The following is an 87500-nucleotide window of genomic DNA, read 5'->3' as shown; positions in this document are numbered from 1 at the left end:
GTTACCCCACCAACTAGCTAATGCGCCGCAGGTCCATCTGCAAGTGACAGATTGCTCCGTCTTTCCCATCTCCCTCAGGCGAGGAAAATGTCTATCCGGTATTAGCTACCGTTTCCGGTAGTTATCCCAGTCTCACAGGCAGGTTACCTACGTGTTACTCACCCGTCCGCCGCTAAGCATCAGGAGTGCAAGCACTCCATCAGCTCCGCTCGACTTGCATGTATTAGGCACGCCGCCAGCGTTCGTCCTGAGCCAGGATCAAACTCTCCGTTAAAGTTAGTTTGACTTGCTCATGTATTGCTGACGAGGTTGTTAACCTCTATTACACAAACGTTTCACTCGTTGTTCAGTTTTCAAAGAGCAATCATCTTAAGCTTACATAATCAAGACTCAAAAGCCTCAATTCTGACTCGCTTTATTTCGCCGCCGCGTTCAGCAGCGACCTTTATAATATATCACAGCGTCATCTTCAGTGTCAAGCACTTTTTAAAACTTTTTCGTTGTCTTTCGACAACTTTTTGTTTCATTTTGTGTCTTTCGCTAGAAGCGACGTTTATTAATTTATCACATCTATAGGCATGCGTCAACCATTATATTAATACCATTTTCAAGAAAATGATCGAGACCAAGCCAGGCACCCCAAGAAACCCAACAGCAGCCAGTGTCAGCGGGTTAGTTGGCACATGAATTCCGGCAATCCACCCCGTCGAATTAACGATATAGAGTAGAACAAAAGCAGCAGTTCCATGAAGCAAAAAGATGAAAAGCCCCTTCCACGCAAACCTTTGCCGTAATAAGACAATAAGCAATGCCACCATCGAAATAACTAGCAATCCCATCATTAACAGCTTCATACGCTACAACACCTCTCCTAGGCGAAGCGCATGGATATTGGCTTTCTTCGCCTTTTTTAATAACATGCCAACCCGCTTCTCTGCTGCTTCTAACGAAAAGATGGCATAGTCCACCTCATCTTCACCAAGTGCGTGCTCAAAACAAAACCAAGCTCGCTCCCACTCCTTGTAAGCATAACGAATATCCTCCATCAGCTGTTCATGCTCGGATTGTATATGTCTATACCGCTGCTTGTCTTGCCGGCCTGCCAACCACTGCTTTATTATTTTCAGCAAAGGTGTCATCCCTCCCATAGAGATTCCTCATTAATACTTATGGAGGAGCGGACAAGGGTAGAACAGGTAATAAGCAACCTTATAGAGGTTATTCAAAAAGCCCCCTTTTGACCAATATGGCTTCTCGGTGCTGTAAAGCAACCTTTTTTGACCACGCACTTATAGATGCTCTTTCCAAAACACAGATCAAAAAAGCCTCTGATTTCTCAGAGACTTTTCTCAACAGCCTAGCGGCATAACCCCTTAATGGCTATCGCGTTATGCTTTATATAATTATTGAATTTCACGTCGTCCTTCCAACGCCTTGGACAGCGTCACTTCATCCGCGTACTCCAAATCACCGCCAACAGGCAAACCATGCGCAATTCTCGTTACCCGGATCCCAAAAGGCTTCACCAAACGCGAAATATACATCGCCGTTGCCTCACCTTCAATATTGGGATTTGTAGCGAGTATCATTTCCTTGACCCGCTCGTCGCTAAGACGCTTCAACAGTTCCGCGAGACGTATATCCTCAGGTCCTATGCCTTCCATTGGAGAAATCGCACCTTGCAGTACATGATAGTAGCCCATGAATTCCTTCGTCCGCTCCATAGCGACCAAATCCTTCGTCTCCTGAACCACACACATAATAGACGCGTCACGCGATTTATCCTGACAGATACGGCAAGGATCGACATCAGTTATGTTGCAGCAGACGGAACAATAATGCAAATTCCGTTTTACGTTAACAAGCGCCTTGGCGAAGTCTATCACGTCGTCCTCAGGCATACGGGTCACATGGAACGCAAGACGAGCCGCTGTCTTTGGCCCGATACCCGGCAAATGGGTAAACGCATCGATCAGCTTCGCAATCGGTTCTGGATAATACAATGCGGGCTCCCCTTTACGATGACATTATGATGATGACATAACCGGAAACGGCCGGCCCCCGTAAGGGGCAGCGCCGTTTCCATAAAGATTAGAACGGCATATACCGCAGTGGTATATGCCTTTCATTTGCTAGATTTAGAACAAGCCAGGAATTTTCATTCCGCCTGTGAATTTAGCCATGTCGTCGTTCGCCAAATCTTCCGCTTTGGTAAGAGCATCGTTAACTGCAGTAATAACGAGATCCTGCAGCATTTCGATGTCTTCCACATCAACAACTTCAGGTTTGATGGCAATGCTCAGCACTTTTTTGTGGCCGTTAACCTCTACCGTTACTGCGCCGCCGCCAGAAGTACCAACCATCTTCTTTTCAGCCAATTCTTCCTGAGCTTTCAGCATTTGTTCTTGCATCTTCTTAACTTGTTTCATCATTTGATTCATATTGTTCATCGCCGTGAATTCTCCTTTTTTCTACTTAGAATAAATGAATTAATCTTTTATGACAACAAGGTCTTCTCCAAACATCTGGATAGCCTCGTCAATCCATGGTTCCCGGGACGGTTCTTGACCTTCGGGCTCCAACTGAAAATCAGGTTCCTGCCTGTCCTCTGTTCGAGCTTCCGCAGCCTCCCAGTCCTTCAACATCATCGTATCAAGTTGATACGGCTTGCCGAATGTGTCAGACAGAACACGTTCAATGACCTGTTTGTTATTCGGCTTCTCGGTCGTATCCCGATGAATCGTGTTTTTAAAAGCAACCAGAATTCGATCTTCAAGCGCCGATACTGGTTCTCCGTTCACAAGCCATGCGTGAATCGTCACCCCGGCTTCTTTTACACGCTGCAGCACCTGCCCCCAATTTCCACGAATACGGCCGAACTCAGAACTGTCTTTGTCAGCGATATATCGTTCGAACTGAGGCGGCTTATTCGCAAGTCGCGACACACGGCCGGAAGACCGGGTAGCTGCTTGCGTACGCTCAGCAGCAGGTTCTTGCTGGCTGCTGACCGCTGCCCCTGACTTCAGAAGTTGATCAAGCTTCGCTTCTAAAGACGCAACTTGACGCTGCAAATGTTGCACAGAGGAAGATTGTTCCGCCGTTCCCTGTGGCGCCGAGCCTGTATCCTGCAATCCCGAAGCGCCCGTGTGACCGGGTGAGAACGACTGGCCTTGCGCCGCTAGCTGAAGCAGTGCGACTTCAAACAAGGTCTGCGGCTGCACCGCAAACTTCATGTCGGTCTGATATCGGTTCAACGTGTCAATGATCTGGAACAGCCGTTCGGCCGCAAACGTCTCGGCCAAGTCACGAAAGACTTCGACCCTCGTTAGGCGATCCGTCAATGCGTCCCCGCTCGGCACCATCTTCATCATAAGCAAGTCCCGGAAAAAGTAGAGCAAGCTTTCCATGCACTTGTCCGCACTCTTCCCTTCCTGCATCAGTCGCTCGATTACCATTAGAATCGTTCCCACGTCCCCGGCTTGAACCGCCTGGGCCAATTCGGCGAATTGCTCTTCTGGCATCCCGCCTGTTATATCCAGCACTTGCTGATAGGTAACTTGTCCGTCGGTAAACGAGGCGGCTTGATCCAGCAAGCTGATCGCGTCGCGCATTCCGCCGTCAGACAGCTTCGCGATATACGTCAAGCTCTCCTGATCGGCTTGAATGCTCTCGTCCGCACAGACTTGCTCCAAGCGAGCGACCTGCTCATCAAGCGCTACCCTTCTGAAATCGAAACGCTGACAGCGGGATATAATCGTTGCTGGCAACCGATGTGGTTCCGTCGTCGCCAAGATGAACATGACGTGAGCCGGCGGTTCCTCCAACGTCTTCAAAAGCGCATTGAAAGCTTCCGTCGTCAACATATGAACTTCATCAATAATGTACACCTTATGGCGCACTTCAGTTGGCGCATACTTTACTTTTTCGCGAAGATCGCGAATTTCCTCCACGCCCCGATTGGAAGCGGCGTCGATTTCCACCACATCCATCACGGAACCGGCGGTGATGCGCCGACACGCTTCACAAGCGTTGCAAGGCTCTGGGCCAGGCCCTTGCTCGCAGTTTACGGCTTTCGCCAGTATTTTCGCGGCACTGGTCTTCCCTGTTCCACGCGGTCCACTGAACAGGTACGCATGCGAAAAACGCCGCTCCCGCAGCGAATTTTGCAGCGTTTGAATAATATGCTGTTGTCCGACCATGTCATGAAATGACTGTGGCCTCCATGCGCGATACAATGCAATATGACCCATGATGCAACCTCGAAAACGTTTTTCTTATTATACTATATCACAACCGCTAAAAAAACAGCCATTTCCTCTCTTTGGAAACTTGGGAAGACTGCCTATAGTTTATTCAGTTGTCCATTGCTACGGATAGACACCGGCATTTCAGCCAACAGGTTGAAATGGAACCGATAGCGTAAACGTCGTGCCAAAGCCTTTAGAGGCGACGCGAATTGTGCCGCCCAAGTCGTGAATAATGCGCTGACAAACCGAGAGGCCCAGCCCAGTTCCATTCTGCTTGGTCGTAAAGAACGGATCAAAGATTTTGTCGATAAGAAAGGAAGGGATACCAGGACCTGTATCGTGTATGTCGATCAGGACGCGCTTGCCCGCATCATCCCGCTTGACCGTTATCGTAAGCGTTCCACCATCAACCATAGCTTCAATACCGTTCTTCGCGATGTTGATGAATACCTGTTTTAAAAGTTCCCGATCCGCTACGACGAACGGCATCGTCTCATCCGCGGCATAGCGAACGTGAACCCCGTGCAGGACGGCTTCACTGCGAATAATCGGCATGATATCATTCATGACCTGATATAAATCCACCCGCTCAATGGTTACGTGCTTCGGTTTGCTCAGCAGCAAAAATTCTCCTACAAGCTCATTAATTCGATTGATTTCCGTCAGCATAATCTCGGTATAGTGAACTTCCTTGCCCATCCCCTTCTCATGCAGCGTCTTCTTGAACATCTGCAGAAATCCCTTAATGGAAGTGAGCGGATTGCGGATCTCGTGCGCAGTCCCCGCCGCAATCTGTCCAATCATAGCCAAACGGTCGCTTCGTTGAACCTGCTCCTCCAACGAACGAAGATTGGATACATCCTTGAAGAGAACATAGGCGCCGACAATTTCACTTTGCGCATCACGCAATACATTGGAATCGAGGAGCAGTTCATACCGCTCATTGCCGTTGCGCCATGAGACCGCATGATTGCGTACGACAACCCCTTCCAGAAGGGCGCGTTGGACCAGATGATGCTCGGTAGGCATGTCCCCGAACAGATCATTGACCCGACACTGCAGCGCCTGTTCGCGTTCCCATCCAAGGACATGGCAAGCCATCTCGCTGATGTCCACCAATCGAAACTGTGTATCCAGAAGCAGAATTCCTAAATTCACATCTCGCAAAAAGGCGCCGGCAAACTGTTGCAGCAGGTTTAATTCACCATGTCCTCCTTCATGCCTCTCTTCACTGGGAGAAGAAGGAGACATCGGCTTCAGCGAACCCGAATGTGGCGTTGGTTCAGTCATAGACTCACCTCAATGCTAATAAGCACAAGTTTCATTCTCTCGCAATTATACTTGCCTGATTCTTGTTGCAGAAATTGGAAGCAGACCACCGAGATGGGCTGGTAATGCCGTTTCCGCTTGTCCGCGCTCTTTGCTATTATATATTTCTTTCGCCGAATAAGGTCTATATTCCTGCTTCCATCTATTATATATGAGCATATATTCATAATAATTGTAAAATAAAAAAACACCGAATCATTCGGTGTCTCTCTTGTAATATGAAAACCGTGCACCTGTTATTGATAATTGCGATCCGAGCGGCACTTCTGCGTATCAGCTCGGGTCAGGCTTCCCTCCGGCACATGAGCTCTCCTACTTATGGCTGCTTCCTTCCGGACCTGACCAGATTCATAGGCACCCATTGCGAAGGACCCGACCGTCAACACCAAACGCAAATACCGGACCCCACATCGACAAAACCTCTAACAGGAATTCAATCTCGCTACAGCGGATTGCGAGTTACAGGGCACCGCTACCTCCCCATCTAGCACGGCAAAACCTAGTATAGACTATTTGAGGCGAAAGTGCAACTAAAGTCAATTGTTAACAATCGTGTCGCTGCGGACAGGTTCGGCTTCCGCTTGAACATCATCATCTCTCCAACCACGCAGCAGTATGCATATGGCAGCGCTCATAACGCCAACCCCGACATATACCCCGACATGCAGCCCCACATTTGGATAGATCCACTGCGCAGCGCACGTCGTTGCCAGCGTCCAGCCGGCGGCAAAACAGACCCAGAATGCGTCAAGACGCACCTTACGGGAGACGGCAACGAAATTCAACCAGCCGAGACCGATAACGACGCTGCACACGACGAAGACGCTGAGCCAAGCCAGATGAAGGTTGCTGTCTGGCTGTTCAGGCCACCCCCACGAAGGAAACGTCCTCCGCGTCAGCTGCAACAGTCCGTATGCCCCTCCGGCCACGATGAACGTACCGATAATAGCGGACACGCTCTCGGTCACGAAGCCTGCGGACATTTCCGCTTGGACGCTAACAGAATGCGTTTATTCGTCTTCAATAGATCGGCCGCTGCCAGAGCCAGTCGGCGCTCCCGCAAATAAGATGCGGCGCTGTAGCCGATCTCCCGCTGAAACATGCGGTGCAGATGAAAGCGGGTTACCGCCGTGTGCCTTGCCACGTCGTCGAAGTCTACATCATCTGTCAAATGCCGCTCGATGTACGCCACCGCGCTCCGTATCCAACGCTCGTGTTCCGTCATTCCCACACGGCCGCACCTCCTTTTGCATTTCGATAAGGACTTACATTTCCATCATGCAAGATGGGGACTTCATCGTTTTGACATTTTGTGCGAATCGGTGTTTGCACCGGCACAAATATATGCAAAAAAATAAACTCCCTCGACTGTTGCCAGTAAGGGAGTTCACATTAAACACATATGCATTAGATGCCGTATTTCTTCTTAAATCTATCCACACGACCGCCAGCGTCCAAGAACTTCTGTTTGCCCGTGAAGAACGGATGGCAAGCGGAGCATACCTCTACTTTCAGGTTTTCCTTAACGGAACCTGTTTCAAACGTGTTACCGCATGCGCAAGATACTGTCGTGATGTGATATTTCGGTTGAATTGCTTCTTTCACTTGAATTCACCTCTCTCCGCCCTGAGCCCTTTGCGTGCTCAGAGTTATATAGACACATGAGTGGATTATAGCATGTTTGATTTATACACGCAATGTTATTTTGACATTTCCAGTCAGTCGATTCCAGTTCCGATCCACCTATTACTTCGCGTATGACTTCACACGCGCCAACTCCGCCGGAGGCACATGTGTATAAGAACCGATAACGACATCAGGCAGCTCGTCACGGAAAATATCTATCATCTGCTTCATGCCGAGAACATCGCCCTGCGCTTTCGGAATGAGCGCAAGATAGCTCTCGGGATCAATGTTCAAATTACGCATTTGAATGAGACGAAGCTTCGTCCGCCGTGCAAACTCCACCATTGCCTCAATCTCTTCTTCCCGGTCGGTTACGCCTGGGAAGACAAGATAATTGATCGACGTATATACGCCCTGTTCCGATGCATAGCGCAACGACTTCTCCACATTATGAAGCGTATACGCCCGTGGCCGGTAGTAAGCATTGTAATGGTCGTCAAGCGCACTGATGGTGCTCACACGCATCAAATCAAGACCTACATCGACTATAGCCCGTATATGGTCGGTCAAGCCAGCATTGGTATTGATGTTGATATACCCCATATCCGTCTGGCGGCGCACCTCGCGCATCGCTTCGACGATAATCTTCGCCTGCGTGGACGGCTCGCCTTCGCAACCTTGGCCGAAGCTGATAATCGATTCCGGTGTCTTCAAATGCTCCAGCATAATCTGCACCAATTCGTCGACAGTCGGCTTGAAGTTCATCCGCGTCTGCGGGGCTGGAAATCCGCTGTCATCCGGCTGCTCGGAAATACAGCCAAAACAACCGGCATTGCAGGAATATGATACCGGAACAGCACCTTCCCAGCGATTCAGGAACGTATTGGATGCCGTCAAGCATTCGTATTGCAAGGCGCAATGCGACAAGTGCTGATATAGCCGGTTATCCGGATATTTCGTAAGCAACTGGTCCACTTGAACGCGCAGCTCGCCTGAATCGCAATTCAAAGGATCCCATTTGTGCGGATCATCCGTCGAATGAGCTGCAGCATAGAACTTCCCGTCTTGCCAGACGACCGCCGTATAGCCGAAGAGCGGGAGCTTCTGCTCTTTATCCGTCTTCACGTAGCTCGGAATATGCAGACGCGTATAGCCCTGCGGCAGCAGCGCCCCGACCGCTTGCACGTCTCCCGGCAGAGCGACCATCTCTCCCGTATCCGGGTCCAATCCGATCGGACGCGTGCAAGGCAGCCCGACAAGCGTCGCTCCTTCCGGCAGCGGAATCAACTCGTCCTCAAATATTTCAACGATCATGTCACCACTGCGGGCGAGGCCGATGTATTCGGGGTGATCAAAGATGTTGCCTTCACTATCCGCATAAACTAAATACATGTAACCTTGTCCTCCTACATTCATGCTTCACGTCATTCCACAGCGTCACATTTGCCATCGTCTTCCTAGCTGACCGAGGTGCTCCGCGTCCGGCGCGTCGGAGAGCCGCCGCTTCCGTTGCCGTTCGTGTCCAAAGAAGCCATAAATTCTTCGTTCGTCTTCGTATCACGCAGCTTTTTCAGGAATTGATCCACAAATTCAGACGTTTCATTCATATTTTTGCGAATCGCCCACAGCTTATCGAGCTCTTCCTTCGTCAAGAGCATTTCCTCGCGGCGCGTGCCCGAGCGGCGAATGTCAATCGCAGGGAAGATGCGGCGTTCAGCCAATTTGCGATCCAGATGGAGCTCCATATTGCCTGTACTTTTAAACTCTTCATAAATGATGTCGTCCATACGAGATCCAGTCTCTACCAATGCTGTCGCAAGAATGGTCAGGCTGCCGCCTTCTTCAATATTGCGCGCCGATCCGAAAAAGCGCTTCGGACGATGGAAGGAAGCTGGATCGATACCGCCGGACAGCGTCCGTCCGGATGGCGGAACGACCAAGTTGTAAGCCCGCGCCAGACGAGTGATGCTGTCGAACAAAATAACAACGTCTTTCTTATGCTCCACCAAGCGCAATGCGCGTTCAAGCACTAGCTCAGCTACTTTAATATGGTTCTCAGGCACCTCATCGAATGTGGAAGCGACTACTTCGCCTTTTACCGAGCGCTGCATGTCAGTCACTTCTTCCGGACGCTCGTCAATAAGCAATACGAACAACTCGATGTCAGGATGGTTCTCCGAAATACTGTTGGCAATTTCTTTGAGAAGCAAGGTTTTACCAGCTTTAGGCGGGGCGACGATAAGTCCGCGTTGACCAAGACCTACAGGGGCTAACAAATCCAAAATCCGTGTAGAAACTTTGTTCGGGGCCGTTTCAAGCACCAGCTTCTTCTGTGGATAAAGAGGAGTTAATGCAGGGAAGTGCAGACGCTGAGCTGCGTCTTCCGGTTTCTCTCCATTGACGGCATTAATTTGCAGCAAACCGAAATAACGCTCATTCTCTTTCGGTGGACGACATTTACCGGACACCAGGTCACCGGTTCGAAGATCAAATCTACGGATTTGAGATTGCGAGATATAAATGTCTTCCGAACTTGGCAAATAGTTGATAGGCCGCAGGAAACCAAAGCCTTCAGGCAATATATCCAGCACGCCCTCCATAAACATATATCCGCCTTGTTCCGCTTGTGCGCGCAAAATAGCAAAAATCAATTCTTTTTTCTTCATCTGACCGTAGCCGGCAATTTGAAATTGCTTTGCCAGCTTATATAGCTCGGTCAGCTTCTTCGTTTCCAAATCGGAAATTTGTAACTCCATGAATACAACTCCTATTCTGTTCATAAATGCATGTGATGTGAGATGGATAAGTCCTATGAAAATAAAAATGAGAAATAGCGGTGTGCTTACCTTGTGCATACGAAGGTTGGTCATTTCACCGGGAAAGAAAAAGTGGACTGAAAGCAGATGAGTTCTTTTGACCAGGAACAAGCAGCGTAATATCGTATGACGGTTGACTTTCGTAGAAAGGAGGTGCCTGCGTTCTAGGTAACTAATCTAATATTAATCTATTATTACCCTATTTTTACCCCGAAACAACTGATTTATTCCGTTTGCCTCCATACATCTGCACCTAAAATTCGCAAATTCGTCACTAAGTTATCATATCCGCGATCGATATACTCCACGCCCGTAATTTCTGTTACGTCATTTTCCACCGTTAAGCCTGCAATAACTAGCGCTGCACCAGCCCGCAAATCCGATGCTCTTACTTTCGCCGCATTCAGCTTCGTTCCTTCAATAACAGCAGAACGGCCTTCTACGCGAATCTTCGCGCCCATGCGCAGCAATTCGGGAACATGCTTGAAGCGATTGCTATATACGAGATCGGACAGCATGCTAACCCCTCTAGTCTGTGTAAGCAAGCTAGTCATCGGAGACTGCAGATCCGTGGCAAAGCCAGGGTACACCAAGGCTTTCACGTCAATGCTTTCGTAATCGACACCGCCGATGACACGGAGCGATTCATCGCCCTCTACAATCTGGACGCCCATTTCCTCCAACTTGGCCGTAAGAGCTTCCAAATGCTTCGGAATAATATTATCTATTAAAATATCTCCACGCGTAGCCGCAGCCGCGATCATGTACGTTCCGGCTTGAATGCGATCCGGAATAATCGAATGGCGGCAGCCGTGAAGACCATCTACCCCTTCAATGCGAATCGTTTCCGTACCCGCACCTTTAATTCGCGCCCCCATTGCGTTGAGCAAAGTGGCAACATCTATAATTTCAGGCTCTTTTGCCGCATTTTCAATGATAGTAGTGCCTTTAGCCCGTGAGGCCGCCAACATTATATTAATCGTGGCACCAACGCTGACTACATCTAAATAAATCTTCGCGCCGCGCAGTTCGCGCGCAACAATATGAACGGAGCCATGATCATTCGTTACCGTCGCTCCTAACGCTTCAAATCCTTTAATATGCTGATCAATCGGACGCGGCTCGAAGTTACACCCGCCTGGCATGCCAATCGTCGCCTCTCCGAATCGTCCTAACAATGCGCCCATTAAGTAATAGGAGGCCCGTAATTTCTTGACGGGGCCGTTGTGCATCGGCATGGAGATCAAGTGGGAAGGATTAATGTGCAGGCTGGTTCCCTCCCGGCTGACTTGCCCGCCGAGTTCGGTAATAATTTCGCCATAGGTTGCGACATCGCTTAATTCAGGCATGTTATCGAGCACAACTTCGCTCTCTGCTAATATTGCTGCAGGTATAAGCGCTACCGCGCTGTTCTTTGCTCCGCTAATCTGAACGGTGCCACATAGCGGCCGCCCGCCGCAAATCATTAACTTTTCCATCACAAGCTGAGTTCCTCCCACACCGTGCTGATGATAGCCGGCTCATCCATATGCTTAATATTGAAATATGGTCATCCCAAAAAATTATTCACATTCAAAAAGTCACTTTTCGGCACCGAGAAGTACAAGTTTTCGCAAGAAAACTGCTTCGGAAACATATGCTCTTGGAGAGTGAACGTAAGATTCGATGTCGAATGACATCTTGGGATGCATCGTGATCAAAAGGGGACTTTTTTGAACAACCTCTATAATACTATAAGTTAGGTGGTATAATCACAAAAAAGGGAAGAACACCGGAGAACCGGTGCTTTTCCCGCATTTGTAGACGCAAATATAAATATCCGATTACGCTTGGTTGTTGCTTCCGAACAAGCGGATTTTAGCGCGAACCACTTCAACCATCGCATTGCGAGCTGGCGTCAAGTATTTACGAGGATCGATTACATCTGCATTCTTATTCAACGCTTCGCGAATCGCTTTCGTGCAAGCGACTTGGTTCTCTGTGTTCACGTTAATTTTGCCTGCGCCTGCGGCAATTGCCTTGCGAATGGCTTCGTCAGGCACACCTGAACCGCCGTGCAGTACGACAGGTACAGGAACTTTTGCAGCAACAGCTTCAATGATATCGTAATGAAGTTTAGGCTCGCCTTTGTACATGCCGTGTGCCGTACCTACAGCAATCGCAAGTGCGTCAACGCCTGTTTCTTCATAGAAACGAATCGCTTCTTCTGGGTTCGCCAATTGAGCGGATTCCTCATCCACCGTAAGGTCATCTTCTGTCCCGCCGATTGTACCCAATTCACCTTCAACGGATACGCCCATAGCATGAGCCGCTTTAACGACTTCTTTAGTCAAGCGGATGTTGTCCTCATACGCATGATGGGAGCCATCGAACATAACGGAAGAGAATCCTGCACGGATACAAGCCATAGCCACTTCAAACGTGCTGCCATGGTCAAGGTGCAATGCGATCGGCAAGCCGGATTTCTTCGCAGCCGCTTCCGCCATTGCTACTGTATATTCCATTCCCATGTAACGCAGTGCCCCTTCGGATACACCGAAGATAATTGGCGCTTTCTCTTCCATCGCAGCTTCTGTAATGGCTTGTGTGAATTCCAAGTTGTTAATGTTGAATTGGCCTACCGCAAATTTATTTGCTTTAGCTTTCGGCAGGAATTCGTTCATCGAAACTAATGGCATGGTCTCCATCCTCCTAGGAAGTTGTTCGTCGTCTGTCTCTCTTCTTGTTAGCCGACATCTTGTACGGTGTTATTATATCACAATTAGGCGCAAAAAAGTAAACAACCTCTTGACAAAACAGAACACATCCGTCTGTTGGAGGTTGTTCAAAAAGCCCCCTTCAGACGAAATCCAAAAAGCAAAGAGGCTGGGTCAGCAACCCAGCATCGCGCATCATTTCTATCATTCGTTAAGACGGCAAAGTCATATGACCATGCTGTTCGTTACTGTGGGCTAAAGTCATGTTGACGGCCACTCGCATTTCATCAATATCAAATGGCTTTGTAAAGTGCATAATAGCTCCCAGATCGGTCGCTTCCTTAATCATATCCAATTCCCCATACGCAGTCATCATGATGACATTCATGTGTGGCTTCATCTTCTTGATTTGTTTTAAAATTTCCAAACCGTCCATCCCAGGTATCTTCATGTCAAGCAGAACGATATCCGGTGATTCATCCTGTACGATGTCCAGCGCCATCTTGCCGTTAGAAGCCTGATATGTCGTATATCCTTCGCTGCTGAACACTTCCATGAGAAGAACCCGAATACCATTCTGATCATCAACAATCAATACTTTCTTTTTATCCAACTGGTACCCCTCCCACCGTGTATCACGAGCGAGTATGTTTGCCTTGTCATAGCTGCCGTCTCGCATAACATGCTTATATTGCAAAGTTACAGTACATATTCGCTTCTTCCTATTAAATTCCTCCTTACTTTAGGAAAAACATCTGCTTCTGTACCGCGGGAAGCAAAAAAAGCGAAAATTCTCACATGGAGAATCTTCGCTTTGCAAATATATACATTATCCCAATTGTTTAATCGCAGCTTTGACGAACTCACGGAACAATGGCTGTGAACGGTTCGGACGGGATGTGAATTCCGGATGGAATTGCACCGCAAGGAACCACGGGTGGTCCGGAAGCTCCACGATTTCAACCAACCGTCCATCAGGGGACGTTCCGCTTACTTTCAAGCCGGCACGCTCCACAATTTCGCGGTATTCGTTGTTAAATTCATAACGATGACGATGACGCTCGTATACGAGCTCGTCGTTGTAGCACTCCATCGCAAGCGACCCTTCCTGCAATTTGCAAGGATACAGGCCAAGGCGCATCGTGCCGCCCAAATCTTCGATGTCCTTCTGCTCTGGCAGCAAATCGATAACAGGATATTCTGTCGACGGGTTGATTTCCGAGCTGTTCGCTCCTGTCAAGCCGACAACCGCTCGCGCATATTCGATTACAGCAACCTGCATGCCTAGGCAAATACCAAAGAACGGAATTTGCTGTTCACGCGCAAAGCGAATCGCTGTCACTTTTCCTTCAATACCCCGATCGCCGAATCCGCCTGGAACTAAAATGCCATTAACTCCCGACAATTGCTCGCTTACGTTCTCTTCCGTAATCTCCTCCGCATTGACCCAACGGATGTTCACTTCGGCATTGGCATCAATACCAGCATGCTCCAACGCTTCAACAATGGACAGATAAGCATCGTGAAGGGCAACGTATTTCCCGACGATAGCAATCTCAACGCGGCCTTGCAGCTGCTTCACGCGATTGACCAGCTTCGTCCACTCGACCATATCCGGTTCTGGCGTCTGCAGCTTCAGATGATTGACGACGATATTATCCATGCCTTGCTCGCGCAGCATGAGAGGAACCTCATACAAGGTGGAGGCGTCACGGCACTCCACAACCGCGTTGGCGTCAATGTCGCAGAAGAGTGCGATCTTGCGCTTCAAATCTTCCGAGAGCTCATGCTCTGTCCGGCATACAAGCATGTTCGGCTGGATGCCGATGCTGCGCAGCTCTTTGACGCTATGCTGCGTCGGCTTCGTCTTCACTTCACCCGCTGCTTTGATGTACGGAATCAGAGTAACGTGAATGTACATCACATTATCGCGGCCGACATCGCTCTTGATTTGACGAATCGCTTCCAGAAACGGCAAGCTCTCGATATCGCCTACCGTACCGCCGATCTCCGTAATGACCACATCGGAGCCCGCTTCTTTGCCGGCGCGGAAAACACGCTCTTTAATTTCATTCGTGATGTGCGGAATAACCTGTACGGTACCGCCCAAGTATTCACCGCGGCGTTCTTTAGAGATAACCGAAGAATAGATCTTCCCTGTCGTCACATTGCTGTTCTTGGACAGATTGATATCAATGAAACGCTCATAGTGGCCAAGGTCCAGGTCGGTTTCCGCCCCGTCGTCGGTTACGAACACTTCACCGTGTTGATAGGGACTCATGGTACCCGGATCAACGTTGATGTACGGGTCAAACTTTTGAATCGTTACTTTCAGACCCCGATTTTTCAGCAGTCTGCCTAGGGATGCTGCCGTTATTCCTTTACCTAGAGATGAAACGACGCCGCCCGTCACAAAAATGTATTTTGCCACTGGTGAAACCCTCCTATGATCAAGTGCATTCATGACATATGTTCTCGGGAGGCTTTGACTCTTGAATCAGGTCCGATGGAGTTTTTGCAATTCATGCTGCATGATGTTATCGTAACCCATTTGCAGGAGAAAAATTGATGCAAGATGTCATAAAAAAAGCTCCTATCGAAGGACACCCGAAGCCGAGCGTCCGCGATCAACGGAAGCCTTTTATTCGACTCAAAATATACCATGTCCGAGCAGACCATGCCGTCGAGCAGATACATTCCGATATCGGAAAAAAATAAAAAAGTGACTCCCGTAGTGTCACGGGGCACTTTCTTCTTATGTTCAATCACTCTATTCAATTCAATACAAATCCAAAGCCCATATGCTAGTTTACTCTGTAGGTAGTCCCATGTCAAGGGAGCACGCTTGGATTTTTAAGGGGATGTGAAGAAGTGAAAATGCCGCTTACTTATCCTTCCCATCAAAGCTTCTGAGCAGCTTCTTCAACAGGACCAATAAGCAAACGGCATTTATGCCAGCCACGCAGTGGGGAACAGCCGATTAACGGTTATCCTCATCTTTGTCGGCTTCTTCGAAGTCTTCTTCCAGTTCTTCTTCCCCTTCAGAACTGTCTTCATCGATTTCTTCTTCATCGATCATGACTTCTTCGTCAACTTCTGCCTCTTCCTCTTCATCGTCGAAGACTTCTTCCTCTTCGTTGTCTTCATCCACGAAATCGAAGTCCTCTCCATCAGCAGTGTAGTTGTCGTCTTCTTCCACATACTCGTCTTCCATATCGTCGTCTTCATCATTAATGATACGCGGACGTTTGGAGCCTCCCATCGACTCTTCCGAACGGTCAACCGGGTACCAACGTTTCAAGCCCCACAGGTTGTTGCCAACACATGCAAAGCGGCCGTCAATGTTGATTTCGGTATATAACTGCGCAATCACATCGGTAATTTGCTCTTTGGTTAATCCACGAAGCTTAGCTACTTCGTTCATTAGATCGCGGTAGTAGAAAGGCGTGTTGGCAGCTTTCAATATAAGGAAAGCTAAATCCACCATCGGCATTTCTTGCACTTTGTCGGGATCTAGTTTCAATTCCAACGGGGTGCTCATTCGGACACATCCTCTCTCAAAAGGTTCAAACTGATACTAACATATCCATGTTCACACATAAGTAAAACCGATCTGCCGCGAAAAAGCAAGTTTTCTTCAGCCAGACAAAAAAATGCCACATATCAGTCATTTCAAGACAAAAAAAAAGAAACGCGAAGGGCTATCCTTCGCGTTCGACTGTATCCGCACCCGACGAAAGCAGTGGCCCTCGTCTTTGGTGTGCTAAGCCCTTCGCCGGCTCTTCTTCATATTATGTCCCGGGAAGACATTTGACACGGAAGAAGGCCTAACTTTCTCAAAAAAGGCGGCTACCCCAGTCCACCCTGCAGCAGAACGCATACGATACTCCACAAGGACCTGTCGGGAGGGACTCGACATTGGATGTTACGGGCTTACTCCAGTTGATGCTTCATGAGATTTCCTCCAACGGACAACGTGGGAAGAGACGGCTGATTCGCTTTTACAACCCTCAATTGTACGAACGATGCTGCAAAGCTCTGTACGATCTGCAAAAGCGCCACCCCGAGCTTGGGAGCGTCCATACCGTTCCGTTAATCCTAGCTTGGATCTGTCCGGTTCCAGCTGGTCTAAATCGGCAATTGGCTCTGTACCAAAGCGAGTTCGTTGTTGAGGATGATATTCAAGTAACGATGCATGCCGCATCGCAGAAGCCCGTTGCTTGGGAACGCGGCATTCCTTGGGGCGTGCGGCACATTAAAGCGCCCCAGGCATGGAGCACGACGACCGGCCATCACGTGTACATTGGCGTCATCGATACGGGAGCTGATTACCGCCATCCTGATTTGCGCAACTCTTTGATGCGCGGCGTCAATCTGGTTCACCGCGGATTGCCTCCGTATGACGATAACGGACACGGAACGCACATCGCCGGTACGATAGCAGCCGCCAATCAGATGTATGGAATCATTGGCGTGGCTCCTCGTGCGCTGATCCATCCTGTCAAAGCCTTTGACGAGAATGGATCTGCTTATGTATCTGATATTATTCAAGGCATTGATTGGTGTGTGCGTCATGGCATGAATATAATTAATATGAGCTTCGGGATGAAGACGCGCAGCAAATCACTGTTAAATGCAGTGATGAACGCCTATAACGCAGGGGTCACCATCGTCGCGTCTTCAGGAAACGATGCCAAACGCAAAACGATCGATTACCCCGCCCGGTATCAGCAGACCATTTCTGTGGGCGCGACCGATCGGGTCCGCAAAATTGCGAATTTTAGCAATCGAGGTCGATTCGTCGATATTTATGCTCCTGGAGAAAAAATTGTGTCTGCATGGCTCAAGGGAAAATATCACGAAATGAGCGGCACTTCCATGGCCACCTCTCATGTCAGCGGCGCGATTGCCCTGCTGCTCGCCATGAAGCCGGGATTGAAGCCAGGGGAGATCAAAACCCTTCTGCGCCATTCCGCCAACCCTACGCGCGGCCCCAGAGGCAAGGGCGGCACGCCGCGCGAAGCAGGCGAAGTAGACGTGATGCGTCTGCTCAAGGAAGTGGAGCGGTAGGGGGCGGCTGCGATCTCGCCGCAGGTATACGCTGCTGTTTCATTGCGCAAAATACAATGCAAAAAGAAACAAGAGGGCTATCCTTCAAGTCATTCAGACTTTTGGGATAGCCCCCTTTTTTATTGGCTCGTCATCGACAATTTATACTCATTTTTGGCCCGCAAAGACGGGACATGCGTATTTTGTCGGCCATTGGCGCTTATGGTCTCGCAATCGGCCCCAGGCATGGCTGCGAACTTCATCAGAGGCTGCCCAGCATCGGCGCCATTTCACCCGCCGCTCATTCAAGATAACTAAGCTGCTGTAATTGGCGCAAGACGCGTCCGCGGCGCATTCCATAGCTCAATCCATTTCTTAATGGCCGAGATGAGGATGATGATCCCAAGCACCATCATAATGATGGACAGTGAAGCATTCAAAATACTGTAACCGGAAGCCGTTGGATTCAAGTATACGTTCGCAACCATCCACACTCCCGCGTAATTGACCGTTACGAACAAATATGCCAACGGAATCAAACACGTAAACATGTACCTGCGTTTGTCCGCTATCTTCAAAATGACCGTCGCTCCGATGATAAGACCAATCGACGCCATCATCTGATTAGATACTCCGAACAGTGCCCATACGGAGCCAATATCGCCCGAAAAGAGTAAATATCCCCACATCAGACAAGCTAACGCACTCGCGAAGATCGAGCCAGGCACCCAATCCACCCGTTTCAACGGTTTGTAGATGTCACCGAAGAAATCTTGGATAATATAGCGTGCGACACGCGTTCCGGCATCGATTGCTGTTAGGACAAAGACCGCCTCGAACATGATGACGAACTGGAAAAAGTATGATGCCAAGCCTTCGAACCATGGAATCTTCGTGAAGATATAGGTCATGCCAACTGCCAGCGTAACGGCGCCGCCTGTTCTTCCCTCCAGATTGAGGCCGATTTCACGCGCCAACTCAGGCAAATGAACCGTGCTCATACCGAGCGCCTCGAACGCTTCCGGCGTGGAATTAATTGCGAAGTAGTCCGCTGGCTGCAGAGCAGTGGCGGCGATTAGCGCCATGATTCCTACCACACATTCAACGAGCATCGCGCCGAACCCAACCACTTTAATATCACTCCAGCGATCCAGCATCTTCGGTGTCGTTCCAGAACCGACGAAGGCGTGGAAGCCAGATATTGCTCCGCAAGCAATCGTTATCGAGATGAACGGCCAGACCGGGCCAGCCAAAATCGGACCTCCCCCGTGAATGAATTCCGTTACCGCCGGGAATGGAATCGCCGGGTTAATAATAAAGACGCCGATGATAAGCGCGATGAAGACGCCGATTTTCATGAAGCTGCTCAAATAATCGCGCGGCGCGAGCAGCAGCCAGACCGGCAAAGCTGCCGCAAAAAAAGCGTATATCGGTAAAATGACAGCCAATGTTTTCATGTCAAAGGTCAGCCACTCTCCCAGCGCCGTACCTTGAATATAAGGGCCCATGAATACGCCGACTAGAAGCAGAATAAAGCCGATGGTGGAAGTAACCTTCAGATTGCCTGTTTTCTTATACAGCAGCCCTACTCCCATTGCAATCGGAATCGTAATGCCGACCGAGAACGTTCCCCATGGATTATGCTCCAGCGCATGGAGCACGACCATTGACAGCCCAGCCATCGTAATCGTAATAATGAAGAGCATAGCGAGGCCGGTACAGAAGCCGGCGACAGGTCCTAGCTCGTCCTTCGCTACTTCGGAGAGCGATTTGCCCTGCTTGCGCATAGAGGCGAACAACACAACTGCATCGTGCACCGCTCCACCGATAACCGCACCGATAAGCAGCCACAGCAGTCCCGGCAAGTAACCGAACTGCGCGGCCAGGATCGGTCCAACGAGCGGGCCGGCTGCCGCAATCGCGGCAAAATGGTGCCCGAAGGATACCCATTTATTCGTCGGCACGTAATCTTTGCCGTCGTTGAATTCGTGAGCCGGAGTCGGCTTGGAGTCATCAAGCTTTAACACTTTTGCCGTCATGAACGTTCCATACAGTCGATAAGCAATCATCAAAATGCAAATAGAGCCGATTACAATTGAAACCGCATTCATTAGTGGCCACTCCCTTCGATTTCCTTGTGGCTATCTTATAATATGAAAACGAAAATTATTCATTTTCATGATAGAATGTGAAGGGAAGAGAGTGAGCTGCAAAAAGAGAAGCTTGAGATGCAAACGTTTTCAGTTATGGTGCGCAATCTAAAATCCGAGGATCTGCTTCAGATCCTTCATATAAGTGCGGCTGACCGGTACCTGGGAACCGTCCTGGAGCTTCAATTGACAGGTGGAGTGGAACCACGGCTCGATTTCTATAATCCGATCCACATTGACGAGATAAGCCCGATGCACCCGTATAATAGAAGGATGTAGAAGCTTGCGCTCAAGCATCGTTAACGGCTCGCTAACTTTGTAATGCCGTTCTTTCGTCACGATGATGGTCTTCCCCTCTTCAAATCCGATATAAATAATATGATCGACATGCAGCACAACGATCCGCTCATCCACTGTGATAGCTAAGCGATCCTGGCGTTCCGGAACTGAGGAACGGGACGCCGGGGAACGCAAGTTAGGCGGCACCCTCATCACAAGCTGCTTGTTAAGCTTCTCTACTGTCTGATGCACGCGAACCTCATCAAAGGGCTTCAATATATAATCAACTGCGTTCAGCTCGAATGCCTTTAAAGCATATTCATCGTATGCGGTGGCGAACACGATTGCCGGCGGTGCATCCAGTTCCATTAACCGCTGTGCAATCTCCAAGCCGCTTTCCTCTGCAAGCTGTATGTCTAAAAAGACGACATGGGGACGAACTGCCCCAATGTGCACCAGTGCCTCATCCTTCGCCTCCGCCTCTCCTACAACCTCCACTCGCTTCGTGCGACGCAGCAAATAAATAAGCTCATCTCGTGCTAGCGGCTCATCCTCCACGATAAATGCCTTCAACAAGATTATCACCTCTTTCGACGAAATGGACAGGCAGGGTGATGCGGACTGTCGTTCCTTGGGCGGTCTCACTTGCAATACGGAAGGAAGCCTGGTTCCCGTACAGTTCTTCAATGCGTGTCTTAATATTATAAAGGGCTGTGCCGGTTCCTTCCGCCGATTGTACGGCTTGCTTACCGAGAGCGCCCACAATATCTGCCGATATGCCTTTACCGTTGTCCTTCGTTACCAAAATCATGCTCTCCCCCTCAGCAGTCGCACTTATCGTCACCCGACCTATCGGCTCGGTGAAGCCTTTGGAAAAGGCGTGGCGGATGGCATTCTCCACCAATGGCTGCAGCGTGAACGGCGGAACCAATACATCATTCAGAGAGGCGTCGATATGTGCTTCGATCGTAAACTTGCCGGGGAATCTCGCCTGCTCCAATGACAAATAGGCTTCTACATGCTCCAGCTCCTTGTGCAGAGGAATGAGCATCTTGCGGGCACCTTGAAGATTGCTGCGAAAATATACACTGAGCTGCTGCAGCAGCTTTCTGGCTTGCTCAGGATCCGTACGGCACAGCACAGAAATGGTGTTGAACGCATTGAACAAAAAATGGGGATGCACTTGGGCCTGCAGCGCTTTAATCTCAGCATCCTTCAAGAGCCTGCTCTGAAGCTCAGCTTCCGCCAGCTCCAACTGGGTGGAAAAAAGCTTGCTTAATCCCTCAGCCAACTCCCGTTCGACTTGATCCAGCCTCGTAGCACGCCTGAAATATAGCTTTAGCGTGCCAATCGTGCTGTCGTGCACCTTTAGCGGCAGCACCAGTGCGGCCTGCAGCGGGCAATCCAGGTTATAACACTGGATCTCCTCGCGCGAAGACGCCTTATGAACGATGCCTTCTTCAAGCACCTTCTTCGTTAGTCTCGTTGAAATGCTCTGCAACGCAATATGGTGATCGGCACCTGTCCCGACATGGGCCAAGATTTGATGCTGATTCGTAATCGAGATGGCGTCGGCGTTCGTCTCCTTTAAAATAATTTGGGCGGCTTCCCGGCACGAATGCGCGTTTAAGCCTTGGCGGAAGAAAGGCAGCGTATGATCTGCAATATATAGCGCTTTATGTGTCTGCAATGCTCTGGAACGCTCTTCTTCCTGAAATATAGACTGGATAATGAGCATAAACAGCAAGGTGCCGAAGCCGTTCACTACTACCATCGGGACACCGATAATCTTCACCAGCCCCCATGCGTCGGCCCACGGCTCGGCAACAAGCAGGATGATACCCATTTGTGCGCACTCCATCAGAATGCCGATTCCTGCGGTTAGCCATGCGGCCTGCTTTCCTTGTGCACGAAAGCGCTTACCAATTATTCCGGTAACAATGCCGGCCATAATGGTCGAGATGCCGCATGCAACCGCAGTATAACCGCCTAAGGAAAGGCGATGCACTCCTGCAATCAATCCGACGCCGGTTCCTACAAGCGGTCCCCCCAACAGTCCGCCGATGACAACACCCATAATGCGCGTGTTCGCGATCGCGCTCCCCGTATCTACATCCGTATGCCACGCTTGCGAATAGATGGAGCTGTCGTGGATCTGAACTCCGGTATAGTTGCTAATGACCCCAAACGCGCCGAATACGACGATAAGCATCCATTTCTCGGTCAAGCCATGCTCGTGATGAACGATTTGGCGGAAAGACTTCATACGTGACAGCACAAATGCAATAATTAGCAAAATGCCGACACGTTCTATCATTAAAGGCAGCAGATGAATCAATACCATCACCATCCTTCTTCCCGTCTGCTGTGGATCTGTGCATGACGCTGCATCTATTATACAAGAGATGCTCTCAGACTTCGCTTGGAAATAAAAAGCTGGCGTCTCCTCCTTCGAGACGCCAGCGTATAACGGTCAGCCATATTCGTAATTAATCTTACATCCGTTCTGGCGCAGATACCCCTACCAGCCGGAGCACATTTGCGATAACGGTGCGCACTGCGCCTAACAGCGCCAGGCGAGCCTGTGTCTGTTCCGTGTCCTCAGTAATGACACGCTCTGCCTTGTAGTAGCTGTGCAAGAGCGACGCTAATTCGTATACGTACCGGATTAAGCGATGCGGCGCATAATCACGGGCCGCAACTGCGATCTCTTCTGGCAGCTCGCCCATCTTGCGCAGCAGATCGTATTCATGCTCGGTCGTCAGCGTAGTCAAGTCAATATCGTCCAGCGGCTTCAATGCCACTCCCTGCTCCTCTGCTTGACGGTAGATGCTGCAAATGCGCGCGTGCGCATACTGCACGTAAAACACAGGGTTCTCGTTCGACGTCGAAATCGCCAAATCCATGTCGAAGTCGAGATGAGAATCCATGGAGCGCATCGTGAAGAAGTAGCGGATCGCGTCAACGCCCACTTCCTCCATCAAATCCTCCATCGTGACCGCTTTGCCGGTACGCTTCGACATCTTCACTTTCTCGCCATCCTGGAACAAGCTGACCATTTGAGCAATGAGCACAATCAACTTGTCCGGGTCATTGCCAACTGCTTCCATTGCCGCTTTCATCCGCGGAATGTAGCCATGGTGGTCAGCGCCCCAAATGTTAATCATGCGGTCGAAGCCGCGGCCGTACTTATCCATATGGTATGCAACATCAGGTGTCAAATAGGTGTAGGAACCATCGTTTTTCACCAAGACGCGGTTCTTGTCGTCACCAAATGTTGTCGTGCGCAGCCACGTCGCGCCTTCTTCTTCATAGACGTGTCCAGTCGTACGCAGCGTGTCGAGCGCCTTCGTCACTTCCCCGTTCTCATACAATGACGTTTCACTGAACCATACATCGAACGGCACGCCGAAGCGGCCGAGATCGCGTTTAATTTTGTCCAGTTCTTTCTCCAGTCCGAATTGGCGGAAATACTTCGCACGCTCTTCTTCGGCCAGCTGCAGAAGACGATCGCCTTCCTTATTCACCAGATCCTGCGCGAAACCTTTAATATCTTCACCGAAATAACCGTCTTCCGGCATGTCAGCATCGAGACCAAGCGCCTGCTTATAGCGGCACTCAATCGACTTCGCCAAGTTCATCACTTGGTTGCCGGCATCATTAATATAGTACTCGCGCGTCATCTCATAACCTGCATAATCAAGCAGGTTGCACAGCGCATCGCCAACCGCTGCACCTCGGGCATGCCCAAGGTGAAGGCTTCCCGTCGGGTTCGCCGAGACGAACTCCACTTGAACGCGCTGTCCGGCGCCAATGCCGATACGACCGTAGTCCGAACCTTTGTCGGTAACTTCCCGCACCACATCATACAGATAACTTTTGTTCATACGGAAATTAATAAATCCTGGGCCCGCGATTTCGGTACTTTCAATAGAAGCCGCCGCTTTATCCAGGTTCTCAATAATCACTTCCGCGATCTGACGCGGATTGCGCTTCGCAATGCGAGTCAACTGCATCGCCGCGTTCGTCGCCAAGTCACCGTGCGACTTGTCCTTTGGCACTTCGATGACAAAGGACGGCAGCTCTTCGCGCGTCACCAATCCGGCCTTCACGATCGCCTCATCAATTGCAGTCTTTACTTGGTCATTCATTTTCTCCATTACACTCATGCTCATTGTCTCTATTCCTCCTGCGCCATTCTGTTATGCGTGTCTGCGGGTGTCATCTTCAGCTTGATTTCGAACTGTCCCGTACATTGCTCTTCAATATAAAGCTGGTATGCCCAAGTGAGCATTAATTGATCGAACTGAAGCGGTCCTTCAAATGGCCACGGGTTGTTCCATTCCATCAGAGAGGTATACGTAGTCATCGGAAAGCGCAGTGCTTGGGAGCGATAGTAGCCTCCCTGCTTCTCGCGATAAGAAAATGTCTGCTCTGACTCCACTTGTCCGCGCCGCGTCAATTTGATTTGACGCTTGCTTATTTTTATCATCACCTGTGTAGGTGAGCTTGCACTCATATCGCTGGCGCCATCATTCTCACCGTCCGGATGATCACCTCGTCGATTGACCCGTTCCGGATGATTTATCGGCTCGATGTATCGTACATAGAAATGCGCACCTTTGCGGTACAACTCTCCAGTTACCTCTTGGGTCACGCGCTCATCATCTTGACGGCTGTCAATGACGATGCGCACCATAAGCTTGTTCGCCGCTTCCGCTTGGCGTTCCGTCATCATTCTAACTCCAATTCTGCAAAGTCTGATTATTAAATTATCCGGTAATAGCACACCTTTTGCAACCAGTTTGACCGGAAAAGTTCAACGTTTATTGTACAACTAAAAGAAAACCTTTCAAAATTGTAAGGTTGGTGATGGAAAAAACGATGGATTCAATCCCCATTGTTACACTATAATCCCTTTAGCCCTTAATAATTTGAGGCATCCCGTTCAGTAATTTAAGGAGGTAGCTACGATGTTGTGGATAGAATTAATGTCTTGGATAAGCACACCCGCCGGGAAGCTCATGTTCTTCCTTCTAATCCTCCATGGGGCATGCACCATCTGGACCTCTATCGACAGTTATCGCATCGACCGTTCCATCTTATTCTCGGCAGGAATTACGCTTATCGTCAGCATTGCTCCGATATTTGGTTTTGTAATATATATCATGATTCGGCATACGAAGCTGACTTCCCACGTTCCGAAATCGTCGCGAATGCGTTCCGCGATCCCGCGTTGATGTTCAAGCCGCATTCATTAGTGTAGCCACAATTAAAAGGAACGTACACAAAGGGGCAGCCCCTAAGCAGATATTTTGCATATGGAACTGCCCCTATATTATTGGACCGTGCTAGCATGTCTGCTTTACGTGCCTTTGCCCATTCTCCCTTTGAATCAGAAACGAGTCGCCTCTATCTTCGAAGTATAGATGGCCACTCCACATCTACCTCACGCTTCTGTGCGGCCGAACGGAGAAGCGCGTCGATTATCGTCTGTTGGACGAGTATTTCGCTCGCTGGCACCGGCGCAGGGGCGTCATCTCGGATCGCACGGACGAAGTCGGATATTTTCAAGAAGAACGGCTCGTCGAGCGGTTGTCCTGACAGCGGAATGACCGTCTCGGTCTGCCGGCCCATCATATCCCGATACATGCGGATATCCCCTAAGCAATCGAATGAGCCTCCCCAAGCGCCCGTACGGCCAGAGCCAAGCTTCAGTCCACCTTCCGAGCCAAGGAAGAACGTCGAGCCCATAGAATCGAGATGCATCGCCCACGACGTCTTGAACGTCATGACCATGTCGTTCTCAAAACGAATGAAAGCCACCCCGAAATCCTCGACATCGAAGCGATCTGCCTCTGGACAGATGGCTGGGTTCGTACCGAGACGGTTGCTGGAAAAGGCGGATACGGTCAGCGGACGCGGATGATTAAGCGCATATAGCGCCATATCTAGCGAGTAGCACCCGATGTCCGCAATGGCACCAGAGCCTGCGATGTCGCGCCGGATGAACGTTCCACCCGGGATGCCGCGAGGTCTGCCTCCCCCGAGCTCGGCATAGTATACACCACCGAGTTGCCCGGACTGCACAATTTCCCGCACCAGCTTAATATTGTCGTCGTAGCGCGGCTGGAAGCCGACACTCAGCATTTTACCCATACGTTCCGCAGTCTCCACCATTTCAATGCCCTCGTCCAATGTAACGGATAACGGCTTCTCCACCAGTACGTGCTTGCCTGCCTCCAGTGACAATAACGCCTGCTCATGGTGCGATACGTTCGGGGTGCAGATGCTCACGCCGTGCAGCTCTTGTTCCAGCAGCTTGCGTGTATTGTCAAATGCCGCTGCTTCCGCCAGCCCCTCCTCATCAATGAGTGCCTGCGCTCTGCCGGGCACAATATCCGCTACTGCCGCCACCACGACGCCAGGAATCCTTTTATACGCCCGAGCATGCATTCTTGCGATCCCGCCACTGCCGATAATGCCGATTCGAATCACTTGTTCTGTCATAATGCCGTTCCTCCATTCTTATTAACTGTATATGTTTCCTTTATCCTTAAATACGTACCGTGCCGCCTATGCGCGCGGATTCATTAGTTGCTTCCATTATACGGCTCAGATCAATCGCCAGCGCTGTATTGTCGCCTTCCGGCTTCGTGCCGAGCATGCGGTTCACCCACTCGTCGAACATAGAGCCTTCAGGCTTGTCGAGTGGAATGTGCTTCACTGTTCCGTCGGCGCCGCGCAGCGTGAGAAGGTCCTCGCCTTGTTCGGACGTAAATAACAGAGAACCTTCCGTTCCGTGAACTTCAATTGTATATGGCGATCCGCCCGTGACGAATCCGGTCTCCGCAATCCCGATGACGCCGCTGTCATAATGAAGGAGCGCCGCCGCATGATCCTCGACCTTCCGCTTCGTCATATATCCATAAGCCGCCGTCACCGCTTGCGGAATGCCAGCAAGCAGACGGATGAGATACATTGGGTGGCAGCCAAGGTCGATCATTGCTCCGCCGCCGCACTCCTCCAAGCTGTAGAAATGCTCTGGCAGCCACCCGGCAGTGGCTCCATTATGCGCCATGCGCACGCGAATCAAGGTCGGTTGTCCGACTGTGCCTTCCTTTACCAACCTCTCGATCGTTATGCCTTCACTCTCATAACGGCGGCGCAGCGCGACAGTCAGGATAACGTTATTCATGGTCGCTTCCGCCATCAGCGCTTCCGCACCCGCTCCGGTAACGGACAGCACCTTTTCCGTAAATACATGCTTCTTCGCCCGTAGGGCTCGCGCAATAACGTCTTCGTGCATCGTCGTCGGCGTCGTTACAACGACCGCATCGATATCCGTGCGGCTCAACAGCTCGTCAAGTGACGGAATACATTCCACCCCATACTTGTCCGCATAAGAGGCCCCGCGCTTTACGTTCTCATCCCACAGCGCCACTACCTCTGTCTCTGGATGGTTGCGGAACGCCTCCGTATACTCCTCTGCATGCACGTGCCAATAGCTCAAAATAGCTACTCGAATCATCACGTTCTCCCCTTTTTCTTCCATATATAGTTACTCATGCCTATACATATCTCATCATCTTACAGTCCGGCCATCACCCGTACCACGTGTTTACCCTTTAGCGCCCTGGCGGGAATCCCGCGGCGAGCAACCAAACCTCTTCTTGTATACCCTTTCAAAATGCGCCAAATTGTTAAATCCGGAAGCATAGCATATTTCGGTCACCCGCCAGTCGCTCTCAGCGAGCATCGTCCGCGCGCACTGCAAGCGCAGCTGCTGCACATAGATCTGAAACGTCATTCCTGTCGCCTTCTTGAACCTTTCACTGAAATATGGAGGCGACCAGCCTGCCTGCTTAGCTGCGGACTGCAGCGTAATCGATTCGCGGAAGCGATGGTGAATATACCGTTGCGCCGCTCGGATCGGCTCGTCCAGTTCCCCAGAGGATAATGGTAATCGTGCGGTATTTACCTTCTCGGCGTTATGGCGCACCTGCCGGAATATGCAGATTAACAGCTGTTCGAGCAACGCACGCATCATGCGTTCCGCCCCTGGCTCATTCGCTTCGTACTCACGGTATATCAACTGCGCATTTTCAATCGCCTCTATCCCTACTTGGCATTGGATAGCGTTCCAAGAGTCGGCAAACAGCCATTTCCACGTTTCCTTGGTAATGCAGCTTTCCTTGAAAATAATATTGACGACTACTAGCGCTTCTTCGTTATCCGGCGCAATCGCATGGAAATCTCCTGGGGTAAGGACGAACACATCCCCCCGCTGAAGAGTCAGCTCCTCGCCGTTCAACCGGTGTTTGCCCGTACCGCTCACAATCATCGTACATTCATAAAATTCGTGACCATGCCAAGGAACCTCGTCCGCCAAATGCATCTCATATGCAGCCATACTGCGATCGGGCAGAAAGTCTGCAATTTGCAGCCGATTCAGTTCCACCGTGATAGCCTCCTTCGACACCTGCTCCCTTCGTAAATGAATTCGGCAAGTATGCGCTCATTCAGATGGGCATGCCCCGTGTTCCCCTACAGTATAGAAGAGTCGGTGCAGCAATGCCCTGCGTTATTTATGGAAAATACGACTTATTTTAAGATGGCGAACGTAAGGTATCCGACCATATTGCTCTTCCAAGCGAATGAAAACGGTGTTGCCGCTTATCGCATAGACGACCCATACATAATTAAAAAGTTATCAGAAATTGAGGCAAAATTGCCAAGTAGTCATGATCATCACATTGTGCCGCCGTGTTATATTTTTATCGGATCCATAGATAAAACATATCCTAGTGGTTGGACAACGCAAGGCGGTTCGTTTGTCATTAGTGCTGAACTGATCGTTTTAGCAGGTATTGAGCCTAATTGTATGGAAATTAACAATAGTTATTATCAGCAGTATTTGAAATGCTTGGTATGGGCGGGGTACCTTGAGGAGCAGCGTACGAGGTACCCGTTATTTTTTTGTCCCCAAAGATATCCAGCTCCCCACTTCCTCGTACCATGTGGCTTACCAAACCTTTTGCCCACTATCCCATTGATTCAGAGTCCAATACTCGAGTGGCACAGTCCAAACGCTCTTAATCGTATGATTGGCGCACCCTAGTTCCCCCTCTCTATCTTGTCATGCTCCCTGCGTCTGTTGAATCCGGTCCTCCACCGTGCATTTGTTGATGTACACACACTTTTTCCAAAGCCTTCGAGTCGTTAATTATGCCATCTGTATTTCTAACTACTGCTCCTGAAGCATTAAAGGGGCAGTCTGAAGCATTGGGAGAGTGAACAAAAGGGAATCGAGAGAAGGGGGGGCGAACACGTTAGAGGGAATTTTCAAGAAGGCTGAAGGCAAAAAAATCCCTCCTCCGTTTGTCGCGTTGCAAACACCGCGATGCGGTAACGAAGAAGGGAATTTCACATTTATTTTACGAAACCAAGCAGCATTTCTCGGATAATCTTGCTTGCCGTAATTGGCGTCTGCTCCGTCGGGTCGTAAATCGGCGCCACTTCCACCAAGTCGCAGCCGACGACGTTCGCGTCCGAACGGGCGATAAGGTGCACCGCTTCCAGCAGCTCCTTCGACGTAATGCCACCCGCTTCAGCCGTACCCGTACCAGGCGCGCAGCTTGGATCGAGCACGTCAATGTCGATCGTGACATATACCGGCCGGCCTGCCAACTCAGGCAGCGCCTTCTTCAGCGGCTCCGCCACGTCGAACGGATAGAAATTAATGTTTTCCCGCGCATACGTCCATTCTTCGCGAGAACCGGAACGAATCCCGAATTGATAAATATTTTTGCCGCCCATCAAGCCTGCCGCCTTGCGAATCGGCGTCGAGTGAGAGAGTGGCTCCCCTTCATAGTGCTCGCGCAAATCAGCATGAGCGTCAATATGGATAATCGCCAAGTCTGGATACTTCTTGTACACCTCTTGAATGACTGGCCAGGTGACAAGATGCTCCCCGCCCATACCGACTGGGAATTTGCCATCAGCTAGCAGCCCGCGAATGTAATCACCGATAATGTCCAAGCTCTTCGCCGCATTGCCGAATGGCAGCAGCAAGTCGCCGGCATCGAAATAGTTCAGTTCTTCAATGCTCCGATCGAGATAAGGGCTGTACTCCTCTAAACCGACAGACGCCTCGCGGATACGGCCAGGGCCGAATCGCGAACCGGGACGGAATGAGACCGTATAGTCCATCGGCAAGCCGTAAATGACCGCTGTTGCGGCTTCATAATCATCCGAGCTGCAGATGAACACATTGCCGGAATATTTTTGATCCAGTTTCATAGTTGATGGCCTCCTTCGTTCTTTCTTTTGCCCCGTTATGATTTGCAGAGATCTTCTACAAATTTAGGCAGGCAGAAGGCTGCGTTATGCAGACGCGGCGAGTAGTATTTCGTTTCCATTTCCGGAATGCTCGCTTCATCTATATTCATAGGATCGTATTGCTTGCTGCCTATGGTGAACGTCCACAACCCGCTTGGGTAAGTCGGAATGTTCGCACCGTACACGCGTACGATCGGGAAAATTTCCTTAACGTCACGGTTTACCTGCTGAATCAGATCTGCCTTGAACCAAGGGTTGTCCGTCTGCGCCACGAACAAGCCGTCTTCTTTTAGCGCTTCGTAAATGCCTTGGTAGAAGCCACGCTCGAACAACGGCGCCGCAGGGCCGACAGGCTCCGTGGAATCGACCATGATGACATCGTACTCGTTCTTGCTGTTCAAAATATGCATGTAGCCATCGTTTACGATAACTTCGACACGTGGGTTGTCGAGTTCACCCGCAATTTCCGGCAAATATTTTTTCGAATATTCAATGACCTTCCCGTCGATTTCTACGAGGACCGCTTTCTCAACGGAAGGATGCTTCATAATTTCACGAATAACGCCACCATCTCCACCGCCGACTACGAGCACTTTCTTCGGATTCGGATGTGTAACGAGGGCCGGGTGCGCCACCATCTCATGGTAGACAAACTCGTCTTTAATCGTCGTCATAACCATGCCGTCCAATACGAGCATTCGTCCGAATTCCTCGGTATCCAACATCGTCAGATGCTGAAACGGCGTCTGTTCATTCACGAATGTCTCGCGAATTTTTGCCGTAATGCCGAAGGTCGGCGTCTGCTTCTCTGTAAACCACAATTCCATAAAATCAACCTTCTTTCTTCCGATATGGTATCGTTGGTCCAGTCGAAATGCTCGTAATGGTTCCCATGTATACATTCGTAACACTTCATCTCCATTTTGCACCAAACAAGAGTATTATAGCGTTTCCCCCCCAAAAAGCAACTATCTCCCAAGTAATTATTTTCAAACCATTTCGTCCGGTATAGAGCGAATGAAGCAGCTGCGTACGGAAAAATAACAATTGTGCAGATGAATATCCTTTTTTATCCTACTCCATACTGATAGCAAGGACCTTAAGCTGTCTTGCCGACGGGAAAGCAGCCGATTATGAGGAGGAGCCCGACATGAATGCGAAAAAAAACTACACAAAGGCAAAACGCCGGCTCCGCCTGTTCCTATGGGGCATCATTGGCACGCTTGTGCTTAGCCTCGGCGTCTCGGCTTCCGTGCTCGGCTATTTATATATGACGGATCTGCCTGTATCCAGTACTCAGCAATCGTCTCAGCTGCTAGACTTTCATGGGAACGTGCTGACAGCACTGACGCCAGGGCAGACGCAGCAGTCAGCGGTGAAGCTAGCCGATGTCGCGTCTGAAGTCGTCCAAGCGACGATAGCAACTGAGGATCGCCAATTCTACCATCATATGGGCATCGATTTCAAAGGAGTGGCGCGGGCCTTTCTCGTCAATCTGGAGCATCTGTCGAAAAAGCAAGGAGCGAGCACTTTAACACAGCAGCTCGCCCGCAATCTGTATCTTAGCCACGAACGAACATGGACCCGTAAGGCGAAGGAGGCGCTCTACGCGCTGCAGCTTGAGATGAAGTATAGCAAAGACGAAATTCTCGAGATGTATCTAAATCAAGTATATTACGGTCACGGGGCCTACGGCATCGAAGCGGCAGCTCAACTTTATTTCAACAAGCCTGCACGGAAATTGTCGCTGGCAGAAAGCGCATTGCTTGCCGGAATTCCGCGCGGACCCAGTTATTACTCGCCTTATTTAAATATGAAGAATGCAAAGGACCGCCAAAAAATCGTGCTGCAAAACATGGTCGATATGGGCGATATTACGCAGGATACAGCCAAACGCGCGTATAACGAAATGCTCGTCTTCCGCCCTCAGGAGGAGCGCGCTGAGACACTTGTAGCCCCCTATTTCCGCGATTATATCCGGCGGGAGCTGGCGGCGCTCGGCATCCCCGATGAAATCGTGGAGGCTGGGGGCCTGCACGTCTACACGACGCTTGATAAGCGGGCGCAGGAGGCGGCAGAGGAAGCCGTCGCGAAGCAAATCCCCGCCGCGGGTGATCTGCAGGCTGCTCTCGTATCGATTGATCCGCGCAACGGATATATTAAGGCGATGGTAGGCGGCAAAAATTACCGCGTCAATCAATATAACCGCGTGTTCGCGGATACGCGTCAGCCCGGATCTGCCTTCAAGCCGATCGTCTATCTGGCGGCGCTGGAGAAACGGGCTGTCACGGCGGCCACGCATTTCGTGAGCGCCCCGACTTCATTCAGCTATGACGAAGGGCGCCAAGTGTACAAGCCGCGCAATTACGGCGGGAAATATTATGGCGATATCGATCTTCGTCAAGCGATTGCGGCGTCCGACAATATCTATGCAGTCAGTACCATTATGCAAATAGGCCCGGAACAAGTGATTTCGCTGGCCAGGCGTCTCGGTATCGATAGCAGCATGAAGCCGCTGCCTTCCTTGGCGCTCGGAACGTTCCCCGTCAGCCCTTTCGAAATGGCGTCTGCTTACGCCGTGTTCAGCAACGAGGGCAAACGTGTTATTCCGCGCGCCATCTTGAAGGTGACGGCCCCGGATCGGCGGGTGCTGTATGAAGCGCCGCCGATGGAGTCAGAGCAGGTTATCGATCCATCCGACACTTACGTGTTGACGAGCTTAATGGAAAGCGTGTTCGAATCCGGTGGCACAGGCAATCGGGTCGCAGCCAGCATCAAACGACCCGTCGCCGGTAAGACGGGAACGACGGACTCCGACGCGTGGATTGTCGGCTACACGCCGGAATTGTCGACCGCCGTATGGGTCGGCTATGATCGCGGCAAGATGATTTCGGTGTCGGAATCGCATAAAGCAGCGCCCATCTTCGCTGACTATACGGAGAAGGCGCTGACGAGCGTACCGCCTAAAATCTTCACCGTGCCGGATAACGTGGTTAGCATTTATATCGACCCGGATACAGGAAAGCTCGCCGATGAGAATTGCCCCGTCAAGCGTCTGGAAACGTTCGTGAAGGGAACTGAACCGACGGAATGGTGTGACCAACACGGGGCCAAGCAACCTGACTCGCCGCAAGCGAAGCCGGTTCAGGAGACGCAAGAAGCCGGGAAACGGTCGTGGTGGCAGCACTTCAAACGGTGGTGGACCAACTGATCGTGACTTCGGCACGAGGATGAAAGCTTCGATGCTAGCAAAAAAGCTGCCGGAGATTCGGACTGCTCATACAGAGCTTTGTCCGGATTTCGGCAGCTTGGCTTGACTCACGCTGAAGATCAACGTCAAAAAGACCTGTTCCCTCTATGGGACACAGGTCTTCTTCCATTATAACACTGCCTCTAATGTTGGCGGACGATTATGCCAACTGCTCTTTCAAATCATCCGATGAACGTTCCCACCACTCGGCGTTGTGCGTCATAAGCAGCTCGCGCAGTGCCGCTTTCTCCTCCGCGTCGAGTCCATCCAATATAATGCGGCGCTTCATCGCATTATCCATCTTATTCACGTGATCGGCGAGAATTTTCCAACCTCGCTTCGCTTCTGTGTCAACTAGCATCTCGCACGCCGCTAGACCACCGTAGCATGCGCCTTCAGGAGTTCTGTCTACTGCCACCCATACAATCCAGCATTTGCGGCCGTTCGGCACGTCCTCCTTGTTAGGTATGAACTTGATGCCACGCTCCACCTTGCTTTTCGCATGCATAGCACCCAAGTCAATATAAGCTTTGCCCTCATCGATAATGACAGGCGATACGTTGTTCAAATCGATGCTGCCTGAACCGAATCCTTTATGCTTACTGCTGCTCATCACATTCAGCGCAAGCGGCTTCTTAACCTTCTTATCCGAAGCATCCATCGTTATGCGCTCCTTCCTTGCCCTAATACTCCAGTACACAAGAGCCCTGGGGGGCGATCAAAATCATTTTCATTTTAGCTAATATTCCGCAAAAAGCCAACATATACATGCTGTAGATGCTTGTCAACGGGAGGTTAGAAACGTATGACCCGACGCAATGTCTATCGCCCACTTCTATTTATTATCGCACTCTTGGCCGCCAGCTTCATCCTCCTCGTCTGGTTCCGGCCGTCCGGCACCGTACCTTCTCTCGGTCCGGAAGTGCAGAAAAAAGCCGCACAGGAGCCCTTTACGCCGCAAAGCGTAGAGAAGCCGAGCGCCGAGGTGCTTAGTGAGCGTATCGCCGAGTACCATATTGATGTCAAATTGGACGAGTCCATTCATACTCTGTTCGGTGATCAAACGGTCACTTGGACCAATCCGGGAATGAAGACGGTGAACGAGATCTATTTCAACCTGTATCCGAATGCGTTCCAATCCCCGGACTCGACCTTCATGAAAGAGTCGGGCGGCATATTGCGAGAGGACAAGATGCCGAAGGACGGTTATGGAGGCATGACCTTAACGGCGCTGACAACCGTAGACGGCCAGTCCCTAATGAACCGGATCGAATACGTTCAGCCGGATGACGGCAATGCCAAGGATCAGACTGTCATGAAGATTCGCCTGCCCCAGCCCGTCAAAGGCCAGGAAGACATCACCTTGAAGCTGAAGTTCGAAGTGAAGCTGCCGCGAATATTCGCCCGGATGGGGTATGCAGATGATTTCGTCATGGCCGGACAATGGTACCCGAAGATTGCCGCCTATGAGAAAGCTGGTGTGCGCGGCAGGGCGGCCGAAGGCTGGAACGTGCATCAATATCACGGCAGCTCCGAGTTTTACTCCAACTACGGCATCTTCAATGTGCGCATCCAAGTACCGGAGTCATATATCGTCGCTTCGACCGGATTTCCGACGAAAACACCTTACATCGCGGACGGTTACAAAAACTATCAATTCTATGCAGACGACGTTCATGACTTCGCTTGGTCAGCTTCACCGAACTTCATCTACTATGAAGAACCGTTCTCTGCCCCGAATGTGCCGGGCGTCCGGATTAAGCTATATCTGGATCCGAAGCACAAATTGCTGAAGGAACGCTACATGTACGCGGCGAAGACCGCACTCGCCAAATTCAGCGAGTGGTACGGAAAATACCCGTATTCCACACTCTCTATTGTCGTCCCGCCAAAATCGGGCAACGGCGCAGGCGGAATGGAATACCCTACGCTAGTTACTGCATTCGGCGCCGAGAATGACAGTCCAGGCTATGATTTGGAACGGACGGTCATCCATGAGATCGGCCATCAATATTTTTATGGTCTCATCGCCTCTAACGAGTTCGAAGAAGCGTGGCTTGATGAAGGGTTCACCTCCTATGCAGAGGACAAATTGATGGAGTCCGAATTCGGGGTCACGCCAAATCTAGCCATCACATCTAGCTACATTACCGATCCGGCTCCGCTCAAGCTCGCCGCTTGGCGGTATAAAAACCAAGATCATTATGCGGACAACGTATATTACCGCGCCAAGCTCGTGCTGATCGCCATCGAGAAGCAGGTCGGGGAGAAGACAATGCAGCGCATAATGAAGACGTACACTCAGAAATACCGCTTCCGTCATCCAACGACCGCCGACTTCCAACGTATCGTCGAACAGGTCACCAATCGCAAATGGACCGATTTCTTCAATCAATATGTGTACAGCGGCCAAATGGCTGACTTTGCAGTGGAAAGCATTGATACTCGCACTACTGAAGTAGGCGGCGCAACAAGTTATGAAGCGATCGTCCACATTCGTAAACTGGGCGCTGATTACCCGAATATCCCAATTATATTCCGATTTGCGGACGGAAGTACGACACGCAAAGTGTGGGACGGGGATGGCGAGCGGATGCAGTACCGGATCACCCATACAGCTCCATTGGATTGGGTCATGGTGGATCCGCTCTATACGATCGTAGTGGAGAATAAACATATTAACAACTATATGAAAGCACAGATCGAGGAGCCTGTGCGCACGCGAGTGAACTTAACCGTCATTAAATTCTTTGAAGCATTTACGAACATATTGGGGTGGTGAGATCGATGAAAGCTTACATACGAACCGGGTGGGATTGGTTGAAAGAGCACGTATACATATGGGTCATCCTCTTTTTATACCAACTGCTATGGGGCTTCTTCGTCTACCGCTTCATTGACGGGATCGTATTGCCCGTGCTGCGGCGGTATCCGAATCCGGCCCCGACCGAGATGAGCTCCCAGCTCTTTCTGATCGAAAGTCAGTTTCACCTGTCAAAGACGAACGACTATGCGCCTTATTTGTGGATAGTAGTCGGTTGTATGGCCATTCGCATGCTGCTGACTCCCTTCATCGAAGCCGGCTTGTTCTATGCGATAGCACATCCGCGGCAGTCGGGACTAACCTTCTTCCAGGGTATAAAAGTAGTCTGGAAGCCGATGCTTCTGCTATATACCATAAAGACGGTTCTGCTCCTGGCGCCCGCTTATTGGTTTGTACCGTATGCAGCGCACGTATTGACGACCAAATCCACCGTTGCGTCATTACTTGCATCCGTCGCACCGTTTGTGCTCATATGGGCCATATGCGGTTGGATATTTCATCATTTGTTTTTATTTATGCAATTTGGCGCCGCTTCGGAATTGTCATTACTTCACTCCGTAACGGCGGGTGTGCGTCGAATGCTCCCTATACTCGGGCTTTCCCTTATTTTCATGGGCCTTGTGCTAGTTATTAACTTACTATTTACAACCGCAGCGATGTTCTGGACTGGCATGACCGCGCTGATTCTGCAGCAAGCATTTCCTGCTGTTCGGGCCGTGTGCAAGATGTGGGGGTTATCCGCTCGGTACGCCATATGGCAGGAGGCTAATCAGCAATCAAAATGAGGAAAATGTAACAATTCAAAAACCCGTCACATTTCCATTTAAAAGCGTGATAAAAAAGCTTGTCTGTCGTCGGAAATGACGATCAGACAAGCTTTTTGTATTTATTGGACAAAAAGTGTTTGTCAAAAGAAAAAAGGTCTGTTACAATAAGTCGTAGATTTATTACAACTTTGTCATGAAAACGACAATAACATTTGCAAATTTGTAACTAACGAATACAGCAACTAAATCCGAACAGTGATGCCGAATTTCCGGACAACCGGAAAGCGGGGGAACCAGTTATTTGGGTGAATTGATCTCGTGTCACAGGGATCATAGGGGACCTTCAACCGAACCCTCCAGCTAACCTCGCAGGCAAGGAAGGGGCTTTCCAATTTGAAGAAGAAGCTAGTAACGGCGGCGCTCGGCCTTAGCGTCCTATTCACATTCAGTGCAGGCAGCGCTTTCGCGGCATCCAAGATGGATAACAAAATTGAAGATCTGTTAGGCATTACGTACAAGTATGGCGGAACCACAACGAATGGTTTCGATTGCTCCGGTTTCACCAAGTACGTATTTGACAATTTCGAAATCGATTTGCCACGCTCCTCGTCGTCTCAATTCGACGTAGGTGAAAAAGTAAGCAAAGATGAGTTGCGTCCTGGCGATTTAGTCTTCTTCGACACTAGCGGTGGAAACGGTGTGTCACATGTTGGAATCTTTGTCGGTGATGGCAAATTTGCTCATGCATCGACAGACAAAGGCACCCGCATAGACAAGCTTAGCATGGACTATTACGAGAAGCGTTATGTAGGCGCGCGTCGTGTGATGAGCGAGAACCAATATTCTTCATACGCAACAGAATAGCAATTACGCAGTCATAATGGAATTATACTTATATAGGCGTACATAGCCCGATGGGAAGCGATAACCGCTGTCTGTCGGGTTTTTCATATGTTCCGGAAGGAATCTTACACAAGATTACCCCGTCTTGCAGAAACGGGAGCCTTTTCCTGTGCATTTTATTTAAAGGAGGCATGCCGGATAAGCATGCCTCCTTGTGTTATCCCAAATACATCGACAGCCCGATATATTTATATGCCTTCACTATAACCTTATGTTACTTCGATTCGCGCAGCTTCGCTTTCAGTTCATCAGGGCTTAACCCCTCTGTCGAAATACCCCGCTTCTCCGCTTCCTGCTTCAACCGTTCCATTCGTCTTTCGACGCGTTCTCCATCATCCCGATGTTTCTCGTGGAACATTTGTCCTTTTTCACCTAATTTCGCCTTCAGTTCCTGTCGAATTTGCTCACGGCTCTTCCCTTCAGTCTGAATGCCATGCTTCTTTGCCATGAGCTGAAGCTTTTTCTCTCGCAGCTCCTTCATTTCAGAACGAAGCTCTTTCATTTGTGTATGGATCTTCTCCAGCTCTTTATCTGTTTCAGACTCGGCCTGCTTAGCGCTCTCTGCCGGTTTTGTCGATTCGGCTTGCTTCACGGCGGTTAGGGACGTATCCCCGATAAGCTTCCAATCGGTTCCGTTCAGTCCTTTCTCCCCTTGCGCCGCCGCTGGCGATGCCAAGAGAAGCATCATTAGACTGGTCCAAGCAATTACAGTTGAGGTACGTTTCAAATATATCCTCCTCCTTTTTCAAGAGATGGTACTAGTATGTTCATCCAACCTGAAAGGAAACTGAAAATCAACTAAAACTTTTCTTAATTGCTCAATTGCTGCCAAGTGTAAAGTCACCCGAGCTGGTACGAACTTTCAGCTTCGCCTCGCCACTGCCGAACGCTCCTTTTAGGCTGCTTCCATTTTCGCTGTTCTCTTCATATGTCATGCCATTCCACTCAATGCGCCCGTTGCCGGACCCTCCACGAAAATCGACCGCCAGCGATTTCGGTTCATTGGCCAGATCGACCGTTACAGATCCGCTGTTTGCCTTTAAGTCAGCATCATGCAACAAATCGTCGAATTTCACCTCTATATTCCCTGAACTCGTGACGCCCTGCAATGCTGCTTCTCCATTCGCCAAATCCACAGTGCCGCTGTCAGTATTGAATGTAAGCGCCTCAGCTTTGAATTCGTCCGCTGTAACATTGCCAGAGCTCGCCTGCAATGTGATCGTGTCTGCTTCAACAGCCTGCACCTGGATGTCGCCGCTGCTTGATTTCACGTTTACTGTCTTTCCCGTAATTTGCGCCGCATCGGTGTTGCCGCTGCCTGTGTCGAATGTCAGTGCATCGGCCTTGAAATGCTGCGCCTTGACATTGCCTGAGCTCGCCTGCAATGCTATCGTATCCGCCTCGATAACCGTTGCAAGAATGTCGCCGCTGCCCGTTTTCACGCGCACTTTGTTCCCGTACAGTTGGGACACATCCACATTGCCGCTGCCAACGTTGACATCTACGCCATCCCATTGCTTCTCAGGAAGCTCAACAATGAAATCGACATTTAAAATATTGATGCCGAGACTGATATCATTCGGCACTTCCACTCCCAACTCGAGTGTATCCCCTTGTGGAGCCACTTTTATATCTATTTTATCCGCATATTTAGGACTTACCTGTCCTTTTAGACGTACTTTGATTTGATCCGAATTGCCGCGCAAAATTTGTACGTCCGGGCTTCCGCTCTCAATGAAAACGTTCCGGAAGTCGCCCGCATCAACCGTTTTTTCCTTGCTGATTTCCTTCGTGCCGAAGGATAGTAAATCACGCGGAAATAGATTTCCCGGATTCAGAGCGAACAGCACGCCTGCAATCCCGGCCATTATCAACAACACACCTATCACTTTTCTCATCTTTGATTTCCCCTATATTTATATATTTAACTACGCATCTGTTATAAGCCTTCCTCAGTATAGCATGAGTGTTTCTGCTCACGCTCTGGTCTGACGGAGTATTTCACACCCGTCTTAAGTCTAGTCTACTGTATGCTTCTGCTATGTAGAACTGCCTCTGCAAGCTGAGGAACGATTATACTTCCTATTCTCACAACTTATGGACTTCAACGCATTCTACCGTAGTAATGAAGGGGAAAAATGATACAATAGGAGTAGACGAAGAACGTCCTTTACCTTTTATAAGGTGCGAGGGCGTTCTTTTTTTGTTAAGGAGGCGGATAGAGTATGGATTTTGAAACGGCACATGCACAATTTTTGGATTATCATCGTGCGCGTCGAAGCGGAGAAAGAAAGGGACGCTTACTCAGAGGACATCAATATGCCGAAAAGCTGCTGTTGAAAAATGTATGGTGGCCTCTATTCGGTAACCTTGACCATCTGCATCCAGAATATGAGGTGCTCGATTGTAATCGCAAATCGCAATTTCTAGATGTTGCTTTTCTCCCGCCATTCGGTAAATTCGGGTTGGAATGCGACGGTTTCCAAAGTCATGTAAAGGATATGGACCGGGAGAGATTCAGCTACGCCTTGAACCGGGATACCTTTCTAACCGGAATGGGGTGGAAAATGATCCATTTCTCCTTCGAAGATGTTCAGAATCGTCCTGAAATATGCCGCACCCTGCTGCAATTGGTCCTCAGTCCTTATCTCATCCGAAGTCTGCCTACCCGTCCGGCTGTCTTCATCGAGAAGGAGATTCTTCGGTACGCTTGGACGCTAGGAAGAAGGGTTCGGCCCAAGGATGTGGCTGACTACTTTGATGTCGATTTCCGTACTGCCCGCAAATGGCTTCGATCATTGGTGGAGAAGGGCTGGCTGCAGCCTATAGCAAGAGGCAGGGATATCCGTTACTACGAATTGAAGGAAGTCGCTATGGAACACTTATTGTAAGCCGACAAGTCGTTCGTGTGTTAACTCCGTTCATGTTGTGTAGAGGAGGGCTAAAGGGGCCTCGATAGTATCTGCAAAGATATGTTTTGGTTCATGCACTGTCTGTGCGCTATCTGTGCGTTGGTATGAGTTGGTCTTGTTCGCTGGAAGTTGGCTATGAGTCCGCTGTGGAGTTTCCTTTTGTGATTCCATTGGAAAACGTACAGTGTTTCTTCACCTTCTAGCTGGCAAGAGGGCATTCTACTGGAATTCATGCAGCAGAATGAGACCGCAAGGCCCTAGTAAGAGGAAATGAGGCCATTTGATTGGATGTTTTCCAGTAGAAGTCCAAGCAAGCCATGGAAATAAAGAAATCCATTGGACATAATCCAATGGATTGAACGGCGAACGGACTCCTTGGCCAATTTCCTCCTCGACACGTATTTTTTCCAGACAAACTCCTCGATATCTCCATACAGACTCCAGATTAGTCCTATACATTAGAGATACCAAGAAGGAGGTTAGAAATTATGAATTTTATCAAACGTGCATTTTTAAGCATACAAGCAAGAAAGGGAAAATCTCTCATCTTATTTGCTGTTTTTTTAGTTCTTACTAATTTAGTATTAGCGGGATTCGCCATACAAAATGTCACAAAAACAGCGAATGATCTCGCCAGAAAAAAGTTAGGAGTTGACGTGACGCTAGGATTAGATGGGGAAAAATTTCAAAAGTACGTACAAAAACAGAGACTTGAAAATCCAAATGAAAGAATACACCGCCCGGAAATTTCTACAGAGGAAGCAGATAAGTTAGCTGAATCACCATATGTAAAAGATTTTAACTATCTAAAAGATAGTCAAGGTGTAGCGGATGGCTATACTCCCATTAATGGTGATAACGAGGGAGACGCGGTAGGAGGAGCCATAGGTGGAAACCAAGGGAATATGAAAATGCCAAATACATTCATTCACGGTGTGAGAAGTTCTGATCTATTGAAAGAATTTACAGAAGAAACGAATAAAATTATTGAGGGACGTCCAATAACATCAGAAGACAAAGATAAGAAAGTAGTCCTCATTGAAAAACAGTTAGCTGAGCATAACAATCTACAAGTTGGTGATCAGTTGAAGATTCAATCACAAGATGGAACATCGACAATAGATTTAGAGATTATAGGAATTTACGAAACGTCCACGATAGGTAGCAACATAGAATCGGCACCGCCGCTGTTTCATCCATCGAACAAAGTATATGTCTCGTACGGATCGTTAAAAGAGCTTTCGGAAAATAAGGAAACAAAGGGAACACCCATTGATCAAGCCATTTATTATTTAAATGATCCAGACCATATCGATGATTTTAAAGCAGAGGGAGAGAAAACAGGCATTGATTTTGACCTATTTAAACTAGATGCTCATGATGCATTATATAAAAAAATGGTCGGCCCTATTGAGAACGTAGCATCCACTTCAAAATGGATCATATACCTGGTCTCTGTTGCGGGATCCATTATTTTAGGTCTTATCATTATGTTGACCATAAAAGAACGACGGAAGGAATTGGGAATCCTACTGGCGATTGGCGAGAAAAAAGGAAAATTAATCGGACAACTCTTAGTAGAAGTATTGTGTATAGCTGCTTTGGCATTTAGCCTCTCTGTCTTTACAGGTGGGACCGTGTCTCAAGCAATAGGAGACAGTTTATTACAGAAAGAAGTTACTTCTTCTGAAGAGCAACAACAGCAGGAAGCAAATAATCAAGTGCTCATGTTTGGGATGAATGATGACCAAGGTCAAGATGTGGATCCTATTGATACTATTGATATAAGTGTAACCTCCCAAGATGTGCTGAAATTAGGTGGATTAGGTCTAGTAATCGCAATCCTATCAACCATTCTTCCCGCATTATCGATTCTTCGATTGAATCCAAAAGATATTTTATTAAAAGATGAATAGGGGGATCTACATGGAAACTATTTTACAGTTCAAAAATCTGAATTACCATTATAAAAGCAATAATAAAAAAATCACTATATTGGATAATGTAAACTTTTCGTTTCAAGCCGGACACTTTTATACCATTTTAGGACCATCGGGTTCAGGAAAAACAACTACCCTTAGTTTAGCAAGCGGATTAGATATCCCAAGAAGCGGGTCTGTATTATACAAAGGAACAGATATACGGAAGATAGGGCTGGATTCCTATCGAAACCAACATGTCTCGATTATCTTTCAATCCTATAATCTCATTACGTATATGACCGCTCTTCAAAATGTAGTTACGGCAATGGAGATTACAGGAGTCGATGTAAGAGACAAAAAAGGGAGAGCGCTTGAGTTGTTAGAAAAGGTAGGGTTGACAGAAGTAGAAGCAAAAAGAAAGGTATTGCAGCTTAGCGGTGGTCAGCAACAGCGTGTGGCGATTGCTCGTGCATTATCTTGTAATGTGGATTTATTAATTGCCGATGAACCAACCGGGAATCTAGATCAAGTAACGTCCTTGGATATTATCGAGTTATTTAAAGAACTTGCTCATAAAGAAAATAAATGTATCATTGTAGTCACTCATTCACAAGAGGTGGCTAGACAATCAGATACGGCGGTGTATCTCGAAAAAAGAAATTTAGTAATCAAAAAGTTATAAGGCAAGTGACTTTAAAAAACGCAAAGGAATGAGAAAGATGCGGAAAAGAATAGTGGCTTCCATTGGTTTCGTGACAATTGGTATTCTAATTGGCGTTTGTATATATATGTTGAATTTAGATTCAGGGGATAACACAGAACCGAATCAATCCCCTCCTTATCAAGAGCAAGATGGATCGACAAGCGGTGTGGCAAGGCCTAGTTTAGATTCAGAAGATATACAAAATCATTTCGACTAGTGAACGGTCTCAATCTCATTTCCTCCTAATTGAAATGAGATTGAGACTCTTTTGTTGTTTACTTTATGGATAATGGAATGGTAGCTAAAAATTGTACTCCTTGTTCTGTATTCTTCATAGAATACGTAATAGAAAGGGCTTCAAAAATTTGCTTTACAATATATAATCCTAAGCCACTCCCCCCCGTATTTCGATTTCTTGATTTTTCAATTCGATAAAATGGTTTGAAAATATGTTGAATATCCTCTTCTTTAATTTTCACACCTGTGTTAATGACTTTCATTTGGATGTGGTGTTGTTTTGAATCTTGAGTTAGCTCTATATATACTTTCTCGCCATGCGGTGAATACATAATCGCATTATGAATAATATTTTTACAGGCTTTTTCTAAAAGAACACGATCGGTATAAACGGAAAGGTGAGAATCAACCTGTGTTATGATTTGAATGTTTTTTTGAGAAGCAAAAAATCCGAGATTTTTTGTGATTGTATCCATTAATTCCGAGAGATTTACTTCTTCCAATTGTAGTTTAAAGGTATGTTGTTCTAATTTTGACATGCTTAAAATCTCGCGAACCAGTTGTTCTATACTTTCAATAATTTGGTGATTTTTCTTCAAATATTGGTCACGATTTTGATACGGGCCAATATTATATATCATCCCTTCTAAGTGTCCTTTCATAACCGTAAGAGGCGTCTTTAATTCATGTGCGACAATCGCAAAAAATTCCCTGCGTTTTGTTTCTATTTCTCTTTCTTTTTCAATATCGCTTTTTAATTGCTGATTCGCTTTTTGTAAATCAAGCATCGTTTGTTGTAAATTAATTGACATCTCATTTAAACTATTGGATAACTCCCCCAATTCATCATTGGAACGAACCTCAATCTTTTCGGAAAAATCCAAGTTCGCCATCTTTTGTGCTCCTTGATTAATATAAAGGAGTGGTTTTGTAATGAACCTCGAATACAAATAAGCACTTCCTATTCCAATAGCAACGACAATGATACTGACATAAGGAAGAAAAAGCGCCAATACCTGTGAAGCTTCACTAATAGGTTGAAATGTTGCGGATACGACGAGCGTTAAGGTCACATCTTGGAATTGAATGGGCACGGCAACATCATAAGAATTTGAATTTCCTGGCGGCTTTGTTTTATCGATTTTCACATCTGGCGATAGTTGTGGACCTTTATGAATAAAAGAAAAAAAAGGAGAGTAAATAATAGCTCCTTCTTTATTTTGAAGGTAGATCATTGCGTTATTTTTTTGTGTGTATTCATCGAGAAGCGGTATTGCATGTTGAAAAGTGAGATCCCTGGACTTATCAATTATTTCTTCTATCCCTGTACGAAGCTGATTTGTTTTATACTGCTCATAAAAGGTAGGGAGAAAGAAGTATAACGTTACATAAATCAGGACTGCAAAGGCTAACAAAATAAGAGAGGTACTCAGAAAAAGCTTATAGGTAATTCGCTTCATCTTCATCATTTTTAATATTTTACTCATCAATTTTATAACCAATTCCCTTTACTGTTTTAATGTAGGGTATATCTAATTTTTTTCGTATGTTTTTAATATGTGTATCGATAACTCGTGTCTCTCCGTAATAATCAAATCCCCATATTTTTTCGACAATGCTTTCCCTTGTGAGTACTTTTTTCTCATTTTGAAGAAGTAGTTGCACAATTTCGAATTCCTTTGTCGTTAATGGGATTTCAACCTCATTTACATATACTTTATATGCATCACAATCGAGTTGTACTTCTTTAAACACTAAACAATTATCCGTACTTTGATCATTGCTTCTTCTCAGTACTGCTTCGACTCGTCTAATCAATACATGAAAAGAAAAAGGCTTCGTAATATAATCATCAATTCCAAGATCAAAGCCTTTCAATTGATCTTGTTCTTCTTCTAAAGCGGTTAGCAGAATGATTGGAACATTGGATTGATTCCTGATCATCTTGGCTATTTCAAAACCGTTAAGATTGGGCAGCATTACATCCAATAGAATGAGATCAAAAGATTGCTTATTAAATTGTTTCATTCCCTCTATTCCATCTGATGCAACTTCAACGCTATATTGTTGTGTCATTAAAAACTGTTTAATCAATTCCTGGATCTCTTGATCATCTTCTATCACAAGAATCTGATAATTCATCAATATATCACCTCTTGAATCAGTATAGCCGCGTTATCTGGAGTTTATGTGGAGACGCAAAAAATCCCCACCAAAACTCTACATGAGCTTCATTGTAACTCCAGATACAGGCCATACAATGAGGTTGTCAACAAAAATACATTTGCGAAGGAGATTGACAAGTATGAAAAAGACATTGGCTACAACTGCTTTAGGTGCTGTATTTGCCCTCACCTCTTTGGGGTCTGCATTCGCTGCCGAAGTACCGACACAATCTATTGGAAATGGACAACAGGTAACACATGGCCAAGTGACGAAACCAATTAACTTCGATGACGCTGCCAAAGAGAAGGTAAAAGTCATTCTTGACCAAGCTCAAGCGGGTACGCTCACCAAAGAGCAAGTGAAAACTCAACTTCATGATCTCGGCATCGATTGGGATATTGATTTCAGTGCGGCTCATGATATCAAGAAAGAAACAAACAAAGTGACTAAACCTGATAACCTCGATGACGCTACCAAAGAAAAGGTAAACGCGATTTTTAACCAAGCACAAGCTGGTACACTATCGAAAGAGCAAGTTAAAAGACAACTTGATGAAGTTCTTGGTACCAAAGCTCCATAGAGACACCCAGGAGATAAGCAAAACCAAGCTGAGTAAGAGTTAAGAAAGAATCTACTAAATAAAACCCGTGAGATTGCTATATTCAGCAACTTCACGGGTTTTGTATTTTAGTCGGATAACTTAGTTTATAGTGCGACAAAAAAGTCTCTTTCTTATAGGCGATCTCCACCCATTTGTTTACTCCACCTCAGCTTAATCTATTTGCCATCATCAAGAAACAATTAGCAATGCGATTACATACGTCGTATTTTTTTATGTTATGATATGGTGTTTCCATTGGACAATAGTGTTTCTTCACCTTTTAGCCCGAAAGAGAGCGTTCCATTGGAATTCATATAATAGAACAAGCCCACTAAGACTTAGTACGCAGAAATGAGATGTTCATTTCTTGCCTTCTCCACAGCCTCTTCACGGCCCTGCACCTGCAATTTCAAATAAATGGAGGAAATATAGTTTCTAATCGTTCCTTCTGACAAATGCAGCTTCTGCGCAATTGCTTTATTGCGAAGCCCTTCCGTCAAGCACTGGAGAACATCCAACTCCCGCTCAGTTAACTCATACGGATTATCCTCCGTATGCCCAGTCTCCTTGTGAAACAATTGGTGGGCCATGTCCTGCGAAATCATCGTTCCCCCTCCATATACGAGCCGGATGGTCGCCGCCAATTCTTTGGGATGAATGGATTTCAGCATATAACCTTCCGCCCCGCTGCGAAGCGCTTCAGCCGCATAAGACACATCCTCGATGGTCGTGATCATAATGACACGTATGCCTGGCCATGCTTCTTTTATCATTTTTGTAGCGGCTATCCCGTCCATTTCCGGCATATTGATGTCCATTAATATAATATCGAGACGCCCCTGCTCACATTGCTCGATGGCTTGTTTTCCGTTCCCGGCAACTGTCACTTCAAAATCCTTTTCTTCCCCCAACAGCAGCCTCAGGCTTTCGCGAATCAACGGCTGGTCGTCCGCCAGCAATATCTTGATCTTCTGGCTGCCCTCACTAATCTGATTTGGGATCGTGCACGTTACCATCGTGCCCTCATCCTTCTGCGTATGGATATAGAGCTGCCCTTGCAGCGAGACAAGACGCTCCTTCATGCCCGAAAGCCCAAAGCCGTATTGAATGGCTTCCGCGCCCTTGCCGTTATCCTGCACCTGCAGCATCACCTGAGCGTGATCATATTGAAGAACAACCTGAATCGATCTGGCTTGACCGTGCCGGCTCGCATTGGTCAGAGCCTCCTGCAAGCAGCGGTACAACGTGAGCTTGGCCTGCTTCATCACAGGATAAGGTCCACCCATCGTGCGAAAAAGGATGCGGACTCCCGTGTTTGCTTTAAATTCATCAATGATTTGGAGCAGGGACCGGTCCAGAGGCAATGCCTCTTCTAAAGGATCCATCTGATGAACTTGACGCCTGATATCGTCTAAGCCTGTTCTGGCAAGCTTAAGCATGCCCTGCAGCTTGGCTTCCCCTTCGTTCGAATGGACATGGGGACGCAATGTTTCCATTCCCAATATCATCGAGGTAAAGGTGTGTCCGATCGTATCATGCAATTCGCGGGCCATACGGTATCGTTCTTCCAGCAGCGTCATTCGTTCGATCTGTGATGAGTATTGCTCCAGAATCGTATATTGCTCTTTAATCAACGCGAGCTTCTGTTTAATGGCATCGATGGACACAGCCCCTTTTTGCAGAGCGAAGCTAATCCCATAGAAGAGAAGGGCATCCGCTAAGCTTTGCCATATCAAAGGATGTGACAGCGATGCGGAAATTGATTCGCCTACACTTAATGTGAACAGAATTACGGCGATGGGCAGCGAGAACCAATGCGCTTTGCCACGGCTGTAGAATGCAATCGTAAAGAGCGCAGGAGGAAATAGCCGGATTAATTCGAGATCATAAGCAAGGAAAAGCGACAAACCTCCGGCAAATAAGCATTCCGCTATGAAATAACGGGAATAGTGACTCTTCACAAATAAAAAAGGAATCGTATGGCAAGCCAGCAGAGAAACAAGCACCGGCCAAAAAGGAAAAGCCGGCTTATCCTGATACATCAACAGGATGACGGCTGCGACCCATACGATTCGAATGATATACATGGTCCAATCCTGCCAAGACCATCGCTTGTTAAAAAGGCGCATATGCACAACTCCGATCAACCAATGTGAAATGAATGACAAACGGTATAAAAAATCCCGTTTTCCCTTGTCATATCAAGGTTATGACGCTTTGTCACTGGGTGTTATGACAGCTGGTTTGTTAGGCTTGATGGTGGATGAGATGAATCCAGTTGAACACGGAAATTATATCTCATTCAATTCATTAACAAAAGGGAGTGCGAGTCATTGTCGCTGCTGCAATTTCGTGATCTTACGAAAAAGATAGGCAACAAGATCATTGTAGACCATGTAACGTTGGAAATGGAAAAGGGAGAAATTCTGGGCTTGCTCGGTCCGAACGGGGCGGGAAAAACGACCACGATTCGAATGATCGCCGGCCTGAGCTCCAAATCAGGCGGCCAAGTGCTCATTCATGGAATCGATGCGCATACTCATTTTGAACAGGCGATGAAGCATGTAGGAGTTATTGTGGAAAATCCGGATTTATACAAATACTTATCCGGCTATGATAATTTGATTCATTTCTCCAGAATGACACCGGGCGTGACAGAAAAACGAATGCGGGAGGTCGTTTCTTTAGTTGATTTGGAGCATAGCATCAACGATAAAGTCGCGACCTATTCGCTTGGCATGCGGCAGCGCTTGGGCCTTGCCGTCGTCCTCGTCCATAAGCCTTCCCTGCTCGTTCTAGACGAGCCGACAAACGGACTCGATCCGGCCGGAATCCGCGAGCTGAGAGGGCATTTAAGAAACCTGGCGCAAAAAGAAGGCGTCGGTGTCGTCATCTCCAGTCATCTGATGTCCGAGATGGAGATGATGTGCGATCGGGTCGCTATTTTACAAAAAGGGAAGCTGGTCGGAATGCATAACATGGCGGACATGGTGGAAGAGGAACTCTCCCAAGTCCGGTTTGAAGTCGACCGCCCGGATCTGGCCGTACAGATTCTGCAATCCTTAATGTCCGGCGAGGAAATCATGACAGACCAACGACAGATACAGGTTCGCATTCCGAAAGCGCGCATTCCGGAAATCAATCAGAAGCTGATGGCTGCCGGAATAAGTGTATTCGGTGTCCATACGATAAAGAGGACGCTTGAGGACAAGTTTATGGAGATTACGGGAGGAGACAACCTTTGATACCTTTAATTCGCAACGAAAACATGAAAATTTATAAGCGGAGACGCACCTGGGTTATGGTCACGTTGGTAGTAATCTACGTGCTGCTCCAGATTGTAAATCTGAAAACATCGGGAAGCAGCGCTGTCAGTGAAGATTGGCGGACGCAGCTCGAACAAGAGAATATTTTGCTTAAGCAGGAAGCGGCAAAGCCAGATGCGCTGAAGATCGAAGTGAAGCAAGCGGAGAAGAACATGCTGCTGAATCAATACTACTTGGAGCACGATCAGGCGCCGCACACGAATGCGTGGAGCTTTGCTGTGAGCCAAGTGGGCAATATTATTTTTGCGGTTTCCCTCATTTCCATCATTATTGCCGGTGAAATTGTTGCTGCCGAATTTGTGTCGGGCACGATCAAGCTGTTATTGACCCGATCGGCCAGCCGTACAAAGATCTATTTTTCGAAATATGCTGCCGCTATCTTGTTCGGTCTCTTTCTGTCTCTGATTGGCATGCTGGTGTCCATTCTATTCGGTGGATTCATATTCGGTTTTGACGGTTTAGGCGATCACTATTTGTATGTGAAAAATCAGACCGTAGGCGAGGTTCCCATGCTGCAGGCTTTGCTCGGGGGGTATGTGTTCAATATTCCATTCATGTTAGTGGCGATTACGTTGGCTTTTATGATTTCCGCAGCCTTTCGGAGCACGACGTTCTCTATTGTCATATCCCTTCTCGTATCGCTGACTGGATTTATTATGGCGATTGCAATGAACGGCTGGGCCTGGACGAAATACTTTGTGTTTTCACATACGGATTTCACGCCATTCTTCTATGGTACGCCTTCCGTTGACGGAATCACGCTCGAATTTTCCGTTGTATTTATCGTGCTTCACCTAGCGGTGATGCATTTGATATCGTATCCCTTATTTGTAAAACGCGATGTGGCATGACTAACAAAAACAAGAAATGGGGAGAAACATATGAAGAAAGTGTTGAAGTGTGCAATCGTCCTATCTATGCTGTTTCTGATTGCGGCATGCGGGACGGGCGAGGAACAAACGGAAACCAGGGATCTGGAATTACAGACAGCCGGTCTCTCGAAGCTTGTAATTGACAACCGAAATGGGAAAATTGAGATTGCAGGCCATACGGACTCGGACAAGATTGAAGTCACGGCCCAGGCAAGGGCTAAAGGTGTCAGTTTGGACAAGTTGAAGCTTACATTGGAGGATCGGGAAGGCACCGCTTATTTGGACGCCTCATTTGAAGGTCAATTTTTGGCGATGGGTTCAGGCTTTGTTGATCTTCAAATCAAGGTGCCGAAGCACCTTCAGGTGGACATCATGTCCCATAGGGATGGGGATATGCACATATCCAATATGTCTTCGAATGTTAAAATAGGCAATATAAACGGCAATATTCAAGTGTTAAACACAGCAGGACCCCTTGATATAGATAATAGAGACGGCGATATTACAATCCGCGAGATTGCATCGGACGTAACCATCGCGAACATTAATGGACACATCATCATCGAGCAGGTGGGAGGCTCGGCTGTGATTGACGTCAGAGACGGCTCTCTTGACATCGACGGCGTGGCGAAGGATGCAGCCATTACACAGTCCGGCAACGGTAAAGTAAGCATCGGGGATGTTAAAGGCAAGGTAACACAAAAAAAGAAATAGTAAATACTGCACTTGCGTTATACAGAGCAGATTGAACTATTGCAGAGCAAAGAGGCCGCGTCCGTCGCGGCCTCTCGGTTGGTTCATTCATTGCCCGTCGCCACCGGATTATCTTCATAGGAGCACCAATCGCTCCAGCTGTCAATTGTGGTGGAAAATGCTTTCAGAGACATTGCCACAAGTTGTGGAAGGAACGGCTCTGAGAGCAAACTCCATCAGCGCCATTAATACGATGTGCCCTTCGTCCAGAGCCCTGCCACAATACACGGCAGAGAAAGCTATCCTTTGGACATTCGTAGCTACATTCGTTTCAAAACGGGGACCTTGTTCAGGGATACACCACCATCGGTAAGCCTCTAAAACTTAGACTACACCACCCAAGTGCCCAAAACGCCCGGCTCCGCGCAGAACCTATGGGCAGCCTTCAACATCTCGCCTGCAAGCACTTCAACGCACTTTCCGCTATTTCGTAAAATTGCATGGATATTGACCGCGACAATAAGCGCATCCGCCTGTATTAACGGAGCCCTGTGCAGAGACTCACTTGGCCGTCGCCATAGCATTCGTTCGCTCCAAAATATCAAATAACGCCTCGTTGAATTTCTCCTTCCGGTCAAGCATGGCAATATGACCCGCATCCGGAATGGAGTAAAACAGCTTGAGCGGCGCTTTTATTGTTGAAAAGAATTCCTGTGCCAGCGGATAGGGTGTTTGCCAGTCCCGCTCGCCATGTATATAAAAGACAGGTATTTCAAATGTAGCGCCCATAGACGATAGATCGAACGATTCCAGTAAATATTTCCAAATATGACGCTGTCCGTCGCCAAATGCTCCGGAGATGAAAAAATAGCTCATATCCTTGAGCGTATAAAATGGTGAACATAAAGCATTGATGATAAGCTCTATTGTTGGACCGGCCGATAACTTATATTTTCTTTGAAATTTTCGAGCCTTCGTAAGTTTCCTGATCATTTCGTCATCGAATGCGAGCGGAGGGTAAGGTTTCAAACGAAGAAGAGCTCGATAATCGTTGTCGTTTCCCGCTTCTTTTGCCGATTCCATTACTTTTTCATAGCCGACGCGTTCATTGTCAATCATATTGACAACCTGCCCAACGCCGATATAAGCCTGCACTAGCTCCGGATATTTTTTACTGAACAGGCTGCCTAGCACCGAGCCCCATGAATGTCCCAAAATGATAATCTTCTCTTTGTGATACTTTTTTTTCAAATATTTCACAATTTCATAAGTATCCTGAACGATACGGTCAACCGTGGTTGTTGGCGCAACTTGTTTCGGATCATTATTGAAATAGGTTTTGCCGCTGTTTCTTTGATCCCAATGTACGACCGTGACACGCTTCTCCCACGGGATCTGAAACTCTTGGGCAAACGGCAGTATAGGCTCTCCCGGGCCGCCGTGCAAAAACAGCATCACAGGATTGTCAATGTCCTCGCCCCGATGATGCAAATATTGCGAAATGCCGCCGATGGTTACGAATTCTCTGCAATCAATGCCATTACTCATGGGAGTAATCCGAATTTGATTTGCCTTCTTCTTTTTCTTGTACTGGACAAACAGAACCAAGCAAACCATTAATATAAGCAATCCGCTTAAAACTATCAATAAAACGCTCATAGGTACCTCCGATAACCGATATGACCGCGGATCTGCTCAACGGAACAATTGTGGTCAATCCCATACGACAGTTTGTATTTCTTTAGGAATTCTCTCATTGCTTGGCTCCCCCCGCCATGTAGTCGGCAATGGAATGGACGAGTATATCCAAGGCCTTCTCTCTTCCCCGCTCACCAAAAGGCATATCTGTCGAACCAATAAAATGGAGCGCATTCATTAAATATGCAAGCACATCAATCTCGCATCCCGATTCGTCAATGCCGCAAAGCGACAGGGTCCTGCTAAAATAGTCGTTTGATTTTAATGCTTCCCAGTCTGCCGCCTCATCTGGAAGCTTACGAAGCAGATACTCTATATCCGATGGAGAAACGTAGAGAACAATACTGTCCGCTGCCAGATAGATTTCCTTCAATGCCTTTATAAGCTTTTCTTTCAATTTTATTTTTTTGGACAAAACGGACTCCACTCTCTCAAACATTCTATTCTCGTTCTTTTTGATAATCGTATAGAGGAGTTCTTCTTTGGAATTGTAGTACGAGTAAAAGGAACCTTTACCGATATTTGTCGCAATGGTGATATCCTCCACAGTAACCCGCTTTACGCCTTTTTTGCGAATCAGTTCAATCCCTTTTGTATACATCGCTTCTCTCACCATTTCTTTTTCATGTTCGGTGACAATCTTAGGCATAATACCCCTCCTTTTAATGACTATAAATTAACTATACAGTCAATAAAAATATATTAACCTCTTTTTCTGCTTCTTACAAGATGTTTTTTCAACTTATTTCAAGGTTCTTTTTAAAGTTGATTTAAGTTCGCTAATATAGAGTTAAGCTATTGCGGAAGCCCTACAGGTATGATGTAGCATCTTCCTCGGGTCTGGTTGGCATGCACATGCAAGGAGCAATGGCCATATTCGCTGTCAATCTCAAAAGAATATTGACAATTATGAAGTAAAAGAGATAGAGAAGAACATAAATAAAGGCGACTTTCCATTCAGGATTGAATGAAAAGTCGCCTTTATCAAGTTAATTTCATTTCACAAAATTAATAGTATAAGTTTTTCAGTGGCCTCGTCAGACGCGGGCTCTTCAGCTTTACTCTTTCCCAGTGGCCACCGGATTGTCCGGATAGCTAATCCAATCGCTCCAGCTGTCCTCATATGTTATGACGTCGGATTATTATGACGCCTATGCTACAATAAGGTGACAAAGGGGGAGTCATTATTGAGTAAACAAAAAATCGTGATTATTGGCGCAGGAATTGTCGGGGCGTCCGTGGCCTATCATCTGGCCAAACGAAATCAAGATGTAACCGTTATTGAACGACACCCCGCCGCGGCGCGTGAAGTCACGGAAAAATCGTTTGCCTGGATACATACGACGCATAGGGTGGCTCCCGAATACTGGCATTTGTACGATGCGGCTTGTGAAGAATATCATACGCTTCAGCAAGAGTTGCCCGAACTGCAAATTCATTGGCACGGGGCGCTGACTTGGGACAATCCGCCCCTAAGGGAGCAACTCCGTTTTCAAAAATTAAACCGGGAGCAGCTTGAGGCATTGGAACCGAATCTGAAGGAATATCCGGATGAAGCGATGTTTGTCAGCGAAGAAGGTGCGGTGGACCCGATAGGGTTAACGGATCTGTTGTTGAGCAAAGCGCGGGAGTACGGAGCAAAGGTTCAGTTCGGTACCAACGTTACACAGCTGCAGCAAGAAGATTCCTGCCTGGTCGGCGTCCACACGTCCAAGGGTTTTCTGGAGTCGGATGTCGTGGTATTGGCCGCAGGTACAGGCATACCCGAACTTTGCAACCCGTTAGGTTGTCCCGTGCCGGTAACGCCGTCGCCTTCCATTCTGATTCGGATGAAAACTGCGAATAAGCTGATACGCACATTAATCTCAAATGCGCAATTTGAAGCGCGTCAACTGACGGATCAAACGCTGCTGGCTGCGGAAGATTATATCGACGAGTCGGAAGAAAACGGGCCAGAGGCGGTCGGCAAGCGAGCGTTCGAGACGTTGCGTCGCAGTCTGAAGGGCGGGAATCAATTGGAACTGGAAAGCATCCAGGTCGGGATGAGACCAATGCCTGAAGACGGCTATCCGATCGTGGGCTTCCATGATCACATAAAGGGACTTTATCTGACAGTGATGCATTCTGCAATTACGCTGGCGCCGCTGATTGCGCGTCTGGCTGCAAGTGAAATAATCAATCGGGAAGCAAGAAGCGAATTAGTCCCTTGTCGACTCTCCCGTTTTAAGGACCACACGAGGGATGACCCCGCTGTTTCTCGCGCGTGAGGTTGTAAATCAAGTGGAATTGCATGCACGTGCAAATTGACCTCGACACTCCTGGACACAAAGCAAAGGAGTACATCGTTACATGAGCGACGACGTACTCCGTGTTACAACCTGTATAACTGCTTACGCCTTCTCCTCTTCCCCCACCGCAATTGGATTCTCCTCATAGCTAATCCAATCGCTCCAGCTTCCCGCATACAGCTTGACGCGCGGATAACCCGATTGCCACAAGGATAGCACATTCGGGCAAGCAGTAACCCCTGAACCGCAGTACACGATAATCTCATCCGCCTCTTTCACGAGCCGATCCCACGCTTCACGCTGCGATCCGACGGCTTTCCATCGTCCCGACGTCTCGTCCACACCATAGCGCCAGAAATGATTCACCGCGCCGGGAATATGGCCTGCCTTCGGATCGATCGACTCCGATTCTCCTGCATATCGCGCAGGCTCGCGTGAATCGATCAGCACGACACCCGGACGGCCCAGCCGTTCTCTTACGTCTTTCATATGTATGACCAGATCTGGACGGACATGCGGCTCATATATGCGGGCAGCCGGGGATGGCTGTCCCGTGCTTATCGGGTAGCCGAGCTTCGCCCAATCGCTGTAGCCGCCGTCCATCACTTTAACGATGCCCTGATGTCCTACATATTGCAGCAGCCACCATAACCTGCTCGCCATCGCCCCGCCCTGGTCATCATAGACAATGACAGTCGTATCACGGTCAATCCCACGTTCCCCCAGCCTGTTGGAGAGCATCTCTGGCGAAGGCAGCGGATGCCGTCCGCCATGAGCGCCCACAGGCGATGACAAATCATGGTCCAAGTTAAAGTAGATCGCGCCAGGAAGATGTCCTTCCTCATAGGCGGCATGCCCGCGTTCCGGCTCTGCCAGCCAGAAGCGGCAGTCTGCAATGACAACTCTGGCTTGTCCCAACAGAGACTGCACTTCCTCGAATGAGATCATCCATGTCTGCTGCTTCATTTCGATTCCCCCTCTTAACGGGCGCCGCAGCACCCTATTCTTCTATTTGAACCGCCCGCATGTATATTGTCAATTGAATCCAAACCTGTCACAATATTATCATATACCTGAAGGGGGTCTAATCCATGTCATCATCCCATAGTTCAGACCAATATTCTGACAGCCAAGCTCCTCAGCCAGATGCGGCTGCACCCAATTCCTTATCCTCCCCATTCGGCGTACGCCCGATGACAGAAGAAGATGCGGAACAGATCTGCGCGTGGACATATGAGCCGCCCTATCACCTGTACGGCTTCCTGCCGTGGAATCAGACGAAAGCGCTCGGCATAGAAATGGGCGACCCTGACATCCGACGCGACCAATACGTCTCCGTTACCAATGCGGCAGACGAACTTGCAGGGTTCGCGCAGCTGTTCCCGCTCGTCGGCGTCACTCGCTTAGGCTTGGGCATGCGCCCCGATATGCTCGGTCAAGGTCAAGGCGCATCGTTCGTCCAAGTCATTGTAGATGAAGCCCTCCGCCGTCATCCAGAGGATGAGATTGATCTGGAAGTGCTGACTTGGAACGAGCGCGCCATTCGCGCATATAAGAAAGCCGGATTTCGGATTACCGATACGTATGAACGGCCAACTCCGACCGGACATGGACAATTCTACTGCATGGTGTTCGATCCGCTAGCTGAAGAGGCAGAGCGGTAACACCCTATTTAAGTCAGCTGTATCGTAGCCACCGTTTCGCTGTCCACCACGACTTCTATAATGTGGAACTTCGGATCATGCTGGACACTGCCGCTGCCGATAAAGAGCAGCTTCTCCTGTCCCAATCCGTAAAACACATCATCTGCGAGCGCTTCCAACACTTCCTGTCGTTCTGTGTCACCAAGTGCGGTCCACTCTTCTTCCGTCATGTCAAAAAAGGTGTATCCGTCAGGGATAAGCCCGACCGCCACCGTCAATTCTTCCAAGATGTCTTTGTATAGTCTTCCGAATGCAACGCCCATTTGCTTGCTAACTCCCCTCAAATCAACTTAACCGTATTGTAGCACATCTCCCCCGTCTCGCTCGAATGTTGGACGAAAAAAGGGCGCTCCGGAGCCCTTTTTTCGTTATTTCAACGTCAACTCGTTATTCACGCTAAGCGCTTCGCCCGCTTCATTCTTCACGGTGACTGTAAACGTCCCTGGCTCCCCCTGTGTCGAGGAGTCGTCTTGGTTCGATGACTGGTTTGGTGTGGATGAATCGTCTGCATTGTCCGAATTAGGCGAGCCCGTTGACGGTTGTTCTGCACCCGCTGTCCCTGAATCGCCTTGCTTCGTTTTATCCTGCGTCTCCCCCTGCGTGGGTGATGTTTCGTTCGGCGATGGTGTGGTGGCAGAACGCAACGTGGCCATGCTTACGGACGCAATAAGCAACAGTGCGATCAGTCCCCTTTTTTTATTCATTTCTCCCTGTCTTGCAATCAGACAAAGTGCTTCCTTATCGTTGGTTGGGTGACACAGAATATAATGTCTGCGCTATCGCGGCCTCTTCATGGCGGCAATCAGCTCTTCAGCAGTCAAGACCGTCTCTGGCAAGCCCCACTGCTTACCCAGCTGTGTGACGTAAGGGGTATCCAAGCAAGCCTCTCTCAGTAAATCCTGATGAGAGAACACCTCTCTCGTCTTGTCATCCAGCACCACTTTTCCTCTGTTCATGACGATCGTCCGTTCAAAGTGCGCGGCAACAAAGTCCATATCGTGCAATATGGTCATGACCAGCTTGCCCTCTTGGCTCAGCTGCTCAATGATTTGTGCGATGCGGCGTTTCCCCGCAGCGTCCTGCGCAATCGTCGGCTCGTCCAAAATGATAATGTCGGTATTCATGGCAACGATCGAAGCGATGCTAATCAGTTTCTTCTCCGATAGCCCCAGATCGTGCGGATTGACATCGGTCTGATCGGCCAGTCCGACCATATCGAGCGCTTGCAGAGCTTGCTGCTTCGCAGCGGCGGTCTCCACCTTCATGTTCAAGGGCCCGAACATGACTTCTTCCAACACCGTGCGCTTGAAAATTTGATCATTCGGATTTTGGAAAACCAATCCGATCTTGCCTGCCAATTGAGCCACGGTGACATTCTTCGAATTGACTCTAGCAACCCAAATATCCCCGCCAGTCGGCTTGAGCAGCCCCTTCAGCAGCTTGACCAACGTCGTCTTGCCAGCGCCATTCTGACCGATGATGGCTGTCGTACGCTGATCGAACTCAAGCGTCAAGCCTTGCAATACGTCCTGTCCCTCGTTATATCCAAAGCATACATCCTGTATTTTAATCATAACGCCCACCCTGCTCTTCTTGTGATGAAGCCGAGATTGCGCTGTGCTGCGCTTTATATGCCGCCTGCGCTTCTTCCAGCGTTACGGGATACGTATCCATATCCAGCATACGGAAGCCAATCGCTTGACACACTCGTGTGTATATCGGCGCCTCTACACCGTACTCAGCCAAATCGCTGCGCGAAAATACACGGGAGGGCGTATCATAATCGATCAGCATCCCTTCATGAAGCAGCGCGATCCGATCGGCATAAGCAGCAAGCTTCTCTATCTTATGCTCAGCCAAAATGACCGTTATGCCCTCGCGGCTCAAGCTTTGAATGGCACGGAACACCTCCTCTGACCCTTGCGGGTCAAGCTGAGACGTCGGTTCATCGAGCACGATGACCTGCGGCCGCATCGCGATGACGCTTGCAATGGCCATACGCTGCATCTGACCGCCCGACAAATCGAAGGGAGCGCGGTCTTTGTACGCTTCAATATCGAGCAAATGCAGCGCATGATCAATACGCTCCATCATGTCTTGTCTCGCGATGCCTAAATGTTCAAGACCAAAGGCAATCTCCTCGTACACGGTAAGCTTCGATCCGGTCACTTGGGTGAACGGATTTTGAAAGACGATACCGACTTTGCGAATCGTCTCGTCCACACCGCTCTCCTTGACATCCATGCCGCCGATGCGGACGCTGCCTCCGTATGCGCCTTTGTAGAAGTGCGGCACCAGACCGACCAACGCTTGGCAGAAGGTGGTCTTTCCAGCCTTATTTTTCCCGACAATACCGATCAATTCACCCGCTTCCGCCGTCAGTGAAATATCATTCAGCGCCAACTTCTCTGTCGCGGGGTAGCGGTATTTGAGATGTTCCACTTCAATGAGGCTCATGCGATCACCCTCCAAATCACGGCACCGATCACAATCGCCAGCATACTCCAACGCATGGCAGAACCGTACCGGTACATCTTCTCTTCGTTCAGGAACGTCTTGCTTCCCTTCACGTTGAAGCCGCGCACTTGCAGCGCCAGCGTCCGTTCTTTCGTATCTATGAGCGAGCTGAGCACGACAGGACCGATAAGCGGGAGAAACGCCTTAATGCGCGTCATCAGCTTCCCTTCCGTCTCCATCCCTCTAGAACGCTGCGCATCCGTAATCGTATCCACGGTGGCCATCATTTGCGGAATAATCTGGAACACCGAACTCAACACATACCCAATTCGGGGAGACAAGCCTTTGCGCACTAAGGATTCCACCAGGTCAGAAGGCTTAGTCGTTAATACGAGAATAAGGAAGGCCCCTACAATATTCAATGCGCGGAACGTAATGCCCATGGCAAATAGGAGCCCTTCCTCATAGAAGGGCCAGGAGCCTAATCGGAATAGCACCGTCTCGTTGCCAACATGAAAGAAGCCTTGAATGATGACGACCGTCAGCAAAATGAAGCCGACGAAGCCGATAATGGGGAGCGATCGTGTCAGCACCCTCCCCATACCAAGGATGACGAAACTAATGAGCATGCAAATCCAGGCCGTATGTAAGGATGGCAAGATAATGGGCAGCGCGATGGCAGCAGCAATATAGACAAGCTTCGTAATGGGATCGATGTGATGCACCGTAGACTCCCGCTCAACATACAGGCTCATTGATTTCATGCTTTTCCCACCTTTTTGAATAAGCCCTTATAGAGATTCAATGTTGTCATTATTTTTGTACATGTGAATCAGACTCTTCGGCAGCATGCGGTATATGCCATAAGCGGCCAGCACCGTTAGCAATTTGTCTGGCAGGTCGACGACTAGCTCATCAACGAAAGAAGCCAGCCATACCGACTTCGTCGCATTAAGCACATAGCCGAATACGATGTCGCCCCATAAGTTCCCCGTCTGTCCGCCCCAGAACCAAATGTTGAGCGGCGTGGAGATGACGACCGCCGTCAAGCCGACCACCAAACCGACGACAGCGGCTTTACCCCAGCTTGATATCCACCCTTTATGCGCCATAATCCCAGCTGCCAATCCAATGAACACGCTCGTAAGCGCATAGACGAATGAAATGGGATCCATAGTTAAGCCGTAAATGATGTTGTTGATTAGCCCTGACAACCCGCCGATAACTGGCCCCGCCAGCATACTGGACAGTACCGTCCCGATGGCGTCCAGCCATAGCGGCAGCTTCAGCACGCCTGCAAATAATTTCCCTATGTAATTAATGCCGACAGCTACGGGAATCAACACTAGCGCTGCCGTGGAGATGGACCACATACTTCGTTTGGACATAATCATACCTCCTAGAACATTTAGTTAGATACTAATTATATAGGTTGCTTCCGTAATGCCGTATCCTGATCTGATTAGCGCGCCAAGCGCTGTGCATCCGCTCGAATCGCCTCTAAGGCAAGCCGGATTTCACGCTCTTCGCCAAGTGCGCATGCGTCTTCCTGAGCCACCAAATTGTTAATGCCCTGCTCCAGGTCGCCTTCGTGCTCGACCACAACATTAAGTATGGATGCCGTACGCATTCCCCGCAAGCCTCCAATTACAAATAATGCGGATGTTTCCATATCGGCGGCTAAAATGCCCTTCCCTGACCAGTAGCGGTCGATTTCTTCCTCTCGGTCCGTATAGAAACTGTCGTGACTGCGAATGCGGCCGCAATGCCATGGCAGCTTCAGCTCGTCAGCAGTATGCATCAGCGCGCACCGACACGCTTCGGGTCACCCGGAAGAACGGCATAGCGTGCTTGGGTCATATGAGTTCCGATACGAATGTGAGGTTGTACCGATTGCATATTATCGTTCCTCCAATTGTTATAATTATTTCCATTTTCTTTCTTCCACTTCCTCCTTCTAGCTTACCCATGTAAGGGGCGCCCTCGAAGCATTCAACTTACTTCGGTCCAATCGGAAGGCTTCATGGTCCCACCTCAAATATATCGTTTTCCCTTACCAAATGACAGAACAAGTATCCCCGTCCGCGTATTTTTTGATAGCGCTTTCTTTGGTTTATGTATCATAACGAACTGCTCCGTTCATGCAACAGCAGCACCTTCAGACTGACGGTGTTTCACTTCATCCATCTCTTTGCTTCATTCTCCCCTTCCATCAGTAGGCCGCACACCTAATGACGGCTCTGTGAACTGCCGTCATGATTGGCCGTTTCATGGCATGATACCCTCGTACGACACGGCATGTACCTGTTCCCCTTCGTTATCCCTCCTGACTGTGTGGGAGAATGGAGCTAAGGGCTAACGTACGGCAGACCGGCAGTATGTTTTCGTTTTAAAAGGAAGGGCTGCCTTCTGAATGAAGGGGAGAGTGCGGCAATGTATGGAACCAGCAGCATAACTTAAACATTTCTAAATAAGAAAAAAGGGAGAATCTGCGGCGATTCCCCCTTATCAACACTATTTTTTTACCGTTGCCTTCCCATCATTCGCCCTTCACTCTCCGTTACTTTGCCGCTTCGCCTGCTCCCACACATGTACCGCACGCCGTGCCAACTGCTGCAGCGCGATATCCTCCATCGGCGGATTGTGCAGCCCGAAACGAACGTCCCGGTACATGCGCTGCAGCGGATGATCCATGCTCAGACTGTGCGCGCCGACGATGCGCATCGCTTTGTCCACGACCGACAACGCCGTCTGCACCACGAACGTTTTCACTGCAACAAGATCCGTAAGCCGCTGGGGTGGCTGCTCCGAGCCTTTCGTTTCCCATTCCTTTGCCACACCATAGAGCAGATGCCTTGCCGCGATCAAATCCACCTCCATCTCGCCCAACAGGCGCTCCACATGGGCCGTCTTGGCAATCGGATGCTGCAATGAAGGCGGCGTGTATGTCGTTGAGAACGACAGCGCCTCGTCACGCGCCGCCACTGCTATGCCTAAATAGCACGCTGGAATATGCAGCAGATATGGATTTGGCCTGCGAACATCCTCCAAGCTGTGCAGCATGACTCTCGCCTCCTCTGGAACTGACACATTATCCAACACAAGATCATGGCTAGCCGTTCCGCGCATGCCTGTCATGTTCCACGTCCACTCGATGGACACTCCTTCAGCTTCACGAGGAATAATCAGATCGATGACATCGTTCGTACCTTCGACAGTCGCCGTCACAATAAACCACTGCAAGAGCGGAGCAAACGTAGTAAATGTTTTACGTCCGTTCACCACATACCCGCCCTGAGCCAGCGGCTGCGCCGTTGTGCGCGGCTTCCCCCCTCTTGAAGGACTGCCTCCGCCAACCTCCATCGCCGCGCGGTTGATGAGCCCGCCTTCTTCCACAATGCGGCGGCTTATATCGGCGAAGATCGGCTCAGGCCACGGCCGCTTCTCCGCTAAGTCATGCACGATGCCCATGTGCCAGCCGATACCGAGCGCCACGGACGGATTGCCCTGCGCGAGACGCTCTTGCGCCGCCAGCCACGCAGTGAGCGGCATGCCTTGACCGCCATACTCCTCCGGCACATTCCACGCCGGATACCCGATACGACGCAGCGAGTCCACATGCAGCACCGGGATGCCGTGCTGCTCGTCGAGCTCCTGCGCATCTGCACGCATCTCCTCCGCGATGCGGTCAATCTGCTTCAGTCCCCGCTTCACCTTGCATTCCTCACCAGACACCTTCCCTGCCGCCGCATCTTTTCGTCCCTCAATGATTCGTACTCCCGCATCCTCTGTCACCTTTGCCACTACGGCTCACCTCCGCTTATCTGCTGTGTATGCTCTGTTCCCCGTCTGCTCGTCTAATTGGATTGCTCCTCAAATATTCGCTCCAGCACCCGCTTCTCCAGTTTGCCGAAGGCGGTGTCCATCACCTGACGCGGCCGAGCGATGTCATTGACGACATCCAAGGCAACGCGGCCACGGTCAATGAGCAGAATGCGATCGGCGAGCCGGACCGCCTCATTGACATCATGGGTTACGAGCAGCGTCGTAAAACGCTGAGTCCCCCACAGCGATGCAAGGAGCTGTTGCATCTCCAGCTTCGTTAAAGCATCAAGCGCGCTAAGCGGCTCATCCAAGAGCAGCAGCTTGGGCTTGCGCACAAGCGCACGAGCCAATGCGACACGCTGCTTCTGCCCTCCGGACAGTGTATTCGGCCAAGTGTGCTTACGATTGTCCAGCCCCACCTGCCGTAGTGCTGCTTCGGCCCGCGGCCGCCAGTCTCCCTTCAATCCGAGCCCCACGTTATCGATGACTGTCTTCCAGGGGATGAGCCGGCTGTCCTGGAACATGACCGTCGTGCTCTCACGCAGCCCGTTCACCACTTCTCCGTCTATCGTGATGCCGCCTGCGGTCGGCAGTTCCAATCCAGCCAACAAGCGCAGAAGCGTACTCTTGCCGCAGCCGCTGCGACCGACCACGGCTACGAACTGCCCCTCTTGTATCGTCAAGTTCAGCTCATGCAGAACAGGCTGCTCCCCAAATGATTTGCTGACACCGTTTATTCGTAGTTCCGCTCCCGCCACAGAACCTGATTTTGCTACCGTAGTCTCCCCAGTCTTCGGCGACAAGGCAGACCACGGACGCGCTGCATTTATACCCATAAGTCCGTCCCTCCTTCATCTGTATGCTTACCGTCATGAACGTTATGATGTATGTGCCGCATTCCAACGAAGCGCCCGCCGTTCCAGCAGCTTCGCGATCACATCCGCCGCTTTGCCGAAAGCTGCATACAGCACGATGCTTAAAATAATGACGTCGGTCTGCATGAACTCACGCGCATTCATCGCGAGGTAACCGACGCCCGCATCCGTTGCGATCGTCTCGGCGACGATAAGGGTTAGCCACATCACGCCTAGCGCATAGCGGAGTCCGACGAAGATCGATGGCAGCGCCCCTGGCAAAATGACGTGCCGGAACAAGGAGGCGGAACGCAGACCATACACCTTTGCCATTTCCACGACGCCTTGATCTACCGAGCGAATGCCATGATACGTATTGACGTAAATCGGGAACATGACCCCGAGTGCAACCAGAAATATTTTCGCGCCTTCATCGATGCCCAGCCAAATAATAACGAGCGGAACCAACGCCAAATGCGGTATGTTGCGAATCATTTGAATCGACGTATCGAACAGCCGATAGAACCAGTCGAAGCTGCCGCTCAAGACGCCGAACAGAAATCCAATACCGCCTCCGATGACGAACCCGACCAGTGCCCTCGTCAGGCTGACGCTCATGTGGTGAGCCAGTTCTCCGCTTAGCGTCAGTGTCCAGAGCGTATGCAGCACTGTGGAAGGAGCCGGCAACAGCTGCGACGAGAGCATATTTGCCGCGGAAGCCGCCTGCCAGGCGGCAAGCAGCAATATGGGCAGCAGCCATGGAATGAAGGCATTTCCGCCTTTACGCCACCAGCTTGCGCTGCGGCGTGTGTGCGGCGGATGAATATGATTCGCAAGCGTACTTTCTGGATGAGGCGATTTATCGAAATTTATATTTGTTTGAATAGATTGAACGGATTGAATATTGGGATTGGCAGGTGCTTTTGATGTGTTCATGAAGCATTCCCCCTTATACGGCCTATTTGTTCTGAATCGGGCCGTCTTTCGCCCACGGCGCGTCAACTGGCATTCGTTCAGCGATTTGTATCTGACTTGGAATCAATCCGATGCGATGATACGTATCGGCCAACTGCTGCTGAGGCGCAATAATTTCCGGACTTAGCAGCTCCACCCCGTATTGGCGGCGCCCTACGGCCCGCTCGATAGCATCTGCATCAATGCCTAATGTATCTGACAATAACTTTACAACTTCGGGTTTATGCTCATTCGCCCATTCATCCGCCTCCTGAATTTCTTCAAGAATGAGACGAATCAAGTCGGGATGATCTTTGGCAAATGGCTCATTGGCATAATAGAAGGTCCGATTTGGCGAGTATCCCTGCCCATCAGTCAACGTGAGCGGCTTCAAATCATTTTCCACCGCAGCGAAAAAAGGATCCCATGAGCCAAGCGCATCGACCTGTTTCGTTTCAAAGAGCGCACGCCCCTCCGATGCATCCTTCACGTACACAAACTGCACGTCATCCAGCTTCAACCCCGCCTTTTCGAGGGCAAGGACGGCCAAATAGTGGTGATTGCCCCCCTTGGCGACGGCAATCTTCTTGCCCTTCAGCTCGGCAATCGATTCGATGGCGGAATCGGAATGCACCACAATCCCTATCCCTTCCGGGTTAGGGAGGTCGTTCGCTACGTAGACGAACGGCTTGTTGCCCGCTTGCCCGAACACGCCGGATCCGTCCGCCGCATGACCGAAGTCTACGCTGCCGCTGCTCATCGCCTCCAGCAAGAAGTTGCCGCCGGCGAATACCTTCCACTCCACTTTATAACCCTCTGACTTTAAGCGTTCATCCAGATTGCCCTTTACTTTCAAAATGTTCAGTGTATTGCCTTTCTGATAGCCAATGCGAATCACCTTTCCCGTTCCAGCTGCGCCATCCGCTTTTGCCGGAGTTGCAGGGGATACATCTGCTCCACTCGTCGAGCCGGCTGCACCCGAAGCACAGCCGGCCGCAAAGGCCATCAAGAGCAGCCAAGTGCCGATCGCCCCTGCTTTCCACAATCGTCTCCGCTTTGAACGCGCCCGCACATTGCTATTTACATATTTATAGTTATCCGATAGATTAAATTGGTTTTTAATCATAAAAAACACTCCTCCCGCCGGATCCTTCTTAATCGGTTATTATCTTCTTGGTGATCCAACTATCGTCAACAGGTTGCTCTTGTTCACTTATGCTTTTGTGTTGTTCTACCTTGTACATGCTAGCGAAAACGCCTCAAGTTCCGGTTCCCGCTTCCCATGCAGCATCCAACGACTGACCGTTTCACCGATAGCGCTGGCAAATTTAAATCCGTGTCCGGAGCCGCCGCCCGCGAACCAAACCGCTGGCTCGTCGGGATGTCTGTCGATAATGAAGTGCTCGCTTGGCGTCATCTCGTACATGCAGGCAGCCCCGCGCATACATCGCCCCGCCTCCGGGAAGGACTGGGCCGTGAATTCGGAGAGCAACCGTTCTTCACCGCTGCAGCTGCCGAACGGAGCGACTTCTTCATCCGGGTTCCAAGGCTGTCCCTGCTGATGGTGCCCTATCTTGATACCGGAACCGCGCACCGAAGGAAGGCCGTAATACTCCGAATCTGTGCTCTGATGAACAATGAATGCGGGAAACCGTTCTGCAGAATAACTTCCGCTCGTGTCCTCGAACCACGCGACGGCGCGGCGTTCCGCTTGTACGGGCAAACCTAGAGACGGCAGCAGCCGCGGAAGCCATGCTCCCGTCGTCACTAGTACCTTGGAAGCGACAAAGCGCTCATTCCCGCTCCACACTTCCACCGCATTCCCCACTGTCGCAATACGCTGCACAGGATGATTCGGCTTCCATTCGGCACCATATGCTTCGGCCAGCTTCAAATAGCTCTCAATAATCCGTTCACTGAATAATACGCCGCCCTCCGGTTCATACAGAACCTCATAATGGGCAGGAACGTAGAGCGCCGGCAGCCTTCGTTTCGTTTCCCGATCATCCCACCGTTCATAAGCAACCCCGTTCGCGACACAGCTCGCTTCCTTGTTGGCTAGCGCCTCGCTATGCGCATCCCCGACACTGATCACTCCAGTCGGCAGAAAGAGCTTGAACGGCTCCGGCTGTTCGTCCGAGCTGCCCGCTCTGTTCGCAGCATCCGGCATTAACCCAAGGTGACGGCGCGCTTCCTCTTCCAAATGAAGCCACCCCACCCGTGCGCGCTCCGCCAAGCACACATAGGCCGAGCCCATCGTATATGCGGTACGAAAAATACGGGTGTCTCCATGGTGGCTTCCGAGCCCATGCGGTGGGTGAAACATATCCAACAGAAGCACGTGTGCTCCTTCCCGTGCCAAATGCATACCTGCGCTTGCCCCGAACGATCCCGCTCCGATGACGATGCAATCATACAGCCTGCTCATGTATAACACCTCTTTCGCTTCGCCTCTTCATATACATATATTCCGATCGATTTACTAAGTATTTAACTGCTATTGTATGGCTCTCGCTCAATAAATGTCAATCAAAAATTTCCTGAACGAGATATGGTTAAAGTGGCCTATCCCATGTCATTCCTCATGTCGCAGCGGATTTTTCATTAATGGATTGACCTCCGTGAAACTTATAAGTGGTTTTGTATTAAAATATTGAGCCTCTTTTGCCGATAAAAAGTGTATTGCATCATTTTTTTCGCGCATTCCGTTGAACGCTGTCGAATGCGGGACGCAGGAAGCACATTATACTCATGGATGAGGTGTGTAGGGAAACATGGAACTGTCTACTATTATTGGTCTAATTCTCGGTATCGTCTCCGTTACGCTTGGGATGTATTTCAAAGGGGCTCCTCTAACAAGCCTCGTCAATCCCGCCGCTATTATGATTATTTTCGTCGGTACAGCGGCTTCGCTTTTCATCGCTTTCCCGATGAAAGAAATTAAGAAATTTCCGAAGCTCTTCGGCCTGATATTCAAGAAGCAGGAGCTTATCAACCGGGTTCAACTGATTCAAATGTTTATGGAATGGGCCAGCATTACCCGCCGCGAAGGCTTGCTGGCGCTGGAGTCGCATATTGACGATATTCCCGATGAATTCCTTCGCAATGGAATGCGAATGATTATTGACGGTAACGACCAAGATTTTGTTCGGGATGTATTGATGGAGGATATTCACGAAACAGAAGAACGTCACCGCGCGGGAGCTTTGATATTCTCCCAGGCCGGAACGTACGCGCCGACGCTTGGGGTGTTGGGCGCCGTTATCGGACTTATCGCCGCTCTGGGGAACATGTCCGAGATGGAGCATTTGACCAAGGCCATCGCAGCGGCTTTCGTCGCAACGCTGATGGGGATATTCTCCGGTTATGTGCTGTGGCACCCGATTGCTAATAAGCTGAAGCGCCTGTCACACGGTGAAATCGAAATTCGTCTCATGATGGTAGAAGGATTGTTGTCGATTCAATCGGGAGTATCGACCATTGCCATTAACCAGAAGCTGTCTGTCTTCTTGACTCCGAAGGAACGTGCTGAAATGGGGTTAAAGGAGGCGGCTCGCAATGAGTAAGAAGCGCAGCCAACCACACGAAGAGCATGCCGACGAATCTTGGCTTATCCCGTATGCCGACATTTTAACACTGCTGCTTGCACTATTCATCGTGTTATACGGCATGAGCGCGGTTGATGCGAAGAAGTTCGAGCAGATGAGCCAAGCATTCAGCGTCGCCTTCAACGGCGGAGTAGGGGTATTGGATGAAACGGCCGTCATTCGGTCCGATAGCTCACGATCAGGGGAATTCGAGCCTAGCCCATCCAAATCACGCAGTCGCGAGCAGGACCAATATATGCAGCAAGCAAAGCATGAGCAGGAGCAGCTGGAACAACTTCAAAGCAAGTTGAACAATTATATTGCCAGCAACGGATTGTCCGACCAGCTCAACACGAAGCTGAATCATTCGGAGCTGAAGATCACGATTAAGGATAGCGCGCTCTATGATTCGGGGAAAGCTAGCTTGAAGAAGGATTCGAAGCAACTCGCCCTCACTATTGGAGATATGCTGAAGCAGTATCAAGGATATGAGATAGTAATTAGTGGTCACACCGACAATCGTCCAATACGGAACAGCCGCTTTGAGTCCAACTGGGATCTGAGCTCAGCGCGGGCGCTCAGCTTTATGAAGGTCGTGCTGGAGCGTTCGAGTATCGACCCTAAGCTGTTCAAGGCCGTGGGGATGGGCGAATATCATCCGGTTGCAGACAATGCCACGGAAGAAGGCAAGGCGAAGAACCGCCGCGTCGAGGTATCTGTACTGCGCAAATTTACGGACAAGCAGGCTCCCGGAGGAAGCGGCGAAAGCGGCGCTGGTTCCGAAAACGAATCGGCCGGAAACTAACTCAATGTATGCATGCATTTCCATATAAGGGTGCCCTGCACGTATGCGATAAAATCATTATCGTGTACGGCAGGGCACCCTGTATTTGTTTACATTGGAGCTCCACTCCGTAGAAGCGGGCACGACGTCTTCTGATCTTCCACAACTTCCACTGCCGGGAGTGCAATCGTTACTTCTGTCCCCTGATTCAGCTCACTCGTAATGTCCATTGTTCCCCGATGATTATGAATGATGCGTTGACTGACCATTAAGCCAAGACCAGTTCCCTGTTCTTTGTTGGTAAAGAACGGATCACCCAGACGAGCCAGGTGATCTGCTGGTATGCCAATGCCATAATCTTTAATGATAATGACCACCTCATTGGTTCCCCGAGCCTCTACGCGCAGCTCGATCTCCCCTTCGCTCGGCGTTGCCTCCATTCCGTTCTTAATAATGTTGATGAACACCTGCTTAAGCTGATTCTCTTCACAATTAACCAACGGAATTTCCTGATCGAAATGCTTCACGAATTCAATGTTATACAAGTGCGCTTGACTGTCTAATAGAGAAAGAACCTCCTGCAATATGATACGAACATCCTTCGCCTGGAAGCTTACTGCTTGCGGCTTCGCTAAAATGAGAAATTCACTGACGATGAGATTAATCCGGTCCAATTCCGACAGCATCATATCCACGTGCCCGTCGTTCATCCGCTTCGTCTGCTGCTGCAGCTGTAAAAATCCGCGCAGCGTCGTCAACGGGTTGCGGATTTCGTGCGCGACGCCCGCTGCCAATTGCCCGACTGTCGTCAGCTTCTCGGAGCGTCTGAGCAGCTCTTCCATCCGCTTACGGTTCGTCATATCCCGTGTAATGCTCGCCCAAGCGATGCATTCACCCGCTTCGTCATAAATTGGCGACGTGCTGACACTCACATCGAGCAGGTGCCCATCCTTCGTAAGCCTCGTCGTCTCTCTGATACTTACGGGATCACCCGCCTGCAGCGACTCTTCGATCTTGCGTTCTTCGTCTCGCAAGTGCTCAGGTATATTGGGCAGCGAACTGCCGATTACCTCGTCTGTCGTCCACCCGTACATATCGACAAACGCTTGATTGACACGTTCGATTTGTCCATGCAAGTTCGTCACATGAATCGCATCTTTCGATTGGTTGATGAACGACTCCAGATGCTCCTTCATCGCCCGGTTCTCCTCATACAATGTCCGCAGCCGTTCGGTGGACATATCCAGATTACGTGCCATCGAGTTAATCCGCTGTGCAAGAAGTCCGAGCTCGTCCTTGCGCTCAATGTTCAATTTCGTATGAAAATGACCGACCGATATCATATTTACTTTATTTAATATTGATTGAATCGGACGAATCAGCATTCCAGACAATATATAACTGCTAATGAGAACGATCTCCAACAGTACGACGCCTATCGCGATATTCCGCATCAATTGATCATGCAGCGTCGCCATGAGCGAATCGGAATCCATCGCAATATTCAACACATATGGCTTCTCAGCGTGGATCGGGATGAACCCTTTAATGATAGTCCTGTTACCGAACTGTCCTTCGTAGAACAACGGCTTCGCTTGCTCCAGCGCTTCATCCACATACTGCTTGTCATGGCCATGCTTTAGATTATAGCTCCCATATAGCACTGCACTGTCCTGCTGACGAACAAATTGAATGCCGTCGTGACGCACGGTCAATTTCGGCGGTCTGTCGAATGTTTCCGGGTTGAGCGCAGCGATTTCAATGACGCTCGCTTGGGTCTTGACCGTCCGCTCGATTAGATTATCCGGCTTGGTCAGTTCAAGAAACGTATCCACTCGATCATCGCGGATATAAGGATTAATGATATAATCCCGCTTGCCATCGTAATAGTAGCCCCATTTATCAATATGATTCGGGTTGGACGTGGATACATCAAATGGACCGGACCAGAAATTCTTCAGCTTCTCTCCTTTTGCAATCGACACTTGTTGCGCCTCAAGCAGCTGTTGAAATGCTGTATGCCAGTATCCCCATTTTTTTGTGGACATCCCGATTTCGCTCGGATCCGAAGAACGCTCTATAATAATATCGCTGCTGTCAGGCACCGCACGAAGCAAAGACATATGGGAGATGCCTAGGTCTTTACAGATCGACTGTAGTTGCTCATTTGATACTTGGTCGATACGGGGAGGGAGTTTACCCGCTGCATACATGGAAGCCATTTTCAGCTTTTCTGCTAGCTGTACTTCAAATGACTTGGCGGTCAATCGAGATTGCTGAACGGATACATTGATTTGCTGTGCAATTACGTTCATACGCTGCTGTATTTCTTCGATAAGCTTGTCCTTGGTGACATTGTAGGTGAGGACCATATGAAGCAGAAGAACAACGAGTACAATGATGGATATGGAGATGGATAACTTGGCTTTGATTGAAAGTCGCATGCTTCACCTCTATCAGGTCTATCTTATCGCCTGTTCATAATGACGAATATTCCTGACAAATGTTGTATTTATTTGTAGCTTCTCTACGAATCATATCTTAATTTGCAGCGATTTGTCTATCGTTTTTGGATAATACTGCTGGATGAGAGTATAATTGTAGCGTTCAGAGTATGATTATGCGCCAAAAAATAGTTATCAACAACTTATTCACATAATGTGAACAGTTATGGATAATATGTGTATAATAGTGTGAGTAAATATATACTTATCCACATACTTGTACACAGAGTGTTAACAACGAATATTTGTTCGGGGAATAACGATTAGACTTTTGCACACCTCGGCGTCTACCCTCTAGCCGAGTCTGAAACGTTGTCCAAGAAAGGAAGTTTTTGGCTTGAACATGCAACCACTTGAACCGCAAGATATGAAGCAGCACGAGCATTGGATGCGTATCGCAATGGAAGAAGCGAAGAAAGCCGAAGCCATCGGTGAGGTTCCTATTGGCGCTATCGTCGTCCACGGAGATGACGTCATAGGGCGTGGCTACAATCTGCGCGAGACGACGCTTGATTCCACTGCCCACGCCGAGATGATTGCCATAAGACAAGCGAGCGAAGCCTTGCAGGCATGGCGCCTGCTCGATTGCACATTATACGTAACTTTGGAGCCGTGTCCGATGTGCGCGGGAGCCATCGTGCAGTCACGCGTTCCACGTGTCGTCTACGGGACGACTGATCCGAAGGCAGGGTGCGCAGGAACGCTTATGAATCTGCTGCAGGAGTCCCGTTTCAATCATCGTGCGGACGTGATCGATGGCATACTGCGTGACGAATGCGCGGCGATGCTGACCCAGTTTTTTCGCCGTCTGCGTAAAAAGGAGTAAACGCTCCCTCTTCCTGAATCCACTATCTTATCTACGACACAGCCGAGTCAAATGTCATTGCCTCACTGCCGCTCCTGAATGCCGAAGGTTAAGATTCAGATTAGAATAATAAAAAAAGTCGCCCCCGAGTCAGTAGATGGCCCGGGAGGCGGCTTATATTGAAACACATACTATTTCATCTTATCCATAACACGGTTCATCACAAGGGCCGCTTCAGCCCGGCTGACGGATTGCTTCGGTTGGAAGGTTCCGTCCGGATAGCCCTTCACGAGATTATGGCCTGCTGCGATCTTCACTGCTTCGTGTGCCCACGGTGCTACGGCATCACGGTCTGTAAACGTTAATACTTGCGCGCCGTCGGTCAGCTTCAGTGCGCGAACGATCATCACGGACAGTTCTTCGCGTGTAATCGAATCGTTCGGTTTGAACTGCTTCGCATCATTGCCCACGATGATGCCTTGCTGCGCTGCGGCTTCGATAAACCCTTTTGCCCAATAATCTCCAGTCACATCGGCAAATTGGATAGCGCTTGCTTGGCCCGGGTTCAATTGCAGCGCTCGCGCGAACATGGCTGCCGCTTCCGCACGCGTCATGCTTCGCTGCGGCTTGAACGTGCCATCTGGATAAGCAGTGATAACCTGCTCTTTAGCCAGACGTTGAATCGCGTCCTGTGCCCAGTGTCCGTTCAAATCAGTAAATGTAACAGGCTGCTTTGTATCATTTGTATCTTTATCGCCTGTTGTATTGTCTCCGGGTTTGTCACCGGATTTGTCAGTTGTCGTATCCGGTGTCGGCGTAACGGTCGTAGACGATGTGCTGTCATAGCTGCTGTTGCTGCTGTCTCCGTTGTCGCTTGAACCGCTGTTGCTGCTATTTTCGTTATCGCTTGAACCGTTGTCGCCCAAGTTGCCATCGCCGTCTGTTGTCTTCGCATAGACGCCATGAGCTTCGAATTCATAAATGCGCGCAGCAACGTCTGCCCTGGTTTGAGACGGTTGCGTCGTAATCAGCTTTACGTAACGCGCATTTGTCAGCGGAATCTGATGTGTGGATACAGCCGAACTGTTATCCGTCACCGTGACCGCATCCGTCCAATTCTCCCCATCATTGCTGAGTTGAATCTTGAATCCTCGTGTATTCAAGGATGGACCTTCGCCACCGCTTTCTGCGTGATGAATGACAAATTTGCTCAGCTTCGATTCTTTTCCTAAATCCACGACCATCCAGTGAGGGAACTTGTCCTTCGTCGTATATACGGCACACCATTTACTGTTGTCTGTCACTTTGCCGTCTACAGCGAATTTCGGCGCTTCACCGTCACTGACGAAGCTGCTTGCGGTAACCTTCTTGCCGAGCGCCAAGTTGCGAGCCAGCGCAACTTCATCTCGAGTGACGCGGATGAATTGCTCTTGTCGCTTCACGTCTTCGCCCTCGCTATTTTTGACGGTCAAGATAACTGGATACGTTCCTTCCTTGTCATACACGACCACGGGGTTCGCATCCGTGCTGGACGAAGGTGTACCGCCTGGAAATTCCCAACTGCGAACTTCCGTTACTTCGGAAGACTTATCGATGAACTTCACAGCTTCGCCTGGCTCGACAATGACATGCTCTGCCGTGAAGTCAGCACTAGGCTTCGGATAAGCCGGCCATTCCATGTTCATTCGAGTTGACTCGCCACGTGTGAATTGCGGGCTAACTGCAACGACTTGGAGCGTTGAATGCGATTCTTTGCCTTCGCGGCGAATGTTCGATACGTAGTATGCTGAATTCGGCGTCGCGCCTAAGAACGCCTTCGAACCGTCCTGATTCACCCGGTACACTTCATAGTGGTGCACATCACCGGACAATTTGTCCCAAGATAAGCGAATATCGCTATAAATGCCTTCCTTCACTTCGTTGTCGATAACGGATAAGTTCGTCACACCCGGAAGAACAGCTTGCTTCGATTCGTTATACACGGACAATTCACCAATGTTGACGGAGAAATCAGCAATGTCCTGCTTGCTGCCTACATATAGGGACACCTCGGAAATTTCACGCCCTGCAAAAGGTTTCAATGAGAACTTCATCGTATTCCATTGTCCTGGCTTGTACACGCTGTCCGTTACGGAAGCAGTGTGTTCCATATCAGTTGCTGGTGTTGTCGCTGTTAACGTGTCCGCAGCGTGTCTGGCAGCTAGATCAGAAACTTGGCGATAAGTCGCAGCCGTAACAGTCCGCTGAACGGCTAGTGTACTATCTGCAATGCCTTCCGGATCGACAAGGACGACATCATTCAGTTGATCTTTGAAGGTGAGTCCAAGCTTCACGTCGAAATTGCTCGCATTTGAAAAATAGGTTGCGGATACGACAGTAGGCTCACTTACCGTCAAGTCTGCAGCGTACAGCTTCGCAGTCGTGCTGTTCTGTGGCGACAGATGTCCTTCAAGCTTCAATGAGCTTCCTCCGTAATATGCGCGGTCAAAGTCGAAGCCCGCTTTCAGCGGGTCGCCGTCGCTCTTCGTAATCCAGCGCCATGTCGGCATAATGTCCTGCAGACTCAAGTTGTTCCATGTCTTGTTGGACACGACGTCGCCTTGAACAGTGAACTGCTTGCCATGACCCGTGTTGAAGTGCGTCACGAATGGCATGTCGTTGACGACGGATTTTTCCGCTATGTAATTAGAGACGCCTTTCCAATCCTTGCCGTCCTTGACCGGACGTTCTGGCGTGCCGTTCAAGCCAACCCAATACATTCTCTCTTTGTTATAGAAATCTTCCGAATCCTCCGAGTTATGGAACGTCGTCCAGTCTTGACGGTACAAGCCCACAGAAGCGTCCTTGCTCTGTTCGAACAGCTTGTTCCAGTTCGGGTTGAAGCCGCTTGCTTGCTCGTCGATGCCGAACAGCAGGTCTTGAGGCTGGCGACCCAATTGCTGGGCTTTGTCAATGGAGCTGGCGACAGTGCCTTTCTTGAACCAGTTGAAGTTGACGAACATGTTGTCGGACACGCGTTGGCTGCCGTCCTGCAAGAACGATTCGTTCTTCTCATTCAGAGCATCCTGCCAACTGACATTACCGTCTTTGACCATCGAATCGTACCAGAGCAGCTTCATGTTCGCAGGTTTATGTTCTTGGAAATATTTCATGAATTTCTGGACTTTAGCGGCATCTTCCTCGGTCCCATCATGCGTCTCTTGATTGATGAACCATCCGTCAAATCCGTAATATTCAGCGGCTTGAATTAATTTGTCCGCAATCGGAAAGCGGCCATTCTCTTCTTGAACGACTTCACGCAGCCACTCGATATCGCCGCCGTAAGCGTTCGGCGGGAAGAATATGGTGCCGAGCACCGGAACGCCGTTCTTATGCGCGGCATCGATGATGTCGGCGCTTGGTGCTACAATGATACCTTGCTTGGCAGAACCGCCCCATGCAACGTACTGATCAATGTACTGCCAATACCCGAATGCGTACGCGTGAAAGTCATCTGATCCTTGGGAAGGGAACCCGATTGTATGCGCTTGCATACTAGCCAAATGAGTGACGCTGCGGTCCGGCGACGCCGTTCCATTGACGGGCTTGCCTTTAAAGCGATCTGCGAGCGGAATGCTTGATTTGTTGAATATATCATCCTTGTTTTCGCCAGGCTCCCATTGCTTCAGTTCTTGGGGGAACCAATACGGTGAATACGGTTGTTCGGCAAAAGCATTTGGAGCAAATGCAGTCAAAGAGCTGCAGAGGAGTGTTGTTGCGAGCAAGACTTTCCATGGCGTATGCTTCTTCTTCATGTGAATTCTAACTCCTTTTTTGTTATGTAAACGCTTTAATTCATTGTGCTCCATTATTCAAGGAATAGATAGTGTACAAACTAAAGGAACGTTGTATTAAATCCATGTAAGCGCTGTTTTCAAGGATTTCAAAGGCAAAAGATGTAGTTTTTTGTATGCTGGGGTACAATGTCATGGGATCACCCTAGAGAAAGCGTACATGCCCTGTCACATCAACAACGACAAAAAACCGACCCTCTTGGAGGGTCGGTTTTTGACGACGATATTAATATCCGCCGAACATTTGTTGCAGTTGATCCATTGTTACCACATCTGTTGGAATGCCGATTTTGAAATCCGCTTTTCCATTAATGTTCGTGTATTCGTTTGTAATGCGAGCAGCTACTTTCGCCTGCTGGCCGTCCTCTGTAAACTCAAGGTTCGCCACGATTTGCTGATACGCAGGGAATTGATCTTTATCAATCGCCGTCGTCATGCTGAACTCGTTAATCTTCATCGTTTTCTTGATTTCCTCGATGCCCTTCTTCAGCTCGTTATCATCAGACTGAAGATCTTTCTTCATCGCATCAATATCAGATTGTTCCAATTTAAGCAGCTTGCGATATTCTTCTTTGCTCACCACTTCTGTCAAAGCTGGAACTGCGTCCTTTACAAAGGTTGTCATGAATTGATCAAAGCTCTCATTCGTTACGTTGAACTTCACAATTTCCTTTGCTTTTACTGTATCCGGCAAACCAGCATCTTTCTTGTCTACCTTCGAGAAGAATGTCTTCTCATCGAATTTGCTTACAATCGCTTTGAACAAGTCGTTGGAGAAATTCTGCATCGTCTTCATGTCAGCTGCGGTCGGAAGCGGCTCGCCTGTCTCTTCAGCCAACTGTTTCAAATCCATTTCGATGAATTTGCCGACTAGATCTTGCGGAAGTGGAAGGGTCGGAATATTAGGAACCTTCACCCAGATCTTATCTTGGTTCATGACGATTGGAAGTGTAAAGGTTAATGCCATATCGCCCTTCAAGTTAACTTCCAGATTCGCTTCCATCTGCAGCGGTTCCTGCTGCATGACACCGTTCACGCTCAACTCGGCGTTCTTCAGCATGCTTATTACCATCTGCGCATTCGGATCCGTTGTGGTGCTTGCTGCATTTACTAAGAAATCATCAATTTTAATCGAACTATTAAAAGAATATGATTTCATTTCGAGCGACTTGCCAAAAGCGCCTTCTACCGCTTCCTTCGGATTGCTCTTCGCACCGCAACCCGTGATGATTAAGGCGAAGGCAAATACCATGGCCAACGCGCCCTTCATCCATCTGTTCATTGAATTCAGCTCCCCTATCCATTTAAATGGTGTCTAAATTAACCCAATACATATTAACCTATACGTATGATTTTGAATATAGTTCCTTAGAAATATATTTAGTGAACATTCTCATTGACATGCGCAATGCGTCCTATTTATACCCACTCTAATGAATATCTTTCTTCTTGAAGCGCCCGCCCTTCACATCATGGATGTTGCCAATCGCCAGAAATGCTTGCGGATCATGCTCTTCCACAATAGATTTCAGCTTGGCTTCCTCCAGCCGGGTAATAACAGTAAAAATGACTTTCTTCTCATCACCCGAGTATCCGCCTTCTCCCTGCATGTACGTTACCCCGCGGCCAAGGCGGCTCAACAGCGCATCACCAATCGCTTTATGATTGTCGCTAATAATCCAGACCGATTTGGAATCGTTTAAACCTTCCAATGTAATGTCAATCATCTTAAATGCGACGTAGTAGGCAATAAGCGAGTACATTGCCCGGTCCCATCCAAATACGAATCCAGCGCTGGATAGAATGAACAGGTTGAAAAACATGACGATTTCGCCGACAGAAAAAGGCGTCCTTTTATTCAGCAAAATGGCCACAATTTCCGTACCGTCCAACGATCCGCCAAAGCGAATGACCAGTCCTACGCCGATTCCAAGAATAATCCCTCCGAATACAGCTGCAAGAAACGTGTTCTCTGTAAATGCCGCTACAGGATGCAGCAGCGCCGTGCTTAACGACATAATTGCAACTCCAAGCAGCGTGGTGAGGGCAAATGTTTTGCCAATTTGCTTGTACCCCATAATGAGAAATGGCAGATTCAGAATGAACAGAAATACTCCAAGCGGAACACCTGCAATATGTGACAAAATAATGGAAATCCCCGTCACTCCGCCGTCCGTAATCTGATTCGGCACAAGAAACAGCTCCAGGCCCACCCCCATCAGCACGGCACCAATACTAACAAAGATTATACGTTTCAGTAGCTTCAAAAGCCCTATACTCGTATGCTGCTGACGTTGTACGGACGCAATCGCTGCGGATTCTATCGCAGTCAGCTGCTCAATGGCCTGCTCCATCACTTTCTGCTCCTGAGCCGCAGCTATCTCGGCTGAGTGCTGTGATAAAACGCTTCGATCTGATTGATCATGTTCATTTTTGGGATTGGTCACCGCGTTCACCTCTCTTTAGTTACTTTTTTGTTACTAATATTATTATACCGAACTCAGAGGCAAGAATGGACCTAACGGATCAATTTTCCTGTAAAAAAATTAAAGAGCGCGGAACTTTCCCCATATCGCGGGAAAAAACCATGCTCTTCATCAAAGAAATTTCAGGATGTGCCGTGCAGTTCGTTCCTCACCCTTCCGGGTTGTTGTGATGCACGTGGTTGCCATTTTTCACTTTCTTCGAACCTGATAGCGGTTCTTGCATTGCACCGCGCTCATTGCCTGCGTGATGGCGGTTAGATTGATTCTTAGCCGCACTTGGTACCGGAACCGATTTCGACTTGCTCATAACTTCGTCGCTTCCTCTCTACAGTGTATTATAAATGCTCCAAATCAGTTGGCTTGTCATGATTCAACGCATCCTGATGACGGCGATCATTCCGATCCTGCTGTATTTGCTGGGATTGATGACTGTTGACGGGCGCCGCATCCAAATCTTTGACCACACCGCTCAAGTTTTTGTCCAAGCGGCCTTTGGCTTTCGTCATGTTCATTCCTCCTGAGTCATGATTCTCCATGGTGTGTTACATCGTGCAACTCTTGTGCGCATTCATGAATATGCCGCATGTAGTTCTGTGCCAGCTCCTGAATAACCTGCGTGCGTTCATCCACATGCAAGCCGTCCCGTTCGACATCAAGTAATTGCAAGTCCACTTCCCGGGAGTCCACATAGGCACACTGGAAGTCGAACGAGTACATTTGACGGCCTGCGGTATCGATATGGATAAGAAGTCCTTGCGGGTTCGCACCGTCTGGCAAGACGGTTGCTCTGTCTCCCTGTTCCAGCTTTCTCGGCAGCGTCTGCTGCCATTCATTAACGAGTCGCGATTGATCGACTTGCACTGCCTCTTCCTTATTCATAAGACCCACACCTCCACTATTCAATAACAGTTTGCGGATGGGGTCATTATTTTATGCAGCAAAAAACCCACATCCAAAAAAGATGTGGGTTCCAATTACAAAGTATAATGGCGGAGAGGGTGGGATTCGAACCCACGTGGGCTTGCACCCTAACGGTTTTCAAGACCGCCCCGTTATGACCGCTTCGGTACCTCTCCGAACTATGACTGTCCGAAAGCAAAGTCGAACAGTCATTATTCTATCATGATTCTGTCTATTATGCAACTATTACTGTTTCCTATTTCTTCTGATGAATGGCATCCAAGCCACCCATGTAAGGACGGAGCACTTCCGGAATCTCAATCGATCCGTCTGCTTGCTGATAGTTCTCCATAATAGCCGCAACCGTACGTCCGATAGCAAGGCCCGAGCCATTCAACGTATGCACGAATTCCGGCTTCGACTTCGTATCGCGACGGAAACGAATGTTAGCGCGGCGCGCTTGGAAATCTTCGAAGTTGGAGCACGACGAAATCTCACGGTAGGTGCCGCTGCTCGGCAGCCACACTTCAAGATCGAACGTTTTGGCTGAACTGAAGCCAAGGTCTCCTGCACAGAGAGCCATTACGCGGTATGGGAGCTTTAGCAGCTGCAAAATTTTCTCGGCATGTTCTGTTAACGATTCCAGCTCTGCATACGAATCCTCTGGCTTCACCAGCTTCACCATCTCAACCTTGTTGAACTGGTGCTGACGAATCAAGCCGCGTGTATCTCTTCCTGAAGCACCCGCTTCAGAACGGAAGCATGCACTGTACGCCGTATAATAACGCGGAACGTCTTCCAGATTGAGAATTTCATCCCGATGCAAGTTGGTCACCGGCACTTCTGCCGTTGGGATGAGATAATAATCCGTGCCCTGCAGCTTGAACAAATCCTCTTCGAACTTCGGCAGCTGACCAGTGCCGACCAAGCTGTCACGATTCACAATAAGCGGTGGAAGCACTTCTTCATAGCCGTGCTGCATCGTATGCACATCCAGCATGAAGCTAATTAGCGCACGCTCTAGACGCGCACCCGTTCCTTTGTAGAATACGAAGCGCGAGCCCGTCACCTTGCCTGCTCGCTCGAAGTCCAACACGCCCAAGTCCTGTGCCAAATCCCAATGCGCCTTCGCTTCGAACTCGAATGATCTCGGTTCGTTCCAGCGACGGATTTCCACATTGTCATCTTCCGACAGACCGATAGGCACGCTCTCATGGGGAACATTCGGAATCGCTAGCGTCATTTCTTCCATCTGCGCTTCAATCAAGCGGATGTCTTCATCCAACGCTTTAATATGATCGCCGACTTCACGCATTTCGATAATGAGGTCGTCAGCCGATTCCCCAGCTTTCTTTTTCTTCGCCACGTCCTGCGATACGACGTTACGCCGATTTTTCAACTGCTCGGTCTCTTGAAGCATCTCCCGGCGGCGTGCGTCAAGCTCAGGAAATCCAGCAATCATGTCATGCGACTTGCCCCGATTCTGCAGCGCTTGCTCCACACGTCCGAACTCGTTTCTTAATAACTTAATGTCTAGCACTGACTGTCCCTCCTGCCAGAAACGGCTGAACCGCCCTTTCTCTGGAGACAAGGACATACCGTTTCTATCTATGCCATTTCAAATTTCAATCGTATTCCGATAAAAACACCTTAACCCTACCCTTAAGGGGAACGGAGTCAAGGTGTTTTGCTATTCCTTATCCTGCTACGTTCAGGTGCTGTTTAACCATTTCGGCAAAGTAACGATGCAGATTAGCATCATCCGTCAGTTCCGGATGGAACGAGCAAGCCAGCAGGTGCCCCTGTCTTGCCGTTACAATCTCGCCGTTCACTTCGCACAATACGTCTACATCAGCCCCCACCGCTTTAATGAGCGGCGCACGGATGAACACGGCTCGCACCGGCTCATCTATGCCGTGGACATTCAGGTCCGTCTCAAAGCTCTCCCGTTGGCGTCCGAAGGCATTGCGCAGCACCGTCATGTCCATCAGCCCCAAATGGGGCTCTTCCGGACCTTGCTGACTCTCAATATGGTTAGCCAGGACGATAAGACCCGCACACGTGCCGAAGATGGGCTTGCCTTGCGCCGAGAAGGCACGAATCGCATCAATAAAGCCGTACTTGCGCATCAGCTTGCCGATCGTCGTGCTTTCACCACCGGGAATCACAAGACCCTGAAGCTCGTCCAGCTGCTCCGGACGCTTGACGGCGACCGCCTTGACACCTGCCTCTTCCAAGCTCCGCATATGTTCTGCAACAGCGCCCTGCAGGGCTAACACTCCGATGTTCATCCGTGATTGACCTTCTTTCTGTCTTACCAGCCGCGGTCTTGCATGCGCTCCGACGGCGCCAGCTTTGAAATTTCAATCCCTTTCATCGGCGTACCCAAGTTCTTCGATACTTGCGCGATAAGGGCATAATCTTGATAATGCGTCGTTGCTTCCACGATTGCGCGTGCAAACTTCTCTGGGCTGTCCGATTTGAAAATACCGGAGCCAACAAATACGCCGTCCGCACCCAAATGCATCATGAGCGCTGCGTCCGATGGTGTTGCTATACCGCCGGCTGCAAAATTAACGACCGGCAGCTTGCCGCCCTCATGAATTTGAAGCAGCAGATCATAGGAAACGCCCAAATTTTTCGCTTCCGCATACAGCTCGTCCTTCGACGAATTCTGGATTTTGCGGATCTGACTGTTGATCAGGCGCATATGACGAACCGCTTCTACGATGTTGCCTGTGCCAGGCTCGCCTTTCGTACGGAGCATAGCCGCACCTTCACCGATACGACGAAGCGCTTCTCCCAAGTCTTTCGCGCCGCATACGAACGGAATCGTGAATTCATTTTTGTCGATATGGAACACTTCATCCGCCGGTGTTAATACTTCCGACTCATCAATATAATCAACGCCAAGCGACTCCAGTACTTTCGCTTCTACATAATGGCCAATTCGCGCTTTCGCCATAACCGGAATGGAGACGACTTTCATCACTTCTTCGACGATGGTCGGGTCTGCCATACGAGCTACGCCGCCCGCCGCACGGATATCCGAAGGAACGCGTTCCAAGGCCATAACCGCTGTTGCGCCGGCCGCTTCCGCAATCTTTGCTTGCTCTGCATTCATGACGTCCATAATGACGCCGCCTTTTTGCATTTCCGCCATACCACGTTTGACTCGAGCTGTACCTGTTTCCATCTTTGTATGCCCCCTGCCATTACTCATATTAACTTGCCGTTACTTAACCGATACGAATCATCGTCCTATAGACGACACGACCTGCCAAATCAAGGTTCATTCACTTATTTTACATGATACGCCATAGGATAGACAACCAATATTGTCGGAATTGACAAATAGATTGCCTTTATTCGTGCAGATTAGAACAAATTTTTAATCGATTTGAACAAATCTACAAAAAAGTCCCCAATGGCGCGGAAAAACAGACGCCACCAGCTTCCCTTCTCCACATCCTCTGACGCGATCAGGTTGACCGTTTGTTTCTGTTCCACATCTTTATCTTTATACGTAAAGGTAATCGTTCCGACTTTTTGCCCGTTTTTAATCGGAGCAACCAACTCATTTTCCGGGATTAGCTTCTCGGCATGCGTAATCTTGTCGTCTACCTTGGCACCTTTCGGCACAACAAACGCTACGCCCGATTCGGTTACAATCGGAACTTGCGTCTTGACGCCCTTCTTAATTGGCGCTTCCTCCACGCCGGCGACGACTTTCTTCGGAGCCACGACGCTCTTCACCTCATAGCTGGTGAAGCCGTGGTCAAGCAGCTTCTGCGTCTGCACGAAACGCTCGCTCTTCGAGCTTGTCCCCATAACGACCGAGATTAGGCGCATGTTATCACGCACTGCCGTACCCGCAAAGGTGTATTTGGCTTGATCAGTGAACCCCGTCTTCATTCCATCTAATCCTTGATAGGCGTACCGCTTGAAGTTCGTAATATTTTTGTTCGCTTCCAGCATCCAATTCAAGTTCGTTATCGGCGTCTGATCCCGCTCGCGGAACTTAAACGATTGAATTGTCGTGAACTCGCTGAATTCTGGATGATCGACGACAATAGCACGCACAAGCTTGGCGACGTCCATTGCAGACATTACCGTCTCATCAGTGCCTTCAGGACGATAGTCCTTGGGCATATCATTCCTTCCAAGTCCAGTGGAGTTGATGAAATGCGCCGTAGACATGCCTAATCTCTTCGCCGTTTCGTTCATCAGCTTGACGAATTCAGGTTCCGATCCCGCAATGTGTTCTGCCAGCGCGACGGTGGCATCATTGGCAGAGCCAATCGCCATGGCGATGTATAAATCGCGTACCTTATGCTTATCTCCCTGGGCCAAGAAAATACGGGAACCTTCAGTCAGGGAAGCATGCTCAAGCGTTGTCACCTCGTCGTCCCAACTGAGCTCCTTGTTCTCTACCTTTTCCATAACGATATACTCAGTCATCATCTTCGTCATGCTTGCCGGAGGCTTAGGCGAGTTCGAATCAATATCTACAAGCACTTGTCCCGTGCTGGCTTCCATTAAGATTGCAGAGGTCACTTCCAAACCGAGTGACGTCGCCGTCGCTTTTGGAGCTGGAGCTGAGGCATCTTTCTTCGCTGCAGCTTGTTCCCCTTTCGCTGCAGTTGCTGCCGCTTCGGCAACCACCATTCCTGCTGAAGGCAGTAAGGCAAAGCTTAATATTTGACATGCGGTAACAATCGCGACCGCTCGTTTCCATGTTGTACGTCTAGATGTTTGTTTGTGCTTCAACACCACGACAACTCCTCTCCTGTATTATCCCACATGAAGTTATTCTAACATAGCGGGACACGCAAAAAAAAGACAGGGTTGTAATACCCTGCCTTTCTTTGTCGAATCTGCACGAAATGATTCAAGTTACAAGGAATAGTTTGGAGCTTCCTTCGTAATTTGCACATCGTGCGGATGGCTTTCCCGAAGACCTGCACCCGAAATTTTGACGAAATACGTATCGTTTTGCAATTCGTGCAAATTATTCGTTCCGCAGTAACCCATACCCGCTCTAAGACCACCGAGAAGCTGATGAATCGTATCGGCAAGCGGCCCTTTATAAGCAACACGTCCCTCGATTCCTTCTGGAACGAGCTTCTTCTCATTGTCATTGTCCTGGAAATAGCGATCCTTGCTTCCTTGCTTCATAGCGCCGAGGGAACCCATCCCACGGTATACCTTGAAGCGGCGTCCTTGATAAATCTCGGATTCGCCTGGACTCTCTTCTGTACCTGCGAACAAGCTGCCAAGCATAACTGCGCCTGCGCCTGCCGCAATAGCTTTCGTTATATCACCGGAATATTTGATGCCGCCGTCTGCGATAACCGGAATGCCGTATTCACGCGCTACCGCTGCACAATCGTACACTGCCGTAACTTGTGGCACACCAATACCCGCAATGACACGTGTTGTACAGATGGAGCCTGGCCCGATACCGACTTTAACGACGGACGCTCCAGCTTCGATCAAGTCGCGAGTCGCATCACCTGTTGCGACGTTGCCCGCGATAATCGTCAACTCTGGATATAAGCCGCGCAATTTGCGAACGGCTTCAATAATGTTGATATGATGGCCGTGAGCCGAGTCGACGACAATGACGTCCACGCCCGCTTGAACAAGCGCTTCTGCACGCTCATACGTATCTTTCGAAATCCCTATCGCCGCGCCGCACAGGAGACGCCCTTGCTCGTCTTTCGCTGCATTCGGGTATTGAATCGCTTTTTCGATATCTTTAATGGTAATGAGACCTTTCAACGTGTTCGTCTCATCTACCAGCGGCAGCTTCTCAATCTTGTGCTGCTGCAAAATAACTTCCGCTTCCTCGAGCGTCGTTCCGACAGCTGCCGTCACTAAGTTATCATGCGTCATAACTTCCTTAATGAGAATACTGAAGTCATGCACGAAGCGAAGGTCACGGTTCGTTAAAATGCCGACCAGCTTATAATTGTCATCGACAATCGGCACACCGGAAATACGATATTTGGCCATCAAGCGATCAGCCTCTTCTACCGTATGTTCAGGCGACAAAGAGAACGGATTGGTAATGACACCACTCTCCGAACGCTTAACGCGGTCAACTTCCTCGGCTTGCTGTTCAATTGGCATATTTTTGTGAACAATACCAATTCCGCCTTCACGTGCAATTGCGATGGCAAGCGGAGCCTCGGTAACCGTGTCCATACCTGCGCTAATCAAAGGAATATTTAACTTCACTTTGCTGCTTAAGCGTGTCGATACATCTGTTTCTCGTGGCAATACACTCGATTTACGCGGCACCAACAGCACATCGTCAAATGTTAAACCTTCCTTTACAAACTTAGATTCCCACACCAGAAAGTTCCTCCCTTGATTTAAATTGGCGATCCATCGGCCGAACCCTTGTGAGACGGGGCTTGTCCTCCGATTTACGTCATCTCTCTGAATATATTATTGCAATCTTAGCAAAGCGGTATAAGGCTGTCAAGAATAAGTGGCTTTTAATGAAATGGATGTTTCAATGCTTTTCAATAATTTTCAAAATCTAGAGTGTCCTCCCCACGTATACAAATCAAATTACTGCTAATTAGTATGAGAAAGGTCGCACTGTATCATTCTTTCACTCAACCAAAATGGCTGCAAAAATGAGAATTAGCACGTTCCGCCTACTGCCAGACTTCATATTTGTGAAGGTTTCTCAGATTTTGATGGTCTGCAGATGCATAATTACTATAATATACCTAAGAATAGACAGCATTTTACTGATACCCTTTCGAATAAAAAGGATAAGTTGGTCTTATCTAAAGACAAGATTCACTCATACGACGATTGGGGGACACGATCTTACCTGCAAAAGTACATATAACGTGCCCATTGCGTCTATTTTGCCTTATGAACTGCAATAGTGTTGATTTCCTTTGTTTCACACCTATAAGGGAAAGTAACAGCAGGAGCAGATGCGTGCTTGTATACAAAAAATCCACTGACATGAGTCAGTGGATTTCGTCTGCTTGGCAACGTCCTACTCTCCCGGGACCCTGCGGTCCAAGTACCATCGGCGCTGGAGGGCTTAACGGTCGTGTTCGGGATGGGTACGCGTGGAACCCC

General features: G+C 49.1%; 78 protein-coding genes, 1 tRNA gene, 2 rRNA genes, 1 other RNA gene and 1 riboswitch (1 of these 83 running past the window's edge). Of the genes, 19 read left to right on the top strand and 63 right to left on the bottom strand.

Going from position 1 to position 87500, the window contains the following annotated elements:
• From A372_RS0112645 to A372_RS0112570, 17 genes are all read right to left on the bottom strand, one after another.
• Positions 1-274, bottom strand: a 16S ribosomal RNA gene (locus A372_RS0112645) (it extends 1277 nt beyond the left edge of the window).
• Between the two features lie 316 nt (positions 275-590).
• Positions 591-854, bottom strand: a complete 264-nt coding sequence (locus tag A372_RS0112640) for a pro-sigmaK processing inhibitor BofA family protein (RefSeq protein ID WP_019421219.1) — start codon at positions 852-854, stop codon at positions 591-593.
• 3 nt (positions 855-857) lie between these two features.
• Positions 858-1139 carry a DUF2508 family protein gene (locus tag A372_RS0112635; protein ID WP_157259534.1) on the bottom strand — a complete coding sequence of 94 codons (282 nt, stop codon included), beginning with the start codon at positions 1137-1139 and terminating at the stop codon, positions 858-860.
• Between the two features lie 264 nt (positions 1140-1403).
• A complete protein-coding gene (recR, locus tag A372_RS0112630; protein WP_019421217.1) occupies positions 1404-2003 on the bottom strand; it encodes a recombination mediator RecR in 600 nt (199 codons plus the stop codon).
• Between the two features lie 135 nt (positions 2004-2138).
• Positions 2139-2450 (bottom strand): YbaB/EbfC family nucleoid-associated protein, encoded by a 312-nt coding sequence (locus tag A372_RS0112625; RefSeq protein WP_019421216.1) that lies wholly within the window; start codon positions 2448-2450, stop codon positions 2139-2141.
• 39 nt (positions 2451-2489) lie between these two features.
• Positions 2490-4250 (bottom strand): DNA polymerase III subunit gamma/tau, encoded by a 1761-nt coding sequence (gene dnaX, locus A372_RS0112620; RefSeq protein ID WP_026011038.1) that lies wholly within the window; start codon positions 4248-4250, stop codon positions 2490-2492.
• Positions 4251-4388: 138 nt separating this feature from the next.
• A complete protein-coding gene (locus tag A372_RS0112615; RefSeq protein WP_019421214.1) occupies positions 4389-5537 on the bottom strand; it encodes an ATP-binding protein in 1149 nt (382 codons plus the stop codon).
• A gap of 264 nt (positions 5538-5801) precedes the next feature.
• Positions 5802-6069, bottom strand: an RNA gene (gene ffs / locus A372_RS36350) — signal recognition particle sRNA large type.
• Between the two features lie 43 nt (positions 6070-6112).
• Complete coding sequence (locus A372_RS0112610) at positions 6113-6544, bottom strand: hypothetical protein (protein WP_157259533.1); 432 nt, start codon at positions 6542-6544, stop codon at positions 6113-6115.
• A complete protein-coding gene (locus tag A372_RS0112605) occupies positions 6541-6801 on the bottom strand; it encodes a helix-turn-helix domain-containing protein (protein ID WP_237728529.1) in 261 nt (86 codons plus the stop codon). Before A372_RS0112605 ends, A372_RS0112610 begins: the two co-directional genes overlap by 4 nt.
• A gap of 182 nt (positions 6802-6983) precedes the next feature.
• Entirely contained in the window at positions 6984-7181 is a 198-nt protein-coding gene (rpmE, locus tag A372_RS0112600; RefSeq protein WP_019421211.1) for a 50S ribosomal protein L31, read from the bottom strand.
• Positions 7182-7322: 141 nt separating this feature from the next.
• Positions 7323-8594 carry a radical SAM protein gene (locus tag A372_RS0112595; protein ID WP_019421210.1) on the bottom strand — a complete coding sequence of 424 codons (1272 nt, stop codon included), beginning with the start codon at positions 8592-8594 and terminating at the stop codon, positions 7323-7325.
• Positions 8595-8659: 65 nt separating this feature from the next.
• Positions 8660-9958, bottom strand: a complete 1299-nt coding sequence (gene rho / locus A372_RS0112590) for a transcription termination factor Rho (RefSeq protein ID WP_019421209.1) — start codon at positions 9956-9958, stop codon at positions 8660-8662.
• 284 nt (positions 9959-10242) lie between these two features.
• Entirely contained in the window at positions 10243-11496 is a 1254-nt protein-coding gene (locus A372_RS0112585) for a UDP-N-acetylglucosamine 1-carboxyvinyltransferase (RefSeq protein WP_019421208.1), read from the bottom strand.
• Between the two features lie 345 nt (positions 11497-11841).
• On the bottom strand, positions 11842-12696 hold the full coding sequence (fba, locus tag A372_RS0112580) for a class II fructose-1,6-bisphosphate aldolase (RefSeq protein WP_019421207.1): 855 nt from the start codon (positions 12694-12696) through the stop codon (positions 11842-11844).
• Between the two features lie 229 nt (positions 12697-12925).
• Positions 12926-13327, bottom strand: a complete 402-nt coding sequence (locus A372_RS33835) for a response regulator (protein WP_019421206.1) — start codon at positions 13325-13327, stop codon at positions 12926-12928.
• Between the two features lie 216 nt (positions 13328-13543).
• Positions 13544-15145: a CTP synthase gene (locus A372_RS0112570; protein ID WP_019421205.1), complete on the bottom strand. Its 1602-nt coding sequence runs from the start codon at positions 15143-15145 to the stop codon at positions 13544-13546.
• 137 nt (positions 15146-15282) lie between these two features.
• Here A372_RS0112570 and A372_RS37340 point away from each other — a divergent pair, with 137 nt between their 5' ends.
• Positions 15283-15432, top strand: coding sequence for a hypothetical protein (locus A372_RS37340; RefSeq protein ID WP_019421203.1), 150 nt, complete (start codon positions 15283-15285; stop codon positions 15430-15432).
• 262 nt (positions 15433-15694) lie between these two features.
• Here the strand turns inward: A372_RS37340 and rpoE are convergent, their stop codons facing one another.
• Positions 15695-16255, bottom strand: a complete 561-nt coding sequence (gene rpoE / locus A372_RS0112555; protein WP_019421202.1) for a DNA-directed RNA polymerase subunit delta — start codon at positions 16253-16255, stop codon at positions 15695-15697.
• 377 nt (positions 16256-16632) lie between these two features.
• On the opposite strand from rpoE, the gene A372_RS0112550 reads away from it, so the two are divergent.
• Positions 16633-17784: a S8 family peptidase gene (locus tag A372_RS0112550; RefSeq protein WP_019421201.1), complete on the top strand. Its 1152-nt coding sequence runs from the start codon at positions 16633-16635 to the stop codon at positions 17782-17784.
• Positions 17785-18077: 293 nt separating this feature from the next.
• Here A372_RS0112550 and cstA read toward each other — a convergent pair whose 3' ends face one another.
• The 5 genes from cstA to A372_RS0112525 form a co-directional block, all read right to left on the bottom strand.
• Positions 18078-19874 carry a carbon starvation protein CstA gene (gene cstA / locus A372_RS0112545; RefSeq protein ID WP_019421200.1) on the bottom strand — a complete coding sequence of 599 codons (1797 nt, stop codon included), beginning with the start codon at positions 19872-19874 and terminating at the stop codon, positions 18078-18080.
• Positions 19875-20021: 147 nt separating this feature from the next.
• On the bottom strand, positions 20022-20768 hold the full coding sequence (locus A372_RS0112540) for a LytR/AlgR family response regulator transcription factor (protein WP_019421199.1): 747 nt from the start codon (positions 20766-20768) through the stop codon (positions 20022-20024).
• The gene (locus A372_RS0112535; RefSeq protein ID WP_019421198.1) at positions 20740-22536 is read right to left on the bottom strand and encodes a LytS/YhcK type 5TM receptor domain-containing protein; all 1797 of its coding nucleotides are present in this window, start codon (positions 22534-22536) and stop codon (positions 20740-20742) included. Before A372_RS0112535 ends, A372_RS0112540 begins: the two co-directional genes overlap by 29 nt.
• A 151-nt stretch (positions 22537-22687) precedes the next feature.
• Positions 22688-24367, bottom strand: coding sequence for an arginine--tRNA ligase (gene argS / locus A372_RS0112530; protein WP_019421197.1), 1680 nt, complete (start codon positions 24365-24367; stop codon positions 22688-22690).
• Between the two features lie 5 nt (positions 24368-24372).
• Positions 24373-24930 (bottom strand): DUF1934 domain-containing protein, encoded by a 558-nt coding sequence (locus A372_RS0112525; RefSeq protein WP_237728526.1) that lies wholly within the window; start codon positions 24928-24930, stop codon positions 24373-24375.
• A 235-nt stretch (positions 24931-25165) separates the two neighbouring features.
• Here A372_RS0112525 and A372_RS0112520 point away from each other — a divergent pair, with 235 nt between their 5' ends.
• Positions 25166-25432 (top strand): hypothetical protein, encoded by a 267-nt coding sequence (locus A372_RS0112520; RefSeq protein WP_019421195.1) that lies wholly within the window; start codon positions 25166-25168, stop codon positions 25430-25432.
• 172 nt (positions 25433-25604) lie between these two features.
• Here the strand turns inward: A372_RS0112520 and A372_RS0112515 are convergent, their stop codons facing one another.
• The 5 genes from A372_RS0112515 to speE all read right to left on the bottom strand — a co-directional run bounded on the left by A372_RS0112515 (position 25605) and on the right by speE (position 31360).
• Positions 25605-26702, bottom strand: coding sequence for a Gfo/Idh/MocA family protein (locus A372_RS0112515; RefSeq protein ID WP_019421194.1), 1098 nt, complete (start codon positions 26700-26702; stop codon positions 25605-25607).
• 46 nt (positions 26703-26748) lie between these two features.
• Positions 26749-27723, bottom strand: coding sequence for a Gfo/Idh/MocA family protein (locus A372_RS0112510; protein WP_026011036.1), 975 nt, complete (start codon positions 27721-27723; stop codon positions 26749-26751).
• A gap of 90 nt (positions 27724-27813) precedes the next feature.
• On the bottom strand, positions 27814-28653 hold the full coding sequence (locus A372_RS0112505; RefSeq protein ID WP_019421192.1) for an AraC family transcriptional regulator: 840 nt from the start codon (positions 28651-28653) through the stop codon (positions 27814-27816).
• A gap of 971 nt (positions 28654-29624) precedes the next feature.
• On the bottom strand, positions 29625-30494 hold the full coding sequence (speB, locus tag A372_RS0112490; RefSeq protein WP_019421189.1) for an agmatinase: 870 nt from the start codon (positions 30492-30494) through the stop codon (positions 29625-29627).
• A 35-nt stretch (positions 30495-30529) separates the two neighbouring features.
• Positions 30530-31360: a polyamine aminopropyltransferase gene (speE, locus tag A372_RS0112485; RefSeq protein ID WP_019421188.1), complete on the bottom strand. Its 831-nt coding sequence runs from the start codon at positions 31358-31360 to the stop codon at positions 30530-30532.
• Between the two features lie 323 nt (positions 31361-31683).
• On the opposite strand from speE, the gene A372_RS0112480 reads away from it, so the two are divergent.
• Positions 31684-33744 (top strand): transglycosylase domain-containing protein, encoded by a 2061-nt coding sequence (locus A372_RS0112480; RefSeq protein WP_019421187.1) that lies wholly within the window; start codon positions 31684-31686, stop codon positions 33742-33744.
• 199 nt (positions 33745-33943) lie between these two features.
• Here the strand turns inward: A372_RS0112480 and A372_RS0112475 are convergent, their stop codons facing one another.
• Complete coding sequence (locus tag A372_RS0112475) at positions 33944-34444, bottom strand: YwhD family protein (protein ID WP_019421186.1); 501 nt, start codon at positions 34442-34444, stop codon at positions 33944-33946.
• A gap of 144 nt (positions 34445-34588) precedes the next feature.
• On the opposite strand from A372_RS0112475, the gene A372_RS0112470 reads away from it, so the two are divergent.
• The 3 genes from A372_RS0112470 to A372_RS0112460 all read left to right on the top strand — a co-directional run bounded on the left by A372_RS0112470 (position 34589) and on the right by A372_RS0112460 (position 38238).
• Complete coding sequence (locus A372_RS0112470; RefSeq protein ID WP_019421185.1) at positions 34589-36565, top strand: M1 family metallopeptidase; 1977 nt, start codon at positions 34589-34591, stop codon at positions 36563-36565.
• Between the two features lie 5 nt (positions 36566-36570).
• Entirely contained in the window at positions 36571-37392 is an 822-nt protein-coding gene (locus A372_RS0112465) for a hypothetical protein (protein WP_019421184.1), read from the top strand.
• Between the two features lie 231 nt (positions 37393-37623).
• Positions 37624-37764, top strand: a riboswitch (cyclic di-AMP (ydaO/yuaA leader).
• 3 nt (positions 37765-37767) lie between these two features.
• Positions 37768-38238 (top strand): C40 family peptidase, encoded by a 471-nt coding sequence (locus A372_RS0112460; protein ID WP_019421183.1) that lies wholly within the window; start codon positions 37768-37770, stop codon positions 38236-38238.
• A 253-nt stretch (positions 38239-38491) separates the two neighbouring features.
• On the opposite strand, the gene A372_RS0112455 is transcribed toward A372_RS0112460, so the two are convergent.
• Positions 38492-39004: a hypothetical protein gene (locus A372_RS0112455; RefSeq protein ID WP_019421182.1), complete on the bottom strand. Its 513-nt coding sequence runs from the start codon at positions 39002-39004 to the stop codon at positions 38492-38494.
• A 91-nt stretch (positions 39005-39095) separates the two neighbouring features.
• Positions 39096-40175 (bottom strand): DUF4097 family beta strand repeat-containing protein, encoded by a 1080-nt coding sequence (locus A372_RS0112450; RefSeq protein WP_019421181.1) that lies wholly within the window; start codon positions 40173-40175, stop codon positions 39096-39098.
• 327 nt (positions 40176-40502) lie between these two features.
• On the opposite strand from A372_RS0112450, the gene A372_RS0112445 reads away from it, so the two are divergent.
• The 3 genes from A372_RS0112445 to A372_RS0112435 all read left to right on the top strand — a co-directional run bounded on the left by A372_RS0112445 (position 40503) and on the right by A372_RS0112435 (position 43793).
• Positions 40503-41168: a hypothetical protein gene (locus A372_RS0112445; RefSeq protein ID WP_019421180.1), complete on the top strand. Its 666-nt coding sequence runs from the start codon at positions 40503-40505 to the stop codon at positions 41166-41168.
• A 509-nt stretch (positions 41169-41677) separates the two neighbouring features.
• On the top strand, positions 41678-43105 hold the full coding sequence (locus A372_RS0112440) for an ABC transporter permease (protein WP_019421179.1): 1428 nt from the start codon (positions 41678-41680) through the stop codon (positions 43103-43105).
• A 10-nt stretch (positions 43106-43115) separates the two neighbouring features.
• Positions 43116-43793: an ABC transporter ATP-binding protein gene (locus A372_RS0112435; RefSeq protein WP_019421178.1), complete on the top strand. Its 678-nt coding sequence runs from the start codon at positions 43116-43118 to the stop codon at positions 43791-43793.
• Positions 43794-44089: 296 nt separating this feature from the next.
• Here A372_RS0112435 and A372_RS0112430 read toward each other — a convergent pair whose 3' ends face one another.
• Complete coding sequence (locus tag A372_RS0112430; protein WP_019421177.1) at positions 44090-45538, bottom strand: HAMP domain-containing sensor histidine kinase; 1449 nt, start codon at positions 45536-45538, stop codon at positions 44090-44092.
• Positions 45531-46196: a response regulator transcription factor gene (locus A372_RS0112425; protein ID WP_026011035.1), complete on the bottom strand. Its 666-nt coding sequence runs from the start codon at positions 46194-46196 to the stop codon at positions 45531-45533. Before A372_RS0112425 ends, A372_RS0112430 begins: the two co-directional genes overlap by 8 nt.
• Positions 46197-46356: 160 nt before the next feature.
• Here A372_RS0112425 and A372_RS33830 point away from each other — a divergent pair, with 160 nt between their 5' ends.
• Positions 46357-46797, top strand: a complete 441-nt coding sequence (locus A372_RS33830) for a hypothetical protein (protein WP_019421175.1) — start codon at positions 46357-46359, stop codon at positions 46795-46797.
• 359 nt (positions 46798-47156) lie between these two features.
• On the opposite strand, the gene A372_RS0112415 is transcribed toward A372_RS33830, so the two are convergent.
• A complete protein-coding gene (locus A372_RS0112415; protein ID WP_019421174.1) occupies positions 47157-48947 on the bottom strand; it encodes a helix-turn-helix transcriptional regulator in 1791 nt (596 codons plus the stop codon).
• Between the two features lie 204 nt (positions 48948-49151).
• Between A372_RS0112415 and A372_RS0112410 the strand changes: the two genes are divergently transcribed.
• From A372_RS0112410 to A372_RS0112400, 3 genes are read left to right on the top strand one after another with little or no spacing between them, the layout of a single operon-like run.
• Positions 49152-50063, top strand: coding sequence for an ABC transporter ATP-binding protein (locus tag A372_RS0112410; RefSeq protein WP_019421173.1), 912 nt, complete (start codon positions 49152-49154; stop codon positions 50061-50063).
• Positions 50060-50995, top strand: coding sequence for an ABC transporter permease (locus A372_RS0112405; protein ID WP_019421172.1), 936 nt, complete (start codon positions 50060-50062; stop codon positions 50993-50995). The genes A372_RS0112410 and A372_RS0112405 overlap by 4 nt, the downstream gene beginning before the upstream one ends.
• Positions 50996-51025: 30 nt before the next feature.
• Positions 51026-51730 carry a hypothetical protein gene (locus A372_RS0112400; protein WP_019421171.1) on the top strand — a complete coding sequence of 235 codons (705 nt, stop codon included), beginning with the start codon at positions 51026-51028 and terminating at the stop codon, positions 51728-51730.
• Between the two features lie 540 nt (positions 51731-52270).
• Here A372_RS0112400 and A372_RS0112395 read toward each other — a convergent pair.
• Complete coding sequence (locus A372_RS0112395) at positions 52271-53368, bottom strand: alpha/beta fold hydrolase (RefSeq protein ID WP_019421170.1); 1098 nt, start codon at positions 53366-53368, stop codon at positions 52271-52273.
• Positions 53369-53462: 94 nt separating this feature from the next.
• A complete protein-coding gene (locus A372_RS0112385; RefSeq protein WP_019421168.1) occupies positions 53463-54056 on the bottom strand; it encodes a TetR/AcrR family transcriptional regulator in 594 nt (197 codons plus the stop codon).
• 538 nt (positions 54057-54594) lie between these two features.
• Between A372_RS0112385 and A372_RS0112380 the strand changes: the two genes are divergently transcribed.
• Positions 54595-55674, top strand: coding sequence for an NAD(P)/FAD-dependent oxidoreductase (locus A372_RS0112380; RefSeq protein ID WP_019421167.1), 1080 nt, complete (start codon positions 54595-54597; stop codon positions 55672-55674).
• A gap of 123 nt (positions 55675-55797) precedes the next feature.
• Here the strand turns inward: A372_RS0112380 and A372_RS0112375 are convergent, their stop codons facing one another.
• Positions 55798-56661 (bottom strand): sulfurtransferase, encoded by an 864-nt coding sequence (locus tag A372_RS0112375; protein ID WP_019421166.1) that lies wholly within the window; start codon positions 56659-56661, stop codon positions 55798-55800.
• Positions 56662-56888: 227 nt separating this feature from the next.
• Here A372_RS0112375 and A372_RS0112370 point away from each other — a divergent pair, with 227 nt between their 5' ends.
• Positions 56889-57359 (top strand): GNAT family N-acetyltransferase, encoded by a 471-nt coding sequence (locus tag A372_RS0112370; RefSeq protein WP_051004491.1) that lies wholly within the window; start codon positions 56889-56891, stop codon positions 57357-57359.
• Positions 57360-57367: 8 nt separating this feature from the next.
• Here A372_RS0112370 and A372_RS0112365 read toward each other — a convergent pair whose 3' ends face one another.
• From A372_RS0112365 to solA, 12 genes are all read right to left on the bottom strand, one after another.
• Complete coding sequence (locus tag A372_RS0112365; RefSeq protein ID WP_019421164.1) at positions 57368-57661, bottom strand: hypothetical protein; 294 nt, start codon at positions 57659-57661, stop codon at positions 57368-57370.
• A gap of 105 nt (positions 57662-57766) precedes the next feature.
• Complete coding sequence (locus tag A372_RS0112360; RefSeq protein ID WP_019421163.1) at positions 57767-58102, bottom strand: hypothetical protein; 336 nt, start codon at positions 58100-58102, stop codon at positions 57767-57769.
• Between the two features lie 72 nt (positions 58103-58174).
• Entirely contained in the window at positions 58175-58972 is a 798-nt protein-coding gene (locus tag A372_RS0112355; RefSeq protein ID WP_019421162.1) for an energy-coupling factor ABC transporter ATP-binding protein, read from the bottom strand.
• Positions 58965-59855 (bottom strand): energy-coupling factor ABC transporter ATP-binding protein, encoded by an 891-nt coding sequence (locus tag A372_RS0112350; protein WP_019421161.1) that lies wholly within the window; start codon positions 59853-59855, stop codon positions 58965-58967. The genes A372_RS0112355 and A372_RS0112350 overlap by 8 nt, the downstream gene beginning before the upstream one ends.
• A complete protein-coding gene (locus A372_RS0112345; RefSeq protein WP_019421160.1) occupies positions 59852-60619 on the bottom strand; it encodes an energy-coupling factor transporter transmembrane component T family protein in 768 nt (255 codons plus the stop codon). The genes A372_RS0112350 and A372_RS0112345 overlap by 4 nt, the downstream gene beginning before the upstream one ends.
• A 27-nt stretch (positions 60620-60646) precedes the next feature.
• The gene (locus tag A372_RS0112340) at positions 60647-61243 is read right to left on the bottom strand and encodes an ECF transporter S component (RefSeq protein ID WP_019421159.1); all 597 of its coding nucleotides are present in this window, start codon (positions 61241-61243) and stop codon (positions 60647-60649) included.
• A gap of 74 nt (positions 61244-61317) precedes the next feature.
• Entirely contained in the window at positions 61318-61656 is a 339-nt protein-coding gene (locus A372_RS33825) for a phosphorylase family protein (RefSeq protein ID WP_019421158.1), read from the bottom strand.
• Between the two features lie 749 nt (positions 61657-62405).
• Positions 62406-63659 carry an acyl-CoA dehydrogenase family protein gene (locus tag A372_RS0112325; RefSeq protein ID WP_019421156.1) on the bottom strand — a complete coding sequence of 418 codons (1254 nt, stop codon included), beginning with the start codon at positions 63657-63659 and terminating at the stop codon, positions 62406-62408.
• Positions 63660-63712: 53 nt separating this feature from the next.
• Positions 63713-64516 (bottom strand): ATP-binding cassette domain-containing protein, encoded by an 804-nt coding sequence (locus tag A372_RS0112320; protein WP_019421155.1) that lies wholly within the window; start codon positions 64514-64516, stop codon positions 63713-63715.
• Positions 64517-64558: 42 nt separating this feature from the next.
• Positions 64559-65470: an aliphatic sulfonate ABC transporter permease SsuC gene (gene ssuC, locus A372_RS0112315; RefSeq protein ID WP_019421154.1), complete on the bottom strand. Its 912-nt coding sequence runs from the start codon at positions 65468-65470 to the stop codon at positions 64559-64561.
• 22 nt (positions 65471-65492) lie between these two features.
• Complete coding sequence (locus A372_RS0112310; RefSeq protein ID WP_019421153.1) at positions 65493-66614, bottom strand: sulfonate ABC transporter substrate-binding protein; 1122 nt, start codon at positions 66612-66614, stop codon at positions 65493-65495.
• Between the two features lie 105 nt (positions 66615-66719).
• On the bottom strand, positions 66720-67916 hold the full coding sequence (gene solA / locus A372_RS0112305; protein ID WP_019421152.1) for an N-methyl-L-tryptophan oxidase: 1197 nt from the start codon (positions 67914-67916) through the stop codon (positions 66720-66722).
• Positions 67917-68262: 346 nt separating this feature from the next.
• On the opposite strand from solA, the gene motA reads away from it, so the two are divergent.
• The gene (motA, locus tag A372_RS0112300) at positions 68263-69054 is read left to right on the top strand and encodes a flagellar motor stator protein MotA (RefSeq protein WP_019421151.1); all 792 of its coding nucleotides are present in this window, start codon (positions 68263-68265) and stop codon (positions 69052-69054) included.
• The gene (motB, locus tag A372_RS0112295) at positions 69047-69880 is read left to right on the top strand and encodes a flagellar motor protein MotB (protein ID WP_019421150.1); all 834 of its coding nucleotides are present in this window, start codon (positions 69047-69049) and stop codon (positions 69878-69880) included. Before motA ends, motB begins: the two co-directional genes overlap by 8 nt.
• 89 nt (positions 69881-69969) lie before the next feature.
• On the opposite strand, the gene A372_RS0112290 is transcribed toward motB, so the two are convergent.
• Positions 69970-72303 carry an ATP-binding protein gene (locus A372_RS0112290; protein WP_019421149.1) on the bottom strand — a complete coding sequence of 778 codons (2334 nt, stop codon included), beginning with the start codon at positions 72301-72303 and terminating at the stop codon, positions 69970-69972.
• A gap of 403 nt (positions 72304-72706) precedes the next feature.
• Between A372_RS0112290 and tadA the strand changes: the two genes are divergently transcribed.
• Positions 72707-73189 (top strand): tRNA adenosine(34) deaminase TadA, encoded by a 483-nt coding sequence (gene tadA, locus A372_RS0112285; RefSeq protein ID WP_036704050.1) that lies wholly within the window; start codon positions 72707-72709, stop codon positions 73187-73189.
• A 170-nt stretch (positions 73190-73359) separates the two neighbouring features.
• Here tadA and A372_RS35445 read toward each other — a convergent pair whose 3' ends face one another.
• The 13 genes from A372_RS35445 to rrf all read right to left on the bottom strand — a co-directional run.
• Positions 73360-76962, bottom strand: coding sequence for an endo-beta-N-acetylglucosaminidase (locus A372_RS35445; protein WP_019421147.1), 3603 nt, complete (start codon positions 76960-76962; stop codon positions 73360-73362).
• Between the two features lie 265 nt (positions 76963-77227).
• A complete protein-coding gene (locus tag A372_RS0112275) occupies positions 77228-78283 on the bottom strand; it encodes a DUF6612 family protein (RefSeq protein WP_019421146.1) in 1056 nt (351 codons plus the stop codon).
• Positions 78284-78431: 148 nt separating this feature from the next.
• On the bottom strand, positions 78432-79355 hold the full coding sequence (locus A372_RS0112270) for a YitT family protein (RefSeq protein ID WP_019421145.1): 924 nt from the start codon (positions 79353-79355) through the stop codon (positions 78432-78434).
• A gap of 280 nt (positions 79356-79635) precedes the next feature.
• Positions 79636-79794 (bottom strand): small acid-soluble spore protein P, encoded by a 159-nt coding sequence (locus A372_RS0112265; RefSeq protein ID WP_019421144.1) that lies wholly within the window; start codon positions 79792-79794, stop codon positions 79636-79638.
• Between the two features lie 28 nt (positions 79795-79822).
• Positions 79823-79993, bottom strand: coding sequence for a hypothetical protein (locus A372_RS37940; protein WP_019421143.1), 171 nt, complete (start codon positions 79991-79993; stop codon positions 79823-79825).
• A 16-nt stretch (positions 79994-80009) separates the two neighbouring features.
• On the bottom strand, positions 80010-80366 hold the full coding sequence (locus tag A372_RS0112255; protein WP_019421142.1) for a hypothetical protein: 357 nt from the start codon (positions 80364-80366) through the stop codon (positions 80010-80012).
• Positions 80367-80474: 108 nt separating this feature from the next.
• A tRNA-Ser gene (locus tag A372_RS0112250) sits at positions 80475-80563 on the bottom strand.
• Between the two features lie 80 nt (positions 80564-80643).
• On the bottom strand, positions 80644-81927 hold the full coding sequence (serS, locus tag A372_RS0112245) for a serine--tRNA ligase (protein WP_019421141.1): 1284 nt from the start codon (positions 81925-81927) through the stop codon (positions 80644-80646).
• Between the two features lie 157 nt (positions 81928-82084).
• The gene (gene pdxT / locus A372_RS0112240) at positions 82085-82678 is read right to left on the bottom strand and encodes a pyridoxal 5'-phosphate synthase glutaminase subunit PdxT (protein WP_019421140.1); all 594 of its coding nucleotides are present in this window, start codon (positions 82676-82678) and stop codon (positions 82085-82087) included.
• A 23-nt stretch (positions 82679-82701) separates the two neighbouring features.
• Positions 82702-83583, bottom strand: a complete 882-nt coding sequence (gene pdxS / locus A372_RS0112235; protein WP_019421139.1) for a pyridoxal 5'-phosphate synthase lyase subunit PdxS — start codon at positions 83581-83583, stop codon at positions 82702-82704.
• 182 nt (positions 83584-83765) lie between these two features.
• Positions 83766-85163, bottom strand: coding sequence for a serine hydrolase (locus A372_RS0112230; RefSeq protein WP_019421138.1), 1398 nt, complete (start codon positions 85161-85163; stop codon positions 83766-83768).
• A gap of 120 nt (positions 85164-85283) precedes the next feature.
• On the bottom strand, positions 85284-86747 hold the full coding sequence (guaB, locus tag A372_RS0112225) for an IMP dehydrogenase (RefSeq protein ID WP_019421137.1): 1464 nt from the start codon (positions 86745-86747) through the stop codon (positions 85284-85286).
• A 654-nt stretch (positions 86748-87401) separates the two neighbouring features.
• Positions 87402-87500: ribosomal RNA gene (rrf, locus tag A372_RS35440) — 5S ribosomal RNA — on the bottom strand; the annotation flags it as partial.

This window comes from Paenibacillus sp. OSY-SE (assembly GCF_000283315.1).
GTDB lineage: Bacteria > Bacillota > Bacilli > Paenibacillales > Paenibacillaceae > Paenibacillus_B > Paenibacillus_B profundus.
The sequence above is the reverse complement of the archived record's forward strand: the minus strand, read 5'-3'. Positions and strand labels throughout refer to the sequence as shown.

Bases quoted from the DNA above. Each gene is read 5' to 3' on its own strand.
- A372_RS0112640 (WP_019421219.1), bottom strand. From the start codon at position 854: ATGAAGCTGTTAATGATGGGATTGCTAGTTATTTCGATGGTGGCATTG.
- A372_RS0112635 (WP_157259534.1), bottom strand. From the start codon at position 1,139: ATGACACCTTTGCTGAAAATAATAAAGCAGTGGTTGGCAGGCCGGCAA.
- A372_RS0112625 (WP_019421216.1), bottom strand. From the start codon at position 2,450: ATGAACAATATGAATCAAATGATGAAACAAGTTAAGAAGATGCAAGAA.
- dnaX (WP_026011038.1), bottom strand. From the start codon at position 4,250: ATGGGTCATATTGCATTGTATCGCGCATGGAGGCCACAGTCATTTCAT.
- A372_RS0112615 (WP_019421214.1), bottom strand. From the start codon at position 5,537: ATGACTGAACCAACGCCACATTCGGGTTCGCTGAAGCCGATGTCTCCT.
- A372_RS0112605 (WP_237728529.1), bottom strand. From the start codon at position 6,801: ATGACGGAACACGAGCGTTGGATACGGAGCGCGGTGGCGTACATCGAG.
- A372_RS0112595 (WP_019421210.1), bottom strand. From the start codon at position 8,594: ATGTATTTAGTTTATGCGGATAGTGAAGGCAACATCTTTGATCACCCC.
- rho (WP_019421209.1), bottom strand. From the start codon at position 9,958: ATGGAGTTACAAATTTCCGATTTGGAAACGAAGAAGCTGACCGAGCTA.
- A372_RS0112585 (WP_019421208.1), bottom strand. From the start codon at position 11,496: ATGGAAAAGTTAATGATTTGCGGCGGGCGGCCGCTATGTGGCACCGTT.
- fba (WP_019421207.1), bottom strand. From the start codon at position 12,696: ATGCCATTAGTTTCGATGAACGAATTCCTGCCGAAAGCTAAAGCAAAT.
- A372_RS37340 (WP_019421203.1), top strand. From the start codon at position 15,283: ATGCAAGATGTCATAAAAAAAGCTCCTATCGAAGGACACCCGAAGCCG.
- rpoE (WP_019421202.1), bottom strand. From the start codon at position 16,255: ATGAGCACCCCGTTGGAATTGAAACTAGATCCCGACAAAGTGCAAGAA.
- cstA (WP_019421200.1), bottom strand. From the start codon at position 19,874: ATGAATGCGGTTTCAATTGTAATCGGCTCTATTTGCATTTTGATGATT.
- A372_RS0112535 (WP_019421198.1), bottom strand. From the start codon at position 22,536: ATGGTATTGATTCATCTGCTGCCTTTAATGATAGAACGTGTCGGCATT.
- argS (WP_019421197.1), bottom strand. From the start codon at position 24,367: ATGAGCATGAGTGTAATGGAGAAAATGAATGACCAAGTAAAGACTGCA.
- A372_RS0112525 (WP_237728526.1), bottom strand. From the start codon at position 24,930: ATGATGACGGAACGCCAAGCGGAAGCGGCGAACAAGCTTATGGTGCGC.
- A372_RS0112520 (WP_019421195.1), top strand. From the start codon at position 25,166: ATGTTGTGGATAGAATTAATGTCTTGGATAAGCACACCCGCCGGGAAG.
- A372_RS0112515 (WP_019421194.1), bottom strand. From the start codon at position 26,702: ATGACAGAACAAGTGATTCGAATCGGCATTATCGGCAGTGGCGGGATC.
- A372_RS0112510 (WP_026011036.1), bottom strand. From the start codon at position 27,723: ATGATTCGAGTAGCTATTTTGAGCTATTGGCACGTGCATGCAGAGGAG.
- speB (WP_019421189.1), bottom strand. From the start codon at position 30,494: ATGAAACTGGATCAAAAATATTCCGGCAATGTGTTCATCTGCAGCTCG.
- speE (WP_019421188.1), bottom strand. From the start codon at position 31,360: ATGGAATTGTGGTTTACAGAGAAGCAGACGCCGACCTTCGGCATTACG.
- A372_RS0112480 (WP_019421187.1), top strand. From the start codon at position 31,684: ATGAATGCGAAAAAAAACTACACAAAGGCAAAACGCCGGCTCCGCCTG.
- A372_RS0112475 (WP_019421186.1), bottom strand. From the start codon at position 34,444: ATGGATGCTTCGGATAAGAAGGTTAAGAAGCCGCTTGCGCTGAATGTG.
- A372_RS0112470 (WP_019421185.1), top strand. From the start codon at position 34,589: ATGACCCGACGCAATGTCTATCGCCCACTTCTATTTATTATCGCACTC.
- A372_RS0112465 (WP_019421184.1), top strand. From the start codon at position 36,571: ATGAAAGCTTACATACGAACCGGGTGGGATTGGTTGAAAGAGCACGTA.
- A372_RS0112450 (WP_019421181.1), bottom strand. From the start codon at position 40,175: ATGAGAAAAGTGATAGGTGTGTTGTTGATAATGGCCGGGATTGCAGGC.
- A372_RS0112445 (WP_019421180.1), top strand. From the start codon at position 40,503: ATGGATTTTGAAACGGCACATGCACAATTTTTGGATTATCATCGTGCG.
- A372_RS0112440 (WP_019421179.1), top strand. From the start codon at position 41,678: ATGAATTTTATCAAACGTGCATTTTTAAGCATACAAGCAAGAAAGGGA.
- A372_RS0112435 (WP_019421178.1), top strand. From the start codon at position 43,116: ATGGAAACTATTTTACAGTTCAAAAATCTGAATTACCATTATAAAAGC.
- A372_RS0112430 (WP_019421177.1), bottom strand. From the start codon at position 45,538: ATGAGTAAAATATTAAAAATGATGAAGATGAAGCGAATTACCTATAAG.
- A372_RS33830 (WP_019421175.1), top strand. From the start codon at position 46,357: ATGAAAAAGACATTGGCTACAACTGCTTTAGGTGCTGTATTTGCCCTC.
- A372_RS0112415 (WP_019421174.1), bottom strand. From the start codon at position 48,947: ATGCGCCTTTTTAACAAGCGATGGTCTTGGCAGGATTGGACCATGTAT.
- A372_RS0112400 (WP_019421171.1), top strand. From the start codon at position 51,026: ATGAAGAAAGTGTTGAAGTGTGCAATCGTCCTATCTATGCTGTTTCTG.
- A372_RS0112395 (WP_019421170.1), bottom strand. From the start codon at position 53,368: ATGAGCGTTTTATTGATAGTTTTAAGCGGATTGCTTATATTAATGGTT.
- A372_RS0112385 (WP_019421168.1), bottom strand. From the start codon at position 54,056: ATGCCTAAGATTGTCACCGAACATGAAAAAGAAATGGTGAGAGAAGCG.
- A372_RS0112375 (WP_019421166.1), bottom strand. From the start codon at position 56,661: ATGAAGCAGCAGACATGGATGATCTCATTCGAGGAAGTGCAGTCTCTG.
- A372_RS0112370 (WP_051004491.1), top strand. From the start codon at position 56,889: ATGACAGAAGAAGATGCGGAACAGATCTGCGCGTGGACATATGAGCCG.
- A372_RS0112365 (WP_019421164.1), bottom strand. From the start codon at position 57,661: ATGGGCGTTGCATTCGGAAGACTATACAAAGACATCTTGGAAGAATTG.
- A372_RS0112360 (WP_019421163.1), bottom strand. From the start codon at position 58,102: ATGAATAAAAAAAGGGGACTGATCGCACTGTTGCTTATTGCGTCCGTA.
- A372_RS0112355 (WP_019421162.1), bottom strand. From the start codon at position 58,972: ATGATTAAAATACAGGATGTATGCTTTGGATATAACGAGGGACAGGAC.
- A372_RS0112350 (WP_019421161.1), bottom strand. From the start codon at position 59,855: ATGAGCCTCATTGAAGTGGAACATCTCAAATACCGCTACCCCGCGACA.
- A372_RS0112345 (WP_019421160.1), bottom strand. From the start codon at position 60,619: ATGAAATCAATGAGCCTGTATGTTGAGCGGGAGTCTACGGTGCATCAC.
- A372_RS0112340 (WP_019421159.1), bottom strand. From the start codon at position 61,243: ATGTCCAAACGAAGTATGTGGTCCATCTCCACGGCAGCGCTAGTGTTG.
- A372_RS33825 (WP_019421158.1), bottom strand. From the start codon at position 61,656: ATGCATACTGCTGACGAGCTGAAGCTGCCATGGCATTGCGGCCGCATT.
- A372_RS0112320 (WP_019421155.1), bottom strand. From the start codon at position 64,516: ATGGGTATAAATGCAGCGCGTCCGTGGTCTGCCTTGTCGCCGAAGACT.
- ssuC (WP_019421154.1), bottom strand. From the start codon at position 65,470: ATGAACACATCAAAAGCACCTGCCAATCCCAATATTCAATCCGTTCAA.
- A372_RS0112310 (WP_019421153.1), bottom strand. From the start codon at position 66,614: ATGATTAAAAACCAATTTAATCTATCGGATAACTATAAATATGTAAAT.
- solA (WP_019421152.1), bottom strand. From the start codon at position 67,916: ATGAGCAGGCTGTATGATTGCATCGTCATCGGAGCGGGATCGTTCGGG.
- motA (WP_019421151.1), top strand. From the start codon at position 68,263: ATGGAACTGTCTACTATTATTGGTCTAATTCTCGGTATCGTCTCCGTT.
- motB (WP_019421150.1), top strand. From the start codon at position 69,047: ATGAGTAAGAAGCGCAGCCAACCACACGAAGAGCATGCCGACGAATCT.
- A372_RS0112290 (WP_019421149.1), bottom strand. From the start codon at position 72,303: ATGCGACTTTCAATCAAAGCCAAGTTATCCATCTCCATATCCATCATT.
- tadA (WP_036704050.1), top strand. From the start codon at position 72,707: ATGCAACCACTTGAACCGCAAGATATGAAGCAGCACGAGCATTGGATG.
- A372_RS35445 (WP_019421147.1), bottom strand. From the start codon at position 76,962: ATGAAGAAGAAGCATACGCCATGGAAAGTCTTGCTCGCAACAACACTC.
- A372_RS0112275 (WP_019421146.1), bottom strand. From the start codon at position 78,283: ATGAACAGATGGATGAAGGGCGCGTTGGCCATGGTATTTGCCTTCGCC.
- A372_RS0112270 (WP_019421145.1), bottom strand. From the start codon at position 79,355: ATGGAGCAGGCCATTGAGCAGCTGACTGCGATAGAATCCGCAGCGATT.
- A372_RS0112265 (WP_019421144.1), bottom strand. From the start codon at position 79,794: ATGAGCAAGTCGAAATCGGTTCCGGTACCAAGTGCGGCTAAGAATCAA.
- A372_RS37940 (WP_019421143.1), bottom strand. From the start codon at position 79,993: ATGACGAAAGCCAAAGGCCGCTTGGACAAAAACTTGAGCGGTGTGGTC.
- A372_RS0112255 (WP_019421142.1), bottom strand. From the start codon at position 80,366: ATGAATAAGGAAGAGGCAGTGCAAGTCGATCAATCGCGACTCGTTAAT.
- pdxT (WP_019421140.1), bottom strand. From the start codon at position 82,678: ATGAACATCGGAGTGTTAGCCCTGCAGGGCGCTGTTGCAGAACATATG.
- pdxS (WP_019421139.1), bottom strand. From the start codon at position 83,583: ATGGAAACAGGTACAGCTCGAGTCAAACGTGGTATGGCGGAAATGCAA.